At 71.7% G+C, this 115343-nt stretch carries 86 protein-coding genes and 4 pseudogenes (2 of these 90 cut by a window edge); 51 read left to right on the top strand and 39 right to left on the bottom strand.

What is annotated here, in order from left to right; genetic code table 11:
• On the bottom strand, positions 1-151 hold the 5' portion of the coding sequence (locus tag ACFYOY_RS30750) for an alpha/beta fold hydrolase (RefSeq protein WP_388590760.1). Its footprint begins 617 nt before the window's first position; only the first 151 of its 768 coding nucleotides appear in the window; its start codon is at positions 149-151; the stop codon falls past the left edge of the window.
• Positions 152-264: 113 nt separating this feature from the next.
• On the opposite strand from ACFYOY_RS30750, the gene ACFYOY_RS30745 reads away from it, so the two are divergent.
• The gene (locus ACFYOY_RS30745; protein ID WP_351893506.1) at positions 265-801 is read left to right on the top strand and encodes a PadR family transcriptional regulator; all 537 of its coding nucleotides are present in this window, start codon (positions 265-267) and stop codon (positions 799-801) included.
• Between the two features lie 102 nt (positions 802-903).
• Positions 904-1701 (top strand): hypothetical protein, encoded by a 798-nt coding sequence (locus ACFYOY_RS30740; RefSeq protein ID WP_161558791.1) that lies wholly within the window; start codon positions 904-906, stop codon positions 1699-1701.
• Between the two features lie 147 nt (positions 1702-1848).
• Here ACFYOY_RS30740 and ACFYOY_RS30735 read toward each other — a convergent pair whose 3' ends face one another.
• Positions 1849-2031 carry a hypothetical protein gene (locus ACFYOY_RS30735; protein ID WP_014057263.1) on the bottom strand — a complete coding sequence of 61 codons (183 nt, stop codon included), beginning with the start codon at positions 2029-2031 and terminating at the stop codon, positions 1849-1851.
• 142 nt (positions 2032-2173) lie between these two features.
• Between ACFYOY_RS30735 and ACFYOY_RS30730 the strand changes: the two genes are divergently transcribed.
• From ACFYOY_RS30730 to ACFYOY_RS30720, 3 genes are all read left to right on the top strand, one after another.
• On the top strand, positions 2174-5113 hold the full coding sequence (locus ACFYOY_RS30730) for a DEAD/DEAH box helicase (protein WP_351893048.1): 2940 nt from the start codon (positions 2174-2176) through the stop codon (positions 5111-5113).
• A complete protein-coding gene (locus ACFYOY_RS30725; RefSeq protein WP_388590757.1) occupies positions 5110-6387 on the top strand; it encodes an SWF or SNF family helicase in 1278 nt (425 codons plus the stop codon). Before ACFYOY_RS30730 ends, ACFYOY_RS30725 begins: the two co-directional genes overlap by 4 nt.
• A 312-nt stretch (positions 6388-6699) precedes the next feature.
• Complete coding sequence (locus ACFYOY_RS30720) at positions 6700-7800, top strand: pectinesterase family protein (protein WP_351893060.1); 1101 nt, start codon at positions 6700-6702, stop codon at positions 7798-7800.
• Positions 7801-7855: 55 nt separating this feature from the next.
• Here ACFYOY_RS30720 and xylA read toward each other — a convergent pair whose 3' ends face one another.
• Entirely contained in the window at positions 7856-9028 is a 1173-nt protein-coding gene (xylA, locus tag ACFYOY_RS30715) for a xylose isomerase (protein ID WP_388590755.1), read from the bottom strand.
• A gap of 118 nt (positions 9029-9146) precedes the next feature.
• Between xylA and xylB the strand changes: the two genes are divergently transcribed.
• Both xylB and ACFYOY_RS30705 read left to right on the top strand, forming a co-directional pair.
• The gene (gene xylB / locus ACFYOY_RS30710; protein WP_351893069.1) at positions 9147-10604 is read left to right on the top strand and encodes a xylulokinase; all 1458 of its coding nucleotides are present in this window, start codon (positions 9147-9149) and stop codon (positions 10602-10604) included.
• A gap of 50 nt (positions 10605-10654) precedes the next feature.
• The gene (locus tag ACFYOY_RS30705) at positions 10655-11953 is read left to right on the top strand and encodes an ROK family transcriptional regulator (RefSeq protein ID WP_351893509.1); all 1299 of its coding nucleotides are present in this window, start codon (positions 10655-10657) and stop codon (positions 11951-11953) included.
• On the opposite strand, the gene ACFYOY_RS30700 is transcribed toward ACFYOY_RS30705, so the two are convergent.
• Positions 11934-12422, bottom strand: a complete 489-nt coding sequence (locus ACFYOY_RS30700; protein ID WP_351893075.1) for a GNAT family N-acetyltransferase — start codon at positions 12420-12422, stop codon at positions 11934-11936. The genes ACFYOY_RS30705 and ACFYOY_RS30700 overlap by 20 nt on opposite strands.
• 66 nt (positions 12423-12488) lie before the next feature.
• Positions 12489-13391: a phosphatidylinositol-specific phospholipase C/glycerophosphodiester phosphodiesterase family protein gene (locus ACFYOY_RS30695; RefSeq protein WP_388590754.1), complete on the bottom strand. Its 903-nt coding sequence runs from the start codon at positions 13389-13391 to the stop codon at positions 12489-12491.
• Positions 13392-13789: 398 nt separating this feature from the next.
• On the opposite strand from ACFYOY_RS30695, the gene ACFYOY_RS30690 reads away from it, so the two are divergent.
• Together ACFYOY_RS30690 and ACFYOY_RS30685 are read left to right on the top strand one after the other, a co-directional pair.
• Positions 13790-15202, top strand: a complete 1413-nt coding sequence (locus tag ACFYOY_RS30690; RefSeq protein ID WP_351893088.1) for a family 2B encapsulin nanocompartment shell protein — start codon at positions 13790-13792, stop codon at positions 15200-15202.
• A gap of 71 nt (positions 15203-15273) precedes the next feature.
• Entirely contained in the window at positions 15274-16662 is a 1389-nt protein-coding gene (locus tag ACFYOY_RS30685) for a family 2B encapsulin nanocompartment shell protein (protein WP_351893095.1), read from the top strand.
• A 36-nt stretch (positions 16663-16698) separates the two neighbouring features.
• On the opposite strand, the gene ACFYOY_RS30680 is transcribed toward ACFYOY_RS30685, so the two are convergent.
• The 5 genes from ACFYOY_RS30680 to ACFYOY_RS30660 all read right to left on the bottom strand — a co-directional run bounded on the left by ACFYOY_RS30680 (position 16699) and on the right by ACFYOY_RS30660 (position 22041).
• A complete protein-coding gene (locus ACFYOY_RS30680; protein ID WP_020866016.1) occupies positions 16699-16893 on the bottom strand; it encodes a hypothetical protein in 195 nt (64 codons plus the stop codon).
• 161 nt (positions 16894-17054) lie between these two features.
• Positions 17055-18572 carry a GMC family oxidoreductase N-terminal domain-containing protein gene (locus ACFYOY_RS30675; RefSeq protein WP_351893106.1) on the bottom strand — a complete coding sequence of 506 codons (1518 nt, stop codon included), beginning with the start codon at positions 18570-18572 and terminating at the stop codon, positions 17055-17057.
• Positions 18573-18698: 126 nt separating this feature from the next.
• Positions 18699-19838, bottom strand: a complete 1140-nt coding sequence (locus tag ACFYOY_RS30670) for an acyl-CoA dehydrogenase family protein (protein ID WP_351893112.1) — start codon at positions 19836-19838, stop codon at positions 18699-18701.
• Entirely contained in the window at positions 19835-21040 is a 1206-nt protein-coding gene (locus ACFYOY_RS30665) for an acyl-CoA dehydrogenase family protein (RefSeq protein WP_351893119.1), read from the bottom strand. Before ACFYOY_RS30665 ends, ACFYOY_RS30670 begins: the two co-directional genes overlap by 4 nt.
• Positions 21037-22041, bottom strand: coding sequence for an NADPH:quinone oxidoreductase family protein (locus ACFYOY_RS30660; RefSeq protein WP_388590750.1), 1005 nt, complete (start codon positions 22039-22041; stop codon positions 21037-21039). Before ACFYOY_RS30660 ends, ACFYOY_RS30665 begins: the two co-directional genes overlap by 4 nt.
• A gap of 248 nt (positions 22042-22289) precedes the next feature.
• Between ACFYOY_RS30660 and egtA the strand changes: the two genes are divergently transcribed.
• From egtA to ACFYOY_RS30635, 5 genes are all read left to right on the top strand, one after another.
• Positions 22290-23546, top strand: coding sequence for an ergothioneine biosynthesis glutamate--cysteine ligase EgtA (gene egtA / locus ACFYOY_RS30655; protein WP_351893130.1), 1257 nt, complete (start codon positions 22290-22292; stop codon positions 23544-23546).
• On the top strand, positions 23543-24871 hold the full coding sequence (gene egtB, locus ACFYOY_RS30650; protein ID WP_388590748.1) for an ergothioneine biosynthesis protein EgtB: 1329 nt from the start codon (positions 23543-23545) through the stop codon (positions 24869-24871). Before egtA ends, egtB begins: the two co-directional genes overlap by 4 nt.
• The gene (gene egtC, locus ACFYOY_RS30645) at positions 24871-25626 is read left to right on the top strand and encodes an ergothioneine biosynthesis protein EgtC (RefSeq protein WP_351893140.1); all 756 of its coding nucleotides are present in this window, start codon (positions 24871-24873) and stop codon (positions 25624-25626) included. Before egtB ends, egtC begins: the two co-directional genes overlap by 1 nt.
• Positions 25623-26588, top strand: a complete 966-nt coding sequence (gene egtD, locus ACFYOY_RS30640) for an L-histidine N(alpha)-methyltransferase (RefSeq protein ID WP_351893145.1) — start codon at positions 25623-25625, stop codon at positions 26586-26588. The genes egtC and egtD overlap by 4 nt, the downstream gene beginning before the upstream one ends.
• A 428-nt stretch (positions 26589-27016) precedes the next feature.
• Complete coding sequence (locus tag ACFYOY_RS30635) at positions 27017-28255, top strand: transglycosylase family protein (RefSeq protein ID WP_388590745.1); 1239 nt, start codon at positions 27017-27019, stop codon at positions 28253-28255.
• Here ACFYOY_RS30635 and ACFYOY_RS30630 read toward each other — a convergent pair.
• Together ACFYOY_RS30630 and ACFYOY_RS30625 are read right to left on the bottom strand one after the other, a co-directional pair.
• Positions 28245-28676, bottom strand: coding sequence for a hypothetical protein (locus tag ACFYOY_RS30630; RefSeq protein WP_351893157.1), 432 nt, complete (start codon positions 28674-28676; stop codon positions 28245-28247). The two genes, ACFYOY_RS30635 and ACFYOY_RS30630, sit on opposite strands and share 11 nt — an antisense overlap.
• Complete coding sequence (locus ACFYOY_RS30625; RefSeq protein WP_351893162.1) at positions 28642-29868, bottom strand: NAD(P)/FAD-dependent oxidoreductase; 1227 nt, start codon at positions 29866-29868, stop codon at positions 28642-28644. Before ACFYOY_RS30625 ends, ACFYOY_RS30630 begins: the two co-directional genes overlap by 35 nt.
• A 141-nt stretch (positions 29869-30009) precedes the next feature.
• On the opposite strand from ACFYOY_RS30625, the gene ACFYOY_RS30620 reads away from it, so the two are divergent.
• On the top strand, positions 30010-31101 hold the full coding sequence (locus ACFYOY_RS30620) for a GDSL-type esterase/lipase family protein (RefSeq protein ID WP_351893167.1): 1092 nt from the start codon (positions 30010-30012) through the stop codon (positions 31099-31101).
• A 67-nt stretch (positions 31102-31168) separates the two neighbouring features.
• Positions 31169-32161 (top strand): patatin-like phospholipase family protein, encoded by a 993-nt coding sequence (locus ACFYOY_RS30615; RefSeq protein ID WP_388590742.1) that lies wholly within the window; start codon positions 31169-31171, stop codon positions 32159-32161.
• 380 nt (positions 32162-32541) lie between these two features.
• Here the strand turns inward: ACFYOY_RS30615 and ACFYOY_RS30610 are convergent.
• Positions 32542-32655, bottom strand: a pseudogene (locus tag ACFYOY_RS30610) (short-chain dehydrogenase); the annotation flags it as partial.
• 3 nt (positions 32656-32658) lie between these two features.
• Between ACFYOY_RS30610 and ACFYOY_RS30605 the strand changes: the two are divergent.
• From ACFYOY_RS30605 to ACFYOY_RS30595, 3 genes and pseudogenes are all read left to right on the top strand, one after another.
• A pseudogene (locus ACFYOY_RS30605) lies at positions 32659-33342 on the top strand (NAD(P)H-dependent flavin oxidoreductase); the annotation flags it as partial.
• A 38-nt stretch (positions 33343-33380) separates the two neighbouring features.
• Positions 33381-34883 carry a glutamate synthase subunit beta gene (locus ACFYOY_RS30600; protein ID WP_351893184.1) on the top strand — a complete coding sequence of 501 codons (1503 nt, stop codon included), beginning with the start codon at positions 33381-33383 and terminating at the stop codon, positions 34881-34883.
• Positions 34884-35089: 206 nt separating this feature from the next.
• A complete protein-coding gene (locus ACFYOY_RS30595; protein WP_351893190.1) occupies positions 35090-36088 on the top strand; it encodes an MBL fold metallo-hydrolase in 999 nt (332 codons plus the stop codon).
• An 88-nt stretch (positions 36089-36176) separates the two neighbouring features.
• Here the strand turns inward: ACFYOY_RS30595 and ACFYOY_RS30590 are convergent, their stop codons facing one another.
• Both ACFYOY_RS30590 and lpdA read right to left on the bottom strand, forming a co-directional pair.
• Positions 36177-38834 carry a SpoIIE family protein phosphatase gene (locus ACFYOY_RS30590; protein ID WP_351893196.1) on the bottom strand — a complete coding sequence of 886 codons (2658 nt, stop codon included), beginning with the start codon at positions 38832-38834 and terminating at the stop codon, positions 36177-36179.
• A 65-nt stretch (positions 38835-38899) separates the two neighbouring features.
• Positions 38900-40300, bottom strand: a complete 1401-nt coding sequence (gene lpdA, locus ACFYOY_RS30585) for a dihydrolipoyl dehydrogenase (protein ID WP_351893202.1) — start codon at positions 40298-40300, stop codon at positions 38900-38902.
• Between the two features lie 30 nt (positions 40301-40330).
• Between lpdA and ACFYOY_RS30580 the strand changes: the two genes are divergently transcribed.
• Positions 40331-40720: an RNA-binding S4 domain-containing protein gene (locus ACFYOY_RS30580; RefSeq protein ID WP_351893209.1), complete on the top strand. Its 390-nt coding sequence runs from the start codon at positions 40331-40333 to the stop codon at positions 40718-40720.
• Between the two features lie 7 nt (positions 40721-40727).
• Here the strand turns inward: ACFYOY_RS30580 and ACFYOY_RS30575 are convergent, their stop codons facing one another.
• From ACFYOY_RS30575 to ACFYOY_RS30565, 3 genes are all read right to left on the bottom strand, one after another.
• Positions 40728-41981, bottom strand: coding sequence for an FAD-dependent oxidoreductase (locus ACFYOY_RS30575; RefSeq protein ID WP_351893215.1), 1254 nt, complete (start codon positions 41979-41981; stop codon positions 40728-40730).
• Positions 41978-43405 (bottom strand): NAD(P)/FAD-dependent oxidoreductase, encoded by a 1428-nt coding sequence (locus ACFYOY_RS30570; RefSeq protein WP_351893220.1) that lies wholly within the window; start codon positions 43403-43405, stop codon positions 41978-41980. Before ACFYOY_RS30570 ends, ACFYOY_RS30575 begins: the two co-directional genes overlap by 4 nt.
• 74 nt (positions 43406-43479) lie before the next feature.
• Positions 43480-44976, bottom strand: a complete 1497-nt coding sequence (locus ACFYOY_RS30565; protein WP_351893226.1) for an FGGY family carbohydrate kinase — start codon at positions 44974-44976, stop codon at positions 43480-43482.
• A gap of 233 nt (positions 44977-45209) precedes the next feature.
• On the opposite strand from ACFYOY_RS30565, the gene ACFYOY_RS30560 reads away from it, so the two are divergent.
• Both ACFYOY_RS30560 and ACFYOY_RS30555 read left to right on the top strand, forming a co-directional pair.
• Positions 45210-46217, top strand: coding sequence for a hypothetical protein (locus ACFYOY_RS30560; RefSeq protein WP_351893232.1), 1008 nt, complete (start codon positions 45210-45212; stop codon positions 46215-46217).
• 112 nt (positions 46218-46329) lie between these two features.
• Positions 46330-47850: an amino acid permease gene (locus tag ACFYOY_RS30555; RefSeq protein WP_351893238.1), complete on the top strand. Its 1521-nt coding sequence runs from the start codon at positions 46330-46332 to the stop codon at positions 47848-47850.
• Positions 47851-47911: 61 nt separating this feature from the next.
• Here ACFYOY_RS30555 and ACFYOY_RS30550 read toward each other — a convergent pair whose 3' ends face one another.
• Positions 47912-49165 (bottom strand): FAD-dependent oxidoreductase, encoded by a 1254-nt coding sequence (locus ACFYOY_RS30550; protein WP_388590736.1) that lies wholly within the window; start codon positions 49163-49165, stop codon positions 47912-47914.
• 173 nt (positions 49166-49338) lie between these two features.
• Here ACFYOY_RS30550 and ACFYOY_RS30545 point away from each other — a divergent pair, with 173 nt between their 5' ends.
• On the top strand, positions 49339-50073 hold the full coding sequence (locus ACFYOY_RS30545) for a peptidoglycan-binding protein (RefSeq protein WP_351893250.1): 735 nt from the start codon (positions 49339-49341) through the stop codon (positions 50071-50073).
• Between the two features lie 39 nt (positions 50074-50112).
• On the opposite strand, the gene ACFYOY_RS30540 is transcribed toward ACFYOY_RS30545, so the two are convergent.
• From ACFYOY_RS30540 to ACFYOY_RS30530, 3 genes are all read right to left on the bottom strand, one after another.
• Complete coding sequence (locus ACFYOY_RS30540; RefSeq protein WP_388590734.1) at positions 50113-51468, bottom strand: CAP domain-containing protein; 1356 nt, start codon at positions 51466-51468, stop codon at positions 50113-50115.
• Between the two features lie 113 nt (positions 51469-51581).
• Positions 51582-53054, bottom strand: coding sequence for an NAD-dependent succinate-semialdehyde dehydrogenase (locus ACFYOY_RS30535; protein WP_351893262.1), 1473 nt, complete (start codon positions 53052-53054; stop codon positions 51582-51584).
• Between the two features lie 89 nt (positions 53055-53143).
• Positions 53144-54403, bottom strand: a complete 1260-nt coding sequence (locus ACFYOY_RS30530; protein WP_351893269.1) for an aminotransferase class III-fold pyridoxal phosphate-dependent enzyme — start codon at positions 54401-54403, stop codon at positions 53144-53146.
• A 202-nt stretch (positions 54404-54605) separates the two neighbouring features.
• Between ACFYOY_RS30530 and ACFYOY_RS30525 the strand changes: the two genes are divergently transcribed.
• Entirely contained in the window at positions 54606-56291 is a 1686-nt protein-coding gene (locus tag ACFYOY_RS30525; protein ID WP_388590731.1) for a PucR family transcriptional regulator, read from the top strand.
• 73 nt (positions 56292-56364) lie between these two features.
• On the opposite strand, the gene ACFYOY_RS30520 is transcribed toward ACFYOY_RS30525, so the two are convergent.
• The 6 genes from ACFYOY_RS30520 to ACFYOY_RS30495 form a co-directional block, all read right to left on the bottom strand.
• Positions 56365-56970, bottom strand: a complete 606-nt coding sequence (locus tag ACFYOY_RS30520) for a LuxR C-terminal-related transcriptional regulator (protein ID WP_165449217.1) — start codon at positions 56968-56970, stop codon at positions 56365-56367.
• Positions 56971-57302: 332 nt separating this feature from the next.
• Positions 57303-60110, bottom strand: coding sequence for an ATP-binding protein (locus tag ACFYOY_RS30515; RefSeq protein WP_388590729.1), 2808 nt, complete (start codon positions 60108-60110; stop codon positions 57303-57305).
• Positions 60100-62856 (bottom strand): AAA family ATPase, encoded by a 2757-nt coding sequence (locus ACFYOY_RS30510; protein WP_351893287.1) that lies wholly within the window; start codon positions 62854-62856, stop codon positions 60100-60102. Before ACFYOY_RS30510 ends, ACFYOY_RS30515 begins: the two co-directional genes overlap by 11 nt.
• Before the next feature lie 57 nt (positions 62857-62913).
• Positions 62914-65814 (bottom strand): AAA family ATPase, encoded by a 2901-nt coding sequence (locus tag ACFYOY_RS30505; RefSeq protein ID WP_351893294.1) that lies wholly within the window; start codon positions 65812-65814, stop codon positions 62914-62916.
• Between the two features lie 227 nt (positions 65815-66041).
• A complete protein-coding gene (locus tag ACFYOY_RS30500; RefSeq protein ID WP_351893299.1) occupies positions 66042-66548 on the bottom strand; it encodes an ATP-binding protein in 507 nt (168 codons plus the stop codon).
• Positions 66545-66739: a DUF5999 family protein gene (locus ACFYOY_RS30495; RefSeq protein ID WP_351893305.1), complete on the bottom strand. Its 195-nt coding sequence runs from the start codon at positions 66737-66739 to the stop codon at positions 66545-66547. The genes ACFYOY_RS30500 and ACFYOY_RS30495 overlap by 4 nt, the downstream gene beginning before the upstream one ends.
• 375 nt (positions 66740-67114) lie before the next feature.
• On the opposite strand from ACFYOY_RS30495, the gene ACFYOY_RS30490 reads away from it, so the two are divergent.
• Positions 67115-69418, top strand: coding sequence for a LuxR C-terminal-related transcriptional regulator (locus ACFYOY_RS30490; RefSeq protein ID WP_351893310.1), 2304 nt, complete (start codon positions 67115-67117; stop codon positions 69416-69418).
• A gap of 197 nt (positions 69419-69615) precedes the next feature.
• Complete coding sequence (locus tag ACFYOY_RS30485; protein ID WP_388590726.1) at positions 69616-71595, top strand: aminotransferase class I/II-fold pyridoxal phosphate-dependent enzyme; 1980 nt, start codon at positions 69616-69618, stop codon at positions 71593-71595.
• Between the two features lie 11 nt (positions 71596-71606).
• Here the strand turns inward: ACFYOY_RS30485 and ACFYOY_RS30480 are convergent, their stop codons facing one another.
• Entirely contained in the window at positions 71607-72077 is a 471-nt protein-coding gene (locus ACFYOY_RS30480) for a hypothetical protein (protein ID WP_351893315.1), read from the bottom strand.
• 212 nt (positions 72078-72289) lie between these two features.
• Here ACFYOY_RS30480 and ACFYOY_RS30475 point away from each other — a divergent pair, with 212 nt between their 5' ends.
• Together ACFYOY_RS30475 and ACFYOY_RS30470 are read left to right on the top strand one after the other, a co-directional pair.
• A complete protein-coding gene (locus ACFYOY_RS30475; RefSeq protein WP_351893320.1) occupies positions 72290-73150 on the top strand; it encodes a helix-turn-helix transcriptional regulator in 861 nt (286 codons plus the stop codon).
• Between the two features lie 5 nt (positions 73151-73155).
• The gene (locus ACFYOY_RS30470; protein WP_059142886.1) at positions 73156-73392 is read left to right on the top strand and encodes a DUF397 domain-containing protein; all 237 of its coding nucleotides are present in this window, start codon (positions 73156-73158) and stop codon (positions 73390-73392) included.
• A 126-nt stretch (positions 73393-73518) separates the two neighbouring features.
• Here the strand turns inward: ACFYOY_RS30470 and ACFYOY_RS30465 are convergent, their stop codons facing one another.
• Together ACFYOY_RS30465 and ACFYOY_RS30460 are read right to left on the bottom strand one after the other, a co-directional pair.
• The gene (locus ACFYOY_RS30465; RefSeq protein ID WP_351893329.1) at positions 73519-74673 is read right to left on the bottom strand and encodes a M20 family metallopeptidase; all 1155 of its coding nucleotides are present in this window, start codon (positions 74671-74673) and stop codon (positions 73519-73521) included.
• 47 nt (positions 74674-74720) lie between these two features.
• Positions 74721-76394 (bottom strand): AbgT family transporter, encoded by a 1674-nt coding sequence (locus ACFYOY_RS30460; RefSeq protein WP_388590802.1) that lies wholly within the window; start codon positions 76392-76394, stop codon positions 74721-74723.
• 93 nt (positions 76395-76487) lie between these two features.
• Between ACFYOY_RS30460 and ACFYOY_RS30455 the strand changes: the two genes are divergently transcribed.
• Together ACFYOY_RS30455 and ACFYOY_RS30450 are read left to right on the top strand one after the other, a co-directional pair.
• Positions 76488-77501 (top strand): Lrp/AsnC family transcriptional regulator, encoded by a 1014-nt coding sequence (locus tag ACFYOY_RS30455; RefSeq protein ID WP_351893340.1) that lies wholly within the window; start codon positions 76488-76490, stop codon positions 77499-77501.
• Between the two features lie 61 nt (positions 77502-77562).
• Positions 77563-77973 (top strand): SRPBCC domain-containing protein, encoded by a 411-nt coding sequence (locus tag ACFYOY_RS30450; RefSeq protein WP_388590722.1) that lies wholly within the window; start codon positions 77563-77565, stop codon positions 77971-77973.
• A 10-nt stretch (positions 77974-77983) separates the two neighbouring features.
• On the opposite strand, the gene ACFYOY_RS30445 is transcribed toward ACFYOY_RS30450, so the two are convergent.
• Positions 77984-78817: an MOSC domain-containing protein gene (locus ACFYOY_RS30445; RefSeq protein WP_388590720.1), complete on the bottom strand. Its 834-nt coding sequence runs from the start codon at positions 78815-78817 to the stop codon at positions 77984-77986.
• A gap of 1529 nt (positions 78818-80346) precedes the next feature.
• Here ACFYOY_RS30445 and ACFYOY_RS30440 point away from each other — a divergent pair.
• A complete protein-coding gene (locus tag ACFYOY_RS30440) occupies positions 80347-81504 on the top strand; it encodes a transglycosylase family protein (RefSeq protein ID WP_351893357.1) in 1158 nt (385 codons plus the stop codon).
• Between the two features lie 214 nt (positions 81505-81718).
• Here the strand turns inward: ACFYOY_RS30440 and ACFYOY_RS30435 are convergent, their stop codons facing one another.
• On the bottom strand, positions 81719-82453 hold the full coding sequence (locus ACFYOY_RS30435) for a DUF429 domain-containing protein (RefSeq protein ID WP_351893360.1): 735 nt from the start codon (positions 82451-82453) through the stop codon (positions 81719-81721).
• Positions 82454-82514: 61 nt separating this feature from the next.
• Between ACFYOY_RS30435 and fdh the strand changes: the two genes are divergently transcribed.
• The 4 genes from fdh (at position 82515) to ACFYOY_RS30415 (ending at position 88816) form a co-directional block, all read left to right on the top strand.
• Positions 82515-85778: a formate dehydrogenase gene (fdh, locus tag ACFYOY_RS30430; RefSeq protein WP_388590717.1), complete on the top strand. Its 3264-nt coding sequence runs from the start codon at positions 82515-82517 to the stop codon at positions 85776-85778.
• On the top strand, positions 85775-86800 hold the full coding sequence (locus tag ACFYOY_RS30425; RefSeq protein WP_388590715.1) for a 4Fe-4S dicluster domain-containing protein: 1026 nt from the start codon (positions 85775-85777) through the stop codon (positions 86798-86800). Before fdh ends, ACFYOY_RS30425 begins: the two co-directional genes overlap by 4 nt.
• A complete protein-coding gene (gene nrfD / locus ACFYOY_RS30420) occupies positions 86797-87846 on the top strand; it encodes an NrfD/PsrC family molybdoenzyme membrane anchor subunit (protein WP_388590713.1) in 1050 nt (349 codons plus the stop codon). The genes ACFYOY_RS30425 and nrfD overlap by 4 nt, the downstream gene beginning before the upstream one ends.
• Before the next feature lie 175 nt (positions 87847-88021).
• Entirely contained in the window at positions 88022-88816 is a 795-nt protein-coding gene (locus ACFYOY_RS30415; protein WP_351893375.1) for a DUF4157 domain-containing protein, read from the top strand.
• A 120-nt stretch (positions 88817-88936) separates the two neighbouring features.
• Here the strand turns inward: ACFYOY_RS30415 and ACFYOY_RS30410 are convergent, their stop codons facing one another.
• The gene (locus ACFYOY_RS30410) at positions 88937-90298 is read right to left on the bottom strand and encodes a hypothetical protein (RefSeq protein WP_388590711.1); all 1362 of its coding nucleotides are present in this window, start codon (positions 90296-90298) and stop codon (positions 88937-88939) included.
• Positions 90299-90532: 234 nt separating this feature from the next.
• On the opposite strand from ACFYOY_RS30410, the gene ACFYOY_RS30405 reads away from it, so the two are divergent.
• From ACFYOY_RS30405 to ACFYOY_RS30390, 4 genes are all read left to right on the top strand, one after another.
• Positions 90533-91171 carry a response regulator transcription factor gene (locus tag ACFYOY_RS30405; RefSeq protein ID WP_351893381.1) on the top strand — a complete coding sequence of 213 codons (639 nt, stop codon included), beginning with the start codon at positions 90533-90535 and terminating at the stop codon, positions 91169-91171.
• 189 nt (positions 91172-91360) lie between these two features.
• Complete coding sequence (locus ACFYOY_RS30400; protein ID WP_388590709.1) at positions 91361-94141, top strand: VWA domain-containing protein; 2781 nt, start codon at positions 91361-91363, stop codon at positions 94139-94141.
• 7 nt (positions 94142-94148) lie between these two features.
• Positions 94149-94844, top strand: a complete 696-nt coding sequence (locus ACFYOY_RS30395; RefSeq protein WP_351893384.1) for a DUF4255 domain-containing protein — start codon at positions 94149-94151, stop codon at positions 94842-94844.
• Positions 94841-96937 (top strand): ATP-binding protein, encoded by a 2097-nt coding sequence (locus ACFYOY_RS30390; RefSeq protein WP_388590707.1) that lies wholly within the window; start codon positions 94841-94843, stop codon positions 96935-96937. Before ACFYOY_RS30395 ends, ACFYOY_RS30390 begins: the two co-directional genes overlap by 4 nt.
• A 24-nt stretch (positions 96938-96961) precedes the next feature.
• Here the strand turns inward: ACFYOY_RS30390 and ACFYOY_RS30385 are convergent, their stop codons facing one another.
• Positions 96962-99022: a restriction endonuclease gene (locus ACFYOY_RS30385; RefSeq protein ID WP_351893390.1), complete on the bottom strand. Its 2061-nt coding sequence runs from the start codon at positions 99020-99022 to the stop codon at positions 96962-96964.
• 174 nt (positions 99023-99196) lie between these two features.
• Between ACFYOY_RS30385 and ACFYOY_RS30380 the strand changes: the two genes are divergently transcribed.
• Positions 99197-99505, top strand: coding sequence for a hypothetical protein (locus tag ACFYOY_RS30380; protein WP_351893393.1), 309 nt, complete (start codon positions 99197-99199; stop codon positions 99503-99505).
• Between the two features lie 106 nt (positions 99506-99611).
• Here ACFYOY_RS30380 and ACFYOY_RS30375 read toward each other — a convergent pair whose 3' ends face one another.
• Positions 99612-101552 carry a sulfatase gene (locus ACFYOY_RS30375; RefSeq protein WP_388590704.1) on the bottom strand — a complete coding sequence of 647 codons (1941 nt, stop codon included), beginning with the start codon at positions 101550-101552 and terminating at the stop codon, positions 99612-99614.
• Between the two features lie 235 nt (positions 101553-101787).
• Here ACFYOY_RS30375 and ACFYOY_RS30370 point away from each other — a divergent pair, with 235 nt between their 5' ends.
• The 6 genes and pseudogenes from ACFYOY_RS30370 (at position 101788) to ACFYOY_RS30345 (ending at position 105574) form a co-directional block, all read left to right on the top strand.
• The gene (locus ACFYOY_RS30370) at positions 101788-102159 is read left to right on the top strand and encodes a MerR family transcriptional regulator (protein WP_351893400.1); all 372 of its coding nucleotides are present in this window, start codon (positions 101788-101790) and stop codon (positions 102157-102159) included.
• A 20-nt stretch (positions 102160-102179) separates the two neighbouring features.
• The gene (locus tag ACFYOY_RS30365) at positions 102180-102530 is read left to right on the top strand and encodes a VOC family protein (RefSeq protein ID WP_351893404.1); all 351 of its coding nucleotides are present in this window, start codon (positions 102180-102182) and stop codon (positions 102528-102530) included.
• Positions 102531-102571: 41 nt separating this feature from the next.
• Positions 102572-103087 (top strand): DinB family protein, encoded by a 516-nt coding sequence (locus tag ACFYOY_RS30360; protein WP_351893408.1) that lies wholly within the window; start codon positions 102572-102574, stop codon positions 103085-103087.
• 34 nt (positions 103088-103121) lie between these two features.
• Positions 103122-103883 carry an aminotransferase class IV family protein gene (locus ACFYOY_RS30355; RefSeq protein WP_351893411.1) on the top strand — a complete coding sequence of 254 codons (762 nt, stop codon included), beginning with the start codon at positions 103122-103124 and terminating at the stop codon, positions 103881-103883.
• Between the two features lie 100 nt (positions 103884-103983).
• Positions 103984-104124, top strand: a pseudogene (locus ACFYOY_RS30350) (short-chain dehydrogenase); the annotation flags it as partial.
• 250 nt (positions 104125-104374) lie between these two features.
• Positions 104375-105574 carry an SGNH/GDSL hydrolase family protein gene (locus tag ACFYOY_RS30345; protein WP_388590701.1) on the top strand — a complete coding sequence of 400 codons (1200 nt, stop codon included), beginning with the start codon at positions 104375-104377 and terminating at the stop codon, positions 105572-105574.
• A 400-nt stretch (positions 105575-105974) separates the two neighbouring features.
• On the opposite strand, the pseudogene ACFYOY_RS30340 reads toward ACFYOY_RS30345, so the two are convergent.
• From ACFYOY_RS30340 to ACFYOY_RS30330, 3 genes and pseudogenes are all read right to left on the bottom strand, one after another.
• Positions 105975-106119, bottom strand: a pseudogene (locus ACFYOY_RS30340) (IS701 family transposase); the annotation flags it as partial.
• Between the two features lie 56 nt (positions 106120-106175).
• Positions 106176-106826: a hypothetical protein gene (locus tag ACFYOY_RS30335; RefSeq protein ID WP_388590699.1), complete on the bottom strand. Its 651-nt coding sequence runs from the start codon at positions 106824-106826 to the stop codon at positions 106176-106178.
• Positions 106826-110710 carry a hypothetical protein gene (locus tag ACFYOY_RS30330; protein WP_388590697.1) on the bottom strand — a complete coding sequence of 1295 codons (3885 nt, stop codon included), beginning with the start codon at positions 110708-110710 and terminating at the stop codon, positions 106826-106828. Before ACFYOY_RS30330 ends, ACFYOY_RS30335 begins: the two co-directional genes overlap by 1 nt.
• 506 nt (positions 110711-111216) lie before the next feature.
• Here ACFYOY_RS30330 and ACFYOY_RS30325 point away from each other — a divergent pair.
• The 5 genes in view from ACFYOY_RS30325 to ACFYOY_RS30305 are tightly spaced (at most 35 nt apart) and all read left to right on the top strand, a layout consistent with a single transcriptional unit that may run on beyond the window.
• Positions 111217-112785 carry a phage tail sheath family protein gene (locus ACFYOY_RS30325; protein WP_388590695.1) on the top strand — a complete coding sequence of 523 codons (1569 nt, stop codon included), beginning with the start codon at positions 111217-111219 and terminating at the stop codon, positions 112783-112785.
• A 35-nt stretch (positions 112786-112820) separates the two neighbouring features.
• Positions 112821-113264 (top strand): phage tail protein, encoded by a 444-nt coding sequence (locus ACFYOY_RS30320; protein ID WP_059142910.1) that lies wholly within the window; start codon positions 112821-112823, stop codon positions 113262-113264.
• Positions 113264-113695, top strand: a complete 432-nt coding sequence (locus ACFYOY_RS30315; protein WP_388590693.1) for a hypothetical protein — start codon at positions 113264-113266, stop codon at positions 113693-113695. Before ACFYOY_RS30320 ends, ACFYOY_RS30315 begins: the two co-directional genes overlap by 1 nt.
• Complete coding sequence (locus tag ACFYOY_RS30310) at positions 113692-113835, top strand: DUF6760 family protein (RefSeq protein WP_086710579.1); 144 nt, start codon at positions 113692-113694, stop codon at positions 113833-113835. Before ACFYOY_RS30315 ends, ACFYOY_RS30310 begins: the two co-directional genes overlap by 4 nt.
• A 6-nt stretch (positions 113836-113841) precedes the next feature.
• Positions 113842-115343 carry the 5' portion of a hypothetical protein gene (locus ACFYOY_RS30305; protein ID WP_388590691.1) on the top strand. The gene runs 190 nt beyond the window's last position, so only the first 1502 of its 1692 coding nucleotides appear in the window; the start codon lies at positions 113842-113844; the stop codon falls past the right edge of the window.

Here is a 115343-nt window from a genome sequence, read left to right as displayed (position 1 = left end):
GGGCCGGGACGGCGGCTATATGGGCGTGATAGACGGCCGATGTCGCGCCGAGCCCATGGACGTACACCCGCGGCGGGCCGCCGTCCCCGGCCCCGGCCGTGCCGGTCCATCCGATGTGGGCCCCCTCCGGGCCGAATGAAGCGTGCTGCATGGCCTGACTCCCGCCTTACGGATCGCGTCGGACACCCGACCATACATCGGCAATACATCGGAGTCGATGTATTACGTCTGCGAGGTACAGCGGCCATGCGGCACAATGCGGCCATGCTCGAACTCGCCATCCTGGGCTTCCTCCACGACGCTCCCCTGCACGGTTACGAGTTGCGCAAGCGCATCGCCGCACTGACCGGACACGTGAAACCCGTGGCCGAGAGCACCCTCTATCCGGCGATCAAGCGGCTGGAGAAGGCCGGACTGCTCGCCCGCCGGACCCAGCCCGGCGCGGGGGCGGCACCCCGGCACGTCCTCACGCTGACCGCCGAGGGGCATGCGGAGCTGCGCCGCCGCCTCGCGCATCCGGCGGACATCGACATCACCGACGAGAACCGCTGGTTCACCCTGCTGGCGTTCCTGCGGCATCTCGACGACCCGTCGGCACAGGCGGAGCTGCTGGAGCGCCGGATGGCCTTTCTGCGGCAGCCGTCGAGCTTTTTCTACGAGGACGACCGGCCGCTGCGGGCCGAAGAGGTGGAGGACCCCTTCCGGCGTGGCATCCTCACCATCGCCCGGGCCACCAGCCAGGCCGAACTGTCCTGGCTGCGGCGCACGCTCGACACGCTCCGGGCGGCGACCGACGGCTGAGGACCGACCGCGACCCGATGTCTCGACTCCATGGCTACTGGGTGGTTAAGGTGCGCGACGACGGATCGCCCTTCGGATCCGCATGCGCAAGAGGAGGCTGTCGTGCCCGCCACGGAGGAGTCAGGCGACGAGGCACTGTATGTGCTGACCGCGGTGCTGCTGACACCCGCTCAATTCCCGAGCGTGCTCGGTGACGACTATCCCGAGGCATGTGCCGTGCTCGGGCTGGAGCCGTACGAGACCGGCTACGGACTGGTGCTGGGGCAGGACGGCGGCGGCGCCCGCTGGACGGTGGTCACCGATGATGTGTCACTCGTGGCGTGCGCCATCGCGACCTGGGACTGCGGTATGGAGTACGCCCTGGCCATCGACGACCGGACGGTGGTCGCCTCCCTTCCCGGCTGGCCGCTCGCGGTGGCCGTGGCCGCCCCGGGCATACCGGCTCCCCATGACCCCGCCCCCGGTGCCGAGCTGGGGGCGGACGCCTCCCGGGCACCGCTGACGCCGCCGGACTCCGAGCGGTGGGGCCCGGCCCAGCGGCGCCTCGGTGCCGATGAGATCGCGCTCCAGTGGGCGATCTGGCGTGAGCAGGTCGACAGCGACGTGACGTTCGTGGCCCCGGGCGAGAAGCCGCACGGGGGCGTGCGGCGGGTACTCGAGGAGGCGCGCGGCTATCTGGCCTCGCCCCCGCCGGCGGGCCGGATCCGTTCGGCGTTCGCCTCCGGTGACGCGCGGACGCTCCGGGCCGACGGCCCGGGCTGGAGCATGGTGGCCCGGACCGACGACATCGCCTTCGTGCTGCTGGACGACGCTCCGGGCGAGGTGCTGCCGGTCGGCCGTGGCCCCGAGCTGCCGGAGCTGCTGACGGCCCTGGACAAGCTGGCCATGCGACCCCACTGAGACACTGCTCCCCCAGCCGGCCGGGCCCCGGACGGGGTCGCGGGCGGTCCGCGATCGGTACTGCACGGTCACTCCCGGCTGCGCGCCGCCCGTGGCCCCGAGCCCGGCCGGCCGCCTTCCGCGGCCGCGCTCGGCGGCCCGGCTGCTTCAGCGACCCAGCTGCTTACGGGAGACCCTGTGCAGCCTGCGGCGCTGGGAGGAGTCGAGCAGCAGATAGGCCGCCGCCGGCACTCCCACGATCACCAGCAGCGCCGCCCAGAAGGGCAACACCCAGAGCAGGATCACACCTGCCACCACACCACCGGTGGCGACCTTCGCGCGTGTGGACATTTCACCCGCCTCCTTCACGGCCCATAGCCGCACTCACTCCACACAACGGACACCGACGGCACCCGGTTCCTCCTCGCGTCGTCATCCTGTACCCTCGGGCGGCCCGGGCTCCACTAGTCAAATTTGAGGAACGCTCAGCGCTGTGACCCCACCCTCCGCGGCAACACCCTCCGACGTCGCCGAACTCTCCCGCTGCACCGCGGTCTTCCTGCCCGGTGATCCGGCACGCACCGGCCGGATCGCCTTCTGGCGGCCGGACGGCTCGCCCCCTTCCGGTCCCGCCACCGGCTCCGCCGAGGAGCTGACGGTCGCCGTCCCGATGAACGGCGCCGACGACGGCTCCACCGGCCCCGCCCCCACCGGCCTCGACGTCCGGACACGAACCGTACGGGCGCTCGTACTGCCCCTGGGCGAGGCGCTGCCGGTGCTCACCCGGGCCCGGGCGCGGGCCGCACAGGCCGGTCCGGGGCAGTGCGACCCCGCCACGGCCTTCTGGGGCACCGCCGCCGTACTCGCCCTCCAACTCGCGGCCCGCGGAAAGCTGCTGCCCGGGCTCACCGCCACCGACCACGACGCCTGGCGCGTCGGCCCGCTCACCCCCGACGACCTGACACGGGTGCGGGAACTGGCCGCCGCCATGCCGCCCAGCGCGCACGCGACACCGCTGCCCGCCTCCGGCCCGGTGCTGCTCCCCGAGCCCGAGCGGCATCTGCGCGCATTCCTGGACGCGGTGGCGGACGGCCTGCCGCGCTCGCCCGCGGCGGCACTGGCCGCGGGCGGCCCCGCCTTCGCCGCCACCGCGCCACGACGGCTGCCCGAACAGCGTGCCTGGGCCGCCGATGTGGCCGCCGGGCATGACGCGGGGGTGCGGCTCTCGGTCCGTATCGAGCTGCTGCACGGCGGCGGTGGGAACGGTAAGGCGGACAGGCCGCACTTCCGTGCCGTCCTCCAGCTGCACAGCCTCACCGACCCGGCGCTGGTCGCGGACGCCGCCGACGTCTGGGCGGGCACCTCGCCCGTCATCCCGGCCCTCGGTCCGCGCGCCCGTATGGACGCGCTGCTGACCCTGCGGCGCGCGGCCCGCGCCTGGGCGCCGCTCGCCCCGCTGCTGTCGGCCGCCGTACCCGACGCCCTGGACCTCGCCGACGAGGAGGTCGCCGAACTGCTCGGCCCGGCGGCCGGGGCGCTGGACGCCGCCGGGGTCCAGGTGCACTGGCCCAGGGAGCTGGCCCGCGGGCTCACCGCACGTGCCGTCATCGGCCCGGACGGCGAAGACGAGGCTCAGGACGATGCCGGGCTCCGGTTCCCCGCCTTCCTCTCCGCCGACGCGCTGCTGCGCTTCAGCTGGCGGTTCGCCGTGGGCGACCAGGAGCTCACCCGCGCCGAGCTGGACCAGCTCGCCGAGGCCAGCCGGTCGGTGGTGCGGTTGCGCGACCAATGGGTCCTCCTCGACCCCGAGGCGGCGCGCCGGATCCGCGACCGGCAGGACCGCAAGCTCACCCCCGCCGACGCCCTCGGTGCCGTCCTTACCGGCCGCGCGGAGGCCGACGGCACCGAGGTGGAGGTGCGGCCCACCGGCTGGCTGGAGGCCCTGCGGGACCACCTCGCCGACCCCGAGGGGGCCGCCGGCGCACAGCTGCCGCCCGTGTCCCAGCCGGCCGCTCTGGCCGCCACGCTGCGCGACTATCAGCTGCGCGGCCTGGACTGGCTGGTCCGTATGACCTCGATCGGCCTCGGCGGCTGTCTCGCCGACGACATGGGGCTCGGCAAGACCATCACCCTGATCGCCCTCCATCTGCACCGCCGATCCATCCCCGAAGCTTCCGGGCCCACTCTGGTGGTCTGCCCCACCTCGCTGATGGGCAATTGGCGGCGCGAGATCGAGAGGTTCGCGCCGGGCACCCCGGTGCGCCGTTTCCACGGCCCCGCGCGCAGCCTGGACGGCCTCGCGGACGGCGAGTTCGTCCTCACCACCTACGGCACGATGCGGCTCGACGCACAGCGGCTGGCCGAGGCCGGGCCGTGGGGCATGGTGGTCGCGGACGAGGCACAGCATGTGAAGAACCCGTTCTCGGCGACGGCGCGGCAGCTGCGCACCATCGGCGCGCAGGCCCGCGTGGCGCTCTCCGGAACCCCCATCGAGAACAACCTCTCCGAGCTGTGGGCGATCCTCGACTGGACCACGCCGGGAGTGCTGGGCACCCACGGTGCGTTCCGCAGGCGCTACGCCCAGGCCGTGGAGAGCGGAAGCGACCCCGAGGCCGCCGCGCGGCTGGCGAAACTGGTCCGTCCCTTTCTGCTCCGGCGCCGCAAGTCCGACCCCGGTATCGCCCCCGAGCTGCCGCCGAAGACCGAGACGGACCGGGCCGTCGCGCTCACCAAGGAGCAGGCCGGGCTCTACGAGGCGGTGGTGCGCGAGGTCCTCGCCGAGATCTCCGGCACTGGCGGTCTCGTCCGGCGCGGGCTCATCGTCAAGCTCCTCACCGGTCTGAAGCAGATCTGCAATCACCCGGCGCAGTATCTGAAGGAGGACCGGCCCGTGATCCCCGGGCGCTCCGGCAAGCTGGAGCTGCTCGACGAGTTGCTGGACACCATCCTGGCCGAGGGCGCGAGTGTCCTGGTCTTCACCCAGTACGTCCAGATGGCACGCATCCTCGAGCGCCATCTGGCCGCACGCGGGGTGCCGGCCCAGCTGCTGCACGGCGGTACGCCGGTGGCGCGGCGCGAGGAGATGGTGCGGAGCTTCCAGGACGGCGAGGTCCCGGTGTTCCTGCTGTCGCTGAAGGCGGCGGGCACGGGGCTCAACCTCACCCGGGCCGGGCATGTCGTGCACTACGACCGCTGGTGGAACCCGGCCGTCGAGGCCCAGGCCACCGACCGCGCGTACCGCATCGGCCAGACCCAGCCGGTGCAGGTCCACCGCATCATCGCGGAGGGGACCGTGGAGGACCGCATCGCCGCGATGCTGACGCGCAAGCAGGAGCTGGCGGACGCCGTGCTCGGCTCCGGCGAGGGCGCGCTGACCGAACTGACCGACGCCGAGCTGGCAGAGCTCGTGGAGCTGCGGGGGACCGAACGATGAGCCGTACCGAGGTCGAGCGCACCTTCGCCGCCCTGCCGCCCGTCCGTGGCCGCGGCTTCGCCGGCACCTGGTGGGGCCAGGCGTGGCTGAAAGCCCTGGAGGACACGGCGCTGGACGGAGAGCAGCTGAGGCGCGGCCGCAAGCAGGCGCGCGAAGGCGCGGTGGGCGCGGTGAGCGTACGTCCGGGCCGGGTCACCGGCGTGGTGCGGGACCGCGACCGCACGCCTTACCGATCCGACGTGCTGCTGCGGGAGTTCACCGAGGCGGAATGGGACCGGCTGCTGGAGGTGGTCGCGGACCGCTCCGGCCATATCGCCGCCCTGCTGGACCGCGACATGCCCCCGCAGCTGGCCGAGGACGCGGCGGCCGTGGGCGTCGAACTGCTGCCGGGGATAGGCGATCTGGAGCCGGAGTGCGGCTGCGAGGCGTGGGATCACTGCCTGCACACAGCCGCGCTCTGCTACCAGCTGGCCCGGCTGCTGGACGAGGATCCGTATCTGCTGCTCCTGATGCGCGGACGCGGGGAGCGGGAGCTGCTGGACGAGCTCCAGGTGCGCAGCGCGGCACGGGCCGCCCCGCACCTCCCGCGGGCGGCGGAGGACGCCTCTGCCCCGGCTCCGGAGGGCGTACCGGCCCGGGAGGCGTTCGCCGCGCCCGGTCCGCCGCCGCTGCCCGCACCGCCGCCCGCCGTCGCGGCGCCCGGCCGTCCCCCGGCGCTGGCGGGCGGCACGGACCCGGCCGAGGGGCTGGACGTCGTCGCGCTGGAGTTCCTGGCGGCGGACGCCGCCGTACGCGCCCAGCGGCTGCTGGCCGAGGCGCTCTCGCCCGGCTATGCCTCCTCCCCGGTCCCGGCCGCGCTGACGGTGTGGCAGGACACGGTACGGCTGACCGCCGCCGGTCCCCCGGCGCCGATCGCCGCCCGGCTCGCGGCCGGCTGCGGGCGCGACCGCACCGATCTGGCGCGGGCCGTCCGTGCCTGGGAGCACGGCGGGGCCGCCGCACTCACCGTTCTGGAGGAGGAGTGGACGCCGGACGCGGCAGCCCTCGCGCGTGCCCGCGTCCAGCTCGCCGCCGCCTGGGAGGAGGACGAGCGGGCGCCCGAACTGCGCGCCGCGGGGAACCGCTGGACCGTGGTGGGCGCCGATCTCCAGGTCCGCTACGGACGCGACGGCCGCTGGTGGCCGTACCGCAAGGACCGCGGCCGCTGGTGGCCGGCGGGCCCGGCCGGGCACGACCCGGCGGCGGCGCTGGCGATGCCCGGCGCCGACGGCTGACGCGGCGCACGGCCGGTGGCGGCTCCCCTCCGCAACCGTCCGCGGGCCGGGAAGGGCCGCCCAACGTCGGCCGCGCCGCCCATAAGGGAGGAGCACGCCAGTGAAGGGCCCCGGGGCCGTCGACCCAGCGCGGGCGCGGCCTCGGGGTTGCCCCCCTGCAGGCCGCCGTCCCGCGGCCGGTGAGGGCGGCCGCGGGACGGGAGGAAGGTCCAGCCGGGCCGAAGGCGGCGGGGCGGCAACCTTTGGGTGGGCGGTGGAGACCGTAAGGACGTCAATCCCTCGGCACGTCTCCACGGGACGGAGTCACCGACCATGACCCTCAGCCCACGGCGCCCCCGGCGGCGCCGCCCCGCTCCGCTCATCGGCTCCCTGGCCCTGGCCACGGGTGTCGGGCTCGTCGCCGCCCCGGCCGCCGGCTGGCTCGGCGAAGCCCGGGCCCATGCCGCCACGCCCCCGGCCGCGGCGGCCACCCTCGTGGTGGCCAAGGACGGCAGCGGCAACTACACCACCGTGCAGGCGGCCATCGACGCGGTGCCGGCCAACAACCCGTCCGCCGTCACCATCTCCGTCAAGCCCGGTACGTACCGCGAGACGGTGAAGGTCCCCGCCAACAAGCCGCATATCCGGCTGGTGGGCACGACGAGCGGCAAGAACGACGTGACGATCGTCTACAACAACGCCTCCGGCACCCCCAAGCCCGGCGGAGGCACCTACGGCACCAGCGGCAGCGCGACCGTCGCCGTCGAGGCCGATGACTTCCAGGCCCGCAATCTGCAGTTCGTGAACGACTTCAACGAGGCCAACAGCTCCATCACCGACAAGCAGGCGGTGGCGCTGCGCACCGCGGGCGACCGGATCGTCCTGGACAACATCGGGGCGGTCGGGGACCAGGACACCCTGCTGCTGGACTCCGCGAGCAAGTCCACCGTCGGCCGGGTGTACATCAACAACGCCTGGATCCAGGGGAACGTCGACTTCATCTTCGGCCGTGCCTCCGCCGTCATCGACAAGTCGGCGATCCGGCTCGTCAAGCGCTACGACGGCAGCTCCGGCGGCTATGTCGCGGCGCCCTCGACGGCGGCCGGAAAGAAGGGCTTCCTGTTCATCAACAGCAACATCACCGGGGATGTCAGCAGCCGGTCGTTCTACCTCGGCCGCCCCTGGCACGCGGGCGGCGACGCCAGCCTCGATCCGCAGGCGATCGTCCGCAATACGGATCTGTCAGCGGCGATCAAGACCACGCCGTGGACGGACATGAGCGGCTTCTCCTGGAAGGACGACCGCTTCGGGGAGTACAAGAACACCGGCGCCGGTTCCGGTGCGGCGAGCACCGATCGGCCGCAGTTGACCGATGCCCAGGCCGCGGACTACGAGATCGCCGACTGGCTCGGCGGCTGGCAGCCGTCGGCCTGACGATGAGCCCCGGCCGCCGGTCCCGTCGGGGGGCGGGACCGGCGGCCGGACGCGGTCAGCCGCGCGCGGCGAGCAGATGGTCCATGGCGAGCTGGTCCAGGCGCTCGAAGGCCATGCCGCGCTCGGCGGCCGCCTCGACGTCGAAGTCCTCGAAGGCGGTGCGGTCCGCGAGCAGCGCCGCCGGGGTCTCACCCTCCTGAAGCGTCGGCTCGCCCAGCTGGTCCAGGCGCGAGGCTCGCAGCGCCTCCTGGACCTCGGGGTCGGCGCGGAAGGCGGCCGCCCGCTCCTTGAGGATGAGGTAGTTGCGCATGCAGCCCGCCGCCGAGGCCCAGACGCCCGAGATGTCCTCGGTGCGCGGAGGCTTGAAGTCGAAGTGGCGCGGTCCCTCGTAGCCGCCCGTCTCCAGCAGGTCGACCAGCCAGAAGGCGGCCCGCAGATCGCCCGCGCCGAACCGCAGGTCCTGGTCGTACTTGATGCCGTTCTGGCCGTTGAGGTCGATGTGGAAGAGCTTGCCCGCCCACAGTGCCTGGGCGATGCCGTGCGGGAAGTTCAGCCCGGCCATCTGCTCATGGCCGACCTCCGGGTTGACGCCGTACAGCTCGGGCCGCTCCAGCCGCTCGATGAAGGCCAGCGCGTGGCCGACGGTCGGCAGCAGGATGTCGCCGCGCGGCTCGTTGGGCTTGGGCTCGATGGCGAAGCGCAGATCATAGCCCTGCTCGGTGACGTAGGCGCCGAGCAGGTCGAACGCCTCCTTCATCCGGTCGAGCGCGGCGCGCACGTCCTTGGCGCCGCCGGACTCCGCTCCCTCGCGGCCGCCCCAGGCCACATAGGTCTTGGCGCCCAGTTCGGCGGCGAGGTCGATGTTGCGCATGGTCTTGCGCAGCGCGTAGCGGCGCACATCGCGGTCGTTGGCGGTGAAGGCGCCGTCCTTGAAGACGGGATGGGTGAAGAGGTTGGTGGTGGCCATGGGCACGGTCATCCCGGTGGCGTCCAGGGCCTGACGGAAGCGCTTGATATGCGATTCGCGCTCGGTCGCCGAGGCCCCGAAGGGGATGAGGTCGTCGTCGTGGAAGGTGACGCCGTACGCGCCGAGTCCGGCGAGCCGGGTCACGGACTCCACGGGGTCGAGCGCCGGGCGGGTGGCGTCCCCGAACGGGTCCCGGCCCTGCCAGCCGACCGTCCACAGTCCGAAGGTGAACCTGTCCTCGGGGGTGGGGTTGTAGCTCATCGCGGCTCCCTCGCCTATTTCGTCATGGCGCTTTACAAATTAGTATGCGCGAGCATTCCGGGGAAGCCCCGTTCCACCCGCACACCGCACGACCCATGGACGCAAGGGAGAGCGCGAGATGGCAGCAGCAGCCGTGCCCGTGCCGCAAGGACCGCTCGTCGTCGGCGTGGACAGCTCCACGCAATCGACCAAGGCGCTCGTCGTCGACTCCGCGACCGGTGCGGTCGTCGCCCGGGGACAGGCCCCGCACACCGTCGGCGGCGGCAGCGACGGCACCGGTAAGGAGTCCGTCCCCGAGCAGTGGTGGGAGGCGCTGACCGAGGCACTGCGCCAGTGCGGCAGCCCGGCCCGGGAGGCCGCCGCGGTCTCCGTGGGCGGCCAGCAGCACGGCCTGGTCACCCTCGACGCCTCGGGCCGCTCGGTGCGGCCCGCGCTGCTGTGGAACGATGTGCGCTCCGCGCCGCAGCGCGACCGGCTCATCGAGGAGCTGGGCGGCCCGAAGGCATGGGCGGAGCGGGTCGGCAGCGTGCCCGCGCCCGCCTTCACCGTCACCAAGTGGACCTGGCTCATGGAGAACGAGCCGGAGGCGGCCCGCGCCACCGCGGCCGTCCGGCTCCCCCACGACTACCTCACCGAGCGGCTCACCGGCTACGGAACCACCGACCGGGGCGACGCCTCGGGCACGGGCTGGTGGTCCTCGGCCACCGAGTCCTACGACGAGGAGATCCTGGACCGGGCCGGGCTCTCCCCCGAACTGCTGCCGCGCGTGCTGCGCCACGGCGAGGCCGCCGGGACCGTACGGGAGCTGCCCGATCTGCCGCTGCCCACCGGCGCCCTGGTGGCCACAGGCACGGGCGACAACATGGCGGCCGCCCTGGGGCTCGGCCTGCGCCCGGGGCAGCCGGTCCTCAGCCTGGGCACCTCCGGCACCGTCTACGCCGTCTCGGCCCACCGGCCCGCCGACCCCACCGGGGTGGTCGCGGGGTTCGCCGACACGCGGGACGCCTGGCTGCCGCTGGCGTGCACGCTCAACTGCACGCTCGCGGTGGACCGGATCGCGGCGCTGCTGGGCCGCGACCGGGAGGCGGTGGAGCCGGGCGGATCGGCCGTGCTGCTGCCATTCCTCGACGGCGAGCGCACCCCTCATCTGCCGCACGCCTCGGGGCTGCTGCACGGTCTGCGCCACGACACCACACCGGGGCAAGTGCTCCAGGCCGCCTACGACGGGGCCGTCTTCGCCCTGCTCACCGCGCTGGACCAGGTGCTGGACGCGGACGCGGCGCCCGACGCCCCGCTGTTGCTCATAGGGGGTGGCGCCAAGGGCACGGCGTGGCGGGAGACGGTCCGGCGGCTGAGCGGACGCCCGGTACAGGTGCCGCGGGCCGAGGAGCTGGTCGCCCTCGGGGCCGCCGCGCAGGCCGCGGGGCTGGTGCTGGGCGAGGACCCGGCGGCGGTGGCGCGGCGCTGGGCGACCGCCGAAGGGCCGTCCTACGGTCCGGTGCCCCGCGACGAGGCCGCGCTGGAGCGGCTCTCCCGGGTGCTGGCGGACGCGGAGGGCCTGCTGCGCCACGCGTGAGCGCCGTACGGCGGCTGCCGGGCGACCCGGTGTCGTACCGGCCCGGCACAATGAGCGGATCGGGCGAGAGGAGACAGATTCAGGTGGCAGCGCCACTGCCCAACACCCAGCAGGCGATGCGCCGGCGCAATCTCTCCCTCGTGCTGCACGCCGTGGCCGCCCACGGCCCGCTGTCCCGTGCGTCGGTGGCGGCCCGTGTGGGGCTCACCCGGGCCGCCGTCTCCACGCTCGTCGACGAGCTGATCCGGGACGGGCTGCTGGTCGAGCTGGGCCCCTCCCGGCCCGGTACGGTCGGCCGCCCCGGCAGCGCCCTGCAGCTCAATGAGCGCGGTCCGGCCGGACTGGGCGCGGAGATCGGGGTGGACCATCTCGCGGTGTGCGCGGTGGACCTCGCCGGGCGGGTGCGGGCCCGCACCGAAATAGCGTCGGCGAACCGTGACCGTTCACCGGCCCCGGTGCTCGCCCAGCTCTCCTCCCTGGTCCGGCAGGTCGCGGCGGAGGCGGAGCTGGGCGGGCTGCGCCCGGTGGGGCTCGCGGTGGCGGTGCCCGGTCTGGTGGCGCGGGACGCCTCGCTGGTCGTCCGCGCGCCCAACCTGGGCTGGGAGGGGGTGGACATCGGCCCCGAGCTGCGCACGGCGCTGCCCGGTCTGCCGGTCACCGTCGACAACGAGGCGAATCTGAGCGCGCTCGCCGAGCTGTGGCGGGGCGGCCACGACCCTGCGCCCCGGGACTTCATCCACGTCTCGGCCGAGATCGGCATCGGCGCCGCGGTCGTGCTGGAGGGACAACTGCTGCGCGGCACCCACGGTTTCGCGGGTGAGCTGGGTCATGTACCGGTGCGTCCCGAGGGTCCCGAGTGCGCCTGCGGCGGCCGCGGCTGTCTGGAACAGTACGCGGGCGAGGAGGCGGTGCTGCGGGCGAGCGGCCTGTCCCCCGAGGAGGCCGCGGCCCAGCACCCGGGACCCGGCGGCCGTATCACCGTGCTGGCCGTAAGGGCGGCGAGCGGCGACCAGCGGGTGCGGCGGGCGCTGCGCGGTGCGGGCTCGGCGCTCGGGATCGCCCTCGCGGGCGCGGTGAACCTCCTGGACCCGGAGAAGGTGGTGCTCGGCGGCGCGCTGACGCCGCTGGCGCCCTGGCTGCTGCCCGCCCTGGAGCGGGAGTTGGGACGGCGGCTCACCGACCCGGCCCGTCCGGGCAGCGGGGCGGTGACCGTCTCCCGGCTCGGCCCGGACGGTCCGCTGCTGGGCGCGGCCAACTCGGTGGTGCAGGCGGTCCTCGACGATCCGGCGGGGTTCAGGGACCCGGCCGGAGCCGGTGAGCCGGGCGGGGTCAGAGGAAGCGATGCATGATGTGCAGCCCCACATAGCCCTTCGTGGGGTGGGCGAACGCCTCGGGGACGGTGCCGATGACCTCGAAGCCCAGTGAGCGCCACAGCGCCACCGCCCGGGTGTTGCTCTCCACCACCGCGTTGAACTGCATTGCCTTGTAGCCTTCGGCGCGCGCCCACTCCAGGACATGCTCCCCCAGGGCCCGGCCCACACCGCGCCCACCCTGCTCGGGCGCGACCATGAAACTGGCCCCCGCGATATGCGCGCCGGGTCCCATGTGGTTGGGGTTCATCTTGGCCGAGCCCAGGACCGTTCCGTCGGGGTCGGTGGCGACGACGGTACGGCTCGGGGGCTTCGGCATCCAGATGTCGCGGGCCCGGTCCTCGTCCAGGTCGCGAGGGTAGGTGTAGGTCTCTCCCGCGGCGACGATGCGGCGCAGGAAGGCCCAGATGGCGGGCCAGTCCTCGGCGGTGGCGGTCCTGATGAGCATGCTGGCCAGCATGGCGGTGCGGGCGACGGCGCGCGAGGGGTTTCCCCGGCCGCCGCCCGCGAGGCGTCAGCGGGCCGCGCGCAGGAACGCCTCCAGCCCCGCCAGGTCGTCGGTGTTGAGGTAGTCCACATCGGCGGCCAGGAGCTCACGCCACAGGGCGTCGCGCTCCGGCCCGGCCACGTCCGGGGTGGCCCAGAAGCGCACGGTCTGCCGGACGGCGCGTGCGGAGGCGACGAGGCGGTGCAGCGTCTCGCGCTCCGCCCGCGGCATCGGACCGGCTCCCGTCCAGGTGAAGGTCTTGGTCCAGTCGGCACTGATGAGCGGGATGAAGGAGGCGGGCACGCCCGAGCCGAGATCCTCCAGACGTCCGTCGTAGAAGGCGTGGCGCACCTTCTCGGCCTCCATGGGGGCCCGTGCGCCGCGGTCGCCGGAGATGACGGCGGTCACCGCGCCGCGGCGCACCCGGCCGTCCACCCCGCCGTAGGCGGCGCTGAACAAGGGGCCGTAGTGGCGCAGCCGCTTGGCCAGCTCCAGGTAGGTGGCCTCCCCGGCGGTCTTGAGGTCGATCAGCAACTGCAGCGACAGGTCGTAGCCGCGGTAGACCCGGCCGCCGTTGGCCCTCACCCGCCGGGCCAGCGGGTCGAGGTAGAGCGACTCCAGGGTGCGGGTGGGGTCGAGGTCGGTGGCGTCGTGCGCGACCAGCAACTGACCGTCGACCAGCCAGATGTCGGCCTCGACGCTGCCGAAGCCGTGGGAGAGCGCGTCGAGGAGCGGACGCGGGTGCTCGTAGTCGTTGTGGGCATGGGCTCTGGCCAGCGGCCGCTTGCCCTTCGAGAGGTCCTTCGAGCCCCTCGAGACGGACGTGGTGCCGAACGAGCCGGCCGAGCTCGCGAACGCGGGCGCGGCCGCGCCGCCCGCCAGGGCGGCTCCGAGGGTAACGACAAAGGCACGGCGTGTACGGCGGACCATGGGGCCTCCCGGCTCTCGTCCCGGCGCGGTGCCGGATACGCAGGATGGACGCCAGTGAGTATCGGACGGCCGTGCGCCCAAAGGGCAGTGCTGCGCGAAGAGTTCCACGGGTGGTCCCCGGCCATTTCCTCACCGTTCCCGGGGTGCCGGGGCGATGGCCGCGGTGCCCGCCCGGGGGGGCGCGTGACGGGTACGCGGGCGCCGGGTGAGCGGGCGGGGTCGCGAAGGCCATCGGCCTGCGGCGCGCATTCGGAGTGTTTACCCGTCCGCGGCCGCCGACATAACCATCACCCAGGCACTCTTTTGAGTGAATGCACCACCCAAAGTCCGCTGATAGCTTGGCAGTTGCTCGAGCGGAATTTCCTCAAGGTCCGTACAGGGATGGGTGAGCATTCACGATGACGACGTCCGTTGAACCGGGTTCCGGTACCGAAAATTCGCAGCCGCAGTTGAGTCTCGGCACGGCGGCCGCGCGGAATCTGGCGACGACGACCAAATCCGTTCCGCAAATGCAGGGCCTCAGCTCCCGGTGGCTGCTGCGGATGCTGCCGTGGGTGCAGGTTCCGGGCGGTTCCTATCGTGTGAACCGCCGGGCGTCCCATACGCTCGGCGACGGCCGGGTGGAGTTCACCACCACCGGGTCCGAGGTGCGGGTCATCCCGGTCGAGCTGCGCGAGCTGCCGCTGCTGCGCGGTTTCGAGGACGCCTCAGTGCTCGGGGCCCTGGCGGACCGCTTCACCCAGCGGGAATTCGCGCCGGGCGATGTGCTGGTCGAGGCCGGTCGCCCGGCCGATGAGCTCCTCCTCATCGCCCATGGCAAGGTCGACAAATTGACCGAGGGCGCATTCGACGAACCCGCGGTGGTCGGCTCGGCCGCCGGCGGCGACCACATCGGGGAGCCGGAGCTGACCGCCGCCGAGGCGGGCACCTGGAGCATCACCGTGAAGGCCGTGACCTCCTGCACCGTGCTGGCCCTGCCCCGGCAGGAGTTCGAGGAGCAGCTGGACCGTTCACCCCAGCTGCGGGCGCATGTGGACGGGGTCCGCTCGGCGCCGGAGGCCGAGCGGAACGAGCACGGGGAGGCGGCCATCGCGCTGGCCTCGGGGCATGCGGGCGAGCCGGTCCTGCCGGGCACGTTCGCGGAGTACGAACTGACACCGCGCGAGTACGAGCTGAGCGTGGCCCAGACCGTGCTCCGCGTCCACACCCGCGTCGCCGACCTCTACAACGAGCCCATGAACCAGGTCGAGCAGCAGCTCCGCCTCACCATCGAAGCCCTGCGCGAACGCCAGGAACACGAGCTCGTCAACAACCCCGAGATCGGCCTGCTGCACAACGCCGACCTCTCCCAGCGCATCCACACCCGCAGCGGACCACCCACCCCCGACGACCTCGACGCGCTGCTGGCCACCGTCTGGAAGGACCCGGGGCTGATCCTGGCGCATCCGCGCGCCATCGCGGCGATCGGCCGGGAGTTCAACAGCCGTGGCATCTCCCCGCAGCCCACGGAGGTGAACGGCCATGCGATGCCGGCCTGGCGAGGTGTGCCCATCTTCCCGTGCAACAAGATTCCGGTGTCCCGGAGCGGGGTGACCTCGATTCTCGTCCTGCGCACCGGGGAGGAGAACCAGGGGGTCATCGGACTGCACCGCACCGGAATTCCCGACGAATACCAGCCGAGCCTCTCGGTGCGGTTCATGGGAATCAGCGAGCAGGCCATCATCTCGTATCTCGTCAGCGCCTACTATTCCGCGGCCGTGCTCGTCCCCGACGCGCTCGGAATTCTGGAGAACGTGGAAATCGGGCTCTGACGCCCGCCCGACCGGGCCCGTGGCCTTCGCATACCTTCCCGAAGATCTACCGAAATGGGTGATGAGCACTTATGACCACTTCCGTGGAGTCCGGTGAGCAGCCGCTGAGTCTGGGCACGGCCGCCGCACGGAATCTGGCGACCACCACCAAGTCCGTTCCGCAGATGCAGGCCATCTCCTCCCGGTGGCTGCTGCGCGTCCTCCCCTGGGTCCAGGTGTCGGCCGGTACGTACCGGGTGAACCGCCGACTGACGTACACGGTCGGAGACGGTCGGGTGGAGTTCATCAGCACCGGATCGCAGGTGCGGGTCATCCCGCCGGAGCTGGGCGAGCTGCCGACGCTGCGCGGCTTCGGCGACACCGCCGTACTGGAATCGCTGGCCGACGGGTGCGTCCAGCGCGAGTACGCGCCCGGGGATGTGCTGGTGGAGGCGGGCCGCCCGGCCGACCAGGTGTTCCTGATCGCCCACGGCAAGGTCCGCCAGGTCGCCCCCGGCGCGTATGACGAGGGCACCACGCTGGCGGTGCTGGCCGACGGGGAGTACTTCGGCGACGCGGTGCTGACCGGTCCGGAGCACCCCTGGGAGTTCACCGTCCGGGCCGTCACCCGGACCACGGTGCTCACCCTCCCGCGCCGCGTCGTCCAGGAGGCCGCCGACCGCTCCGATGCGCTGCGCGACCATCTCCAGGGGCTTTCCGAGCGGTCCACGCCCGCTCAGAACCGGCGCGGTGAGGCCGATATCGCCATCGCGTCCGGCCACGCGGGCGAGCCGGTCCTGCCGGGCACGTTCGTGGACTACGAGCTGGCGCCGCGCGAGTACGAGCTGAGCGTGGCCCAGACCGTGCTCCGCGTCCACACCCGCGTCGCCGACCTCTACAACGAACCCATGAACCAGGTCGAACAGCAGCTCCGCCTCACCATCGAGGCCCTGCGCGAACGCCAGGAACACGAGCTCGTCAACAACCGCGAATTCGGGCTGCTGCACAACGCCGACCTCTCCCAGCGCATCCACACCCGCAGCGGACCACCCACCCCCGACGACCTCGACGAGCTGCTGGCACGGCGCCGCAAGACCCAGTATCTGCTGGCGCATCCGCGCACCATCGCCGCCTTCGGGCGTGAGTGCAGCGACCGTGGTCTGTATCCGCAGGGCATCGAGGTGGCCGGGGTAGCGGTGCGGGCGTGGCGCGGGGTCCCGCTGCTGCCCTGCAACAAGATCCCGATCAGCGAGTCCGGCACCAGCTCCATCCTGGCGATGCGCACCGGGGAGGAGAGCCAGGGGGTCATCGGTCTGCATCAGACCGGTATCCCGGATGAGTACGAGCCCAGTCTGAACGTCCGGTTCATGGGCATCAGCGAGCAGGCCGTGACGTCCTATCTGGTCTCCGCCTACTACTCGGCGGCGATTCTGGTGCCCGATGCGGTCGGTGTACTGGAGGACGTCGAGATCGGCCGCTGAGCCCGGCCGGGAGTGGCCGGTCGCCGCGGGCGTGGGTCAGGGACGGACGCTGCTGACCACGTCCGCGGTGGCGGCGAGCCCCTCGGAGATGGTGGGCGCCACGCTGCTGCTCGCCAGGTAGAAGCCCAGCGTCACACAGACCAGCGCATGCGAGATGCGCAATCCGCCGCTGCGGAGGAAGACCACCGTCAGGATCAGAAGCAGCAGGACCACGGAGATGGAAATGGCCATGGGGAGCCTCCTCGGCCACGGAGCATCGGAATCCGGCCGTCAGTGTGGCCCAGAATCGCCCCTGCACCGCCGTCGGCTGGTGCTCCATACGGGTGCCGATCTGCTGTGCGGTTACTCCCCGGCGATCGCCCCGCGGTGCTGAGCGGGCGTGGCGAGCCCTCTCAGGCATTGGCGCGGATCAGCTCGGCGGCCATCTCGCCGATCATGACGCAGGCCGCGTTGGTGTTGGCCGAGACGATCGACGGCATGATCGATCCGTCGGCGATCCGCAGCCCCTCGACACCCCGGACGCGCAGCCGGGGGTCCACCACCGATTCCTCGTCCCCGCCCATCCGGCAGGTGCCGACGTGGTGGAAGTAGGTGCCGGCGTTCTCGCGGACGAAGTCGGCCAGGCCGTCCCGGTCGCTCACACCGGGACCGGGCAGCAGTTCACGCGGCTGCCACGCACCGAACGCGTCGGTGGCGGCCAGCGACCGGGCCAGTTCGACTCCCTGGAGCAGGGTGGCGAGGTCCCTTGCGTCGCTGAGATAGCCGGGGTCGATCAGCGGCCGGTCCTCGGGGTCCGTGCCGGAGAGCCGGACCGTGCCCCGGCTGTGGGGCTGCATCGCGGCGGCCGTCAGGGTGAAGGTGTTCCGCGGGAACGGCAGCAGCCTCGGGTGGAAGGGGATATGAAAGAGGAACACCTCGAGGTCGGGGCGGGGCAGCCCGGGGTCGGTCCGGGTGAACAGGGCCGCCTCGGCGGTGGTCAAGGGGGGCGGCGGCAGCGGGGTGCCCGCCTCGTGGACCAGCCCGACCAGGGGGTGGTCCTGCAGATTGGCCCCCACCTCCGGGGCGTCCACCAGCACCGGGACGCCCACCTCGCGCAGATGGCCGGCCGGGCCGATCCCGGAGAGCATCAGCAGCTTGGGCGAGTCGATCGAACCGGCGCACACGATGACCTCCCGCGCCGCGCGCACCCGGCGTGCCACACCGCCGGAGCCGGCGTATTCGACGCCGACACAGCGGGTGCCCTCGAAGAGCAGCCGGTGTGCGTGGGCCTCGGTGCGGACGGTGAGGTGGGGGCGGTCCATCGCCGGATCGAGATAGGCGACCGCCGTGCTCTGGCGGCGCCCCTCGTGGATCGTCCACTCATGGCGTCCGGCGCCGTCGCTCTCCGCCCCGTTGAAGTCGTCGTTGAAGGGATGGCCGAGTTCCTTGGCGGCGTCGAGGAAGGCGGCGGACAGCAGGTTGGGCGCGTCGGCCCGGCTGAGCCGCAGCGGACCGCCGGCGCCGCGGAAGCGGGGGTCACGGCCCTCGGTGTGCTCGAGGGCGCGGAAGATCTCCAGCACCGACGCGGCGTCCCAGCCGGTACAGCCGTCAGCCGCCCACGCGTCGAAGGTGCCGAGGTGGCCGCGGACATAGGTCATCACATTGATGCTGCTGGAGCCGCCGAGCACCTTGCCGCGCGCGGCGGCCTGCGGATGCCCGGCCAGGCCCGGCTGCGGCACGGTGGTGTAGCCCCAGTCGTGCTCACCGCCGATGAGGGTGAACCACGCGGTGGGGTCGTGGATCTGCTCGGCCGCGTCGTCCTTCCCGGCCTCCAGCAGCAGCACCCGCGTGTCCGGGATTTCCGTCAACCGGGCCGCGACCACCGCGCCGGCCGAGCCCGCGCCCACCACGATGTAGTCGAAGTCGCTCATCATGTGCCCCTGTTCCGGCCTCGCCCGACGTGCCGCACGGCCGTTCGCCACCAGAGCGCCGAACAGCTGTGCGGCACTCTAGTGGCGTGATCGCGGAACGGGGGCGGGTTCGCCGGATCCGGCCGGTCAGCCGGTGGGGGCCGCCAGATCGACCAGCCCGGCGAGCGCCTGCCGGTGGCGGCCGGGGGTGCCCAGCGCGATCTCATCGCTCTTGGCCCGCTTGAGATACAGATGCGCCGGGTGCTCCCAGGTCATGCCGATACCACCGTGCAGTTGGACGCACTCCTCGGCCGCGCGCACCGCCACCTCGGCGCAGTGCGCCTGGGCCACGGCCACCGCGACCGGTGTGTCCGGGCTGTCCGTGGCCAGTGCGTCGGCCGCGTACCGGGCGGTGGCGCGCGCCGAGACCAGTTCCAGCCACAGCGCGGCCATCCGGTGCTTGAGCGCCTGGAACGAGCCGATGGGACGGCCGAACTGATGGCGCTCCTTGGTGTGGCGGACGGTCTCGGTCAGACACCATTCGGCCACGCCCAGCTGCTCGGAGGCGAGCAGCCCGGCCCCGGTCAGCAGCGCCCGCCCGATGGCCGCCGGGGCCCGGTCGGGCCCGGCGAGCCGGCGGGCCGGGGCGCCGGTGAGGGTCACCGCGGAGAGCGGGCGGGTGAGGTCGAACGAGGTGAGGGGTTCGACGGTGACGCTGGTCTCGGCGGTCTCCACGGCGTACAGCCCGTATCCGTCCGCGCCGGTGGCGGGGACGAGGAGGACATCGGCGCCCGCCGCGCCAGCGACCCCGGAGACCTGGCCGCTGAGAGTGCCGTCGCCGTCGGCCCGTACGGTCGCGGCGGGCGGGCCGGGCATACCGGCCATGGTGGACAGCGGCACCGCGAGGGCGCCGACCGTGCGGCCCTCGGCGAGCGCGCCGAGCAGCCGGGCCACGGGCTCCTGGTCGGTGTCGCAGCCGAGCAGGGCACCGGCGGCGAGGACGGCGCTGGTGAGGTAGGGCACGGGGGCGACGGCGCGGCCGAGCTCCTCCATGACGACGGCCGCCTCGCGCGCGGTGGCGCCCTGGCCGCCGAGCTTGTCGGGCACCAGCAGCCCGGCGGTGCCCATCTCGGCGCCGAGCGCGCCCCACAGCGCGACGTCGTGGGCCCGGCCGCTCTCGGCCTCGGAGAGCACCGTGGCCGGCGGGCAGCGGTCGGTGAGCAGCGAGCGTACGGCCGCCCGCAGATCGTTCTCCGCCTCGGAGTAGAGCAGGTCCGGGGTGCTCATCGGGGCAGGTCCTTCCACGGGACGTCCTTGTCGGTCCGCGGCTCGGGCGGCAGGCCCAGGACGCGTTCGGCGATGATGTTGAGCAGCACCTCCGAGGTGCCGCCCTCGATGGAGTTGCCCTTGGCGCGCAGATAGCGGTAGCCGGCCTCGCGTCCGGTGAAGTCCACGAGTTCGGGGCGGCGCAGCGTCCAGTCGTCGTAGCGCAGCCCCTCCTCTCCCAGCAGCTCGACCTCCAGCGCGCTGATGTGCTGGTTGAGGCGGGCGAAGGCGAGTTTCATGGCCGAGCCCTCGGGGCCGGGCTGGCCGACCGCGAGCTGCTGGCGCAGCCGTTCGCCCGCGAGCCGGGCCGCCTCGGATTCCATCCACAGCCGCAGCAGCCGCTGGTGGAGGTCGTGGGTGCGCAGTTCGGGCCGCTCGCGCCAGGTGTCGGCGACCAGGCCGATCATGCCGCCCTCGCGGGGGACGCGGCCGCCGCCGATGGCGACCCGCTCGTTCATCAGGGTGGTCTGGGCGACGCGCCAGCCCTCGCCGATCTCGCCGAGCCGCCGGCTGTCGGGGATCCGGACGCCGGTGAGGAAGACCTCGTTGAACTCCGCCTCGCCGGTGATCTGGCGCAGGGGCCGGACCTCGACCCCGGGGTCGGTCATATCGCAGATGAAGTAGCTGATGCCGCGGTGTTTGGGCTGGTCGGGGTCGGTGCGGGCGATGAGGATGGCCCAGCGGGCGATATGGGCGCTGGAGGTCCAGACCTTCTGTCCGTCGACCACCCAGTCGTCGCCGTCGCGCACCGCCCGGGTGGCCAGGGCCGCGAGGTCGGATCCGGCGCCGGGCTCGCTGAACAGCTGGCACCACACCTCCTCACCGGTCCACAGCGGACGCAGCAGCCGCTGCCGCTGCTCGTCGGTGCCGAAGCCGAGGATGGTGGGGGCGGCCATGCCCAGACCGATGCCGATGCGGCGGGGGTCGTTGTCGGGTGCGCCGGCGGCCGCCAACTCGGCGTCGACGACGGCCTGCAGGGAGCGCGGGGCGTCCAGGCCGCCGAGTCCGGCCGGGTAGTGCACCCAGGCGAGTCCGGCGTCGAAGCGGGCGCGCAGGAAGTCCAGGGGGTCGGTGGTGGCGGGCGGATGGGCGTCCAGGAGGTCGCGGACGCGGCGGCGCAGCTCGTCGGCGTCCACGGCGGGGTGCTGCCCGGCGGTGCTCATCGGGCGCCTCCGGCGGACTGCCCGGGGACGACCACCACACGGCCGGTGGTCACACCGTCGGCGACGCGCTGCACGGCGTCGGCCGCGCCCTCCAGCGGTACGCGCTCGCTGACCAGCGGCTTGACGGTGCCCTGTGCGGCGAGCTTGGTCAGCTCCTCGTGGCAGGCGCGGACCGCGGCCGGGTCGTGGGTGTTGTACAGGCCCCAGTGGAGGCCGAGGATGGCGTAGTTCTTGACCAGGGCGTGGTTGAGGGCGGCCTGGGGGACGACGCCGCTGGCGAAGCCGACGACCACGATGCGGCCCTCGAAGGCGACGCATTTGACGGACTTGACGAAGGCATCGCCGCCGACCGGGTCGTAGACGACGTCGGCGCCGCGTCCGCCGGTGGCCTCCTTGACGGCGGCCACGATGTCATCGGTGCGCCGGTCGAGGACGAGGTCGCAGCCGAGCTCGCGGGCGACCCGGGCCTTGTCGTCGCCGCCGACGACCCCGATCACCGTCGCCCCGGCCGCCTTGCCGAGCTGGACGGCGGCGCTGCCGACCCCGCCCGCGGCGGCGTGCACCAGGAGCGTCTCGCCGGACTGGAGGCGGGCCCTGCGGTGCAGGCCGAACCAGCCGGTCTGGTAGCCGATGTGCAGCGCCGCGGCCTCGGCGTCGTCCAGGGCGTCGGGCGCGGGCAGCGCGGCCGCCGCCGCCACGGGCACCAGCTCGGCGAAGCCGCCCGCGGGGAGCGTGGGCGTGGCCAGGACGCGGGAGCCCACCTTGCCCTCGGCGCCCTCGCCGACGGCCACGACCTCGCCGCACACCTCGACGCCGGGGGTGAACGGCAGGGGCGGCCGCACCTGGTACTGGCCGCGGCACAGCAGGGCGTCGGGGAAGTTGACGTTGACGGCCCGGACCCGCAGCAGCAGCTGTCCCGGCCCCGCCTGGGGATCGGGCACATCGTCGAGGCGCATGACCTCACCCGGCTCGCCATTGTCGTGCACTCGCCATGCCTGCATCCGGTGGCCTCCACAAACGGATCGTCGGGACGCGGTACCCGCGCCGGGCGCACATACTAACCAGTCGGTACGACGAGGGGAACCGTCGCCGCCGTCAGCCATCCTGCCCTGCCCGTCCGGCGGCGGATGAACTCTTGTGCAAGTCTGGAGGCACCCTTGAGCCCGGTGCGTCGGCAGGTAAAGGTGGACGGCGACATATCGGCTCGTTTCACGGCGAGCCGTTGCCGGAACGGGACGGGAGAGAGACAGTGCCCGACGACAAGGCGATCAGCGAGGCCGAGATGGAGGCCCGGCTGCACGGCATCTGCTTCAAGACAGGGCCGCCGCGCCGCATCGGAGTCGAGCTCGAATGGCTCCTGTACGACCCGCACATCCCCGCACGACCCATCGAGGCGGCCCGGCTCGAAGCCGCGGTGACCGCCCTGCGCGGACTGCCGCTGCGGTCCGCCATCACCTTCGAACCCGGCGGCCAGGTGGAGCTCAGCTCCCTGCCGGCCGACTCCCTCACCGCGTGTGTGGAGTCCGCCGCCGCCGATCTGGTCCTCGTACGATCCCTTCTCTCCGGGCTCGGCCTCGGCCTGGCCGGCCATGGCCACGACCCCTGGCGCCCGCCGAGACGGTTCCTCACCACGCCCCGGTACGAGTGCATGGAGACCTATTTCGACCGCCGGGGGCCGGCCGGACGCTCCATGATGTGCAGCACCGCCTCCGTGCAGGTCTGTGTGGACGCCGGACACGAGGAGCCCGGACCGCTCGGCATGGCACGGCGCTGGCGGCTCGCCCATCTGCTGGGCGCGGTGCTCATCGCCGCGTTCGCCAACTCGCCCCTGCGCCAGGGCCGCCCCACGGGCTACCGCTCCACCCGGCAGGCGGTGTGGACGGCGATGGAGCCCGGCCGCACCCACGCCCCGCCCGACGGCGTGGATCCCCGCACGGCCTGGGCCCACTACGTGCTGGACGCGCCCGTGATGGCCATCCGGGACGAGCAGGCGCCCTGGGCGGTGCCGTCCGGGGTGACCTTCCGCCAGTGGGCCCGGACGGGGCTGCCCCGGCCGCCCACCCTCGACGATCTCGACTTCCACGCCTCCACGCTCTTTCCCCCCGTCCGCCCGCGCGGCCATCTGGAACTGCGCATGATCGACGCGCAGAGCGGTGAGGACGGCTGGATCGTCCCCCTGGCCGTCACGGTCGCCCTCTTCGACGATCCGCAGGCTGCTGAAACGGTTTACCGGGTGGTGAAGCCGCTCGCCGAGACGGCGGGCGCACGCCCCGCGCCGGGCAATCGGCTGTGGCGGGCCGCGGCGCGCCACGGTCTGGCCGACCCCGAGCTGCGCGCCGCCGCCGTCAGCTGCTTCGCCACGGCGCTGGACGCGCTGCCCCGCATCGGTGCCTCCCCCGCCATCATCGCCGCCGTCGCCGCCTTCACCGACCGCTATGTGGCCCGCGGCCGATGTCCCGCCGACGATCTGCTCGCTCATCTCACCGGTAAGGAGGGACGGCCATGACCGCCCCCGACTCCGACCTCACCATCGATCCCGAGGCGCTGCGCCGGCGCGCCGAGCTGGCACTGCGCACCGCGCGCGACCGTACCCACGCCCTCACCACATGCGTGGACGAGCCCGACCTCACCGCCCAGCACTCCCCTTTGATGTCCCCGCTGGTCTGGGATCTGGCGCATATCGGCAACCAGGAGGAGCAGTGGCTGCTGCGCGCGGTCGGCGGACGTGACGCGCTGCGCCCCGAGATCGACTCGATCTACGACGCCTTCGAGCATCCGCGCGCCGAGCGGCCCTCCCTGCCGCTGCTGGCGCCCGCCGAGGCCCGCGGCTACGTCCATGAGGTGCGCGGCCGGGTGCTGGACATCCTGGAGCGGATCGAACTGCGCGGCGCCCCGCTGGTCGACGCGGGCTTCGCCTTCGGCATGATCGCGCAGCATGAGCAGCAGCACGACGAGACGATGCTCATCACCCACCAGCTGCGCCGCGGACCCGCCGCGCTCACCGCCCCGCCGCCGCCCGACACGGCGGACGGCGCGGCGCTGCCCGAAGAGGTGCTGGTCCCGGGCGGCCCGTTCACGATGGGCACCTCGACCGAGCCCTGGGCCCTGGACAACGAGCGGCCCGCGCACCACCGGCTGGTCCCGGCGTTCCACATCGACACCACACCGGTGACCAACGGCGCCTACGAGCGGTTCATAGCCGAGGGCGGCTACACCGAGCGGCGCTGGTGGACGGCCGAGGGCTGGGCGTACATCCAGGAACACGGCCTCGTTGCCCCGCTGTTCTGGCGGCGCGAGGGCGGGCAGTGGCTGCGCCGCCGGTTCGGGGTGACCGAGCCGGTGCCGCCCCAGGAGCCGGTGGTGCATGTGAGCTGGTACGAGGCGGACGCCTACGCACGCTGGGCGGGGCGACGGCTGCCGACCGAGGAGGAGTGGGAGAAGGCCGCCCGCCACGACGCGGACAGCGGCCGGTCCCGGCGCTATCCGTGGGGCGACGCCGACCCGGCCCCCGACCAGGCCAACCTCGGCCAGCGCCATCTGCGCCCGGCACCGGCCGGAAGCTATCCGAAGGGCGCCTCCCCGCTGGGGGTGCGGCAGCTGATCGGCGATGTGTGGGAGTGGACCTCGAGCGACTTCCTGCCCTACCCGGGGTTCCGCGCCTTCCCGTACCGCGAGTATTCGGAAGTCTTCTTCGGCCCGGCGCACAAGGTGCTGCGCGGCGGTTCCTTCGCGGTGGACGAGGTCGTCTGCCGGGGCACGTTCCGCAACTGGGACCTGCCGGTCCGCCGCCAGATCTTCTCGGGTTTCCGCACCGCGCGGGACGCGTCCTGATGTGCAGGCATCTGGCGTATCTCGGGCCGCGGACCCCCATCGGCGAGGTGGTCATGGCGCCCGAGCACAGCCTGTTCCGGCAGTCGTGGGCGCCGCGGCGGCAGGCCCACGGCACGGTCAACGCCGACGGATTCGGCGTCGGCTGGTACGCGTCGGGCGACCCGGTGCCCGCGCGCTACCGCCGCGCCGGGCCCATCTGGGGCGATCTGTCGTTCGCCGACCTCGCCCGCGTGGTGCGGACCGGGGCGCTGATGGCCGCCGTGAGGGACGCCACCGAGGCGAGTGCGGACGGTGAGGCGGGCGCCTCACCGTTCGCCGCCGGGACCTGGCTGTTCAGCCACAACGGGGCGATCCGCGACTGGCCGCACGCGGTCGCGGACCTCGCCGCCTCCCTGCCGCCCGTGGATCTGCTCGGCCTGGAGGCGCGGTGCGACTCGGCGTTCGCCTGGGCGCTGGTGCTGCACCGGCTGCGGCTGGGCCACGAGCCGCCGGAGGCGCTGGCCGAGGCCGTCGAGCAACTCGCCGGAGCGTCCCCCCACTCACGGCTCAACCTGCTGCTCATGGACGGGGAGACCATTGCCGCCACCGCCTGGGGCGACACCCTGTGGTACCTGGCCGAACCGGACCGGGGCGTGGTGGTGGCCTCCGAGCCGTACGACCAGGATCCCGGCTGGACGGAGGTCCCCGACCGCACCCTGCTCACCGCCACCCGCACCGATGTACTGCTCACCGCCCTTAAGGAGGCTTCCCGTTGAGCCCCTTCACCGTCACCCGCACCCTGCCCGCCGATGCCACCGCGGCCGCGCTGCGCGCCGATGTGGCCGACGGGCTGACCAGCACCCCCAAACAGCTTCCGCCCAAGTGGTTCTACGACGCCCGGGGAAGCGCGCTCTTCGAAGAGATCACCCGGCTGCCGGAGTACTACCCGACCCGCGCCGAGCGGGAGATCCTCATCGCCCGCTCGGCGGAGATCGCCGACGCCACCGGGGCCCGCACCCTGGTCGAACTGGGCTCCGGCTCCTCCGAGAAGACCCGCCACCTGATCCGGGCACTGCCGGATCTGCGCGTCTACGTCCCCGTCGACGTGAGCGAGAGCGCACTGGAACTGGCCGGGGAGGCTCTGCTGGCCGAGCATCCACGGCTTACGGTGCACGCGCTGGTCGCCGACTTCATGAACGGGCTCGCGCTGCCCGACGACACCCCGGGTCCGAGGCTGCTGGCCTTCCTCGGGGGCACGATCGGCAATCTGCTGCCGGCCGAGCGGGCCGCGTTCTTCGCCTCGGTGAGCGAACTGCTCGCGCCCGGCGACGCGCTGCTGGTCGGCACCGACCTGGTCAAGGACGAGGCCACGTTGGTCTCCGCCTACGACGACGCTCAGGGGGTCACCGCGGCGTTCAACAAGAACGTGCTGGCGGTGCTCAACCGCGAACTGGGCGCCGACTTCGACCCGTCCGATTTCGACCACGTGGCGGTGTGGAACGCCGAGGAGGAGTGGATCGAGATGCGGCTGAGGGCCCGTAAGGACCTCACGGCGAAGATCCCCGCCATGGATCTCGCGGTCCATTTCGGGGCCGGGGAGGAGGTCCGTACGGAGGTCTCCAGCAAGTTCCGGGAGGAGAAGGTGCGGGCCGAACTGGCCGCCGCGGGGATGGACTCGCGGCGCTGGTGGACCGACGCCCAGGGCCGCTTCGCGGTGTCGCTGGCCGTCCGCCGCTGACCGTTCGGCAGATCACCGCACTCCGCCGCCCGGGGCCTCGGCCCCGGGCGGCGGCTCGTTCGCGGGTGGGGGCCGCCGCTTCCCCGGGGGAGCCTGCGGGACCGGCTTCTGCGTGCCCGCCCTGGCACGCAACGGCGGCGAGGCGGCGACGCGGATCGAAGTCCGGGCCGTGGACGAGCTGTTCGCCTCGTCCGAGCCCTCCGCCGTGTCGTTCGCCTGGTAGCCGGGACAGCCCGTCACCCTCCGTTCCGCTCGAACCACCGGCCGAAATAGTGTGATGCACATCACATAGGCGGAAGAGGGTCGCAGCACAGCGCACTGCGGCTCTCTTTCCAGGCGATCCCCCTCTTGTTGCGGCCAAATCGGCCCCCTTATCTTTGGCCCGCCCGGCAGCGCGCCGCACCCGGCAGCACGAGAAGGAGCCGTCCATGCCCTTACGGGGACGCCACCGCCGTTATAAGCCCAACCGCATCTCCCGTGCCTCACTGAGCGTCACGGCGGGCGGCGCCGGAATCGCCCTTCCGCTCATCGGCGCCGCGGGCGCGTCCGCGGCCTCGGGCGAGACCTGGGACAAGGTCGCCCAGTGCGAGTCCACCGACAACTGGGACATCAACACCGGCAACGGCTTCTACGGCGGGCTGCAGTTCACGCAGAGCACATGGGAGGCGTACGGCGGCACGGCCTACGCGGGACGGGCCGATCTGGCCACCAAGGACCAGCAGATCGCGATCGCGGAGAAGGTGCTCGACGGCCAGGGTCCCGGCGCCTGGCCGGTGTGCTCGGGGAAGGCCGGGCTGACGCGGGGCGAGGCGGCGCCGCAGAGCGCGCCGAAGGTCGTCAAGACGTCCGCCGCCCCGGCCAAGAAGGCACAGCGACCCGAGAAGGCCCAGCAGGCGGCGGCGAGCAAGCCCACCCCCACCAGCCTCCCGGGGCACAACTCCACGAAGTCCGGCCGCTATGTGGTCGTCAGCGGCGACTCGCTGTCCGGTATCGCCGACTCCCACGATGTCACCGGCGGCTGGGAGGCGCTCTACGAGAGCAACCGCGAGGCGATCGGCGGCGATCCGGATCTGATCTACCCCGGTCAGAAGCTGTCCCTGAAGGGCGGTAAGGCCACCGCCAAGCCCAAGGCGGAAGCCGAGCCCCACCACGAGGCGAAGCCCAAGCCCAAGCCGAAGCCCAAGGCGAAGCCCGCGCCGCAGCCGAAGGCCGAGAAGCCCCACACCAGCCGGGAGCAGAACACCAAGCGTGTCGCCTCCTCGGGCTTCACCGCCCCGGTCAGCGGCGTCAACCCGAGCACCGCCTACCGAGCGGCCGGCTCCAGCTGGTCGAGCGGCTATCACACGGGCGTGGACTTCCCTGTCGGCATCGGCACCTCGGTGAAGGCCGTGGGCACGGGTCATGTGGTCTCGGCGGGCTGGGGCGACGCGTACGGCTATCAGGTGGTCATCCGGCATCCGGACGGCAAGTACAGCCAGTACGCCCATCTGTCGCAGCTGTCGGTGCGGGCCGGGCAGAGCGTCAATGGCGGCCAGCAGATCGGCCGTTCCGGCTCGACGGGCAACGCCACCGGACCGCATCTCCACTTCGAGATCCGCACCGGCCCCGGTTACGGCTCGGACGTCAATCCGCTCGCCTATCTGCGGTCACACGGCGTCAGCCTCTGATCCGGCGCCCGGGTGAGAGCCGGGGCAGGCGGGCGAACCGGGCCCCTGTGGTGAGCGTGGTGGCGGCCATGTGCCCGGAGACACCGCCCAGTCCCGGCCCCGGGTGAGTGGACGCGCCGATGTGCCAGAGCCCGCGGATATCGGTCGCATGCCGTCCGGAGGAGGGCAGCGGGCGCCACAGAAAGCTCTGGTCGAGTTCGACGGAACCGCCATAAGGGTCGCCGTCGACCGCGTTGGGGTTCCGGAGGGCGAGCCGCGGGGGCGCGATGACAACGACGGCGAGGACCTTGCCGGGCAGATCCGGGGTGTGCCGGGCGATCCGGTCCAGGACCCGGTCGGCATAGCCCTGGGCCAACTCCGGGGTCCAGCCCTGAGCGGTGTCCAGGTCACCGGCCGAGTCTCCGCGCGGGGTGAACGGCACCTCCTGCAACTGCAGCCACAGCGCGGCGGCCCCGGGCGGCACCCGGCCGGGGTCCAGGAGGTACTGCTGCCCGACGACCACCGTGGGCCGCCGGGGCAGCAGGCCCGCCTCGGCCTCGGCGCAGGCGATACCGGTGCTGCCCGAAACCGTCGGAGAGATGCACCAGCGGGATCGTGTTCAGGCGTGTGTCGCGCCACCCGAGCGGTTGGGACAGCGCGACGTGGATCTGCATCGCCGCGCGGCCATACCAAAATCGCCGCGCCTCGTCCCGCAGTTCGGGCTTGACCGCACCCTCCGGCAGGAGGGTGCCGCACAGGGCGGTGGGGGTCACCGAGGCGAGGACCGCGCCGCGGGCACGGATGACCCGGCCACCGGCCGCCACTCCTACGGCGCGGCCCCGCTCGACAAGGATGCGGTCGACCCGGGTGCCGGCTTCCACCCGGACGCCCGTCGTCGTCAGCAGCGATCGGAAGGCATCGAGGAACCGGCTCGCGCCCCCGGCCACCACCGGCAGCCCGAATCCATGCAGGGACGCGGCGAGCAGCGGCATCAGGAACCCGCCCGAAGCATGGTCCGGCGACAGCCCCGCATGCAGCAGCCACGGGGCGAAGAGATGGTCCACCTCGTCCCCGCGGAACTCCGTGCGCGTGTAGCCGCGACCGCTGGTGGCCACCGAGCGCACCCATCGCTCCGCGCCGTGCCGCCCGCCGCCGCGGAGCAGCGTGGCCGCGTGGCGGAGGAGGGCGGGCGAGCGGAGCTCGCTGCTCATCAGGCCGCCGATCGCCTCCATGTTGTCGCCCAGCCGGCCGACCCCGGCCACATACGCGGCCCTGTCCTCGTCGTGCGCGAAACCCTCGGTGGTGTGCCGCGGATCGCGGTGGGCCAGGGTGACCCGGCCGTCGTCGGCCACGCTGGCGGTGACCCACTCATCGGTGTTGCGGTACTCCAGCCCATGGCGGCGCAACAGCTCCCCGAGGCGCGCGTACGCCGGGCCGGAGACGAACAGCGGATGCCATGAGGAGTAGGTGTCGTGGAGATAGCCGGGCAGGGTGCGCTCCTCGGTGGCGATGAACCCGCCGATGTTCGGCTCGCGTTCCACCAGGACGACGGACCATCCGGCCAGGGCCAGCTCCGCCGCGGCGACGAGGCCGTTGACACCGGACCCGACGATGACGGCGTCTGCCTCGGCCATCTGGTGTTCCTCCTGCCGTCCGTCACACAATAGGGCTCGTATGCCCGGATTCGGCATGGTATGCGAAGAACGCAGGGTGGGCCGGGCCCACAGGGAGGTGTCGCAGAAGGGGTGTCGTAGGGGGGTGCCAGACTCGCGCTCATGCAGACCCGCCCCGTCCGCGCCCAGCTCGACATCCGTCACGACGATCCCCGACTGCGCTACCGGGGCGCCGTGTCGCTGCAGCGCGGCCCCGGGTGGACCGCCCCCTGGCGGCTGCCGCGCGAGGAGGCGGCGCTGTATCTCCCCGAGGGCGGGCTGGGCCGGGCCGCGATGCCGTCCGGGGTGCGGGTGACACTGCGCACCGACAGCGCCTCGCTCGTCTGCCGCTACCAGGCCGACCCCGCGCCCAGGCTGAACGGGCCCGAGGAGCGCGCCCGCCTCGATGTGCTGTGCGACGGGCGACGGGTCGCCACGGTGGAGCTGGAGACCCACGGCGGGGACGCGGAGTTCCGGTGCGACGCCCTGCCCGGGCGGATGGCGACGGTCGAGCTGTGGCTGCCCTTCTACCATCAGTTCCGGTTGCGCGGAGTGTCCGTGGAGGCGGGCGCGGCCCTGGAGGGCGAGGCCCCCGGGCGGCAGCCGCGCTGGGTCCACTGCGGCAGCTCCATCTCGCAGGGGCGCGGCGCCGCATCCCCCAGCCGGACCTGGACCGCCCTGGTGGCCCGGCGGGCCGGGTGGGACCTCACCTCGCTGGCCCTGGGCGCGGCCAGCTGTCTGGAGCCCATGACCGCGCGGCTGATGCGGGATCTGCCGGCCGATCTCCTCACCCTCTGCGTCGGGGTCAACGTCCAGGCGCTCGGCAGCCATAACCCCGATGCGCTGGTCTCGGCGCTCGTCGGCTTCGTGCGCACCGTGCGCGAGGGCCACCCCACGACCCCGTTCGCCGTGCTGTCCACGATCACCGCACCCGAGCGGGAGGAGGTGCCGGGTCCTTCGGGGATGACGATGCGTGAGTGCCGGGCACACATACGCCGGGCCGTGACGCTGCTGCGCGACCACGGCGACACGCGGCTGCACTACCTCCACGGCCCCGATGTGTTCGGCCCGGCCTGTACGCGGCTGATGCTGGAGCCCGGGGGCTCGGACCGCCTGCATCCCGCGGCCGCCGGCCATCCGGTCCTCGCCTCGCGATTCACCACCCTTCTGCACCGCGCCCGCTGTGTGCCGATACTGATGACCGCGGCGCAGTAGCGGCTACGACGGCGATACAAGAGCGGCCCGTTCGGCCGCGGCCGCATCGCCCCCAAGGAGAAGAGAAGTGACGGAGCAGTCCCAGCGCGGCCTCGACCGCCACCGGCTGATGAAGGTGCTCGCCGACCGGAAGGAGACCGGCAGCCGGCCCGGGGCACGTGCGGACGGATACCGGGTGGTGCTGGCGATCGAGGGCGGCGGGATGCGCGGCACGCTGTCGGCCGGTATGGCGCTGGCCGTGCACGAGTTGGGGCTGCTGAACGCGTTCGACGCGGTGTACGGGGCCTCGGCGGGGGCCATCTCGGCGGCCTGGCTGGTCAGTTCGCGGCCGGAGGGCCTGCGCGGCTGGGCAGACCCCCGTTTCGCCGGTGCGCTCATCCGGAAGCGCAATCTGCTGCGCGGGCGCCCCATGGTCGATATCGAGACCCTGATCGAAGAGGTCTACATCCGTCAATTCCCGCTCGACTACGCCTCGGTGCTCGCCGCGCCCATCTCACTGCATCCGCTGGCCACGGATCTCGAAACCGGCCAACCGGCTGATCTGCACGCGGAGTTGACGGACGAGGTCGCCCTCCGCCTGGCACTGCGGGCGAGCGCCGCGCTGCCGGTGCTGGCGGGAGGCCCCGTCACCCTCGGCGGGCGCCGGTTCTACGACGCCGGTCTGGCCGAGTCGATCCCGTTCCGCCAGGCGCTGCGGGACGGCGCGACCCATGTCCTCGTCCTCCGCAGCAGGCCGCCGGCCGAGGCCCCCGCGCTCCGCGCCACCCCGTCGGTGGGCTCCCGGCTCGTCGCCGCGGTCGCCTTCCGCCAGTACACCCCTCAGTTCCGCGCCGCCTTCCTGAACCGGCCCGCCCGGCTGGCCGACGACGACCGGCTGCTGGCCGCCTACGACACCGATGCCGCCGAAGCGCCCACGGACCCCGCCGTGCTGTCCGTCCGCCCCGATGCCGCGGCACCGTCCATCAGCCGCCTGGAAACGGACAGCGCTCTGCTGGAGGAGGCTCTCGAGGCGGGCCGCCGGGCCATCACGGCCCAGTTCGCCCCGGCGGCCCGCTCCTGAGGAGGGTGGCGGGCGCCCGCTCGAACCGGGCCAGATCGTCCACGGTCGAGATCATGGCTCCGGCGGTCCCGTCGTAGGAGGGGCTGAACCGCGTCATATCGCGGCCCTCGAGGTCGTAGCCGTGTAGAGGGGAGCCGTGCACCTCGGGGTCGGTCGACGACTTCCCGGGCCGGGCCCCCGACGCCCCGGTGCCGTCCGGGGCCACGCCGAGGTCGTTGACGACGACCTTCGCGCCCTAGGCGGCGAAGGCGAGCGCCTGCGCGCGTCCGAGGCCGCGGCCCGCTCCGGTGACGACGGTGACGCGCCCGTCGCAGAGTCCGCTCATCTCAGTCCGCCCGTGGGTCGGCCGGTGCCGGGGGCCGGCTGGTTGACGTCGGCGGGGCGAGGAACGCACAGGCGGTACCTGCCTCGACGGGCTCGGCCAACCGCCCGAACGGCGGCACGGTCCGGCCGACGGCCGCGATGCCCTCCGCGTCCCCGTAGTGCAGATGCGACCGGTCGCGGGCTGGAGCGCGGACGCGGTCGTGGTGCAGGGCACCGAGGGCGGCGGCCACACCGGACAGGCGGCCACCACCGTGCTGCTCCCCCAGGTCGTGGACGCGGTGGACATCCCGGTCGTGGCCGCGGACGGCTTCCACGACGGACGGGGGCCGGCGGCCGCGCTCGCCCACGGGGCGGCGGGGATCGCGATGGGCACCCGTTTCCTGCTCACCTCCGACAGCACGGTCCCGGACGCCGTGAAGGCGCGCTGTCTGTCGGCGGCGGTCACCAGTGTCACCGTCACCACGGCGGTGGACGGGCTCCCGCACCGGATGCTCCGCAGCGAACTGGTCGACTCCCTGGAGCGCTCCGGCCGCACCGCCGCGCTGCTGCGCGCCGTGCGCCACGCCGCCGACTTCCGGCGGCCGGCCGGGCTGAGCCGACCGCGGATGGTGCGCGACGGGCCGGCCCTGCGGCACGGCAAGGACCTCATCGGGAGCCAGGTCCTGCCGGCCGCCACCACCGCGATGCTGCTCAAGGCGTCGATGGTGGACGGCCGCACCGACACGGGGGTGATGGCCTCCGGGCAGGTGGCCGGGGTGATCGAGGATCTGCCCTGCTGCGCGGATCTGGTGGACGGGATCATGACCGAGGCCGCCACGGCCCTGGACCGGCTGACCGGCGGTCGTACAGTGGGGTGAAAGCGGCCAGACCATGACACGGGTAGTGGGAGGTCATCATGGCCGATCCCAAGGGTTTCCTCACCACACCCCGTCGTCTTCCGCCCCGCCGTCCGGTGGACGAGCGGGTGCGGGACTGGAACGAGGTCCAGGCCCCCGGCGCCCTGCTGCCGATCATCAACGCCCAGGCGGACCGCTGCATGGACTGCGGCATCCCGTTCTGCCACGACGGCTGCCCGCTGGGGAACCTCATCCCGGAGTGGAACGACCTGGTCTCCCGTGACGACTGGCTGCGCGCGAGCGAGCGGCTGCACGCGACCAACAACTTTCCCGAGTTCACCGGCCGGCTGTGCCCGGCCCCCTGTGAGAGCGCCTGTGTGCTGGCCATCAACCAGCCGGCGGTCACCATCAAGAACGTCGAGGTGGCCATCGCCGACCGGGCCTGGGAGAGCGGATATGTGACCCCCAAGCCACCGGAGCGGCTGTCCGGCCGGACCGTCGCCGTCATCGGCTCGGGGCCCGCGGGCCTGGCCGCGGCCCAGCAGCTCACCCGCGCGGGACACACCGTGGCGGTGTACGAGCGCGACGACCGGGTGGGCGGGCTGCTCCGCTACGGCATCCCCGAGTTCAAGATGGAGAAGCGCCAGCTGGACCGGCGGCTGGGGCAGATGCGCGCGGAGGGCACCAAGTTCCGTTCCGGCGTGGACGTCGGCACCGATCTGGACGCCGCCGAGCTCAGGTCGCGCTACGACGCGCTCGTGATAGCGGTGGGCGCCCGAGCCTGGCGCGAACTCCCCGTACCAGGACGGGAGTTGGCCGGAATCCATCAGGCGATGGAGTATCTGCCGATGGCCAACCGGGTGCGCGAGGGCGACTACGCCCGGCCGCCGATCACCGCCGAAGGCAAGCATGTGGTCATCATCGGCGGCGGGGACACCGGCGCGGACTGCCTGGGCACCGTGCTGAGGCAGGGCGCCGCCTCCGTGACCCAGCTGGACATCCACCCCCGGCCCGGCGACGAACGGGCCGACGGCGAGCCCTGGCCCACCTACCCGAAGATCTACCGGATGTCCGCCGCCCATGAGGAGGCGCGGGAGCTGGCGGCCTCTCCGGAGGCGGACGTGGACGCGCGGGTCTTCTCCGCGACCACCGTCCGCTTCGAGGGGACGGCACCGGACACGCAGCGGCCGCACGGCGGCGTCCGGGCGCTGCGCCTGATCGGGGCCCGGGCCGACGGGCAGCCCGGGCCGGACGCGGAGCGGGTGCTCCGGGCCGATCTGGTGCTGCTGGCCCTCGGCTTCCGTGGCCCGGAGCGGGACAGCGGGCTGTTCGACCAGCTCGGTCTGGAGCTCGACGAGCACGGCACCGTCGCACGCGACGCGTCCTTCGCCACTGGCGCGGACGGGGTGTTCGTGGCGGGCGACGCGGGCCGTGGCCAGTCGCTGATCGTCTGGGCGATCGCCGAGGGCCGCTCCGCCGCGGCCGCCGTGGACCGCTATCTCGCGGGCTCCACGACGCTCCCGGCGCCGGTCCGGCCGGCCGACCGCCCGATGACGGCCTGACGGAGCGGCACCCCAGTGGCCCGCCGCCGGTGCCAGCACCGGCGGCCCCCGGTGGCCGACACCGGTGGCCGGATACCAGTGGCCGACACGGTGGCCGGAACCGGCGCACACGGGCACCGGCACCTGGAGACCGACGCGCCCGGCCGCCGGCGCCCGGAGAGCGGGCCGCCTGCCGCGGGCGCGCGGCGCGGGAATAGTGTGCGTCCATGATCTCGCAATCGCCCCTCCTCACCGTGGCCGACGGTGTGCACATCTGGTCCCCCACCCCGAGCGCCGGATGGGGTCTGGCCAACTGCGGTCTGATCGTCTCGCCCGACGGCGCCGCCGCCTGGATCGACACCCCCTACGACCGGCGGATGGCCGGTGACTTCCTGGAGCGCAGCCGGGCCCTGCTGCCCGGCGGGAGCCGGATCGAGCGTGTGATCGTCACCCATGCCAACGGCGACCACCTGTGGGGCGCGGAGGTCGTACCGGACGCGGAGATCGTCGCCACCCGCGAGGCGCTCGGCCATATCGAGTACGAGCCCTCGCCGCAGCAGCTGCACGCCCTGGTGCACGGCAGCGATCCGGCGACTCCGCTCGGCTGGTATCTCCAGCGCCACTTCGGGCGGTTCGACTGGTCGGGCACCGAGGTGGTCGAGCCGACGCTCACCTTCGTGGGCGAACTCGACCTGCGCGTGGGCCAGGTGCCGGTGCGGCTGTTCAGTCTGCCGTCCGCGCACACCACGGGCGATCTGGTGGCGTATCTGCCGCGGCAGAAGGTGGCGTTCACCGGCGATGTCATCTTCGCCTCCGGCCCCCAGGACCCCGGCGACCACGCCGTGCACTGGGCGGGCCCCCTGGACAATGTGATCTCCGCGTGCGAGCGGGTCCTCGCGACCGGGGCCGAGGTGATCGTCCCCGGCCATGGGCCGGTCCTCGACCGGGAGGGGGTCCGCGGCCACATCGGCTATCTGGAGCATCTGCGGGACCGCACCCGGGAGCTGCACACGGCAGGGGTACCGGCCCTGGAGGCCGCCCGCACCCTGATCGCCGAGAACACCTATCCGGCGCTGGGCCTGCCCGAGCGGCTGGTGATCACGGTGGGCTCGGAGTACCGGCATCTGAACGGCACGGACGAGGCGGCGGATCTCGTGGCCACCATGGCCGACCTCGCCCAGGTGGCATGGGAGCGGCGCGAGGGCGCGCCGACGGCCTCGGCCTGACCGCCCCGGGCGGAACGAGGGTGACGCGGGCCGCGGACGGCGGGCGGGGCCGGTCGACGGCGACCGGCCCGGTCCGTACGGGCCGGTGTCACCGCGGGGCGCGTTCCGCGGCCGGAAGATCCTGCTCGGTCCAGATGATCTTGCCGTTCTTGGTGTAGCGGGTGCCCCAGCGCTGGACCATCTGGGCGACGAGGAACAGCCCGCGACCGCCCTCGTCGGTGATGGCCGCCCGGCGCAGATGCGGTGCGGTGGTGCTGCCGTCGGCGACCTCGCAGATCAGCGCCCGGTTGTGCATCAGACGCAGCCGCACGGGGCCGACGGCGTGCCGGATGGCGTTGCCGAGCAGCTCGCTGACCACCAGCTCGGTGGTGAAGGCGGCCTCCTCCAGGTTCCAGTCGGCCAGGGTGCGGGCGACGGCCGCCCGCATCCGGGCCACGACCTCGGGGTCCGGCGGCAGCTCCCAGGAGGCCACCCGGCGCTCGTCCAGCGCGGTGGTACGGGCGATGAGCAGGCAGACGTCGTCGGTGCGGCGCGGTGACAGCAGGGCGGCCATCACGGCGTCGCAGGCCCGCTCCGGGTCGGGGTCGGCGTCGGTGAGGGCGTCACGCAGCTGGTCGAGCCCGGTCACCAGGTCCCGTTCGCGGTCCCGGACCAGCCCATCGGTGTAGAGGACGAGGCGGCTGCCTTCGGGCAGCCGCGTCTCGGTCGCCTCGTAGAGCCGGCCGCCCAGCCCCAGCGGCGGTCCGGCGGGCAGGTCGAGGAAGGCCACGGAGCCGTCGGGGTGGACCAGGGCCGGGGGCGGATGACCGGCCCGCGCCAGGGTGCAGTGCCGGGAGACCGGGTCGTAGACCGCGTACAGACAGGTGGCTCCCGCCGCCCCGACGCCGCCGTTCGCGGCGGTCTCCTCCCGGTCGACCTGGTCGACCACGTCGTCGAGCCGGGCGAGCAGCTCATCGGGGGGAAGGTCCACGACGGAGAAGTTGAGCACGGCGGTGCGCAGCCGGCCCATGGTCGCGGCGGCGTGCAGTCCGTGGCCGACGACATCGCCGACGACGAGGGCGACCCGGGCCCCCGACAGGGGGATGACGTCGAACCAGTCCCCTCGCACCCCGCCGGGGGCGGGCAGATAGCGCTGGGCGGCGACGACGGCCTGCTGTTCGGGGCGGCCGCGCGGCAGCAGACTCTCCTGGAGGGCCAGTGTGGTGGCGTGCTCGCGCGCGTAGCGGCGGGCGTTGTCGATGGCGACGGCCGCCTGGCCGGCCAGCTCCTCGGCGAAGGTCCGGTCCTCCTCGTCGAACGGCGGGGCGTCCCCCGAGCGCCAGAACGCCACCTGGCCCAGCCGGACGCCGCGCCCGCTGAGCGGCACGGTCACCAGCGAGCGGATGCCGTAGGCCACCAGCCATCCCGGCCGCTCGGGCTCCTGTGGCGTCCAGTCGGGGTAGGACGGCAGCCGCTCCACGGCGAACACGCGCGCCTGGCCGGTGCCGCCGGCCCGCTGGGTGGCGGGGAAGGCGGAGACGCGGTCGCCGACACGGCGCAGCGGGGGGTCCTGCCGGATGCCGCTGAAGGCGGCCCGGCGCAACGGCGACTCGCGGTCGCCCGGCTCCTCGCCGCGCAGTACGGCCTCGTGCAGATCGACGGTGGCGTAGTCGGCGAAGCGCGGCACGGCGACCCGGGACAGTTCCTGGGCGGTCCCTTCCATGTCGAGGCTGCTGCCCACCCGGACACCGGCCTCGTACAGCAGCTGGAGGCGTGCGTAGGCCCGGTCGGCCTTGTCCGTCAGGGCGCGCAGCTCGGTGGTGTCCCGCAGGGTGGCGACGCTGCCCCAGGGCGCTCCGTCCCGCTCCGCCGGGCGCTGGTTGACCGCCAGCAGCCGGTCCCCGACCTGATGCACCGCGTCGGTGGCCTCACGGCCGGAGGCGAGCAGTCCGGCGAGCTCCGGGGGCAGGCCGACGTCGGTGATCTGCCGTCCGTGCGCGTCGGGCGTGAGACCCAGCAGATGCAGCGCCTCGTCGTTGGCGAGCAGCAGCCGCCCCTCGTCGTCGATGATCAGCACCCCCTCCTTGACGCAGCGCAGTACGGCGTCGTGGTGTTCGTACATCCTGGTGATCTCGGCGGGGCCGAGCCGGTGGGTCTGGCGCCGCAGCCGCCGGGCCACGAGTGCCGCACCGCCCCCGCCCAGGACGAGAGCGAGCGCCGTGGAGGCGTAGATCATCGGCAGTTGGCGGCCGACCGTCCGGGCCACGGAGGGGATGGAGACCCCGGCGTTGACGATGCCGATCACCCGGCCCCGGGCGTCGGTGACCGGCACGGCGGCACGGATCGAGGGGGCCGAGCGGGTGATGCCCGGGAGCCTGTCGGTGAAGGTCCGGCCCGCCGTGGCCGGATAGAGGCTGCGGTCGATGTGCTTGCCGAGCAGCTTCGGATCGGGATGGGTCCAGCGGATGCCACCGGGGGAGGTCACCACGATGTAGTCGACGTCGGTCCGGCTCCGTACCTTCTCGACGAAGGGCTGGAGGACCATGGAGGGGTTGCGGGACTCCAGCGCCCGCTGGACGCCGGGGGCGAGGGCGACGGTGCGCGCGACGGTCAGGGCACTGGCCCGGGCCTGGCTGTCCCCGCTGCCGCGGGCCTGGAGGGACAGTGTGGCACCCGCGGCGAGTACCAGGAGCGTCACGATGATCAGCATCAGGGCGCACACCTGCCCGCCGACACTGCGCGAACCCAGCGCCGAGCGCACCTTCACATGCTCTGTCTAGCGCATATCCCCGGGTCGCACACCCGGTGGCGGCCGGGGTGGGCCATCGGCGGTCACAGATTGATCATGTGTCCGGCGAGCCCGTGGACGGCTTCCTTGACCGCCTCGCTGAGGGTCGGATGGGCGTGGATGTTGCGGGCCACCTCGTGCACGGTCAGATCCCACTGCTGGGCGAGGGTGAGTTCGGGCAGCAGCTCGGTGACCTCGGGGCCGATGAGATGGCCGCCCAGCAGCTCGCCGTGGCGGCCGTCGCTGATGAGCTTCACGAAGCCGACCGGGTCGCCGAGGCCCTGGGCCTTCCCGTTGGCGGTGAACGGGAACTTCGCCACCCGGACGTCCAGGCCGCGCTCCCGCGCCTGGGCCTCGGTCCAGCCGAAGCTGGCGATCTGCGGCTGGCAGAAGGTGGCGCGCGGGATCATCACATAGTCGAGCTCCATGGTCTCGGCCCCGGCGATGGTCTCCGCCGCGACGACGCCCATGGCCTCGGCGGCGTGCGCCAGCATCAGCTTGGCGGTGACATCGCCGATGGCGAAGATGTGCGGCACATTGGTGCGGCAGAGGCCGTCCACGTCGATGGCGCCCCGCTCGGTCAGCCGGACGCCGGTGGACTCCAGCCCGTATCCGTCCACCCGCGGCCGGAATCCGATGGCCTGCAGCACCCGGGCGGCCTGCAGGGTCTGCCGCTGGCCGCCCGTGGTCACCATGACCTTGACCGCGGGGCCCGTGTCGTTGATCGCCTCCACCCGGGTGGAGGTCAGGATGTTCATGCCGAGCCTGCGGAAGCGGCGGGTGAGTTCGGCGGAGACCTCCTCGTCCTCCAAGGGCACGATCCGGTCCATGAACTCCACCAGCGTCACCTGCACCCCGTAGCTGTGCATGATGTACGCGAACTCCACGCCGATGGCGCCCGCGCCCGCGATCAGGACGCTGCCGGGCAGGGTGGGGGCGAGGATCTGCTCCTCGTAGGTCACCACCCGCTCGCTGAGGGAGGTGCCGGGCAGCAGATTGGTGATCGAGCCCGTGGCGATGACGCAGTGGTCGAAGGTGACCGTCTCCGTGTCACCGTCGGAGAGGGTGACACGCAGTTCGTGGGGCCCGGTGAAGGTGCCCCGTCCGTCGTACTGGGTGATCTTGTTCTTCTTCATCAGATAGTGGACGCCCTTGACCCGTCCGTCGGCCACCTTGCGGCTGCGCTCGAACGCGTCGCGGTAGTCCACCGTCACATCGCCGTCCACCCGGATGCCGAAGTTCTCGGCCTCATGGATGAACAGATGGGCCAGCTCGGCGTTGCGCAGCAGGGCCTTGGACGGGATACAGCCCACGTTGAGACAGACGCCGCCCCAGTAGCGTTCCTCGACGACGGCCGTGGTCAGGCCCAGCTGGGCGGCGCGGATCGCGGCGACATAGCCACCCGGCCCGGCTCCCAGAACCACCACGTCGAAATGTGCGCTCATGCGTCGCACCTTAGACATTAGAGTCGGGGTATGGCTTCAGACGAGGGGTCCGTACGGGTGGACAGCTGGATCTGGTCCGTGCGGCTGACCAAGACGCGCTCGATGGCGTCCTCGGCCTGCCGCGCGGGGCACGTCCGGGTCAACGGCGAGCGTGTCAAGCCCGCGCACGCGGTGCGGCCCGGTGACGAGGTGCGGCTGCGCCATGCGGGGCGCGACCGGGTCGTGGTCGTCTCGCGCATCGTGCGCAAGCGGGTCGGCGCGCCGGTGGCCGCGGAGTGCTTCGTCGACAACAGCCCGCCTCCGCCGCCGCGCGAGCACACCGTGCCGATCGGGCTGCGCGACCGCGGGGCGGGCCGCCCCACCAAGCGCGACCGGCGCGAGATGGAGCGGCTGCGCGGTACGCCCGGCGACATCGACTGAGAGCCGGTCAGTCCACCGTGATCCGTACGGGGCCGCCGTGTGCGTCGGCCCCGGCGATCCAGTCGGCGGGCACGTGGAACGGCCGGCCCGGCGCCACCGTGCGGGGAAGGCGCCCGCGGTGCAGCGTCCGGCCGTCCTGTCCGACGGTGAGCACCGGCCGGGTCAGGAACCGCGTGGTGCGCAGGGTGAACCGGCCGCGCGGCGGGCGGGGCCCGTCCGGGGCGATCCGGTTGGGTGAGACCCACAGCAGCGGCGCCTCGACCCGTACGGGCAGCGCCCCCGGGGTCCACGGCCGGCCGGCGAGATGGCGCAGCACGGGCCCGGCGGCCAACCGGCCGTCGAGGGCGGCGATATCGGCGGTCTCGACGGGGTGCAGCAGATTGCCCACGGCGAAGACCCCGGGTTCGCCGGTGCGGAACTCGGCGTCGGCCGCGGGGCCCCGGGTGCCGGGGTCGAGGGCGATTCCGGCGCTTCTGGCCAGTTCGTGGTCGGGGATCCAGTCGCCGGTGAACACGGCGGTGTCGCAGGCGACGGCGGCCATCCTGCCGTCCCGGTGCCGCAGCCGCACGCTCTCCAGCCGCCCCTGGCCGGTCAGTTCGGCCACGGTGGCATCGGTGACCAGCGGAAAGCCATAACGCAGCCGGGTGCCCAGGTGGCGTGCCGGGTGGGTCTGGTGGCGGGGCTGGTCGGTGACCATGGCGGCGACCTCGGCCCCGGCCCGGCGCAGGGTGGCCACCGCGGAGTAGCTGACACGCTCCGCGCCGACGATGACGGCGCGTCGGCCGACGTTCTGGTGGTGCAGATGGACGGCCTGCTGCAGCTGTCCGGTGGTGAGGACACCCGCCGGCCGGGTGCCGGGCACCAACCGGGCGCTGCGCGGGCGTTCCCGGGCACCGGTGGCCAGGACGACGGCGGTCGCGGTGATCCGCTCCAGGCCCGTCGGGCCGGTGATGTCCACGGTCCTCGGCGCCGCCCAGCCCGTGGCCGTGACCGAGGTGCGCAGCACCGCTCCGGCGCGGATGGCGGCGGCGATGTGGTGGCGGGCGTAGTGGGGGCCGGTCATCACCCGGCGCAGATCGCGCAGTCCGAATCCGGTGTGGTGGCAGTGGCGGGGAATGCCGCCCGCGTGCTGCTCGCGGTCGAGCACCTCGACCCGGTCCACCCCGGCGGCGGCCAGCCGCGCGGCGAGCGCGAGTCCGGCCGGTCCGGCCCCGATGACCAGGACGTCGACGGTGCGGTGGGTGCGGTCGCCGGGGGTCATCGCCAGGCCTCCGTCCGGTCCTGGGCCGCGGTGGCCGCGTCGAACTGGGCGCGTACCGCGGCGCCGCAGAAGAATCCCTGGCAGCGCCCGCCGAGGGCCCGGGTGCGACGCCGGAGGCCGTCGAGCGAGCCCGGTGGCACGGTGGCGGTCAGCGCGTCGCGGATCTCGCCCCGGGTGACGCGTTCGCAGTGGCAGACCACGGTGCCGTACGCGGGGTCGGCGGCGATGAGATCGGCGCGCTGGTAGGGGCGCGGGAACGCCTCGCCGATGGTGGGCATCCGCACGGGCTCGATCTCTCGCTCGGGCCCGGGGTCAAGACCGCACTCGGTGAGGAGTTCCGCCACCTGCGCGGCGATCGCCATCGAGGCGGTGAGTCCGGTGGACCGGATGCCGCCCACGGCGACATACCGCCGACCGGGGTCGGCGTGGATCTGGTAGTCGCCGTGCTCGGTGGCGGCGCGCAGCCCGGCGTAGACCGCGGTGACCTCCTCCTCCAGCAGCTCCGGCATGATCCGCGCGCCCTTCTCCCGGAGCGAGGCCAGTCCGTCCGCCGACGATCCGGTGGCGGTCTTGTCGCCGAGGTCCTCGGCTGTGGGGCCGAGCATCACATTGCCGTACACGGTCGGCGCCACCAGGACGCCCTTGCCGAGCGCGGTGGGCACCGGCAGCAGGATGTGGTCCACCAGGCCGCGGGCGAACTTGTCGAAGACGATCAGCTGGCCGCGGCGCGGGGTCACGGTGAACTCCTCGTGGCCGAGCCGCCGGTTGATCTCGTCCGAGTACAGCCCGGCGGCGTTGACCAGGTGGCGGGTGCGCAGCACCCCGCGCGGGGTGGCGATCTCGTGGTGGTCCTCGCCGGTGGTGATGGCCCCGGCCGGGCAGTTCAGATGCAGGGCGACGCCCGCGCGCACCGCCTGGGTGGCGTAGGCGAGCGTCGTCGTCCAGGGGCAGATGATGCTCTCCCCGGGGACTTCGAGCGCGCCGAGGGCGCCCGGTCCCAGATGGGGTTCGCGGGCGTAGACCGCGTCCGCGTCGAGGACGCTCGTCTCGTCGTAGCCGTTGCGCACGGCCTTCTCGGCGAGTGACGGCAGCGCGGCGAGCTGTTCGGCGTCCCAGGCGACGAGGAGTGCGCCGAGTGGTTCGAGCGGGATGCCGGTCTCGGCGGCGTAGGCGGTCAGCCGCTGGTAGCCCTCGCGCACCAGGCGGGCCTCCAGGGTGCCCGGGGTGGCGTCGAAACCGGTGTGCAGAATCGCGGTGTTGGCCTTGGAGGTGCCGTTCCCGACGTCGTCGGACGCCTCGACGAGGGCGATCCGCAGCCGGTGGCGGGCCAGTTCGCGGGCGATGGCGGTGCCGACCACCCCGGCGCCGATGATGGCCACGTCGTAGACCTCGCCGGGGAGGTCACCCGTGGTCGTAACGGTCATTGTGGTCCCTTGCTCGGTGGTGCGAACGGCTCCTGGTGCACGGCGGTCCCAGGCGGGTGTCCTCAGCGGCGTCCTCAGTCGTGGGCGGCGGCCGTCGGCGCCTGGTCCAGCAGCGCGGCCACGGCTGAGCGGAAACCGGTCAGGCGCTCGGCGGCCCGCTCCGCGCTGATCCGTGGTTCGTAGACGGCGGCGGGCTCCCACGCCGGTACCGCCTCCTCGACCGTCAGGTCCGGGTCGAGCCCCAGCCGCGCGGCGGCGCCCACGCCCAGCGCCGTGACATCCGGCAGCGCCGACACCTCCACCGGCCGCTGCAGCAGATCGGCCTGGGTCTGCATCAGCAACGCCGAGCGGGTCAGTCCCCCGTCGACGCGCAGGACGGTCAGCGGCGCGCCCAGGCCGGAGGCGGCCGCCCCGGCGATCTCCACCACCTGGGCGGCGATGCCCTCGCACAGGGCGCGCACCAGATGCCCGGCGGTGGTGTCGAGGCCGAGCCCGGTCAGCGAGCCCTTGAGGTCGCCGCGCCACCACGGCGCCGCGAGTCCGGCGAGCGCCGGTACGAAGGTGACTCCCCCGGTGTCGGGCACGGTCCGGCCGACCGGGTCGAGGTCCTGGGGCCCCTGGATCACCCCCAGGTCGCTGAGCCAGCGCACCGCGGAGGCGGCGGTGTACACCTGGCCGTCCAGGCAGTAGCTGGTGCGCCCGCCGAGCCGCCAGGCCACGCAGGAGACCAGGCCATGGGGGCCACGCCGGGGCCGGTCCCCGGTCTGGGCGAGGAGGAAGGCGCCGGTGCCGTAGGTGCACTTGGCGGTGCCCGGCTCGGTCACCCGCTGCGCCAGCAGGGCGGCCTGCTGGTCGACGAGGAGCCCGGTGAGCGGGACTTCGCCACCGAAGGCCGTGGTGGTACCGACGGCCCCGGCGGCATCGACGACGCGCGGCAGCCGTTCGGCGGTCAGCCCGTAGAGGTCCAGCGCCTTGGGGGACCAGGCGACACGGTCGAGGTCGAGCAGCCCGGTGCGCCCCGCGGTGGCGGCGTCGGTGACGAACGCGCCGGTGAGCCGGTGGATCAGCCATGCGTCGCTGGTGGTGACCACGCCCTCGCCGGTCAGATGGCGCCGGATCCACGCCATCTTGGGCGCCGCGAAGTACGGATCGAGCGGCAGCCCGGTGAGTTCGCGCAGCGTCTCGGCATGCTGCGCGAGCTGCTCGCACACCGTCCGCGCCCGCCGGTCCTGCCAGACCAGCGCGTCGGTCAGCGGGTCTCCCGTGACGGGGTCCCAGGCCAGCACGGTCTCGCCCTGGTTGGCCAGCCCGACCGCCACGACCGGCTCCCCCGCGGCGGCCAGAGCCTGGCGTCCGGCCTCGAGGACCGAGGTGAGCAATGCGGCCGGATCGACCTCGACCAGTCCGCCGGGCAGATACCGGGGGCGCACGGGGACCTCGGCGGAGCCGATCACCCCGCGTTCCGGACACAGCACCAACGCCTTGGTGCCCGAGGTGCCTTGGTCGACGGCGAGGACCGGGCCGGTCGCGGGGTCGGCCGGGGTGCGGTGGCGACGCTCTGCAGGCAGCATGTCCGGTTCTTCGCTCGGGACTGGTGGATCGCATCGGCTCGGGGGACGGTGCGCGGAGATCTTGCCGGAAAGCCTGGTGCAGGCGCGGGGCGGGCGTCAAGACGGCCGATCCGGGCACGCCCGTGGTCCCCCGTGCCCGAGCCGCCGCGACGGGACTATAGGATCCCTGCAACCATCCCCCAGGCCCCTCGTTTTCCGCGTCCGGTACGTCAGCTCCGTACGAAAGTCATCCGATGCCCGAGGAAGAGTTCCGCCCCGTGTACCACCCGGCTGGGTATGACGGCGGACTGCGCATCGCGCTGCAGGATCTGCGCACCGGACGCTGGATATCGATGCGCAATCTGCTGGCGGAGACTCCCACGTGGGCGCTGTGGACTCAGCGGACCCAGGTGCTGGCCACGGCCGCCGCCGGATCCAACGTGGTGGACGCGTGGCGGGCCGAGGAGCCGCAGAGCGTGGCGGCGCTGGTGATGGGCGCCCGGGTGGGGGTGGAACGCGCGGTGCGCGCCCACCGCGAGGGACATCCCCGCACCCGGGAACTGTGGCGGGAGGCGTGGCAGTCCTGCCAGTTGGCCGCGCACCACTCCCCGGCGGATCCGGTGCCCTGGGTGTGCCTGCTGGCCCTGGCCCAGCTGGACAAGGAGCAGCGGCAGGAGGAGCACCGGGTGCCCCCGCCCGGTCCGCTGCTGTTCCCCGGGCCCTGGGGGCTGCTGGCGGAGGCCGACCGGCGCGATCCGTACAACCGCGAGGCGTACCACCGGATGCTGCAGTTCGTGTACGCCCGGCGGGCCGGAGGTTCACTGGCCGAGGCGGTCAACTTCGTGCAGTGGGTGTCCTCGGGCGCGCCCGGGGAGTCCGCGCTGCAGGTGCTGCCGCTGTATGTGCACGTAGAGCGGTACCGCGAGGAGCGGGGCTACGAGAAGGCGCTCGACCTGCACTGGGCCACCGAGGACGCCACCCGGGACGCCCAGAAGGCGCTGCAGGGCTGGTTCGACCACGCGGATCTCGCGACGAGTTCACTGCTGGATCTCAACCATCTGGCGCACGCCCTGTGGGGCGCGCTGCGATTCTCCGACGCGGCCCGCGTCTTCGAGGCGCTGGGACCGTACTTCACCCCGCTCCCCTGGGCCTACCGCACCCCCGACCCCACCGACCGCGCCGTAGCTGAAGAAATGTTTCTTCGCGCCCGGGTCCGCTCGCTGGCCGGCGCCCGTGGGCCAAGACCCGGGGTCAACGGCTGAGCCGCGGTCCTTCCCGGCGTGCCCGACCACCTGCCCATCCGCCCTTCCTCCAGACCGATTTCCCCGCCCGTACCACCGCCCTCGCCCGCCCCAGCATTCGGGAGGTACATTCATGTCCACGGCATGGTCGAGTTCGGGTCCCGCTCCCCAACGGGATGACGAACAGCGGCTGCGTGAGCTCGGCTATCAACCCGTACTGGCCCGCCGCATGGGCGGGTTCGGCAATTTCGCCATCAGTTTCTCGGTCATCTCCATTCTCTCCGGCTGCATGACGCTGTACGGCTTCGGGCTGGACACCGGAGGCCCCGCGGTCATGATGTGGGGCTGGGCCGGAGTGGGGCTCTTCGTCCTGTGCGTCGGGCTCGCCCTGGCCGAGGTGACCAGCGCGTATCCCACCTCGGGAGCGCTGTACTACATGGCCGACCGGCTGGGCGGACGGACCTGGGGCTGGTACACCGGCTGGCTCAATCTACTGGGGCTGCTCGGGGCCATCGCCGGAATCGACTACGGCGCCGCCCTGTTCACCGGCGCGCTCTTCAACCTCCAGTGGGGATTCGATCCCACACCGGAATCGACCATGGTCATCTTCGTGTGCGTTCTGCTGCTGCACGCGGCGCTGAATCTGTTCGGGGTGCGGCTGGTCAGCGTGCTCAACTCGGTCAGTGTGTGGTGGCATCTGGCCGGTGTCGCCGTCATCGTCGGTGCACTGGCGATCGTGCCCTCCCACCACCAGTCGCCCGAGTTCGTCTTCACCAAATTCGTCAATGACACCGGCTGGTCGAATCCGCTGTACGTGGCCGCCATCGGACTGCTGCTCGCCCAGTACACCTTCTCCGGCTACGACGCCTCCGCGCATCTGTCCGAGGAGACCTCCAACGCCTCCGTCTTCGCCGCCCGGGGGATCGTCCGCGCCATCTGGGTGTCCTGGGTGGCCGGATTCGTGCTGCTGGCGGGGCTCACCTTCGCCATCCAGGACTACGCCGGTACGCAGAAGAGCGCCACCGGGGTGCCCCCGGCGCAGATCCTGATCGACGCCCTGGGGACGAGCGGTGCCACCGCGATGCTGCTCATCGTCATCGTGGCGCAGCTGTTCTGCGGGAACGCCGAGGTGGCGGCGGCCAGCCGGATGGTGTTCGCCTTCAGCCGGGACGGCGCGCTGCCCGGCTCACGGCTGTGGCAGCGGGTCAGCTCCCGCACCCAGACGCCGGTGCACGCGGTCTGGCTGTCGGTGGCGGTCGCGTGTGTGCTGGCCCTGCCGTCCCTGTACTCCGAGACGGCCTACGGCGCGGTGACCGCCATCAACGTCATCGGGATCACCCCCGCCTACGCCATCCCCATCTTCCTGCGGCTGCGCGCCGGGGACCGGTTCCAGCCGGGCCCGTGGCACCTGGGCCGCTGGAGCAAACCGGTGGGCTGGATCGCGGTGGTGTGGGTGGCCGTGGTGACGGTGCTGTTCTGTCTGCCGCAGTCCAGTCCGGTGACGGCCGATTCGATGAACTACGCCTCGATCGCCCTGGCCGTGGTGCTGCTGCTGGCCACGATCTGGTGGTTTGTGGCCCGCCGCTCGTACACCACGCCATCCGCGTACGGCACGGCGCGCGAACAGGCGGAGATCGCCGAGGGCATCGTCTGAAGGTGTCTGTCCGGAACCGGGGTGCGGAGGGATTCCGCACCCCGGCTCCGCGCGACCGGGCTCATCCGGAACGGCGCAGCGAGGCGGCCGGGGGACGCTCTCGGCCGGCGCCGTAGGCGAGGAAGTACGCGGGCCCCCGCTTCAGCCAGGGCGCCTTGGTGAGCACCTCGGCCAGCCGCAGCGGCTGACCCGGGACGGCCGGTGAACGCCCCTGCAACAGCGGCTCGATGACCCGTGCGTGGGCGATCCGCTGCAGTATCTGCGTCCCGGCGGCGGTCGGCCACCGGCGGCGCTGGACGGCCCGTACGTCGGCGAGGCCCACGGTGCCCTTCCGCAGCGGCCCGACCAGATGGCGGGCGGCGGCGACCGCGTCCTCGACGGCGAGGTTGATGCCGATCCCGAACACGGGCGACATCGCGTGGGCCGCGTCCCCGATGCACAGCAGGCCGGGGCGGTGCCAGCGGCGGAGCCGGTCCATCCGGACGTCCAGCAGCTTGACCTCGTCCCAGGACCGCGGGAGGGGTTCGCGGTCGGCCACGCCCTGCCGCATCCACGGCGTGGCCTCGGCGAACGAGGCGAGGAACTGGTCGAGGCCCTGGGCGCGCCAGGCGTCGTCGGCCCCCTTGGGGATCAGGGCGGCGCACTGCCAGTAGTCCCCGCGGTCGATCATGGCCGTGAGATAGCGTTCACCGGCATTGCCCACCAGCCCCTGCGGGTCGCGCTCCTCGCGTGGCAGCCGGAACCACCAGACGTCCATCGGACAGGGGAACTCCCGCAGCCCCAGCTCGGGCAGGGTGCGGGCGAGCGACCCCCGGCCGTCGCAGGCCACGGTGAGGGTGGCGCGCAGCTCGCCGGTGGAGCCGGCGAGCCGGTCGCGGTAGCGCACTCCGGTGACCCGTCCGCGCTCCATGAGGAAGGAGGTCACCTCGGTGTTCATCCGCAGCTGGAAGGTGGGCTCCCGCTTGGCCTCGTCCGCCAGCAGATCGAGCAGATCCCACTGCGGCACCATCGCGACGTAGTTGTACTTCCCCGGCAGCGAGCTGATCTCGCCGACCGTGAACAGATCGCCGTCCCGTCCGATGGGCAGCCGGATGGAGCGCACATGCCGCTGCGGCAGGGCCGCGAACCGCTCGGCGAGGCCCAGGTCGTCCAGGAGCCGCAGCGTGCTGGGATGGACCGTGTCGCCGCGGAAGTCGCGCAGGAAGTCCCCGTGTTTCTCCAGGACGGTGACCTCCACCCCGGCCCGGGCCAGCAGCAGTCCGAGGACCATCCCGGCGGGCCCGCCGCCCACCACACAGCATGCGGTCCGCTCCATCTCACGGCTCCCTTCGACGTCCCCGAGGCCATGGGCACCCTCTCAGGAGGGATTACCCCGTGGCGGCACGCCACACCGGCGCCGCGCGTGCGCCCGATCACGATCGGCTTGAATCCTCCCGGGCCCGCGTCCGTATCCCCGCGTGATGGTGTGGGGCGCATAAGGAGGTCTGTATGGCAGCCGAACCCGATCCGGACCGACCGGCCGGGCGCGAGGTGCTCGAGCCGACCGCGATCTTCCGTGCTACGCCGGAGTACGACGACGACTCGCAGGGGCCGGTCGAGGGATGGATGGAGGAGCTCGACCTCTTCCGGCCGCCGGGCACCGAACTCCCGCCCGAGGCACCGCCCATGGCGGATGCGGACACCCAGGAGATGACGGGCGGTCCGGCCGCGGCCGACGCCTGGCCGGTTCAGGGGGCACCGGCCGAGCCGCGCCGTCCGGCCGAGCCGCCCGCCCCGGCCGGGCGGCGCTACCCCAGGGCCGCCCTGCTGGTGCTGGCCGGACTCGGCGCGGGGGTCGCCCTCTCGCTGGTGGTGATGGTGCCCCGGGACTCGGCCTCCGGTGCGGCCGAAGGCGGCGCGTCGGCCACGCCGACGGCGCCCGCGACCTCCGCCGCGCCCGGGACGCCGAGCACGCCCGCCTCGCAGCCGCCGGACGACGCGTTACCGCCGCCGGGCGATCCGGGCGATGTGCTGACCCTCGGGGACACCGGCCCTGAGGTGACCGAGCTCCAGAAGCGTCTGCTGCGGATTCCGAACGTGTATCAGGACGGGCCGGTCAACGGGCAGTACGACCAGACCCTCGCCCAGGCCGTCTCCCGGTTCCAGGTGTGGTACGGGATCCGGGGCGACGCGAACGGGGTGTACGGGTCCGCCACGCGGCAGCAGTTGGAGTCCCGTACCTGACCATTCCGCCGTCGGCCGGGATACCGTCGGCCTGGATCGTCAGACGGCGCCGAAGACCTGGGTCCAGTACGTGCCCGCGCGGCTGCCGGTGGCGTGGCCGATGCCGATATGGGTGAAGTCGGGCTTCAGGATGTTGGCGCGATGGCCCGGGCTGTTCATCCAGCCGCGCACCACCTCGGCCGGGGAGCGCTGACCGCATGCGATGTTCTCGCCGATGCCGCGGTGCGTGGCCCCGGCGGTCCGGGCCCGGTCCCAGGGCTGATGTCCTTCGGGGCCGGTGTGGGAGTAGAAGTCGCGGGCCACCATGTCGTCGCTGTGCGCCTGCGCGGCGGCCGTGAGCCGCGGGTCCGGGGCGAGCGGTGCCAGCCGGGCGGCGGCGCGCTCGGCGTTGGTGAGGGCGATGACCTCGGAGGCCAGACGCAGCAGTCCGTCCGGGGTGAACGGCCTGGCCCATACCGCCGCCCAGTAGACGTCCCCGGTGGTGGAGCCGTCGGCCCGGCCGATCCCCAGGTGGGCGAGGTCCGGATCGTGGAACGGGCCCCGGCTCTTGTCGCCTTGGAGGCAGTAGTCCACGAACTCCCGCGGGGTGCGCGGCCCGGAGACGATGTGCTCGGCGATGGTCAGCGGGGTGTATCCGTGCGCGGCGATCCGATGGAAGAGCGATGTACCGTCCGGGGTCTCCAGCGCCGGCGCACCGTGGGCGGCCATGGCCCGGGCGTGCGCCTCGGCGGCAGCGGTCAGCCGTCCGTCGAGGGCCACGGGGGCGGCCCCGGCCCGTGCCCGCGCCGCGTTCACCACCTCCAGGGCATGCCGTGAGGCCCCGTCGGCGGGCGGAGGGGCAGGAGGCGCGGTCCCGGCCCGAGTGGCCGGCGGGGGCATGGTCCGGGTGGTCGGCGCGGGCGGGGGCGGGGCTGCGCCGTCGGCGATGTCGACGCCGAAGTCCCGCGCCACACCGGCCAGTCCGTCGGCGTAGCCCTGGCCGATCGCCCGCACCTTCCATCCGCCGCCGCGACGGTAGATCTCGGCGAGCAGCAGCACCGTCTCCGCCGAGGGCCGCGGCGGGGCGAACCGGGCCAGCTGCGCGCCCCGCTCGTCCAGGACGCTCAGCACGGGCGCCGGGAGCCGCCCGAGCGGGGTGCCCGGGTCGGCGGGGCTGATGACGAGGGTGACCCGGGCGGCGCCGGGCCGCAGTCCCCGGGGCCGCAGGGTGACGGTGTCGCCGTCCAGCCGGGCGCCGGGCGCGGTGGGCTGGTTGAAGAAGACGAAGTCGCCGTCACCCGCGACCTTGCCGTCCTCGCCGGTGATCAGCGCGGACAGGTCGAACGGGCCCGGCACCCGGATGGTCAGCGCGCCGTCGGGCAGCGCCTGGTTTCCGCCGGGCACCAACTCGCCCATGTCCGCTCCTCACCGCCGCGTATCTGGAGGCAACGCGTCAGGCAGGCAACGCCCGGGCGCGCCCGGCGGTTCCGGCGGTGTGCTCCCGGCGGGTCCGGCGGTGGGGGCGGTCGTCAGGCCGGCACCGCGACGTACTTGTACTCCAGGAACTCGTCGATGCCGACGCGGCCGCCCTCGCGTCCGAGCCCGGACTGTTTGACGCCGCCGAAGGGGGCCGCGGGGTTGGAGACCAGACCGGTGTTGAGGCCGACCATGCCGACCTCGAGCCGCTCGCTGACCCGCAGCGAACGGCTCAGGTCCTGGGTGAACACATAGCCCACCAGGCCCCATTCGGTGCTGTTCGCGGTGGCGACGACCTCGTCCTCGTCGTCGAAGGTGAGGACGGCCGCGACCGGTCCGAAGATCTCGGTCCCCATCAGCCGGCTGGCCGGGGAGACGCCGGTGAGCACCGTGGGCGGGTAGAAGCAGCCGGGGCCCTCGGGGGTGCTGCCGCCGACCAGGACCTCGGCGCCGCGTGCCACGGCGTCCGCGACCAGCTCCTCGACCTTGGTACGGCCGGCCTGGTCGATCAGCGGCCCTACGTCGACACCGGGGCGGCTGCCGGGGCCGACCTCCAGCGCGCCCATGCGGCGGGCGAGCCGGTCGGCGAACTCGGCCGCGACGGAGGAGTGGACGAAGAACCGGTTGGCCGCCGTGCACGCCTCGCCCATGTTGCGCATCTTGGCGGTCATGGCGCCCTCGACCGCGACGTCGAGGTCGGCGTCCTCGAAGACGATGAAGGGGGCGTTGCCGCCGAGCTCCATGGAGGTGCGGACCACCGCGGGCGCGCACTGGGCGAGCAGGGTGCGGCCGACCTGGGTGGAGCCGGTGAAGGAGAGCTTGCGGACGTGCCCGCCGGTCAGCAGCGGCTCCACGACCTCGCCCGCGCGGGAGGTGGTGACCACGTTGAGCACCCCGGCCGGAAGCCCCGCCTCCGCCAGGATTCCGGCGAGCGCCAGGCTGGACAGCGGCGTCTGCGGGGCGGGCTTGAGCACCATGGTGCAGCCCGCGGCGATGGCCGGGCCGATCTTGCGGGTGCCCATGGCCAGCGGGAAGTTCCACGGCGTGACGAGCAGACAGGGACCGACCGGGCGGCGCATCAGCAGCATGCGGTTCCTGCCGTCCGGCAGCGTGGAGAACCCGCCCTCGATGCGTACGGCCTCTTCCGAGAACCAGCGGAAGAACTCCGCGGCGTAGGCCGCCTCGCCCCGCGCCTCGGCCAGCGGCTTGCCCATCTCGGCGGTCATCAGCGCGGCGAGCGCGTCGGCCCGCTCCAGGATCAGCTCATAGGCGCGGCGCAGGATCTCGCTGCGCGCGCGGGGCGCGGTGGCCGCCCACTTCTCCTGGGCGTCCTCGGCGGCGGCCAGAGCGCGCTGTCCGTCGGCGGGGGCGGCGTCGGCGACCTCGCACAGCACCTCACCGGTGGCCGGGTCGTCGACCGGCATGGTCTGACCGCCGGCCGCGTCGGACCACGACCCGGCGATGTAGAGCTGCTTGGGCACCGCCGCGAGGACCTCGGCGGCCGAGGGGTACGAGGGGCTGGACATAGGGGCAATCTCCTTCGTGACCGCCGCCGGTCCGAGGGGTTCGGACCGGCGGGCGGATCGGGCTCCCGTTGGGCGATGTGCGATGCGCGTCAGGAGTCCGCTGTTCCGGCGCTGACGGCGGCGGACCAGGCGCGCAGACCCTCGTCGATCGCCGCTTCGTCGACGACGAGGGCGGGGATCATCCGGACCACATGGTTCCAGGCCCCGCACAGGAGGAGCAACAGCCCTTCGTCCACGGCGGCGCGCTGCACCCGGGCCGCGGTCGCCGGGTCCGGCTCCCCGTCCTCGGTGACGAACTCGCTGGCCAGCATGAGGCCGAGGCCGCGCACATCGCCGATGGCCGGGGTCTTGGCGGCCACCTCCTCCAGACCGCTGCGCAGCCGCGCCCCCATGGCCTCGGCGTTGGCCACCAGATTCTCCTCGCGGACCACGTCGAGGGTGGCGGCGGCGGCCGCGCAGGCCACGGCGTTGGCGCCGTAGGTGCCGCCCTGGGAGCCCGGCCATGCCTTGCTCATCAGCTCCTCGGAGGCGGCGATGCCGGACAGCGGGAAGCCGCTGGCCAGCCCCTTGGCGGTGACCAGGATGTCGGGGCGGATACCGAAGTGGTCATGGCCCCAGAACCGTCCGGTGCGGCCCACTCCGGTCTGCACCTCGTCGAGGATCAGCAGGAAGCCATGGCGGTCGGCCCGCTCCCGCAGGCCCTGCAGGAAGCCCTCGGTGGCGGGTACGTAGCCGCCCTCGCCGAGCACCGGTTCGACGATGATCGCGGCGGTGTCGTCGGGCGGGGAGATGGTCTGCAGGACGTAGTCCAGCTCCCGCAGGGCGAACCGGGTCGCGGTCTCCTCGTCCCAGCCGTACCGGTAGGCGGTGGGGAACGGGGTCACCACGACGCCGCTCATCAGGGGTGAGAAGCCGGAGCGGAAACGGGTACCGGAGGTGGTCATGGAGGCGGCGGCCACGGTGCGGCCGTGGAATCCGCCGTGGCAGACCAGGACGTTGGGCCGGCCGGTGGCCTGGCGGGCGAGGCGCAGGGCCGACTCGACGGCCTCGCTGCCGGAGTTGGAGAAGAACAGACTGTCGAGGCCGGTGGGAAGCACCTCGCCCAGCTTCTCGACCAGCCGCCGCAGCGGTGGGTGCATGACGGTCGTGTACTGGCCGTGGATGAGCGTGCCCACCTGCTCCTGCGCGGCAGCGACGACCCGCGGATGGCAGTGTCCGGTGCTGGTGACGCCGATGCCCGCGGTGAAGTCGAGGTATCGCCGCCCGTCCTCGCCGTCGATGTAGGCGCCCTCTCCTCGGACGGCGACCACCGGAGTGGCTTGGCGGAGCTGCGGCGACAGATTGGTCATGTTCTCTCCCACACGCACAGGTAGGCGATGCGCTCGGACACTTCGAGGGTGAGGGGGCGAACCCGGTCAGGACAATGATCACTGTGTCGCGGGGTGGTGATCGGTATGGACGATCTGTCAACGAGCTCCCACACAGATCTTGTCAAGATGCCGGGCGGGGTCATGGTTGCGCTCGGCGCGGGGGCTTGCCAGAGTGAGCGGCATGAACGGCTCCGGCGGCACCGCGTACGACGCCGCCGGACGGCCGCCGTCCCGCCCCGCCGGGCCCCCGCGGGTCCCGGGGCGCTCCCCGCTCAGCCTCGCCGACGTGCTGCGGCTTCCGGTGCTGGCCGCCGGGGTGCCGGAGGTGGTGTCCGGCCATGGGCAGCTGTCCCGGCCGGTCCGCTGGGTGCATGTCACCGAACTGCTCGACCCGGCGTCCTTCCTCAAGGGCGGGGAGCTGGTACTGACCACCGGAATGCCGCTGCCCGAGGACCCGGCGCTGGTCCGCCGGTATGTCGACGAGCTCGCGGACATCGGTGCCGCCGGGCTGGTCATCGAGCTGGTACGGCGCTACCACCGGCCGCCCTCGGAGCTGGTACGGGCCTGTCTGGCGCGGGACTTCCCGCTCGTGCTGCTCTCCCGGACCGTGAACTTCGTGGAGGTCACCCAGGTTCTCCACTCCCTGATCGTCGGCAGCCAGGTGGAGAGCCTGCGCCGGGCCCAGGACGTCCATGACACCTTCACCGCGCTGACCCTGCGGGGCGCCGGGCCCGAGGAGGTGGTGGACATGGCGGCCGAGATGAGCGGGCATCCCGTGGTGCTGGAGAACCTGGTGCACCAGGCGGTGATCTGCGGTTCGCCGGGGCGCGGGGTGGAGGGGGCGCTGACCGGCTGGGAGCGGCGCTCGCGCGGCACGCCCTCGCCCGACCGGACCGGGCTGAGCGGTCCGGAGGACTGGCTGGTGGCCGCGGTGGAGTACCGGGGCGAGCGGTGGGGGCGGCTGCTGATGCTCCCGGACGGGGCCGGGCACTCGGCGGTCGGCCCCGAGGACGCGATGGTCCTGGAGCGCACCGCCACGGCCCTGACCATCGCCCGGCTCACCCATCACACCCGCTGGGAGCGGCGGGCCCAGCGCACGCTGCTGCTGGACCTGGTGGAGCAGCGCTGCCGCTCGATGGGGGAGGCCCGGGCCAGGGCCGAGGCGCTGGGCGTGCCGGTCGCGGGCCGCCGGCTGATGGTGGTGCTGGTCAGTCCCGGCCCCGGCGCCGGGGAGACCACCGAGCTGGAGGACCGGCTGACGGACGAGCTGGGGGCGGCCGGGGCCGCCGTGCTGGTCGGCGCGGTGCCCGGTGACCACATAGGGGTTCTGCTGGCCCTGCCCGCCGCCACGCCCTGGCGGCCGCTGGTGGAGCGGCTGAGCCGGTCGGTGCGGGAGTCCCGTCCGGGTGCCGTGATCAGCGTCGGCTCGGAGGTGTCGGAGCTGGCGCAGACCGCCCGGTCGTTCCAGCAGGCGGCGCGGGTCGCGGACGCCGCCGTTCCGGGGACGCCGGACAAGGCGTTCCACGAGCTGTCCGACATCGGGCTGCGGCAGTTGCTGTACGCGCTGCGCGGCGATGTGCGGCTCCAGGAGTTCGTGGAGCGGCAGTTGGGACGGCTGGTGGACTACGACGAGCGGCACGGCACCGATCTGCTGCCGGTGCTGCACACCTTCCTGGACGCGGCGGGCAACAAGACGGTGGCCGCCAAGCGCGCGAACCTGTCCCGCCAGGCGTTCTACCAGCGGCTGCACTCGATAGAGCGGGTGCTCGGCTGCGATCTGGAGTCGGGTGAGCAGCGCACCCAACTCCATGTGGCGCTCACCGCCTTCCGCCTGTTGCGGCTGTCGCGGGGCCCGGCCCCGTCCTGACGTGGCGACGCGCCATGGCCGGCCCGGCTCCGGGCCGGCCATGGCGCGTCTGTCGGCACCCGCGGGGCGCGCGTCATTTGACGAAGTCGTCGACGACCTTTGGCGGCCAGCAGCCCACGTTGAGGACGCCTATGGAGTAGGCGCGGGAGACGAGGGCGGCCCGGTTGGGCACCCGCAGCTTCCGCAGCAGCCGTGTCACGTGGTACTCGACACCCTGCCGGCTGAGGTAGAGCCGGGAGGCCAGGGGGATCGTGGAGAGCCCGGCAGCGATGCCCTCCAGAATGCGTGCCTCGGTCTCGGTGAGGAGCTTCTTACGGTCGGTGACCATGTCCACCTCCTCGCCACCCGCCGTGGGTCGCAGCACCACCAGGATCGAGGCCACATGGGCGGAGCCCTCGCGCACGGCGACCGCCGTGAGCCCGCTGGTGAAGGCGGCCCCCTCGGCCCCGATGGCCACCACATGGGTGGTGAACCGGTGACGGGAGCCGTCGAGGAGCCGGCTGAACTGTCGCTTCACCGCCTGCCGCACACTGGGGTGCAGAAGGTCGGAGAAGTCACGGCCGCACACGTCCGTGGAGGCGTCGTCGAACTGCCGGAAGAACTCCCGGTTCGCCTGCTGGACGGTGAGCGACGGGTCAAGACAGACGACACAGGCCCCTGGCTGGTCGAACTGGCGCAATAGATCCGTGTACTCGGTCTGCTCGTGTCCAAGCTCGTGGGGGGTTGGCCGAGCCGAATCGGTCAGTAAAGGCAATGCCAAGGGACTGCCATCCCTTCCTAATTCTCAGAATTCGGAATTGAATACCAGATATTCAATTCCAAATGTTCATTTCAGAATTGAGACTAGGGATCTACGAGCACGGAAGTCAACGTCAACAGGGGTGTCGCCGCCCAATCCCGTGGTGGGGTGCCCCGAAGGTTCGGTCCGCACCCCACCCCTTCGGTGGGCCGGTACGGTCGGTTCACGAATCCTCGTCAAACACCCGCCAATTATCGCCGTTAACGCTACGTTCACGAATCCATGCGAGGCAGCAGCTCGATGAGCTCGCGGCGTCCGGAGACGCCCAGTTTGCGATAGGAACTCGTCAGATGCTTCTCGACGGCGCGGGAGCTCACCCCCAGCTCGGCGGCGGCCTCCTGGTTGGTGAGGCCGCGTCCCACGAGGGAGGCCACGGTGCGCTCGGTACGGGTGAGGGCCGCCTCCGGCGGGGCGGCCGACGCACCACTGCCGTCCGCGGCGCGGATCCGCTCGACCAGCCATGGGACCCCGCACGCCGCGGCCAGCGCCCCGGCCTCCTGGAGTACCGCCGCCGCCTCGCCGCCCGATCTCAGCTGCCGGCCCAGCAGCAGGAGCGTGCGGGCGAGTTCCAGTTCATCGGCCGAGGCGCGCAGCACATCGACCGATTCACGCAGCAGCCGCACCCCCTGGTCACCGCCGATCAGCCGGGCCTTCACCCGCAGCGCACGGCCGAGCGCCACCGGGGCGCCCCACTCCGTCGCCCGCAGCAGCTCCTCCTCGGCCAGCGCCCCGGCCGCGCCGGGGTCGCCGACACGCCGGTGAAGCTCGGCCGCCCAGGGCCGCCAGGCGAAGAGCACGGGGTTGCGCCAGCCCGACGCCTCCAGCTGCCGGCCGCAGGCCAGGAGGGTTTCCAGGGCGCTGGTCCAGCGTCCGTTCCCGGCGTCCTGCGCCGCCTTGGCGAACTGCAGCGCCGCGGTCAGGGCCAGGCTCGAGGAGCGGCGCCGCCCGGGCCCGTCCAGAATCCGCTCGATCAGTACGGGGTCATGAAGGTCCAGGGCGACGCGGGTGAGGGCGAGGGTGGAGACGACCCCGGCCTCCTGCCAGTGCACCTCGGCCAGCCGCACGGCGCGCTCGGCGTACTCACGCGCCTGGGAGACGCGCCCCCGGGCGCTGAGCACCATGGCCTGCTGGACGTTGACGAGCGCGTCGGCGACCGTGCCGCCCTGCCGCCGCGTCTGCTGTTCCATCGCGAGCCAGGAGCTGATCCCCCGTACCGAATCGGCGGCGACCAGCCCGATCACCACCAGCGGCAGCGGGGTGTGGACCTGTTCGGAGGTGGCCGGTTCGCGCTCCAGGATGCGGTTGGCCAGCCGGGAGACCTCGGCCGCGGGCCATCGGGCGGTGAGCACCGCCGAGTTGAGCAGCACCGCCGTCAGCTCACGCTCGGCGGCGGTGATCAGCGCCGGCTCCTCCCCCAGCGTGGACAACCGCTCCACCGCGGCGGCCAGCTCCGCCGGATCCTCGTGCCCGGCGTGCCGCAGCCGCGCCTCGAGCCGCAGCGCCACATCGCGCGCCGTGCCCTCCAGCGAGGTCGCGGGCCCCAGGTCCTCGGCGACCTGGTGCAGCAGATCGATGACCGACGGGGGGCCGAGGCCCACGATGGTCGGCGCGATCCGCAGGGCAGCGGCGGCCCGGAGCCTGGGCGTGGTCAGCAGGGGTATCGCCTGGGAGATATGGCGTTCGCAGGCGGCCGGGTCGAAGCCGCGCTCCGCGGTGGCCAGATCGATCAGCAGCCGGGCCCGGCCCTCCCCCGCCAGCGAGCCGTCCAGGAGGGCGCGGCGCAGATAGCGGGCGGCGGTACGCGGCGCAGCGCGGCGCAGCGCGGTGTCCGCCGCGGCCCGCAGCACCTCCACCGCCCAGGGATGGTCCGAGTTGGTGACGGCCATGAGCTGGGCCGCGACCAGCTCGGCGGGGCGTCCGTTGTGGTAGAGCAGGGCTGCCGCGGCGTCGTGCAGCCGCTCCCGTTCCGCCACGGTCATCGAGGACTCGACCGCGTCCTGCACCACCCGGTGGACGAAGCGCGGCTCCTGCTCGGCGGCGAGCAGCCCCACCTCGTGAAGGTCGCGCAGCGTGGCCAGGAAGCCGATCGGGTCCAGCCCGGCCAGCCGCGCCAGCAGGTCCGGTTCCGCCTCGCCGCCGAGGACGGCGATGGCCGCGGCCAGATCCCGCGCCGGCCGCGGCTGGACGCGCAGGGAGCCGGCCAGCCGCTCGCGCAGCAGGGCGGGGCGCAGCGAGCGGACCGCCTCGACCTGCCCGGCGGTGGGCCGCAGGCCGCCCACGGCCAGGTCCGCCAGCACCGACTTCAGGAACAGCGGGTTGCCCGCGGAGGTCTCATGGCAGGCGCGGGCGAACTCCTCGTCCCCCGGCACGCCGAACTGCTCGTGGATCACTTCCTTGGTGGCGCCCAGCGACAGCGGCGCGGGGCGCAGCACCCGCCGCGCCGCGTCGACGACCTCCCGCAGCAGAGGGTCCCCGGGGCGCCGGTAGCCGTCCCGCAGCCCGCAGACGACCACGGCTCGCAGCCCGTGCAACCGCTTGACGAGGAAGGCGAGCCAGCGCAGCGACGGGGCGTCGACCCACTGCAGATCGTCCACCAGGATGAGCAGCGGGCTGTCGGCGCTGACGGCGGCCAGCGCCGAGCGCAGGCCGTACAGCGTCGCCTCGGGCATGGTGAGGGTTCCGCCGTCGTCGAGCAGCGGGGCATCGTCGGAGAAGACCGTCCGGTAGAGCTCGCCCTCTCCCCCCAGCCGGGACTCGTGGAGTTCCTCCGGGGCACCGGTCAGCAGGCTGTCGAAGAGCTGGCGGACCACGCCGAGGCTGAAGTCCTGCTCCACCGGCGCGGCGTTGGCGCGCAGGACGCGGATCTCCTCGCCGTCGGCGAGCATCGGCAGCTGCTGCAGCAGCGCGGTCCGGCCGATGCCCATGGGGCCGGTGAGCAACACCAGCGACGAGTCGCCCGCCGCTCCGGCCCGCAGAGCCTCCGCGACCTGGGCCAGTTCGGCCTCCCGTTCAAGCAACATCCGTTCCGCCTCCCTCTGCCGCCCGCAGCAACGCGATCAGCTCTGCTCGGCCGCTGATCCCCAGCTTCCGGTACGCGCCGCTGAGCCTCAGCTCCACAGTGCGTCTGGTGACAGAGAGGGTTTCCGCTATCTCCCGGTTGCCATGGCCGAGTCCGACAAGGGCCGCGGTGCGCTGCTCGGGTTCGGTCAGGCTCGCCCACGCCGGATGCGGGACGCGTCCGCGAACGGCGGACGGCCCCGCCCGCTCGGACAGCGCGCGCACCCGCGCGACCAGCCGGCTGGAGGACCGGTGAGCGATGACGAAGCTGAACAACTCGGCCACCAGGGGGGCCGCGGCCTGCGGGTTCCCCGCGTCGAGCTCGGCCGTGGCCAGCTCCATCAGGGACCCCGCGTAGGCGAGCCGGGCCGGGGTGCCGCGCAGGGTGGCCACCGCCTCGCGGAGACGGTCGACCTGCCCCTCGCGGGCCACCCGTCCGGCACCCAGCTGAGCCCAGCCGATCGTGTTGGGGGCGCCCCATAACCGGGCCAGCGCGAGCTCCTCATCGGTGAGTCGCCGTGCCTCCTCGTGGTCGCCGAGGGCGTCGTGGACCCGGGCGGCCATCGAACGCCACGGCATCAGGGCGGGGTTGATCCGGCCGCGGCCCAGCTCCCATCTGCCGGTGGACCGGAACAGCTCCAGCGCCTCGGGCAGCCGGTCGTCCTTGACGGCCACCAGCGCCCTGGCGAAGAGCAGATAGCCCCAGGAGGCGCCCTCCCGCGACTCGGCGGGCGCGGACGCGCCCGCGAGCACACTGGCCTGGCCGACATCGCCGTTCTCCAGGGCGATGAGAATCCGGATGGCCGTCAGATACGGGACGGTGTAGCGATGCCAGAGGGAACGCGGCAGTGACCGCTCCGCGGCGGCCACATCCCGTTCGGCCATGTCGAGCCGGCCGCGCCGCAGGTTCAGCTCGCCGCGGACGGCCAGGGCCTGGGCGGCGGCCGCGCGGGCGTGCCGCCTGCGCAGATCGGTGTGGAGCACGTCCAGCCGGACCTCGGCCTCGTCCAGGTCGTCGGTCAGCAGCAGGGTCCGGGCGGCGGTGAGCCGGGGCAGGATCAGGGCCCCCGCGGCGCCGTCCACGGTGAAGACCCGCTGGGCCAGTGCCCGGGCGGTGGGCAGGTCCTCGCCGCGCAGGGCCAGTCGCCAGGCGAGCGCCGCGGCCTGCACCGGGCAGGTGGGGTCGGCGGGCAGCGGCGGGATGCCGTCCGGGACCAGATCGGTGTCCTCCTGCCCGACGGACTCGGTGAGCCAGAACAGCCCGGCCAGGGCGCCCCGTTCCTCGCCGTCGGTGAAGGGCAGCACATCGGCGATCGCGCGGCGCAGAGCCTTGTCGTCACCGCGGGAGAGCCCCAGGTCGGCGGCGCGTACCCGGATCCGGCCGGGCCCGCCGTCGCCGGTGCGGATGATCTCCGCCAGCCGGCGGCCCGCGGCCTCGGGGACCGCCAGCACTTCGATGGCGGCCAGTTCCAGGCCCAACTGGGCGCGCGGCGCCGGGTCCAGCGGCTCCTCCAGCGCCCGCGACAGACAGGCGATCGCCTGGGCGGTCCGGCCCCCGCGCAGTGCGGCGGCGCAGGTGCGGCGCAGTAGGGGGATCACCCAGGACTCGTCGACCGGGCGGGCAGCGAGCAGCAGCCGGGCGATGTCCTCGTCGGGTACGGCCGCCCGATAGGCCAACTCGGCGGCGCGGGCGTGCAGTTCGGCCCGTTCGTCGCCGGGCATCTCGGCGAGGATCCAGCTCCGCGCCTCGGGCCGGCTCAGCCGGAGCCCGGTCTCGGTGGCGGTGGCGAGCCCGCTTTCCTGGAGTGCCTCGGGCAGTCCGGGCTCGCTGGCGGCGCGGGGGTCCGCGAGCGCGTACAGCAGGGACAGGTCCAGCAGATCGCCGCAGACGGCGAGGGCGCGGACGACGGCGACGGCCGTGTCGGACAGCGCTCCGAGTGCGCGGACGGCGTGTTCACCGCTGACGGCCTCGGCGATCGTGAACAGTTCCGGCACCCGCCCGGCCACCGGTGCGTATCCGCGTCTGATGAAGCGCCTCAGCGCCTCGGACAGCACCTCGGGGTTGCCCGCACTCGCCTCCAGGGCGGCCGAGGTGAAGGCGGTCTCGCCGGGGCGGTCGCAGATCAGCGCCACCGTGGCGGCCACGTCGCGCGGAGCGAGTGGGGCCAGCTCGACTTCGAGGGTGATCACCTGGTGCGGCGCGGTGGAGAGGGGGCAGGCGCCGGGGCGGAGCCGGCCGGTGCCGCTCACCAACAGGGCGATCCGGGCGTCGGGCAGGCGCCGGATGAGCGCCCCGAACCAGCGCAGCGAGGCCGGGTCCAGCCATTCCACATCGTCGACCGCCAGCAGCGTGGGCTGTCCACGCGCGGTCCGTAGTAACTCGGTCAAGCCCGGTAAGCGGCTCTCGGGTCCCCGTCCGGTCAGGGCCTTCAGCGAGCCGTCGGTGAGTCCGTCCATCGGGGCCAGCAACTGTGCCACCACGCCGTAGCGCACCTGGCGCTCGCCCGGCGTCGCCTGGGCGCGCAGAACGCGGTAGCCCTGGTCCTCGGCCAGCCGGGCGGCGAGGTTCAGCAGGCGGCTCTGTCCGTAGCCGGGCCTGCCGATCAGCGTCACCACAGAGGAACGGCCCCTGCCGAGATCGGCGACGGTCTGGGCAAGCATGGCCTGCTCTCGTTCACGGCCGGGGAACGGGAGCCCGTTGAGCTGCATGGTGTGACTATATGCCTGGGGCGGGGCGCGGACGTGGCATCCGGCCCCGCGTGCGCATCAGCGTCGACCGCGGGAGGCGAAGACCCACGCCGGTGCCTGTGGGTCGGGAAGGCTCGGGGTGTTCAGCACCGAGGCCAGCTCACCGCGCTGACCGACACCCAGTTTCCGGTAGACACTGGTGAGATGGGTCTCGACGGTGCGTACGGTGACGAACAGCGACTCGGCGATCTCGCGGTTGCCCGCCCCGCGCGAGGCCATTTGGGCCACTTTGCGCTCGGTGCCGGTGAGCAGGTCGACCGGTGAGGCGGTGATCTCGCGCATCCGGCCGCCCGCGGCGACCAGCCGGTTACGGGCATCCTTGGCGAGCGCGAGCGCGCCGCAGCCCTGGGCGAGGTCGACGGCCGAGCGCAGCCGCTCCCGGGCGTCGCGCGGCCGCCCGATGTCCAGCAGCGCCCCGCCGAGCAGGAGCTCGGCCCGGGCGTGCTCGGCGCGGGCGGGCGAGCCGGAGAAGTGCTCGACCGCCTCGGTGAGATGCGCGATGCCCTCCTCGCCGGGGGTGGTCACCCCGCGGGCGAGGGCGGCGAGTCCAAAGGCGCGCGGGGTGCTCCAGCGGCGGGCCAGCTCGGCGCCGTGCTCGACCAGGTCCCGCGCCTCGTCCGCCCGCTTCTCCGCCGCGAGCACACAGGCCGCCTCGGTCCACCAGGGCAGGAACGCCGGGTTGGCGAAACCGGAATCCTCCAGGGAGGCGCCGCAGTCGAGCAGCAGCCGCAGCGCGGTGGCGCCGTCGCCGAGCGCCCAGCGGGCCCGGGCGCGGGCCATGAGATACCAGTGGTACTCCATGACGAACCCGTCCAGGTTCGGCCGGGTGACGGCGGCCAGCAGTTCCTCGGCCCGCTCCGGTTCGCCCCGGTCGATCAGGATCGTCGCCAGCGCGGTCTGGGGCATGGTCACATTGCCGCTCCAGCGCTCCTCGCCGATGATCTCGACGGCGGTCTGGGCGTCGGCGAGCGCGTCGGGGATCGCGCCGAAGCCGTGCAGCAGCATGGCGCGATAGGACAGGGTGATCACATACGACCACACCGCGGCGTTGTCCTGGCCCTGGCGCAGCGCGTGGTCCAGCGCCTCCATCGCCCCCTCGACCTCGTCGGCCAGGCCCAGGGTGAACGCGGAGAAGAGCAGCGACCAGTTGTCGAGCCGGTCCGAGGAGCCCAGCGCGCGGCGGGCCTGTTCCACGGTCCGCCGCACCGAGCGGCCCTCCATCGCGGACAGGACCGTCATCATGGCGAGCATCTGCCGCTGGGCGGGGGTGTCCCCGGAGGGTTCGGGAATCCGCGCGAAGCGCTCCCGGACCGTATGGATCGTGGCCTTCTCGTCGGATCCGCTGATCAGCAGCGCCGATTGGACGAGGGTGCGCAGTTCACGGTCACGCGGATCGGGGTCGGGCCCCAGCTCGGCCTCGAGCTCGTCGAGCACCTCGCTGAGCACCCGGACGGCGGTCGGTGACTGCTGGACGGTGAGGCAGGTGAGGCCGAACTGCACGGCGATGGGCGCCTTGGTGCGGACGTCGGTGGCCAGCGTGAGCGCACGCCTGAGCAGGCGGATGGCCTCGGCGGGATTGATCTCCGCGAGCGCCTTGGCGAGCGGGACATGGGCCGACAGGCTGTCCGGCTCCGCCTCCAGGACGCGGTAGAGATAGCGGGCGGCGGCCTCGGGGGCGCCGCGGTGCTCGGCCTGGACGGCGGCTTCCCGCAGCACCCAGCCCATCCACGGCTGGGGGGTTCCGGGCACCAGCAGCACCTGGTTGGCGACCTCCTCGGCGGGCCGCCCGGCATCGCTCAGCAGCAGGGCCGCCCGGGCGCGCAGCTCGGCCAGCGGCTCCTCCCCGGCTGCCTCCAGCACCGCGGAGCGCACCACGTCATGGGCCAGGTCCGCCCGGTCCGGCGCCATCACCTCGGCCCCGCGCAGCAGTTCCACGGCCTCCGCGACACGGGCCGTGGGCACCCCGGCCAGCGCGCCGATGTGCTCCACGTCCTCCTCACCGAGCACCGCGATGGCGGTGGCCACATCCCGGACCCAGTCGGGCCGGGCGTCGAAGAGGGCGCGCACGGACAGGGCGACCACGTACTGCCCGACCTCGGCGATCTCGCGCAGGCCGGTCTCGTCGGGTGAGGCGCCCTTGGCCCGCAGCTCGCGCAGCAGCCGGGTGACGGTCAGCGGATTGCCGCCACAGACAGCGGCGGCGCGCCCGGCGAAGGAGTGCGCGACGGGGGCCGCGAAGACCCGGCGGGCCATTTCGGCCACTTCGATGTCGGTCAGCGGGTCGAGGCGGATCACCGAGGAGCGGGGCTGGGCGAGGATGTCCGCCAGGGTCGCGGGGGCGACCGGTTCCTCCTCGGTGCGCTGGGCGAGCACCACCAGCAGCGGCAGTTCGTCGGCCCGGCGCAGCAGGAAGTCGATCCAGCGCAGGGACCGCTCGTCGCACCAGTGCACATCGTCCAGGACGAGCACGAGCGGGCCCTGGGCCATCAGGTTGGCCGCGAGCCAGTACAGGCCGTGCAGCACCGGGTAGACGGATGCGGCCGTGGGCGGCCCCTCCTCGCCCGGGTGGGGGCTGAGTGCGGGAAGGGCGCGGCGGGCGCTGCCGCGCAGCAGCGGCGAGTCCTGGGCGTCCTCGGCCGAGAGCCCGAGTCCCCCGAAGAGGGCGCGCACTCCGCTGTAGCCGGCGCCGGCCACCACCTCACCGCAGGTGCCGTGCAGAACGGTCATCTTCCGGCAGACGTCGCTGTCGAGGAAAGCGCTCAGCAGACTGGTCTTGCCGATTCCGGCCGGGCCCGAAAGGATCACCAGACCGGAACGGCCGTGGTGGGCGGCCTCCGCGTGGGCGGTCAGCGCCGCGAGTTCGGCAGCGCGCCCGACAAGCGCGCCGGGTAAACCGGAATCGATTTTCCGGTCCACCACGCAGCCTCCTCGAGCCACAAAACGCGAACAACTTTCCGGAAAAATGTGCTACTACAGCGATCAGGAGGCTACACGACCGCTGTGATGACGATCAATATCGATCAGTGACGCCCGGAGACGGAAGGCGTGGTGAGGGCGATCACCATTCCGCCCCCGGGCCCTTCGGTATCACTGTGTGGGTACGAGGCATGAAGTCGTCTATGGCATCTCCTTTCGTCGGCTCACGTTCACGTGGTCATATGCGCTTCTTCCAGGGCGGCTTCCAGCGCAATGGCAGGTGGATGGAGCTCGAACCAGACGACCTTGCCCGCCGCCGTGCAGGTGGAGCCCCAGCAGCGGGAGAGCAGGTCCAGCAGATGGAGTCCGCGGCCGCCTTCGTCATCGCCGCACGTCCGGCGCACCCGGGGCTGCCCGGGGTCCTGGTCCGCCACCTCGCACCGGAAGGCGCGGTCGACGGAGCACAGGGAGAGCGTCAGGCGGATCGGTCCGCCCGCGTGCCGCAGGGCATTGGTCACCAGCTCGCTGACGAGCAGCTCGGCGTCGTCGGAGAAGTCGTCCAGCGCCCATACCCCGAGCTGGGCGATGGCCAGCCGCCGGGCCCTGGGCACCGACGAGGGCTCGGAGGGCAGCAGCCAGGACGTCCCGCCACTGGTGGCGGGAGGCCGGGCGGTCTCGGGCCGGCGCTCGGTGCTCACCGGGGCGCCGCGCGAGGGGGTGCGGGTGGTCGCATTCATGTCGACTGGTCGGGGCTGATCCGGGGGGCGGGGATGGCACGCCCGTCGGGAAGGAGTTCACCCGTGTCCGCGAAGATCACCACTCCGTTGCAGAGCAAGCTCCACCCCTGCTCGGGGTGGGTGGCCACGAGACGCGCCGAATCATGATCCGATGCGTCGGCGGACGGACAGGGAGCTTGATGGAGGCACATGGTCCGAACCTTCGATCTTCCGCCATGGACCGGCGGAACTCGTTTCCGAGGTCACCATGGTGGGTCGGCGCGGCGGTGCGCGACGAGGGGAGATCTCCCCGCATCGGTACCCGATCCCGCCCCGGCCCCCGGGGAGGTCACGGGTGGCCGACGGCCGCTCACCCTCGGTGAAGCACCGCCCCGGCAGGCGGACCGCCCGCCCGAAATGCGTGCGGTGGCTCCCGGCCCGGGCATAGCCTGGAAACAGGGCTTCGGGTCCGTGCGGGCATCGGCCCGTCCACCCGAGCCCGGTGCGAGGCATCGATGGGTGCGGTGGCGACGAGCACCCCGACCGGACGGCAGACAGTGAGGCTGCCGGCCGAGGTGACGAGTTTTGTGGGACGTCGGCATGAGGCGGCCGAGGTCAAGGAGATGCTTGCCGCGTCCCGCCTGGTCACCCTCACCGGCGTCGGCGGAGTCGGCAAGACCCGGCTGGCGCTGCGGGTGGCGGACGAGGCGCGCAGGGCCTTCCCCGACGGTGTCTGGCTGGCCGAACTCGCCGAGCTGGACAACCCCGCGCTGCTCGCCCAGGGCGTCACCGAAGCACTGGAGATACGGGACCACTCCCCCCGCCCGGCCCTTGACGTTCTCATCGACCATCTGCGGGACCGGCAGGCACTGATCGTCCTCGACAACTGCGAACACCTCCTGGAGGAGTGCGCCCGGCTCGCCGACCGGCTGCTGCGCGCGGCGCCCCGGCTGCGGCTGCTGGCCACCAGCCGTCAGGCGCTGGGCACGACCGGTGAGCAGAGCCTGGCCGTCCCCACCCTGGGGCTGCCGGACCCCGAGGGGCCACGGCCCACCCTCGCCACGCTCGCGCGGTGCGACGCGATACGGCTGTTCACCGAGCGGGCCGCGGCCATCGTGCCCGGATTCGAGCTCACCGAGGACAACCGGGAGGCCGTCGAGCTGATCTGCCGGCGACTCGACGGCATCCCGCTGGGGATCGAGATAGCGGTCGTACGGCTGCGCGCCCTGTCCGTCCAGCAGCTGCTGGATCGGCTCGACGACCGGTTCCGGCTGCTCACCACCGGCTCCCGGACGGTCCTCCCCCGCCATCAGACGCTGCGGGCGCTGATCGACTGGAGCTATGAGCTGTGCACCGAGCGGGAGCGGCTGCTGTGGGCCCGGGTCTCGGTGTTCGCCGGAAGCCTGGACCTGGACGCGGCCGAGGCGGTCTGCTCGGACGAGGGCATCGACCGCGAGGAGATCCTGGACCTGGTGACCGAGCTGGTGGACAAGTCGGTGTTGCTCAGGGAGGAGCACCGGACGGCGGTGCGCTACCGGATGCTGGAGACACTGCGCAGTTACGGCCGTGAGCGGCTGGCGGCCGCCGGAGAGGAGGCCGTACGGCTGGGCCGCCATCGCGACTACTACCGCGGGCTCGCCGCGGACGCGCGGGCGGCGCTCTTCGGACCGGCCCAGGTGCAGTGGTTCGCCCGGCTCCAGCTGGAGCACGCCAATCTGCGCACCGCCCTGGAGGGCTGCCTGGCCGAGCCCGGGCAGACCGGCCACGGTCTGGAGATGGCGGCCGATCTGCTCTACCACTGGATCACCAGCTACTACCTCGGTGAGGGCCGCCGCTGGCTGGACCAGGCCCTGGCGCTGTGCACCGAACCGACCGGGGCACGGGCGCGGGCCCTGTGGACCGACAGCTGGCTGGCCGTCATCCAGTCGGACACCGACGCCGCCGCGGCCATGCTCGAGGAGAGCCGGACCATCGGGACGCAACTGGGCCTGGACCCGGTGCTCGCCTACACCGCGCTCTACTCCGGCATGGTCGCCATGTACCGCAGCGAGACCCGATCCGCGATCGCGCTCTATGAGGAGGCCGTGACCCGCCATCGCGCGACCGGCGATCCGGTGGGGCTGGCCCTGGCGCTCATCCGGCTCTCGCTCGCCCACTCCTTCATCGGCGATTCACCACGCGCGATCGCCCTGGGCGAGGAGTCGCTGGCGGTGTGCGACGCGTACGGGGAGGGCTGGCACCGGGCCTACACGATGATGGCGCTCGGTGTGGACGTATGGCGCCAGGGCGACACCGCCAGGGCGGCCGCCCTGGAGAAGGACAGCCTCACCTTCAACCGCTCGCTGGACGACCCGCTGGGCGTCGCCGTCAATCTGGAGGTGCTGGCCTGGATCGCGGCCACCGACCGGGACCACACGCGGGCGGCCAGGCTGCTGGGCGCCCTGCGGACCATCTGGCACGCCATCGGCGCCCCGCACTCCGGCTACGGGCACCTCGTCCACTACCACGAGGAGTGCGAGGCCACGGTGCGGCGGGCGCTGGGCAAGCCGGCCTTCAACGCGGCGTTCAGACTCGGCGCCCGGCTGTCCTACGCCGAGGCGCTGGTGTACGCGCTCGAGGACGAACTGCCCAGCGAGGAGACGGCGGTGGGCGGGCGGCCGTCACCGCTGACGCCCCGGGAGTCCGAAATCGCGCAACTGGTCGCGCAGGGGCTCAGCAACAAGGAGATCGCCTCGTCCCTGGTCATCGCCCAGCGCACGGCCGAGGGCCATATTGAGCACATTTTGAGCAAGCTGGGTTTCAGCTCGCGTGCGCAGGTGGCGGTCTGGGTAGCGGAACAGCACCGCACCGCAGAGGCCGAAGGCGAACACCCGCCGGAGGATACGGTCTGAGGCCTCGCCGGCATTCTGAAGGGGCAAGAGGCGGAATTCTATTCGATACGGGCGCACATGTCCGCGGAGTTTTCATAAACCCCACGAAATTCCTCGCCCGGCCCGGCTTCGAGGGATCATGCGTCAGGCTCGAGGGACGAGCCGCAACGGCCGTGTCAGCGCGTCGACGCGACCCATGCGACCGAGGAGGTCCCGCCGTGACTGTTGCCGCAGTCGGCAATACCGGTGACGCCATGGAACTTTTCCGTGGCACCGCTCACAGCCCGTCGTTCTTCGCGCTCAACCGCGCCGGGGTCACGGGTGGCGGACAGGAGCTCGTGGACTTCTGCATCCCCTGCAATCCCTACTTCCCCACCCCCGCCATGTTCGCCGTGATGGCGGTCAGGCTGCGGGACATCCTCACCTACTACCCGAGCTCCGCGGAGACCATCACCGCCGAACTGGCCGATGTGCTCGGGCTGCAGCCGCAGACCATGGCGATGGGCAACGGCTCGACCGAGCTCATCACCTGGATCGACCATCTGCTGGTGAAGGAAAGCCTGGCGGTGCCGATTCCCACCTTCGGCCGCTGGACCGACCAGCCGATGGAGACCGGCAAACGGGTCGACATGTTCCAGCTTCCGGAAATGAGCGGATTCGCACTCGACCCGAACGCCTTCGTCAACTTCGTACGCTCCCGCGGCTCTCGGGTCGCCGTGATCTGCAACCCCAACAACCCCGACGGCGGGCTGGTGTCCCGCCAGGCCCTCATCGGCATCATGGACGCCCTGTCCGACCTCGATCTGATCGTGATCGACGAGTCGTTCCTGGAGTTCGCGGACGCCGAGGCGTATCCGAGCGTCGTCGACGAGGCCATCCTGCGCCCGAATGTGATCGTGCTGCGCAGCCTCGGCAAGAACTTCGGGCTGCACGGTGTGCGTTTCGGCTATCTGGTCGCCAATCCATCGCTCGCCGTGCAGATCCGCTCCCGGCTGCCGAAGTGGAACCTCAACTCCTTCGCCGAGGTCATCGTCTTCATGCTGAAGCGGTACCGGCAGGAGTACGTGGACAGCCTGCGCATGCTCAGCCGCGACCGGCAGCAGATGACCACTCAGCTGGCCGGACTGCCCGGGATGACGGTCTACCCCTCCCAGGGCAACTTCGTCTTCGTCAAGCTGCCGGCCGGAACGGACGGCGGCTGGGTCCGGGACCAACTGCTGTCCCAGCACGGGGTGCTGGTGCGCGAATGCGGCAACAAGCTGGGCAGCAGCAGCCAGTTCATGCGGCTGGTGGTGCGCTCCCAGCCCGATGTGCAGCGACTGCTGACCGGGCTGAGCACGGTGCTGTACGGGACGTCCTTCTACGCCCCGCAGGTCGGCTGGGAGCAGCAGCCGTCGGTGTCTTCGGGGTACGCGGGATTGTCGGGGTCCTGGGGATCCGCCGCCGCGCAAGCGCCGTCGCTGGACTACCCCTACCAGCAGCCGCCCCAGCTGCCCGCGGCGCCCATGGCGCAGGAGCCCCAGCCGATGTACTCCGCGGCCGCCCTTCCGGCCCCGCAGGGCGTCTCCGGCGATCCGTACGGGCAGGCGTCCTTCGCGGGCGCCCCGGCGGGGTACGCCCAGCAGCAGCCGCTCGCGGAGCTGTCGCCCGCGTATGTCGCCACTCCCCCGGCCCAGACGCCCCTGTACCAGGCCCCGGCGGCGCTGCCGCAGCCCCAGATGGCCCAGGCCCCGCAGCCGCTGATCCCGCAGCAGGCACCGGCGCAGCAGTTCCAGGCCCCGCAGTTACAGCCGGCCCAGAGCCAGGCGCCGCAGAGCCAGGCGCCGTTCATGCAGATGGCACCCCAGCCGCAGAGCGCGCAGTACCAGGGCGCTCAGGCGCAGACCGGCCAGATCCCGATGGTCCAGGCCCAGGGTGGTCAGGGGCAGGGGACGGCGGCCGCGTACAACCTGTTCCGGCCCGAGGAGACGACAGTCGACCAGATCCCGGTCTACGGTCAGCGGGACGCAGGTGTGCCCGAGCCGTCGCCGATGGAGCGGACGCAGGCCATGACCTATGACCCCGCCGAGCTGAAGGCCGCGGCCCCGGCCCCGGTGGTGCCCCTCAGCGAGCAGGAGGACGACCCGACCGGGCAGACTCCGGCGCTGCAGCGCTATCCGCGCCCCGCGGCGTACCTCCAGGACGATTCGATGTCATGACCGGGCCGAGGTCATGACCGTGGCAGCCCTTCGTCGCACGGCCAGGCCGGGGAGACCCCGGCCGCCGCGCAGACCGCGATATGCAGCAGCAGGGGATGGGTGTACGGCTCTCCGTCGCCCGGCCAGTGCACCACCCCGGGCTCCTCGGTCCCGGTGGGGCCGGTCCGCCGCCCGGGCGGGCCGGTCACCATGGCGCCGACCGCGTAGACGGCCGGTGCGGGCCAGTTGACCCCGACGTCCGAGTGCGGCGGCACGATCCACCACCAGCGCCCGGCGCGGGTGAGGACGCATCCCGCCCGGGGCAGCAGGTCCATGACCCCGGGGCCGTACCGCTCGGCGATCCCCACCGCGTCGTAGGCCCGGTCCGTCCGCAGCGCCGGCGGCAGTTGAAGGCGGTGGCGTCCGAACGCCGGACGGAATCCGCGCCGGCCGAACCGGCCGCGGACGAGGCCGGTCAGCGCACCGGCGAAGGCGTACGTCATCTAGGGGCACTTCACAAAGGTCGGGCCGCTTGCGCCTGCGGTCGCCGCGGCAGAACGCGGTAACGGGATCATGACGCAACTATGCGCACCGCCGCGCACACTTGGCAAGGGGCACTCTGGAAAGTGCAGAGTCGTAAGTGCAATGTGTCCGTTCCGCACTGGCCATGGCACACTGCGAACATCAGCGTTGGGGAGGTCAGGGAGGGATTCAGGTGAGCGAACCGCGGTCGGCCCCGACCGTGGGTCAGGTCGTCCTCGGCAAGAGGCTGCAGGACCTGCGGGAGAAGGCGGGGTTCAAGCGGGACGAGGCGGCCAGAGTGCTGCGGGTCGCGCCCGCCACCGTCCGTCGCATGGAGACCGCCGAGGTCGCGCTGAAGGTCCCGTATGTGCAGATGCTGCTGGACGCCTACGGGATCACCGGCGACGAGCTCGATTCCTTCATCACCCTGACCGAGGAGGCCAACAAGCCCGGCTGGTGGCAGCGGTTCCACGACATCCTCCCGGACTGGTTCAGCGTGCATGTCAGCCTGGAGGGCGCGGCCGAGATGATCCGGGCGTACGAGCCGCATTTCGTCCCCGGACTGCTCCAGACCGAGGAGTACGCCCACGCGGTCATGCAGACCGGTGCGGTCGGCCAGTCCGCTCCCCGGCAAGCGGAGCGCCATGTGGCGCTGCGCATGGAGCGGCAGACGCTGCTCACCCGGCGGGACGCGCCCCGTCTGTGGGTGGTGATGGACGAGACGGTGCTGCGCCGCCAGGTGGGCTCGGCGGAGGTGATGCGCGACCAGATCGACCGGCTGCTGGAGGCCGTCGAGATGCCGCACATCACGCTGCAGATCTCGGAGTTCACCTCCGGACACCATCCGGGCACCTATGGGCCCTTCGTCCTCTTCCGCTTCGCTGTTCCCGAACTGCCGGACATGGTCTACGTCGAGTACCTGACCGGCGCCGTCTACCTGGATGAGCGCATCGAGGTGGCCTCCCATCTGGAGGCCCTGGACCGCATGGCGGCCCAGGCGGCAACCGCACGACGCACAAAGGAAATCCTCCGCGATTTCCGCAAGGAGCTCTGATCGGAATGGATCGCATTCACAACGGCATGCGCGCGAGTGACCTCGGCAGCGAGGGCTGGCACAAGCCGTGGAGCGGTGGCAACGGCGGCAACTGCGTCGAAGCCATGAGGCTGGACGACGGCCGGGTCGCGATCCGTCAGTCGACCGATCCGGACGGTCCTGCGCTGATCTACACCCGCAGCGAGATCATGGCGTTCATCGAGGGTGCCAAGGCGGGCGAGGCCGACTTCCTCATCTCCTGATATGCCTCCCGTGCACCGGCCCGCGCACCGCGGCCCGGCCGCGCCGGTGCCACCGTGGGCCGCCGCCGTCTCCGGACACGGCGGCGGCCCACGGGTTTCCGACCGTCCGACCGTCGGCGTCGGCCGTTACGAGGCGTCCGCCGCCAGCGCCCGCAGCAGACCGATGGCGAGGGCGGTACGGACCGGGATCGGAGCGAGCACCGTGTGCTCATGGCGGGCGTGGGCGCCGGAGCCGAGGGCACCGAGCCCGTCGAGGACCGGACGGCCGAGCGCGGAGACGAAATTGCCGTCGCTGGCCCCGCCGACCGCGGTCTCCTCCAACTCCCAGCCGTGTTCCGCGGCGACCGCGTGGGCCTGCTCGAACAGCCGGCGGGACGGATCATTGGGGACCATCGGCGGGCGGTTCCACTCACCGGTGACGGTCAGCCGCACCCGCTGGTCGGAGGGGGCGAGGGCGTGCAGCGCGGTGTCGATCCGCTTCATCTCCTCCGGTTCGGCGATCCGGATGTCGATACCGCAACTCGCCTGTGCGGCGATCACATTGCGCCCGGTGCCGCCGCTGATCAGCCCCACGTTCACCGTAGTTCCGCGCTCCGGGGCGCTGAGCGCGGCGATCTGCGGGACGACCTCGGCCAGCGCGTGGATGGCGCTCGCGCCCGCGAACGGGTCGAGTCCGGCATGCGATTCGATGCCGTAGGCGGTCACATCGAACAGCCCGACGCCCTTGCGGGAGGTCTTGAGCGCCCCGTCCAGCGACGCCTCGAAGACCAGCGTGGCCAAGACGTCCTCGCTCAGCCGCTCGATATGGCGCCGGGAGGCGGGGCTGCCGATCTCCTCATCGCCGTTGAGCAGCAGCCGCACCGAGGGGTGGGCAAGCCCCAGCTCGCGCAGCAGCCGCAGGGTCCAGACGGCCTGCACCAGACCCGTCTTCATATCGAAGACGCCGGGGCCGCTCGCCCGGCCGTCCTCGATCTGGAAGGGCCATTCGGCGAGTGTTCCGGCCGGCCAGACGGTGTCGTAGTGGCACAGCAGCAGCACGGTGCCGGGGGCCGTGCCGCGGTAGGTCACGGCCAGCACATCGCCGTACGTCCCGCAGTCGTGGCGCTCGGTTCCGTCCGGCTCGCCGAGCCGGTCGACGAGCCAGCCGCTGATCGCGGCGAGCCCGGCGTCCAGCAGCCGCTTGTCATTGCTCGGCGTCTCCAGCTCCACCAGCGTCCGTAGGTCTTCGATCATCTCGGGCAGCACCCGGGCGGTGGCGGCGGCGAGATCGGAGGGGGTCATTCGAGGGGGTCCTTCCGAGGTGGCGTGAGTGGGGGAGCGGCCGGGGATCAACGGACGGGCGCGCCGGGGCCGAGCGGGATGCCCAGCGCCCACCAGGCGTAGAAGAGCAGGGTCCAGGCCACCAGCATGGCCACGGAGAGCGGCAGGGTCAGCGAGGCGAGGGTGCCGATTCCGGCGGAGCGCCGGTAGCGCTGGAGGAAGCCGAGCGCCATGACGAAGTAGGCGCTCATCGGGGTGATGGCGTTGGTGCAGGAGTCGGCGATGCGGTAGACGGCCTGGGTGGCCTCCGGTGGGATGTGCAACAGCATCAGCATCGGCACGAAGACCGGGGCCACCAGCGCCCACATCGCCGAACCGCTGGTCATCGCCAGATTGATCACCGTGCACACCAGCACGATGCCGACGAAGGCGACCGGGCCGGTGACGCCGAGGTCCTTGAGCAGATCGGCGCCGCGGATGGCGAGCACCTGGCCGACGCCGGTCCACTTGAAGTAGGCGAGGAACTGGGAGATGGCGAAGAACAGCACCAGGATGGGGGCCATCTCCCGCATGCCCTGTGCCATGAAGTCCGGGATGTCACGGCCGCCGCGCACGGTGCCGGCCGCACGTCCGTAGACCGCGCCGAGGAGGGCGAAGAGCAGTCCGAGCACCACGGCGATACCGGAGAGCACGGGCGATTCGACGATGCTGCCGCCCTCGCCGCGCAGCGGTGAGCCGGTGGGGATCATCGCCACCACGACCACCGCGAGGAAGACGAAGAGGACGATGGTGGTGTGGCGCAGCCCGCGGCGCTCCTCGGGTGCCAGGGCGAGCTCGACCTCCGTGGTCGGCGCAATCTCCCCGGCGGTGTCCCCGGCCGTCTCCTCGGGCTCGGGCGGAAGCGCCGCCACCCGCTTCACCAGCACCTTCTCGGTGACGAAGGTGATCACGGCGGCGAGCACCACCGAAGAGGCCAGGGAGAAGAAGTAGTTGGACAGCGGGGTGACGACATAGCCGGGGTCCACGGTGTGCGCGGCGGCCGTGGTCAGCCCGGACAGGACCGCGTCCATCGGGGTGATCAGCGGGCTGGCGTCATAGCCCGCCGATACCCCCACGAAGGCCACCACGATCCCCAGGAGCGGACTGCGCCCGACGGCCCGGAAGGCCAGCCCGCCCAGAGGGACCAGCGCCACATAGGCGGCGTCGGACGCGATGTGGGCGACCATCGCGGTGAAGGCCAGGGCGAAGGTCATCCAGCGCGCCGGGACCTTGGCGACACCGGCCCGCAGCATCGCCGCGAGCAGCCCGGACCGGTCGGCGACGGCGACACCGAGCATGACGACCAGGATCGTGCCGAGCGGTGGGAAGGTGGCGTAGTTGGTGATGGCGTCGCTGATCATCGACCGCACCCCGTCGACCGAGATCAGGCTGCGCACCGCCACGGTCTTGCCGCCCGCCGGATCGACGGCGGAGACGTCCGCGGTGGCGAGCCCCCAGCTGATCAGCGCGAGGAGGACGCTGAGTATCGCGAACAGCCAGAAGGGATGGGGAAGTTTATTGCCCGCGCGCTCGACGGCGCCGAGCACCCGGAGCAGTGCGGACAGCGCCGCCGAGGACTCCCCGGGCGCGTCGGGGGGCGTTTCGCCGGGTGTCTTCCCGGGTGTGTTGTCGGGTGTGGTCGTGGTGTCTTTGGAACTCACCGTCCGCACTCCTTCGTCGGCGACGCAGTGGTGGTCGTCCATTAGAGAAGGCATGACGGAATGAGGCAAGTAAAAGTGTTGTAACGCAAGAATGATTCACGCACGGAGAACCAACCGCACGATAGATTCGTATCCATGGCAGCCGTTCCCACCACACCACCGGTACTCGACGACGCCGACCTCGATCTGGTGGCCGCCCTGCAGGTGGCGCCGAGGGCGCCGCTGAGCGCGCTGGCCGAGGTGCTCGGCAGCTCGGCCAGCACCGTCGGCCGCCGACTGACCCGGCTCGGGGAGGAGCGGCTGCTGCGGGTCATCGGGCAGGTGGAGTGGCCGATGCTGGCCGAGGGCAACCCCATGCACGTCTGGGTGGCCACGGCCCCGGGGCAGGCGTGGCAGGTGGCCCGGCGGCTGTCCGAGCTGCCCGAGATACCGTTCGTCGCGACGACCACGGGCCGCACCGATGTCTACTGTTCCCTGCACGCGACCCGGCGCGGCCGGGCCCGGGAGCTGCTGATGACCCGGATCCCGTCCGTCCCCGGTGTGCGGTCGGCCCATACCGAACTGGTGCTCAGGGCGACGGCGAAGTCCGACTCCTGGCGGCTGCGGCGGCTGGACGACGCCCAGGTGCGGGCGCTGCGGGAGGTGGCCGATCCGGTGGCGGAGCCCACCGCCGTCACCGAGTTCAGCGACGACGAGCTGCGGGCCGTGGAGCTGCTGCGCCAGGACGGCCGGGCGAGCGCCGCAGATGTGGCGCGCGGGCTCGGCATCAGCCGGTCCACCGCCTACCGGCTGACTCAGTCGCTCCTCCTGCGCGGTCTGGTACGGCCCCGTGTGGAGATCGAACCGGCGCTGCTCGGCCATGCGCTGGAGGTCGTGATCGAGCTGCATGCCGCGCCCGGGGCCATCCAGGAAGTGGCCGACGCGCTGGCCCGGCATCCCTCGGCGCGCTATGTCTCGATCGTCGCGGGCACCTCCTCGGTGATCCACCACGGGGTGTTCCGGGACGAGGACGGCCTCGCCGAGCTGCTCACCAGCGATCTGGCGAAGCTCCCCGGCATCACCGCCTGCGAGGTGTCGGTGGTCCTCGATGTGCTGCGCCGGTACTGGATCGGCCGGGAGGACGGAAAGCTGCTGAGCCAGGACCGATGAGTTCCGTGCGGTGGGCCGGTCTGATGAGTGACGACACCTTCCCGCTCACCGAGGAGACACCATGAGCGACACCGAGATCACCATCACCCGGGACCTGGACGCACCGCGCGAGACGGTGTGGCGGGTGTGGACCGAGCCGGAGTACTTCGCCCGCTGGTTCGGCGCAGCCCCCGAGTCCGTCGCCCTCGACGTCCGGCCGGGCGGCGCCTGGACGGCGAACGTCGCCACTCCCGGGGGCGAGATGCCGATGCGCGGCGTCTACCGCGAGGTGGTCGGCCTGGAGCGGCTGGTGTGGACCCTGGACCTTCCGCAGGGGGGCATGAAGATGACCGCCACCTTCGCCGAGCTGGGCGACGGCCGGACCCGGGTGGTGCTCCGGCAGCCGGCCCCGCCGCAGGAGCAGTGCGCCCAGGCCGAGGAGGGCGCCGCCCAGCTCCTGGACAGCTTCGCCAAGGTGCTCGCGTCGGTCTGAGCGCTCCCGGTCACTCCCCCGGTGGCGGCCCGTCCCACTCGATGACGTCCACCTCATCGCCCACGGCCAGCTTTCCGGCGCGGGTCACGGAGAACTGACAGCCGAACAGGGTGGCGCCGTCCGGGCCGCGCCGGTAGCCGGCCAGGGTGCGCAGTGGCTCAGGGCCCGCCTTGACGCCCTTGCCCTGATCGACGGTCGTCACGACGCACCGGCCGGTGAGCTTGGCGAAGCCCAGCTCGGCGCCGCCGATGGCGATCCTGCGGATCCGGTCCTCCCGATGGGGTTCGTCCCATCCGCCGAGCACGATGCCGGGGCGGAAGCGGTTCATCGGCAGCGCCGCGCCGCCCGCCTCGGCGATCCGCTGGTTCAGCCCGTCCAGGCTGGCCCGGGAGACGAGGTGCACGGCGCCGCTGTCGGCGTAGCCGCAGGTGCCGGGGATCCATCCTTCGGTCACCCGGTCGTGCTCCGGGGGCACCCGCACCAGCCTGCTCGGCGCGCCCAGCGCCTGCGAAAGCCACGTGGCGGCGTCATCGCCCTGGTCGATACCGAGGAAGGGCTTGTGGAACACCTTGACCTCGCGCCGGGCGGAGGTGGTGTCGATGTCGATGGCCACCTCGCCCTCGCCGGGTGCCGACAGGGTGAGCCGGGTGCCGTCCAGGTCGATGGCGGGGCGGATGACGGCGAGCCGGGGATCCCGCCGCTGGGTGCGGCACCCTCCGTCCTCGCCGATGACCATGAAGCTGCGGTCGTGCCGCAGACCCGCCTCCGTCAGCAGCGCATCGGATACGGGAACACCCGCGCATCCCTTGACGGGATAGGAGGTCAGCTCGACAACGGTCGCCACACGGCAACCCTACCCGGGGCCCCGCTCGGCGGTCGCGTCGCCGAGCGGCCGGTCGGGGCGCTCATGCGCCCTCGCCCGGTGCCCGACCGGCGTTTCATGGCACGCCCCGGCTCCGCCATGCGCCCCCGGCCTGGCGTCCGGCGGCAGGGCGTAGCGCGGAGTACGCCGAATGACCCACCGTGCACGGCCGGTAACCCCCGACACATGCCGTAGGCGCGCTGCGCCTCCCGTCGACAGGAACCCAAAACCGACCGTTTCCATGGAGCGGCGGACGAGATCGCGGGAAAAGCACGACCTCCGTCGCCGCCCGGGGTCCCGGACAGGCGGGGTGAAGGGGGATGATTTCGGGGCCGCCCCTGAGAGCGGCTCGAAGGGGGAAGTCGATGTGAGGCAATGATATGCGCGGCGGCGCGGTTCCCGCTATACACAGGCCGCGTGATTCTCCGCCAGTTCCCCGCCGCCATGACGACCGGCTCTTTTCGGAGAACTACCGGCGGTGCACGGGCGGTCGGCGAGGCGATACACGACAAGAGATACGGTAAACGCCGAGTCAAGTACGTTCGCATGCCCACGAGTTGGTCCAGGCGCCAAGCGACTCCCCCTGTTCCGCGGGCCATACCGGATGTCAGAGAAGAGACGAGCCGGGGCCGAGGTTCCGCGCCCGGCGCCCTCGGTCCCCCACCAACTCCGCGCGCGTCGTCGCCCGGGCCGCCCCCGCTCCCGGCCGGCCCCGCCGCTGAACACCGCGGTCGACGGCATGCCCCCGTAGATACGTTTCAAGGCCCCGCGGCGCCCAGGGAAACGCCGCCGGGCCCGCCTGGCGCGTTCGCCCAGACCTCCCCTCTTCCCCCGCTCCACCGCAAGGCCGTCCGATTTCCGGCCCCTCGCTCTGCCTCCCGCTCTCCCCTCTCTCTCCTCCGCTCCCCGGCATTCTCCGGTTGCCGGCAGGAAGAGCGGAACGGCCAGTTCCAGCGCGGTGCCGCGCGGTTACGGCCGCCCGCTGCGGCCCGGCCGCCAAGCGACCGATCTTGACCTGGCGGCGACGCAATAGCGCCGAGGAAGATCCCGTGCCGCACGTCCGGCCCGCACCAGGCACCGTATTGAGCCGCCCGCCGCTCGTCCGCGCTTCAACCGTCCATGCGCCGACCGCAATTCGCCCGGCCCGCCGCCCGGGATCGGTCATCGATCATCCGGAAACGAATCCGGCGGAATAGCGTCCGCCCCCTCCGGCGCCCCGGAGAATCATTTCCCGCCGTACGAGGGCGTCCAGCGAGCTGGATCGCCCGCCTCCGCCCCCGGCCCGCCGGGCCCGCCCCGCCGGCGGCCGTGCGCCCCCGGTCCTCCATGCGCCTCCCGCCGCCCAACTGATGGCGCGTCAGCCGATTCCGGGGTGGCACCGGACGGCGCGCGACCGTCCATGAAGCCCCCTGCGCCTTGTGACCAGCGGGGCCGGGCTGCGGTACTCGTACAGCCCGCCGGGTCCTCCGGAGGGCACGTCGAGAGCCGTTGTGTCGAGAGGAACCAGCCTCATGGCCGTACGAGGAAGTCACCGACGCCCCGCATCGCCCAGCCGGGTTTCCCCGCTGTGCGCGGCCCTCACCGCCGGCGGTGTCGGCATCGTCCTGCCGCTCCTCGGCACCGGCCCCGCCCATGCGGCCTCGGTCGGCACCTGGGACCGGGTCGCCAAGTGCGAGAGCGGGGGCAACTGGCACATCAACTCCGGCAACGGCTACTACGGCGGGCTGCAGTTCTCGCAGCACACCTGGGCGGCGTTCGGCGGCACCGCTTTCGCCCCGCGGGCCGATCTGGCGTCCAAGGCCCAGCAGATCACCGTGGCGGAGGTGGTCCTGCGCAAACAGGGCCCGGGCGCGTGGCCGGTCTGCTCCGTCCGCGGCCGGCTGAGCCGGTCCGGCCCACCCGCCGAGGTGGCGAGCCGCAGCACCGAACACCGCGCCAAGCACCCGGCCAAGCCCGCCAAGAAGTCGGCCAAGTCCGCCGCGAAGTCCCGGGCCCGGCAGCACACCGCCCGGCGCGCGGCGTCCGGCACCTACGCGGTCGTCCACGGCGACACACTGTCCCGCATCGCCACGCGTGCCTCGGTCAACGGTGGCTGGAAGGCGCTGTACCACGCCAACCGCGGGACCATCGGCGCCAATCCCCATCTGATCCACCCGGGGCAGCGGCTCGCCCTGCCCTCGGGCGCCCGGCACCCGCGCAAGGCGACGCCCCGCCACCGCGCCTCGGCCATCTCGAGCCACACGGTGGTCCGCAAGGCGGCCGCCCGCCCGCATAAGGCCCCGGTCAGCGGGACGGTCAGCGCGGCCTACGGCCTCCGCGGCGCGCGGTGGGCGAGCGGCCATCACACCGGCGTGGACTTCGCGGTCCCCATCGGCACCTCCGTGCGCGCGGCCGCCCCGGGCACCGTGGTGGCGGCGGGGTGGGGCGGCGCCTTCGGCTACCAGGTGATCATCCGCCACGCCGACGGCCTCTACACCCACTACGCGCATCTGTCGGCGCTCACGGTCCGCACCGGGCAGTCCGTCGAGGCGGGTCGCCGGATCGCCCGGTCCGGCAACACCGGGAACGCCACCGGACCGCATCTCCACTTCGAGGTCCGCACCGGCCCGCACTACGGGTCCGACATCGACCCGCTCGCCTATCTGCGCGCCAACGGCGTCGGCGTCTGATGGCTCACACCGGAGGCACGGCGCCCCTCAAGGAGGTGTCCGGCGGATCTTGACGCCTGCGGCAGGCCGCTCCGCTCCGCCCCTGGCAACGGGAAGGGGCTGGGAGAGGAATGACCCGCCGGACACCCCATAGGTCCATCTCCAGGGGGTGGGGGAAGGGGAGGCCGCCCGAGGCACGGCTCGGGCGGCCTCCCGCCATCCGCGCGAGGGTCGGTCAGTACCAGATCGCGGCGGGCAACCCGGTGTCCGCCGTCTGAGGCGGATCGGGCAGGCTCCGGGCGGCCCCGAGCGCGATCCGCCGCGCGCTCCAGGCCGCCACCGCAGCGTCCAGGACGTCATCGGACGGCACCCGGCCGGCCGGTCCGAGGTCGTCGGGCAGGACGATACCCCGGTCCTCCAGCAGCCGGCGGCGCACGGCCTGGCCACTCCAGCTCTTCTTGCTCCAGGCCACGGGCCGCCCCTCGTTGACGGCGGCGAAGGAGACCTCGGGATGGACCTCGTACAGCCGGTGGTCGCCCCCGTCCCGGCAGGCGTTGGCCTCGCGCAGCTTCGCGGCCAGCCCCCACGTCTGACGGCTCAGCCCCTGACCGGTCAGTCGGCGGCAGCGCAGATTGGCGTCGTCGTAGTCGTCCGCCTCCCAGACCCCGCGCGGCGGCACGGAGAAGACCCGGGAGCGGTGCGGGGCCACCATCGCGACGGCCAGGGCCTCCGCCTCGCGCCATCCGGCCGTCAGCAGCCCCAGCGGCATGTCGACCGCCACCACGGCGGCGTCCGGAAGCCGGCCGAGCAGCTCGCTCAGCCCGCCGGCGGTATCCGCCCCGGCGAAGCGGCCCTCCTGGCACAGGGTCACGGCCACCCAGCCGGTGCGGCAGGCGTCCACCCCCACGACGGGTGATCCGGCGCATCCGGGTGCGGGCGGGGTGTGAAAAGCATCGCGGCGGGAACCCATGCGCCGTATCCGACCATGCCGATGGGCCGGTGCGGGGCAGAACGGCGCGAAAGGACGGGCGATGGGCGTACGTACATGGATTCAGGAATGGCCTGTCTACCGCCAGCTGACCGGAAGCGACCCGCTCGGCCGCGGCGCCGCCGCCACCTCGGCCGCCACCCGTGAGCAGCGCCCCCGCACCGTCACGGCCGACAAGGTGGTCAAGTCGGTGTGCCCCTACTGCGCGGTGGGGTGCGCCCAGAACGTCTATGTGAAGGACGGCCGGGTGGTACAGATCGAGGGCGACCCCGACTCACCGGTCAGCCGCGGCCGGCTGTGCCCCAAGGGCTCGGCGTCCCTCCAGCTCACCACCGGCGAGTCCCGGCGTCACGAGGTGCTCTACCGCCGCCCGTACGGCACCGAATGGCAGCGGCTGGACCTGGACACCGCGATGCACATGGTCGCCGAACGGGTGGTCCGCACCCGCCGCGAGGGCTGGCAGTGGGAGCAGGACGGGGTCAGCGTCAACCGCACCCTGGGGATCGCCAGCCTCGGCGGCGCCACGTTGGACAACGAAGAGAACTACCTCATCAAGAAGTTGTGGACGGGGCTCGGGGTGATCCAGGTGGAGAACCAGGCCCGGGTCTGCCACTCCTCGACCGTCGCCGGACTCGGCACCTCCTTCGGCCGCGGCGGCGCCACCACCTTTCTGCAGGATCTGCAGAACTCGGACTGCATCGTGATCGAGGGCTCCAACTTCGCCGAGGCCCACCCCGTGGGCTTCCAGTGGGTGATGGAGGCCAAGGCGCGCGGCGCGAAGGTCATCCATGTCGATCCGCGCTTCAGCCGCACCAGCGCGCTGGCCGATCTGTACGTGCCGATCCGGGCCGGCACCGACATCGCCTTCCTGGGCGGCATCATCAACCATGTGCTCACCGGCGGCCATGACTTCCGCACTTACGTCCTGGAGTACACCAACGCCTCGACCATCGTCGGCGAGGAGTTCGAGGACACCGAGGATCTGGCGGGGATCTTCTCCGGCCTCGACCCGGAGACCGGCCACTACGACATCTCCACCTGGAGCTACGAGGGCGCCCAGGTCCAGGCGCCGCAGGGGGCGCCCGACGAGCTGTACGAGGAGCGCACCAGCCGTGGCGCGTCCCTCGCGACCGCCGCCCTGTCCGAGTCCCATGGCTCCGGCGGCGCGCCTGTCCATCCGGACGTCCCCACCGACCGCACCCTGAAGCATCCGCGCTGCGTCTATCAGATCCTCAAGCGCCACTTCTCCCGCTACACACCCGAGATGGTCGAGGAGACCTGCGGGATTCCCCAGGACACCTTCCTGGAGGTGTGCCGCGCGCTGGTGGAGAACTCGGGCCCGGACCGCACCTCGGAGTTCGTGTACGCCGTCGGCTGGACCCAGCACACCGTGGGCGCCCAGTACATCCGCACCGCGAGCATCCTTCAGCTGCTGCTCGGCAACATCGGCCGCCCCGGCGGCGGCATCCAGGCGCTGCGCGGCCACGCCAGCATCCAGGGCTCCAGCGACATCCCGACCCTGTTCAACGTGCTCCCCGGCTACATCCCGATGCCGCACGCCCACGCGCATGAGGACCTGGACACGTTCGTCGAGGCCGTCAAGACCGACAAGGGGTTCTGGGGCGAGATGCGCTCCTATGTCGTCAGCCTGCTCAAGGCGTACTACGGCGACGCCGCGCACGCCGACAACGACTACTGCTTCGATCACCTCCCCCGGCTCACCGGCTCCCACAGCACCTACCACACCGTGATGGAAATGCTGAACGGAGTCTGCAAGGGCTTCTTCCTGATGGGTGAGAACCCCGCTGTGGGCTCGGCCAACACCAAGATGCAGCGGCTGGGGATGGCCAACCTGGACTGGCTGGTGGTCCGCGACTTCTCCCTCATCGAGTCCGCCACCTGGTGGAAGGACGGACCGGAGATCGAGACCGGCGAGCTGCGCACCGAGGACATCGCCACCGAGGTGTTCTTCTTCCCCGCCGCCGCCCACACCGAGAAGTCCGGCTCCTTCACCAACACCAACCGGATGCTGCAGTGGCATTTCGCCGCCAAGGAGCCGGACGGCGAGGCGCGCAGCGATCTGTGGTTCATGTACCACCTGGGGCGGCTGGTCAAGGAGCGGCTGAAGGACTCCACCGACCCCATGGACCAGGCCGTCCACGACCTGGCCTGGTCCTATCCCACCGAGGGCCCGCTCGCCGAGCCCAGCGCCGAGGCGGTCCTGGCCGAGATCAACGGCCGTGACGCGCGGGGCGCGCCGCTCAGCGCGTACACCCAGCTCAAGGACGACGGCTCCACCTCCTGCGGCTGCTGGATCTACTGCGGGGTGTACGCCGACGGCGTCAACCAGGCCGCCCGCCGCAGACCGCATACCGAGCAGGACTGGATCGCCGCCGAATGGGCCTGGGCCTGGCCCGCCAACCGCCGCATCCTCTACAACCGCGCCTCGGCCGATCCCGCCGGCCGGCCGTGGAGCGAGCGCAAGGCGCTGGTGTGGTGGGACGCCGACCAGGAGCGGTGGACCGGCCATGACATCCCGGACTTCATCCCCGACCGGGCGCCCTCCTACCGCCCGCCCGAGGACGCCCGGGGCCCGGACGCGCTCAGCGGAGTGGATCCGTTCATCATGCAGGCCGACGGCAAGGGATGGCTGTACGCCCCGGCCGGGCTGGTGGACGGGCCGATGCCGACGCACTACGAGCCGCAGGACTCGCCGGTGCGCAATCCCCTCTACCCGGAGCAGCAGCGCAACCCGGTCCGGGAGGTGATCTCCGATGAGCACAACGCCTTCCATCCCAGCGGGGACGAGCCGGGCAGCGAGGTGTTCCCGTACCTGATCACCACCTACCGGCTCACCGAGCACTTCACGGCGGGCGGGATGAGCCGCTGGACGCCGTATCTGGCCGAGCTGCAGCCGGAGTTCTTCTGCGAGGTCTCTCCCGAGCTTGCCGCCGAGCGGCATCTGGAGCACACCGGCTGGGCGACGCTGGTCAGCGCGCGCGGGGTGATCGAGGCCCGGGTGATGGTCACCGAGCGGATGTCCCCGATCAGGGCCGGGGGCCGCACGGTGCATCAGATCGGGCTGCCGTACCACTGGGGCCCCAATGGCTACACGCGCGGGGACGCCGCCAATGAGCTGTCCGCGATCGCCCTCGACCCGAATGTCCACATCCAGGAGGTGAAGGCGCTGAGCGCCGACATCCGTCCCGGCCGCCGCCCCCGCGGCCCGGAGCTGACGGCCCTGCTCGAAGACTATCGGCGGCGCGCCGGGATCACGGCGCGTACCGGAACGGAGGTGCGGGGATGACCGACACCTCCCGGCACTCGTCACTGATCGGCCGCAATCTGCTGGCCGGAGCCGAACCGGACGTGGCCGGGGACGCCGGACACGACGGGCATCCGCCCCGGGTCGGCTTCTTCACCGACACCTCGGTGTGCATCGGCTGCAAGGCGTGCGAGGTGGCGTGCAAGGAGTGGAACGCCATCCCGGAGGACGGGCTGGACTTCACCGGTATGTCCTTCGACAACACCCAGGGCCTTGGCGCCTCCAGCTGGCGCCATGTGGCCTTCATCGAGCAGAGCAAGCCGCTGGGCCGGGCCGAGGCGGCGGTCGACCACAGCGATGTCGATGTGCTGGCCCTCGCGGCGCGGGGCTCCGGGACCCCGGTCGGGGAGGCGGCGATCACCCCCACCTCCCCGGCGCCGTCCCCGTCCGCCGACGGGCAGACCGGGCTGCGGTGGCTGATGGCGTCGGACGTGTGCAAGCACTGCACCCACGCGGCGTGCCTGGACGTCTGTCCGACCGGTGCGCTGTTCCGCACCGAGTTCGGGACCGTGGTGGTCCAGGACGACATCTGCAACGGCTGCGGCTACTGCGTGGCCGCGTGCCCGTACGGGGTCATCGATGTGCGGCCCGAGGACGGCGGGGCCCATAAGTGCACCCTGTGCTACGACCGGCTGGGCGCCGGCCAGGAACCCGCGTGCGCCAAGGCGTGCCCCACCGACTCCATCCAGTTCGGCCCCCTGGACGAGCTGCGCGAGCGCGCCGCCGCCCGGGTCGAGGAGCTGCGCCGGGTGGGGGTGGAGGATGCCCGGCTGTACGGACACGACCCGCAGGACGGTGTCGGCGGCGACGGCGCCTTCTTCCTGCTGCTGGACGAGCCGGAGGTGTACGGGCTGCCACCGGACCCGGTCGTCACCACCCGGGATCTGCCCTCGATGTGGCGGCACGCGGGCGCCGCGGCACTGACCCTGCTCGGCGGCGTGGCCGCGGTGTTCGCGGCCCACGGCGGCATGAGCGGGCGCCGTACCGGAAGGAGGGGCCGATGAGCGAGTCGGACGTCACCCGTGACGGCATCCGCGGCGCCCGGCCGGACCGTGACGCGCTGGTCGGCAAGGGGATGGGGAACGGCGAGCGGCCCCGCCGCAAGGGCGGAAAGGGCCGCAAGGGCGATCAGTCGATGGTCCCCCGGGCGGAGTTCACCTCCTACTACGGGCGGCCGGTACTCAACCCGCCCACCTGGAGCGCCCGGGACGTCGCGGGCTACCTCTTCCTCGGCGGGCTCGCGGGCGCCGGCTCGGTGCTCGCGGCGGGTGCCGACCTGACCGGCCGTCCGGTCATGGCCCGCGCGCTCAAGGTGTCCTCGGTGACCGCCCTGGCCGGCTCCACCGCCGCGCTGATCCACGACCTCGGGCGCCCCGAGCGGTTCGCCCATATGCTGCGGGTCTTCAAGCCCACCTCGCCGATGAGCGTCGGCTCATGGCTGCTGATGGTCTACGGCCCGGTGGCCGGTGCGGCCGCCGCCTCGGACGTGGCCGGGCGGCTGCCGCGCGCCGGCCGGGCGGCCACGGTGGGGGCGGGGCTGCTGGGTCCGGCGGTGGCCTCGTACACGGCGGTGCTGGCCGCCAACACGGCCATCCCCGCATGGCACGACGGCTACCGCGAACTGCCGTTCGTCTTCGTCGGCTCGGCCGCCACGGCGGCGAGCGGCATGGCCCTGCTCGTCTCGCCGGTCACCGAGAACGCCCCGGCGCGCGGGGTCGCGCTCCTCGGCGCCGCGTTGGAGACCGCCGCCGTCAAGGCCATGGAGCGGCGGCTCGGCGTGGTCGCCGAAACCTACCGCGAGGGCCGGGCGGGCCGGCTGATGCGCGCCGCCGAGGCACTTTCGGCAGCGGGCGCCCTCGGCGGGGCCCTCCTCGGCCGTCGCAGCCGCACCGCCGCGGCCCTCAGCGGCGCGGCCCTGCTGGCGGCCTCCGTCTGCACCCGCTTCGGGGTGTTCCACGCCGGGATCCGGTCGGCGGAGGACCCGAAGTACACGGTCCTGCCCCAGCGGGAACGACTCGACGCACGACAGGACCGGCCGCAGGACGGCTGACCCGCCGCGGCAGCGCCGTACGACCGCCCCCGCCGCGGCCGTACGGCGCTGCCCGAAAGGGCAGCCGCGCTGCCCTTCCCCGGCGGGCCCCGGCCTGGACGGCGCGGCACCCGCCCCACGACGCTGGCTGGAGGCGGACATCCGGTGTGGGACGGCAGTCCCCGGGGAGCGGCAGATGCACGCACATGAGCATGACCACGGACACGAGCACGACGAATCCCTCGCCTCGCCGAAGCGGACGGGCCCTGATCAGCAGGCGGAACTTCCGCATCTGCTGAGGGCCGCTGCCACGGGCCGTACGGAGGTGCTCGGCCCTTCCGGGATGAGCACCCTGCAGCGCACGGTCGGCAACTCGGCCGTCGGAGCGGCGATCCAGCGGGACGCCGAGCGGGGCGAGGAGGGCGAAGGGCGGTCGAGCGTCCATGACGTCGTCGCGTCCGGCGGCGGGGAGCCTCTGGACACCGACACCCGCGGCGACATGGAGGCCCGGCTCGGCGCCGACTTCGGGGACGTACGGGTGCACACCGGCTCCGCGGCACACGAGTCGGCGAAGGAGGTCGGCGCCCACGCCTACACGGTGGGGAACAACGTGGTCTTCCAGCGGGACGCCTACGACCCGTCCTCGCACCAGGGCAGCACCACGCTCGCCCATGAGCTGACCCATGTCATCCAGCAGCGCAGCGGCCCGGTCGACGGTACGGAGGCCCCGGGCGGGATCCGGGTGAGCGATCCGTCCGACCGCTTCGAGCAGGAGGCGTCGGCCAACGCCGAGCGGGTGATGGCGGAGCCGTCGCCCGCCCCGGCTCCCGCGCCCGCCCCGGCGGCGGCCGCGCCCTCCACCGCCGCGCCGCCGGTGCAGCGCCAGGAGGCGGACGAGGACGAGGAGCCGGCGGACGTCCAGGGGTCGTTCGTCCAGCGGGCCGTCGAGAGCGGGGCCGAGGACGAGGAGGAGGCCCCGCCCGAGGGATAGACCGCCCGACGGATAGACCGCCTGGGGGATATACCGCCTGGGGGATAGACCGCCTGGGGGATAGACCGCCTGGGGGGGGTGGGCCCACCTGCGGGATGGGCCCACCCTGCGACCGGCCTGTCAGCCGTTGGCCTTCGTCGCCGAGATCTTGCCGCCCAGGAACAGCGACTCCGAGCACTGGGACGGCGCCGGAGCCTTCACCGGCCGGCCCACCTCACGGCAGCTCACCGAGATCGTGACCTTGCCCTTGGCCGCCACCTGGATGGGGGTCACGAAGTGGTAGTCGGAGTCACGGAAGTTCTCCAGCGCCAGATTGAGCAGTTGTCCATCGTCACTGGAGATGACCAGCGTCCCGGCGTCGCCCTGCGGATTCTGCACCACGATGTCGGTGAGCTGGAAGCTCTTCCCGTCGGGGACCGTGTACGCGGTCCGCTCGGCGGCCCCGCCACCCACCGCGTCGCGCACCTGCACCCGTGCGCTGGTCGGGGCCGCGGGCCCGCCCGGCTCCCCGGGCTCGGCATTCGAACCGTCGGACGGCGCACGGGACTTGCCGCCGCCGGGGCCGGTCAAGCCGCCGTCCTGGCCGCCGTCCTGACCACCGCCGCCCGACGCCCCCTGTCGGCCGCCCTGCTGCCCGTCCTGAGCTCCGCCGTCCTCCTTGTCCCCTTGTTTCACGGCGGATTCGACCGCCTGCGGAGTGATCGCCTCCCGGGCGGCCGACCGTACGGTGGGGCGCAGCAGCGAGTACCAGAGGCCCACCAGGAGCGCGGCCACCAGGACGGCGGCGGCGAGCGCCCGGGGCAGCCAGCGGGGCAGGATGGCCTGCTGCTCATAGGAGCCGTCCAGGACCAGCGGCTCGTACGGGTCCTGGCCCTCCCCCGTCCGTGGTGTCACCACCGCCTGGAACGGGTGGGTGATCGGGGTGCCGCGCCACAGCCGCTGGGTGGGACGCACCCTGAGCGTGGCGAACTTGGCCTCGCCCGGTGGAACGGTCAGCTCGGCGGGCTCGAACGCCATTTTTGCCCGCTCGGTGGCGCCGCGCGCGCTGAGCGCCACCGGAAGCGGCGTGTTGCCGCGGTTGTCCACCGCCACCTTGTGACGGCCGCGCCAGGCGCTGTTGGAGCCGCGGGGCACCAGCTCCGAGGTGACCTCGGTGAAGGGCCGCACCGTCACACCGCGTTCGAGGACGGTGGTCTCGCTGTGTTCGCTGGTCGGCACCACCCGCAGCCCGAGCGGCATCTCCCCGGGAGCCGTCCGAGGGCTGCGGGGCGGACGCAGCTTCACGGTGGCCGCACCCGTCGCGCCCGGGTAGAGCGACAGGGTCTCCGGTTCTACGGTGGTCCAGTCGGCACAGGGCCCGACCACCTCGAATCGGCACTCCTCCACGGTGGTCCCCGAGTTGAGCACTTGTACGGGGAGTTCGGCCTCACCGCCGGGCTCGACCACGACGGAGGACTCGTCCAGGCTCGCCGAAACACTCATGCCGCGCACCGTATTCTCCGGTTCATGGCGTCGGCAGCGGCCGCGCAGTCACACTTTCGGGCAATTGCGGTGCCCGGTGAGCCACGCCCAATTCCCTTGGAGAACTAGGGGGATTACTGTGGTTGGCCGTTAAAGGGAGGTGAGTGTGAATGAAATGTGTAGATGACATGGACACACCACGCTCGGCATGCTCGGCCATGGCCCTCCCTCAGTCGCCCGAGGGGAGAGAGCGACGTGAATCAAACGACGGGAGAACGCGTTACGGTGGCGCTGCGCGCCCAAGACCCGGTGTCGCGGGCCGGAGTGGCCAGCCAACTGCGCACCCGGCCCGAGGTCAAGGTCATCGACTGGGACGAACCGGACTCACCGCAGGTCGTGGTCGTCGTCCTGGACGTTCTCGATGACGGCGCTCTACGCGTGTTGCGCCAGATTCAACGGACCAGCGCCGCGCGGGGGGTGCTGGTCACCACCCAGATCGATGAACAGCAACTGGTCAACGCCGCGGAGTGCGGCTTCGTCGGAGTCGTCCGCCGCGCGGAGGCGACGCCGGAGCGGTTAGTGCAGGTGATCGCCGCGGTGGCGAAGGGCGAGGGCCGGGTTCCCCCGGATCTGCTGGGCAGCCTGCTCGAGCAGGTGGGCCGGCTCCAGGGCCAGGTGCTGGCACCGAACGGGCTCAACTTCACCGGTCTGGCCACCCGCGAGATCGAGGTGCTGCGGCTGGTCGCCGAGGGCTATGACACGGCGGATATCGCTATCAAGCTCTCCTACTCCGAACGCACCATCAAAAACGTTCTGCACGCCGTGATGACGCGGCTGAATCTCCGTAACCGCTCCCATGCCGTGGCATACGCGCTCCGGCAGGGATTGATCTGAGCGTTGCCTCAAGGGGCAGCCGGCCCTTCCCTAAGGGCTGGCTGACCCCTCGGTGCGCCACTCCCCGGTGAAACGCGATCGTGGAGCCCGGCGCGCCGATCTCGAGTGGGGTGTTCTGTGCGTTCTGTGCGCGGGTTCCAGCACTTTCGACCGCTTGCCGGGGTACATGGTGACGCGCGGGCTCGCGCGTTGCGCGTCGGCACGCTGACCGCCGTTCTGCTCTTGGTGATCAGTGTCGTACCGGGCGCGGCCGCGGGCAAGCGCGCGGCCGCGGAGCGTCCGGCGGTCACCCCGGCCGTGGTGGACGAGCCGCTCGACCCGGGTGACGCGCTGACCGTGGACAAGAAGGTGCGCACGCCGGTGGTCCCACCCCGGCCGGATGTGGTGCTGCTGGTCGACGGCACGGGCAGCATGCAGCCCACCATCGACAACGTCCAGGCCAACCTGGAGCAGATCACCAGCGAGGTGCGTGAGCAGCAGCCCGACTCCCGCTTCGCCGTCGCCACCTACGGGGATCAACAGGTCGACGGCGACCGGGTGTTCACCGTGCTGCAGGGGCTGACGGACGACCTGGACGACGTACGCGAGGGCGTCGACCAGCTCACCGACGACCGCGGCTCGTACAGCCCCGGGCCCGCCGAGGACTGGATCAACGGTCTGTGGCAGATCGCCAACGGGGCGAGCGGTACCTTCCGGGAGGGCGCGAGCCCCGTCGTCGTTCTCGTCGGCGACGCCTCCAGCCATGACCCCAGCAGGGGGCATTCGCTCACCGATGGCATCAACGCGCTGAAGGACGCGGGCGTTCGCGTCCTGGCCGTGGATGTGGCGACCGAGCTCGGCGACGGCCTGAACGGCAACGGCGACAACGGCAACGGCCCGGGCCAGAATCAGGAGCCGACGCACGATCCCGATCAGGCGACCAAGGTCGTCCAGGCCACGGGCGGCAGGCTCTTCCAGGACATCGAGGCCGACGAGGTGGCCGACACGGTGGCGGAGGGGCTGACCAATCTGCCCACCACCGTCAGCTATCAGACCTTCGGCTGCGATCCCGCCCTCTCGGTCACCCTGGATCCGGCCACCCGGCAGGTGACCAGCGGTGAGGTGGCCACGTTCACCGAAACCATCACGGTGGCGGACGACGCGCCGCAGGGGGTCACGGTGCACTGCGGCGTTCAGTTCCTGCTCGACGGCAAACCACCGACCGGGCAGATGCCCGACGATGTGGTACCCGCCCGGGAGTTCCGTGGTCAGCGGGGGAATGGGAGCAGCCAGGGCCTCCCGGGTACCCCGCATGTGGGCGACACCGGCGGAAGCGGCGACCCCGGCCCCGACGGCGGTGGCGGATCCGTCGCGGGGGCCATCGGCGGCGCGGTGGGCGGCACCGACGGCGGCGGGAACGGCGGACTCATCGGCGGCGCTGCCGGTGGTGTATCGAGCGGATCCGACGGCTGCGGCGGCGGTTCGATCGCCGGCCTGGCGGTGGGCGGTGTCGGAGGCTCGGACAGCGGAGGCAACGGCGGCGTGATCGCCGGGGTGCTGGGCGGACTCATCGGAGGCTCCGGCGGCGACTGCGGCGGCGGGGCGAACGGCGGTTCCGGAGCCGGGGGCAACGGTTCGGACGGCGGTTCCGTGGCCGGGGTCATCGGCGGTGTGATCGGCGGAGCCGACGACGGCCAGAACGCCGGTGCGATCGGCGGGTTGCTCGGCGGAGCCACCAGCGGAAACGGCGGGAACGGCGGCGAGATCGGCGGCCAGCAGAACGGCGGCCAGAACGGGGGCGGACAGCAGAACGGCGGGGACCAGAACGGCGGACAGCAGAACGGAGGCCAAAACGGCGGGGACCAGAACGGCGGCCAAAACGGCGGCGACCAGAACGGCGGACAGAACGGCGGCGACCAGAACGGCGGACAGAACGGCGGGGACCAGAACGGCGGACAGCAAAACGGAGGCCAGAACGGCGGCGATCAAAACGGCGGACAGCAAAACGGAGGCCAGAACGGCGGCCCCGGCGGCGGTGACGACCCCACCCCCGAGGACTACCAGCAGCACATCAGCATCACCATCAACGATGTGACCGCCCCCGTCGTCACCGTGGACGACCGCACCATCGAGGCCACCGACGACAACGGCACCGAGGTCGACTTCACCGCCACCGCCCAGGACGCGGTCGACGGCGATCTGCCCGTCAGCTGCGATCCGGCCCCCGGCTCGCGCTTCCCCGTCGGCAGGACGCGGGTCAGCTGCACCGCCACCGACTCATCCGGCAACACCGGCACCGACACGGCGACCTTCACCGTGCTCCCGGCCCCCGTGCCGGACGAGGCGGATCTCGCCGTCACCACCACCGTCGGCCCCACGCCCACCTACACCGGGCTGCGGACCGGGGCACGCGTCACCCTCACCAACGCCGGTCCCAAGGCGGCCAAAGACGTCGTGGTCACCACTGCCTGGCCCCGTACCGCGGACGCGGACGACCGCGACCTCTCCACGCTGTCGCGCTGCACCCGGGCCACCCCGTGCACCATCGCGCCGGGCGGACGGATCACGGTGACCCAGACGGCCGTCTACCGCACCGCGATCCGCGGTGACCTGAAGGTCTCCGTCAGCGGTTCGCCGCGCGACCCCCGGCGCGCCGACAACACGGACAAAGCCCGCGTCCAGGTGCTGCAGCCCAAGCTGACCGTCACTCCCAAGGTCGCCCGTCCCGGCGATGTGGCGGTGGCCCGCGGCAAGGACTTCCCGCCCGGCGCCACGGTCGTGCTCAGCTGGAATCCGGGCGTCACCGCGGCCCGGCCGACCGTACGAGTGGGACGCGACGGCACCTTCGAGGCCCAGGTGCTCGTGCTGCGCAAGGACCGGCTCGGCCCCCGCACGCTCCGCGCCGCGGTGACGGGGCTCGAGCGGCTGGAGAAGCCCGTGCTCGTCGTACGGCGCAATCTGCAGCCGCCCGACTTCGCCGGCCGGGGGTGAGAGATCCGTGATCCACGAGGTCGACGACGCGCTGCGCGCCATGTTCCGGGCCGAGGCACTGGCGGGCGGCCAGGTGACCGTGGTCTTCGACGCCCCCACCCGTGACTGGGCCGCCAAGGTCAACGCCCCCACCGTCAATCTCTATCTGTACGACATCCGCGAGGACATGCGGCGCCGGGAGCGCGGTCTGCTCAATGAGTACGACGAGCAGGGCACCATCGTGGCCCGGCGCCGCCCGCCCCGGTACTTCAAGCTCTCGTATCTCATCACCGCGTGGACCAAACGCCCCGAGGACGAACACCGGCTGCTCTCCTCGCTGCTGTCCTGTCTGCTGCGGTACGAGGCCCTGCCCGCCGAGCGGCTCACCGGCACGCTCGCCGAGCTCGGCGTCTCCGTACCCATGACGGTCGCGCTGCCGCCGCCCGAGGACCGGTCGTTCGCCGATGTGTGGAGCGCGCTCGGGGGCGAACTCAAGCCCTCGCTCGACCTGGTGGTGAGCGTGCCGGTCACCGAATCGCCCGTCTATCCGGCCGGTCCGCAGGTGGACGAGGAGGGGGTGCGCCTGGGCTTCTCCGACTCCTCACGGGACGCCCCCGCGCCTGCCGCGCCCACGCAGCCGGTGCCGGGCGGCTCCAATCTGCCGCTGTACGGGGCCCGCCGCACCGGTATCGCCTCCCGCGTGGCCGAAGAGCACACGGAATGAGGAGCTCGACGGACGCGGGGACAGAGACACCCAACCCGAGCCTGCGCCATCTCCTCGACCGCGCCATCCTCGTCGAACAGCGGATACGGCGCGCCGTCCACGCCCGTCAGCTCACCGACCCCCACCCCGACGACGCCTTCCGCGGCCTCTACCTCAGCGACGAGACCATCCACCGGCTTCTCGACTCCGGACGCTCCCTCGATTCCGCCGCCCCCGACGACACCGACGCCGCTCTCCTCGCCGAGACCGAGGCACGCGCCGACGCCGCGGCCCGCGCGGGCCGACCGACCCGACTGAGCGCCCTGACCCGCGAGTTCGGCCTCTCCGCACTCGATGTGGAGATCCTGCTGATCGCCCTCATCCCGGATCTGGACGATCGCTTCGAGCGGTTCTACGGCTATCTCAACGACGATGTCACCCGCCGTCGGCCCTCCATCGGTCTCGCCCTCGGCCTGTGCGGGCTCTCCGCGGCCGACGCGGCCGCACGGGCCGGGCTGTCCCCGCAGGCCCCGCTGCGCGCGGGCGGTCTGCTGCTGGTCGAGGAGCCGGACCGGCCGTTCCTGGCCCGTGCGCTCCGCGTCCCCGACCGGGTCACGGCGCACCTCCTCGGCGATGACACACCCGATCCGTGCATCGTCGATCTGCTCGCCCCGTGGCAGGACGTGTCCGGCGTCGGCGATCCGGCGCCGCTCGCCCGCGCCCTCGCCTCCGGTGACCCCCTGGCGTATATGCGGGAGGACCAGGGCGGCGCGGGCACGGCGCTGGGGGCCTCCGCCCTCGCCCGGGCGGGGCACGGCGTCCTCGGCCTCGACCTGGAGCGCCTCGCCCGGGACCCCCACCCCTCCGAGGCGGTGCGCATCCTCTCCCGAGAGGCCCGGCTCACCTCCTCGGGTCTGGTGTGCGGTCCGATCGACGCCCTGATCCGCGACAAGCCCGAGGTCATCCGGCTGGTGGCCGACACCCCGCTCCCCGTCGTCCTGGTCGGCCGTGCCCCCTGGGACGCCGCGTGGTCCTCCCGTCCGCCGCTGCTGCTGCATGCCCCGCGCGTGGAACCGCCGGCCCGGGCGGCGCTCTGGTCGGACGCCTACGGCGCCCCGCTCCCCGCGGGCCTCGATCTCACCCGCCTTCTCTCCCCGTTCCTCCTCACCCCCGACCAGATCACCCGGGCCGCCCGGGGCGCCGCCCAGAGCGCGGCGCTGGACGGCGGCACCCTCCATCCCGACCACATCCGCGCCGGAGCCCGCGCCCAGAACGCGGCGGGCCTCGACCGCCTCGCCCGCCGCATCGAACCGGCCGTGGGCTGGTCCGACCTCGTACTCCCTCCGGGCACCCTCGCCCAGCTCCACGAACTCACCGCCCGCGCCCGCCATCGCGACCGGGTCCTGGGCGAATGGGGCATGCGGCCGGGCGGTGGCCGGGGGCGCGGTGTCACGGCCCTCTTCGCGGGTGACTCCGGTACCGGCAAGACGATGTCGGCCGAGGTGATCGCCGCCGACCTGGGCCTGGATCTCTACACGGTCGATCTGGCCACCGTCATCGACAAATACGTGGGCGAGACCGAGAAGAACCTGGAGCGCATCTTCTCCGAGGCCGCCGGAATCAACGGCGTTCTGCTCTTCGACGAGGCCGACGCGATCTTCGGCAAGCGCTCGGAGGTCAAGGACGCGCATGACCGCTATGCGAACGTCGAGAGCGCGTACCTCCTCCAGCGCATGGAGACCTTCGACGGCCTGGCCATCCTCGCCACCAACCTCCGCGCCAACCTCGACGACGCGTTCACCCGCCGCCTCGACCTCGTCGTCGACTTCCCACTCCCCGACGCCGACCACCGCCGCCTGCTGTGGGACCGCTCACTGGGCACCGTCCTCCCCCGCTCCACCGATGTGGATCTGGACTTCTGCGCCGAGTCCTTCGAGCTGGCGGGCGGCAACATCCGCTCGGTGGCCGTCACCGCCGCCTACCTCGCGGCCGAGTCCGGCAGCCCGGTGAGCATGCCCGACCTCATCCACGCACTGCAGCGCGAGTACCAGAAGCTAGGCCGCCTGACCCTGGCCTCGGAATTCGGCCCGTACATGTCCCTGCTGGCGGATTGACAGGCCTGACAGTGAGTCCCGGATCTACTCAACCTCGATGCCGAAATCCTGAACAAGTTCTTCCAAACCGCCTGGGTAGCCCTTGCCGCCCAGGACGAAGTCCCAGTCGCCGTTCGACCTGCGGCGGAAGGAGCCGAGGACCAAGGCGGTTTCGCGCGGTCGGCCGTCGGAGACTTCCAGACGTCCCAACTCCGCCAGCGTCGGGTCGAGCAGGCGGACGCATGCGTCCGTGAAGCCGGAGAGGTCGGCGTCAGGGTTGATTTCCGGGTCGATGGCCGCCACGAGCACCAGTCGGTCAGCCTCATCCGGCAACCCGTCGAAGGAGACGCAGATCGCGGCCTTGTCGGGTGCAGCGGCGGGAAGGGCTCGCACGGAACCGCCCGGTGTCTGCGGGTTATTGAAGAAGACGAAGTGCTCGTCGCTGAGGACCCGATTGCCGCGGCAGACGAGAGCGCACACATCCAAGGCGACACTTCCGGTCCACGACATGCCCAGGATGTTGTAGTCGTCAGGCAATCGAGTGTCCGGAGGTGACGGCGTCGTCTGCGCGGCGGCTCGACGGGCACCATCGCCAAGGCGCCCGCGAAGCCCATGACGATGGAGCAGGTCGACGAGTTCGGTTCCCGAGATCAGTTCCAACGGCTTGCCGTTGGCGAAGGTATGCGAGCCAGGACCGAACTTCGACGTCGTCACAAGGACACCCTTGTTGGCGCCGGCGCCCTGCACCGTCCCGTACAAGTCACGCACTGCGGTGGGTGGCACCGTATTGCGGTAGCGCTTCACCTGCACGACGATCTTGCCGCCTCGGATCGGTGTTGGATCCAGTGCGTCGACGTCCACCCCACCATCGTTCGAGCGTTGGGTAGTGACCGCCTGCATCCCCATGGCCCGGAAGAGATTGGCAACGAGACTCTCGAAGGCGACCGGATCCATCTCGTACAGGTCGGGTTCCTCATCACTGCCGTGCGTGACAACACGGTTCCCGACCTCCTGCGGTCGGCGACTCGGCCGCACCGGCGTGAGTTGGTCGGGTCGAGCCGAGAGCTGCCCGCGCAGTGCGTCGGACAGGCAGCTGCCGGCGTCTACCTGTGCCAAGTGCAGGTCGCGGAAGATCGAGCGCGGAGCCATGACAGTTACCAGGTAGATGTGTCCCGGTCGGCCCGTCGTAGGGTCATGCCCATCGACGAACCCGTTCAAGGTCACCGAATCGAGCACACCCTGTTCATCCGCGGCGAAGAGTTCGTGCAGGACCAGCAGGATGCACTGCGCCAGTACCTCACGGTACAGGGCCCGGCGTTGGCCTAATGGCCGGGGAGTCTCCTTGTGCTGGTCCACCCCGGGCATGTACCGAACAGACTTCACCTCGGGGACGACGCTGTAGCTGGGCAGCTCCCAATCCAGCACCAACTGTCCGGCTGCCGGCTCATAGGCCGCTGCCACCTGACGCGGGAAACCCTCTGGCCACGCAGTCGAGGCGTAAAGAGCGGCGGAAAAGTACTCGACCACAGAATCGGGGTCGCGGCGCCTCACTCCTTCGGCCAGATCGACAACGCCCGCGTTGTGTTGCCGAATCTCGACCAACTGGGCATCGGCCCACTGCTGGTACGCCCGCTGGTACGACGCCAACTGTTGCTGCCGCTGGGCCTCCGCCGCCTGGGCCGCCTGCCAGTCCCGCTCGAAGCGCGTCCGAGCTTCGGCCTGCGCCTGAGCCCGACGACTGGCGGTCCACCCGCCCTGCGCTTGGTACTGAGCGAAGTTCGGCATGGGCACGGGCCGCGCCAATGGCCCCGACGAGAAGGGCTCGATGTCTTCAGTACGCAACAGGGAGGAGGCACTGAAAGCCGGAGCCTGACAGCCCGAGGCGAGAAAGCCTTGCAGCGCCGCTACTTGTGCCTCAAGTTCCTCGGTGCGGCGGAGTGCCTCTGCCTGCCTGTACTCGCGGTGACTCTGGGCAGCTCGCCGTTGATAGGCACGTGCCTGTTGCGCTTCCTGCCTCCGCCGTCGGGCTTCGACCTCCATCTGGCGCTGCTGCTGCCTCTGCATCTCAGCCCATACGCCGATCAAGCCACTAGAACGCCGACTCATGTGCTGCAAGCCCTCCCCCAGGCGCTCTGGCTGTCCCCACAGCCAGCTGTAACGGGGCGACTCTATCCAACGATGCCCATATCGCACATCCCGCTGGCAGCGGTATCCGTGCTCAACCGTCGCCGGCACAGTCCCCGCCCGTGCCGTACCCGGGGGCGCCTGAGAGGATGCCGCATGATCCGCTACCTGCGATTCTTCTTCGAGGCCGGCGTGGACACCCCCTTGTGGCCGGAGGACATCGAGAGCCCGTACGGCTACCCCTGTGAGCTGGATAGGCTGCCGATCAGCCCGGCTACCCGAGAAGAGCTGGCGAAGTTGTCCCAGCGGTACCAGTCGTCGATCGACTGGAAGTATCCGCCGAACCCGTCGCCGTGGTCGGACGAGGAGCGGCAGGCGTTCAAGCAGCGGGCGCACGCGGCCTTGGTCGCTCTGCGCCGTGAGCTGGGGACGGGCTGGACAGTCCGGGACGAGAGTCTGCTCTGAAGAGCAGCGTCCCCGCCCGAGCGGCCGCCCGGTTGCCGCCCGTGGAGCCGCCGTATCCGACGGCCCACGGGTGCTGACTCATCTGCGCTCCTGGGACCCTCGAGGGCTATCGCTTCGCCGAAGCCTTCGGTGCGGCTTTGGGCGAGGCTTTCGGTGAGGTCGACGGTGCGGAAGGGACCGTGCCGCCACCGGGGTTCGGACCGTAGGCGTCCAGGAAGCGGTCGCGGAAGGAGCTCATCTTCCACACCGGGGCCTTCGCGCCCGGCATCAGGCCGTCCTCCCAGCCCCAGTGGGAGATCCGGTCCAGCACCGCCTTGTCGTGCGCGACGATCGCGACCGGTACGTCCCGGCTGGCGTTGTCGCCGCTGACCCGGGCGAGGGGCTGGTGGTCGCCGAGGAAGACGAGCACGGTGTTCTTGTTGCCGTACTTCAGCACATAGTCGATGAGGCTGTTCACCGAGTACTGGATGGACTTCCCGTACTCGGCCTTCACCTTGTTGGAGTCGGTGAACACATCCGCGGGATTCTTGCCGGCCTTCTGGATGGCCTTGTAGACCGAGCCGTCGCCGACCTGGCTCCAGGGGATCGTCTTGGGGATGGGTGCCCAGGGCTGGTGGCTGGAGGTCAGGATGATCTCCGACATCAGCGGCTTGTCGTGCTTCTTGCCGTGCTCCAGGTGCTCGAACGCCTTGAGGGTGTATTGGTCGGGCATGGTCGACCAGCTGAACTTCGGGCCCTTGTAGCCGAGGTCGCGGGAGTCGTAGACGTGGTCGAGGCCGTAGAACTTGCCTTCCGGCCAGCCCTTGGTGACTCCCGGCATGATGCCGACCGTCCGCCAGGCGCCGGTGCGCTGGAAGGCGCGGGTGATGGACATGTGGTCGCCCGCGGTGACGGTGCGGTAGCGGTTCTGGTTGTCGATCCACAGGCCGGTGAGGAAGGTCGAGTGTCCCAGCCAGCTGCTGCCGCCGTACGTGGCCGAGGTGAGCCAGCCGCTCTTGGAGGCGAATCCGGCCTTGTTCAACCGCTTGGTGGCGTTCTTGAGGGTCTTGTCGACACCGGGTGCGATGGCCGGGTCCTCGATGGCCGAGCGGCCGTAGCTCTCGATGAAGGTGAACATCATGTCCTTGCCGCGCAACCCGGTCAGCAGCTGGTCGCCGGGGGTGTCGCCGTAGGTGTCGACGGCGGCCACCTTGGCGAACTCCCGCTCGTCCTTGAGGGTCTTGCGCACCCGCTCCGCCCGGTCCTGGACGAGCGCGGTGGTGCTCCGGGACGCGAACGGCGCCCCGGCCACCTGCACGCCGAGCGCCGCGCACATGACCCAGACCGTGCCGAGCACCAGGGTGGTGCGGGTCGCCACGGCGCTGTTCCTCGCCATGACGTTGCTGATCCGCAGGACGGCGAGCCCCATCAGGACGAGCACGGCGACGGCGAGGACCACGACACCGATCACGGCGGCGGTGGCGGCCGTCTCGCCGAGCGCGTCCTTGACGTACGACTGGGCGTCGTCCAGCAGTATCCAGTCGAGCACCACGTTGAACCCACGGCCGAGGAACTCGTTGAAGCCGATGTCGAGCAGGTTCAATATGGTCAGCGCGCCGAGAACCACCCCGGCGAGCACCGCCACCACCCGCCGCGCCGTCGACGGCAGCATCAGCAGCAGCGTGGCGCCGAACACCCCCTCCACCGGGATGCGCAGGAAGGCGCTGGGTTCGATGAGGCGGAGCTGGGTCGGCAGGAGGAGGGCGAGGAACACGAGGGCGAGGGAAAGCCCCGTGGCCGTCCACGCCACCGCCCGGGCCACGGCGGGATATGTGGCCCGCCAGCCCTCGGGGGCGGCGGCCGTGTCGTGGACGGAGCTCACCTCCTGGTCGGGGACCGCGTCCCGCTCCCCGGTGTCATCCTGCCGCTGGGCGGGGAGATCCGGCGTGGCCTCAGGCTCGGCCTCGGCCTCAGGTGGACCCTCCGGAGTCGGGCCCTGCGTCGGGGCCTGCTCCGTGGTTCCCTTGTCCGATTCCGACCGCTGATGAGAGCTCGATTGGCGCGACAACCCGAAGGTCCTTCCCTGCGAAGCCCGGTGGTGGCACGGCGGACCCGGCTCGGGTAGTCGGGCCCGTCGTTATCCGTACGGCGTGCCGGGGGCCTCCGTTCAATCACCTGGCATTTTTCCCGGCGCCTTCCGCCCGCTCGCGAGCGCACCCGCCCCACGATACGGTGCAACCCTCACATGGATGTGAAAGTCAGCCGGATCGGCGGCACGCGAGCGGAGAGACAAGGACGGACACATGCGTATCGGAGAGCTCTCGGAGCGCACCGGCACACCGCGCCGGCTGCTGCGCTACTACGAGGAGCAGAAGCTGATCCTGCCCGACCGCTGCGCGAACGGCTACCGCTCCTACGACGAGCGTCTCGTCGACCGGGTCCTCCAGATCAGGGGGCTGCTCGACGCGGGGCTTCCGACCCGGATCATCAAGCAGATCCTGCCGTGCCTCGACAAGCCCCGGCGCATTCACTTCTCCGACGCCACACCGGAGATGATCGCCACGCTGGAGAACGAGCGGGACCGCATGAGCCGGCGCATCGAGTGCCTGACCCGCAACCGGGACGCGATCTCCGAATACCTTGACGCCGTGCTCAGCAACAACACCGCCGGCTGACCCACGCCGGGGAGCCCACGATGACCGTCCGCCGTGTCGTACCCAACATCCGGTCCGAAGCGATGCGGGAGAACCGGGAGTTCTACGGCCTCCTGGGCTTCGAAGAGGTGATGAACCAGGGCTGGATCATGACGCTCGCCTCCACCACCAACCCCACGGCCCAGATCAGCGTGCTGACCCACGACGAGACCGGACCGGTGGTCCCCGATGTGAGCGTCGAGGTGGACGACGTGGACGCGGCCTACGCGGTGATGTGCGACAGCGGTGCCGAGATCGTGCACTCTCTGCGGGACGAGGAGTGGGGCGTCCGCCGCTTCTTCGTCCGCGACCCCGACGGCCGCGTGATCAATGTGCTGAGCCACCGCCGATGACCCGGTGCGTACCGCCCGCACACTGAGCTAGCGTCACCGCCATGACGACGCCACCGCGTATCCGCCCGCCCCGCACCGCCGATGAGCGCACCCAGCTACTGGGGTGGCTCGATATGCAGCGTGCCGTCATCTCGTGGAAGTGCGAGGGCCTGTCCGAGGCGGATGCCCACCGATCCTTCCTCCCCACCTCGCCCCAGATGACCCTGGCCGGGCTCGTCTCCCATATGCGCTGGGTGGAACACCTGTGGTTCGAGATCGTCCTCCTCGGCCGCCCGGCCCAGGGCCCCCGGTTCGACGAGGACGTCGAGGATGCCGATATGAGGGTCGAGGGCGTCCCGCTCGCCCAGCTCCTCAAGGACTACGCGCAGCAGTGCGAGGTGTCCAACGAGATCATCGCGGCCCACGCCCTGGACGACACCGGCCGCCACCCGGACTTCAACGCCACCTCCACCAGCCTGCGGTGGATCCTCTTCCACATGATCGAGGAGACCGCCCGCCACGCCGGCCACATGGATACCATCCGGGAACTCGTCGACGGGGCGAAGGGCTACTACTAAAGGGCTACTACTGACGCCCCGCTACGGTGGCCGGATGACCCACATCGAGATCAACGGCTCGCCCGCCACCGCGGACACCCTGCGGCTGCCCGCACTCACCAGCTACGGGCACTTCACGGCGATGCAGATCAGAGACGCCCGGGTCCGCGGCCTCGATCTCCATCTCGATCGGCTGCGCTCGGCGACGCGGGAACTGTTCGACGGCGACCTCGACGAGGAGCGCGTACGGGCGGACATCCGGCACGCCCTGGAGGCCGCGGTCGCCCGCGACGCCTCGCTCCGGGTGTATGTGTACTGGCCCGAGGGCGACGAGCGGGCGACCCTGATGGTCACGGTACGTCCCCCGCAGACGATGCCGACGGGGCCGAAATCCGTGATGTCGGTCCCCTTCGTCCGAGAGCTCCCCCACGTCAAGCACCTGGGCGGCTTCGGCCAGAACCACTACCTCACCGCAGCGCACCGCGCCGGACACGACGAGGCCCTCCTGACGGATGGGCAGGGTGTGGTGGTCGAGGGCGCGATCACCAATATCGCCTTCTGGGACGGCGAGTCGGTCATCTGGCCGGACGCCCCCTCACTGCGGGGCATCACCATGGCCCTCCTGGAACCCCGCCTCCCCTCGACCCGCCGCCACGTGACCCTCGCCGACCTCCCCTCCTACCGGTCGGCGTTCCTCACCAACTCACAGGGGTTCGCACCGGTGCGGCGGATCGACGAGGTGGAGTACACGGTGGACGAAGGGCTGATGGAGCGGGTGAGCGCGGAGTACGACGCGGTGGCGTGGGACGCGATCTGAGCCGGGGTCGGATCCAGCTTGCCCTGACACTGATGTCAAGCTTTAGCGTCCTGCTGTCAGTCGTCAACGGCCGTCGTCAGCGGACTACTTGGGGGCAGTGATGCCAGGAGCAGTGATCATCGGAGCGGGCCCGGGCACAGGGCAGTCGGTCGCCCGCCGGTTCGCGCGAGAGGGCATGCCGGTGGCGCTGCTGAGCCGTACGGGCGGAACCCTGAAAACCGTGACGGAGTCCGTCACAGCCATCGGCGCCCCGGTACTGCCCCTGACCGCCGACGCCGCCGACGAGACATCGCTGCGCACCGCGCGACACCCGAAACGGGCCGAGCAGCGTGATGCGAAGCCGTGCGCCCCTGTCCATTCGCCGGTCTTCGCGCGCCCACCCGCAAGGCCCCGAATCAGGCGGACCGTGTCAGCGCCGTGTGAGCCCCCTGTGAGCGACCCGCCTCAGTCTCCTCATGCCGCAACACCATCACGAGCAATGGAGACAACAGATGACCGCGACAGACAACGCCGGCGACTGGGTCCGGAGCTGGGGCGCCTCGCCCCAGGCGGCCCACGACGGGCTCGGCTCGCTCAACGGCTACCCGCCCCTCGCCGATGTGACCCTGCGCCAGGTGGTGCGCGTCAGCGGCGGCGGGCGCCGGGTGCGCATCCGTTTCACCAACGAGTTCGGGACCGCGCCCTTCACCATCGGGGCGGCGCGGGTGGGCCTCGCGGCGCCCGGTGGCGGGGTACGGCCAGGCAGCGAGCACGTGCTGACCTTCTCCGGCGCGTCGGACGTCACCGTCCCGGCGGGCGCGCCGATCCTCAGCGATCCGGTCGACCTGCACCTGCCCGCCCTCGCCAAGCTGTCCATCAGCCTCTACCTGCCGGGGCGCGTGGAGACCTGCACCTGCCACGACCCCGCCCTGGAGACCGGCTGGACGATTCCGGGCGACGCCGTTGCCTCCCCCACCCTGCCGGAGAACGCCGAGGTTCTGCCGGTGCGGGCCCTGATCTCCGCCGTCGAGCTGCTTCCCGACGCCCCCGCCAAGTCCATCGTCGTGGTGGGCGACTCCCGCACCGACGGCACCGGCTCGACCCCGGACACCCACCACAGCTGGCCGGAGCTGCTGGCCGAGCGTCTCGCCGAGCGGGGCATGGCCACCGGCTACGTTTCCAACCAGGGCATCAGCGGCAACCGAATGCTCGAGAACGGCATCGGTGTCGCCGCCGCGGCCCGCTTCGACCGTGATGTGCTGGCGACGCCCGGCCTCGGTTACGTGGTGCTCTCCGTGGGCGGCAACGACCTCGCCATCTCCTTCGCCCCACGGGACGGCGACGGCCCCTTGGCCGATTTCCTGAAGGTGTTCCCCGGCGCGCCGGTGACGACGGACGACGTCATCGCGGGCTACCGCCAGCTGATCGCCCGGGCGCATGGCCACGGCGTCAGGGTCTATGCCACGACGATCGCGCCGTACGAGGGCGCGGAGGTCTACACACCGGAGGGCGAGAGCGCACGCCAGGCGGTCAACGAGTGGATCCGCACCAGTGGCGCCTTCGACACCGTGCTGGACTTCGACGCCGTCTGGCGCGACCCGGCCCGCCCCAGCCGGATCAGGGAGGACTTCCACGTCGGCGACCATCTGCACGGCAACGACGCGGGTTACCGGGCCCTGGCAGACTCCATAGACCTGTCGCTGTTCAGCTGAGTCGGCCGACCTGCCGCCGGAACGCTTCCGTGTTCCGGCGGTTCCAGCCACAACCACGGCATGGGCCCGGTTCCGGACACGGAGCATTGTTCTGGGGCGATCCCGATGATCACAAGGTGGCCGTACCCGTTCCCAGCCGGGCCCGCCACAAGATCGCGAGGACTGGAGTAGCAAGCGGCTCTCACTTCTTTGTCGGCGCGGGCACCTTCACCCACACCGCCTTCGACGGTGCGCCCTTGTCGCCCACCACGTCACGTACCACCGCAGCGGCACCAGTGACGCGTCCTTCGGGAGCGCTACCGTCACCCCGTCCTTCGCCCGTGTGAGGTCAAGCGCGATCGACCGCTGCTCGACATTGGCCACATGAGGCCGGATCAGCCGCATCTTGGTGATCGTGGTTGGTGGCGAACTGCACCTCGTCGGGTATTCCCGGCAGCGCGGCGGCGCCCTGGATCGGTGCGCCAGGTCTGCTCGGGCAGGTAGAGCCGGCGGTCGATCAGTGCGTGTCCCTTGGGTGCGGCGTAGGCGAGAAACACGCCGACCTGAGTATGAGATGGCTTGACCCATCGGGCGTACGACGCCGCGATCGGTTTCACCGATCTCATGCCCGCTTGTCAAAGAGAGTCGAGACGAGCGATGGATCCTTGGACAACAACATTTCAAGGTCATTCGGGTTGATGATGGGGTGATTGGCTTCAGGCAAATCGGTAAGACCCAGACCGGGTCGGCACAGTCGATATCCCTTCGCGTCCAGATAGTACGAGAAGGGGAGGCCCAGTTCATGCATCCGGAGATTCATCGCCCACTCCTTCTCGCCGGAGTGCCTGACTAGGCATCCCCTATCTTGAAGGCGGCCAATAACGAATCGGTAGGATTCCACTGACAGGGGATTTCCAGTTACATCGATTCGCTGCAGAGCGGGGTAGTCAATCAGCGGCGACAGGTCGGTAATAAGGTTCCGCTGGAAGTCCATGCGACCGATCTGGGCATCAGCCAGGCCACCGATGTGAGACAATGCGCTGTCGTGACACACAAGGGCAGTGAGCGAGGATATTCCGCTCAGCGGATCGCTCAATGAAGCCATGTCACACCCGGTCAGGATCAGAATCTCCAGACGGGTGCACTGGCCCAGTCCCTCCAATGTCCGGGCATGCCGCAGCGACAGCGTTGTAATGGATTCGAGTTCTGTCGCCGAAAAAGGAGGCGGGTGGTTTACCTTCTGGGTCAACTTAGACAAGACAGTGGCATCCATCACTTCAGCTTCCCCTCCGCGTCGATGAAATTCTGCAGCACACGCTGATAACTCTCTTGCTGCTTGTCAGCGAAATCCGTCAGAGAGATATCAGCGAATTCCTCGACCACCACCTTGACTTCTGTCGATTCAGGATTAACGATCACGATTTTATGTTTATATGTACCCTTGATCGGAAGCTCGTAAACTTCACGCGGGAGATCCGGTGACAGCTGACCGTCCCACATGATTTCCCCATTCTCGAGCTTCCCCTGGAGATGCCTGAGAAATTCGACTGCTGTCCTATCTTCACGCCCTTCCGTGAAGTTATCGAATATACCACGAAGTCCGCCTGGAGCTATTCGCACTTCAGGGTCGTTCGGCTCATTTCGCCTCTTTGGATCGCCATGGAATATCGGATCAGCCCTGGAGCTGTACGTGTTCTCCGAGAAGGCGCCAGTATGCGCAAGGAGGCTGTCTCTGTCTATTTCCCTCGTTGCGGCAGTGATCTTTAGATCCCAAATCACATCGCAGGTGAAAGATCGCAGTTCATTCTGGAGCGTGATCCACTTCTTGGCGTTCTCTACCCCGATTCGGGAACGACTACGCAACGCAACATCAAGGACCCTGTCAATGTAGTCTGTTGGGATCCACTCGTGATGACCTGACTTAACTCCCCTGAATTGATCCTTGATCCAATTCGCATTCGCTCCCCCCTCTTTCCAGATTTCCTTGAAATTTTCCGCATTGAATTCTCCAACACTCTTTCCCGCGGCCATCTCTTTGAGGAAATTAACGATCGGCGCCTCACTCCCCGGAGCATCCCTGACTGCTTTCTGAAGATTCGGGTCAGCCTTTTCGATGCCACCTGGCAGCGGGGCGAAGCCCCCATATGGACTACGCCCTGGATTGAATTTCGTCTTGTTCAAGTCAGCCAGTAACGAGGAGTCCTCGTGCTCGCTCATTACTTCCTGAATCCGAGACTTTCCAACGCTCTTCATCATTCTCAGAGCGTCCCTTCCGAGTATCCTAAGAAAATTCCTCCTCACATTGTGCGATGGGCTCGGTGAGCGTTCCCGGAACACGTAATCAGCAAAAGTATCCGATGCCGCCCACCCCGTCCGCTTCTTGGGAAGGAAGAACCCGAGAAGGTTCTTCTGCACTTCGGCGTTGCTCAGGAACTGGATTGCCTTCGCTTCGGTTCCACTCAGATCCCCAGAATTCCATATTTTATTTCCATCGATACGCGACTTTTCGATCTGCTCCCCCCAGTCCTTGTGTACGTCTTTGACGTATGCGGCCCCATGCCCTGGCAATTCTCCTTCGATGCTTTTCAGGAAACGGGGTTCAGTTGCGGCCAACGAACGCCCTTCGTTCTTCGGATTTACCGCAGCATGTACAGCCCACTGATCTCCGTCCTCGACTGCCGCCAACTTGACGAGGGCATATCGAGAACGTATGGGCGCGAAGCGCGCATTAAGTAGGTCTTGGTTGACAAGCCGTCCCTCGTACTTGTTGGCTACGTCGATCGCAGCCTTGAGACCCTTCTTCAGCCGCTCTTGTTTTCCCTGAGGGCTATTGTCTCTCCGGGGGCCATTTCGCCTGAGCTTGGACCAGAGCCTCTTGGCGGCCTGGGCGATTTTGGCGGCGATTTTGTCTATGGCTCGGTTGACCGGGCGGGAGACCTTTTGGAAGACCTGTTTGATTTTGCTGGCCAGGCCGCCGATGCCGAGCAAGGACGCGAGGAGGCCGATGAGGAGGGGGATGCTGGCGGCGAGGGCTGTTTCGACCATCTTGGGGACGCCGGCCGCGCCGCCGTTGGCTATGGCTATGACCGCGTCCAGGACCGCGTTGACGAATTCGACGATCTGGGCGCCCTGGTTCACGATGAACGTGACGATGTCGATGATGCCCTTGACCGCGCGGACGAAGGCGGAGGCGGGGTTGAGGAGGGAGAGGATCCAGGTGATGCCCGCGATGATGACCGTGGGGATCAGGTAGGACTTGAGCTCTTCGAGGATGGTGGACTTCAGGTCGCCGGTTTCGGCGGTGATTTCCTTGGCGGCGCCTGCCGGGCCCTCGGTGGCAAGGGCCTTTGCCACCGGGACGGATTGTTCGGCCGCGCTCATGGCCTGGTCGGGGACGCCCTTGCGGGTGATGCGGGCTCGGATGTTCGCCCAGGTCAGGCCCAGCAGGGAGGCAATCAGCTGGATGATGCCTTTGAGGTCGAACTTTGCGGGGATCTCGATTCCGGCTTTGGCGCTCGTGCCCAACAGCCAGGAGACCAGGCCCGTTTGGAGGTGGGTGCCGATGTTGGAGATGAACTGCTGGAGGCCCGCGCCCACCGCGCGGACCAGGTTGCCCAGGAAGCCGATCGGATCCTTGATGATCTTCATGATGGCGCCGGCGGCCTTGGCCAGGATGCCCATCAGGAGGTTCTTGAGCTCGTTGATCGTCTTGATGACGCCGACGACGGCGTCCACGGCCTTCTGGACCAGGCCCTTGTTCGCCTCCTGGAGTTTCTTGATCTCCTCGTCGACCGCGTTGAGGGCCTGGGTGTACTTCTGGGCCAGGGTCTGGACCAGTTGCTTCGATTTGTCGTTGACCTCGGACTCCAGGTCGTCGAACTTGCCGGCGAAGTCCTTCGCCGCGTCCTGGCCGTACTTCTTCAGGTCGGCGGGGAGCTTGTCGACCTCCGCCTTCAGTTCGGCGCGGCCCTTGGCGATACGGGCCTTGGCCCTGCCCAGCTCCGTGCCGATCGTGTCGGCGATGGACGAGATGACGCCCTGCATCAGACGTACGTAGAGCTTGCGGGACTCCTGGAAGAGCTGGTTGGCCTCCTCCGGCATGCCGGCGATCTTGTCTTTGGCCCATTTGGCCGGGCCCCAGAAGCCGCCGTAGCGCTTGTCCTTGTACTCCTTCATGCGGCGCTTCTGGTCGGTGTTGAAGGCGTCCCGGGCCTTCTTCTCGCCCTCCTCGAATTGTTTGTCCACCTTGCCGTCGAGACTGTTGAGGATGCCCTCGACATCCTTTTGCGTGGCGTCGAAGACCTTCTGGAGCTTGGCGGTGACCTCCTCCCGCTTCTTCTCGTCCTTCGACTTGGCCTCGCCCTTGCCGCCGTCGACCTGCTTGCCCGCGCCCGCGCGGGTGGCGGTCAGGGCGGACATGGCCTGGGTGCCGGCCGCGGCCGCCTGTGACTTCGCGGTGGCCAGTTGCTGCTTCTCCGCTCCCCGGGCCTGCTCCGGGGCCGTCGCGGAGTGCTTTTCCGCCTTCTTCTTCTCGCCCAGGGCGTCCGTGAACTCCGGCTCGTTGCTCTTGGCCAGCTGCTCCTCGGTGACGTCCGCGTCCGCCATCTGCTGATCGGTCTTCTTCGGGCCCTCCGAGAAGTCCGTGACCTCGGGCGGCTGCTGCTGCGGAGTGGCGTCCGCGGCGCTCGGTGCACCCGGGTTGGCCGGAGGCTGGTCCGGCCCCATGGGCGTGACCTGCTTCTCCTTCGCCTTCGAAGTGTCGGGAGCGGCCTTCGTGGTCGTCTCGATGTCCTTCGAGGACGCCTTCTTGCCGTCGGTGACCTTGCCGTCGACCTCGCCCTTGATCTTGTCGGCCTTGCCGGAGTCGGCGAACTTGTCGGCCTCGTCGAGGTTCTTGGGCGCCTGTGCGGCGATCGCCTCGTTCACCGCCGCGATGAAGCCCGCCTTGTCGAACTCCCCCGGCTTGGCGGCGTTCATCTTCTCCGCGTTGGCCGCCTTGCCCTGCGCCTCCTTGTCGTCCGGCGGGGCCACCGCCGCGTCCTGGGCGGACCGGGACTCCGCGGTCGCGGGGTGGTGCTGGGCCAGCTTCTGCTTCTTCGCCGCGACGTCCGACTGGACCTTGCGGAAACCGGGGGCCTGGGCCGGTGGAGGCTTCACCGGCGCCGCGTAGCGCTGGGCGACCAGACGCGAGACCGCCGTGTTCCCGGCCGCGGCCTGCAGGCGCTGGAGGTGACGGGGGGACAGGCCGGGGGCGGCGGACGGGGGGACCGGGGTTGGAGTGGGGGTGGGGGCGGCCGTCTGCTCCGGGGCCGGGGCTGGGGCCGGGGCCGGGGCCGGCTGCGGCGCCGTGCGCTCCCTCGCCCCGGGCTGCGCGGACGCGGCAGGCTTCCCGGACTTCTCCGAGGCAGACTTCATCGCATCATCCGGTCACCGGGCGGCCGGCGATACGTCCGCGACATGTATGTCAGGGTGCTGGTTCCGCCCGCTCCAAGCCCGTGGCAGGCCGGGTAGCGATGGGGGCAGGACTTTCTGCCCGATGGGGAAAGGGAATCCGCTGCCTCTTCGGGCAGCGCCTTCTGTACGCGGGGGCGGCCGAAAGCCCGTTCCCGTTGATCCTTTTCCCGGGAACAATCGCTCTCGTTTCCCCGGTCAAGGAGAGTGGCATGCCGTCGTACTTGTCCCCGGGTGTCTACGTCGAAGAGGTGGAATCCGGGTCGCGGCCGATCGAGGGGGTCGGGACCTCGGTCGCCGCCTTCATCGGATTCGCGCAGAAGGGGCCGTTCAACGAGCCGACGCTCATCACCAACTGGACGCAGTTCACCACCGTTTTCGGGGACTTCGTCGAGGGCACCTACCTCGCCTCCTCCATCTACGGTTTCTTCGCCAACGGTGGTGGCATCTGCTACGTCGTGCGCATCGGCGACGCGGAGGAGGCCGAGCCGGGCGGAGAGCGCGCGGGCGCGGCGAAGGAGGTCGCCTCGGGGCCTTCGGCCCAGCTCGGGCCGTATGTCGTCCGCACCCTGCCCGGTGTCACCGGGGAGATCAGCGTCGAGGTGGCCGACCCCGAGGGCGACGACCCGCCGCAGGACGTCTTCGCGCTGGTGGTCAAGCGTGACGGAGTGGTCGCGGAGACCTACCCGGCCGTGACCACCAAGCGCAGCAAGGAGAACGTGGCCACGCAGGTCAGGGCCCGGTCCCAGCTGATCAGGCTGGAGGAGCCGGGTAAGGGGGCGGCGCCCGCGAGGCCCGAGTCGCAAGTGGTGACGCTCGCCGCCTCTCCCGGTGCCGGCCCGGGGGCCGGCGCGGCGGTGGTGCCGGACGCGCTGTCGGCGGATTCGTACGTAGGCGATCCCGACCAGCGGACCGGGTTCGGCGGTCTGGAGGCGGTCGAGGAGATCACCATGGTGGCCGCGCCGGACCTGATGAGCGCCTACCAGCGGGGTGCGGTGGACCTCGAGACGGTGATCACGGTGCAGCGCGGACTGATCACCCACTGCGAGGCGATGGGCGACCGGATCGCCATTCTCGATCCGCCGCCCGCCCTGAGCCCGCGGCAGATCAAGACCTGGCGCGAGGAGACGACCGGGTTCGACTCCCGGTACGCCACCCTCTACTACCCGTGGATCAAGGTGTTCGACCCGGCCGTGGGCCGGGACGCCTTCGTACCGCCGAGCGGACACATCGCGGGGGTGTGGGCGCGCAACGACGAGACGCGCGGGGTGCACAAGGCCCCGGCGAACGAGGTGGTACGGGGAGCCGTCGCGCTCCAGACGCAGATCACCAAGGGCGAGCACGACCTCCTCAACCCCATCGGGCTCAACTGCATCCGTGCCTTCCCCGGCCGCGGCATCCGGGTTTGGGGCGCGCGTACGCTCGCCGATGACGCGTCCTGGCGCTATCTCAATGTGCGGCGGCTCTTCAACTACCTGGAGGAGTCGATTCTGGCGGGCACCCAGTGGGTGGTCTTCGAGCCCAACGACGACGCCCTGTGGGCCCGTATCCGGCGCACCATCTCGGCATTCCTGGTCAATGAGTGGCGCAAGGGCGCGCTCTTCGGGCTGACCCCGGACGAAGCCTTCTATGTGAAATGCGACCGCGAGACCAATCCGCCTGAGTCCATCGACGCCGGGCAGGTGATCTGTGAGGTCGGCGTGGCCCCGGTGAAGCCCGCGGAGTTCGTGGTGTTCCGGCTCGCCCAGCTCTCCGCGGGCACGGGGGCGGTTGACGAGTGATGACCACCACGACCGACCGATCCTAGGAGGCTGGTATGCCGCTCCCCGAACTCGACAGCTCCGTAGGACATTCCTTCGGGCTGGAATTCGACAGCGTGCTCATCAGGCAGATCACCGAGGTCAGTGGTCTGAAGATGGAGCAGGACGTGATCGAGCTGAAGCAGAACACCGCCGACGGGAAGTACGCCATCAAGAAGCTGCCCGGCCGTCCCAAGGCCGGTGAGGTCACGGTCACCCGCGGTCTGACCGAGGACAACAGCTTCGAGCAGTGGATCAAGGATTCCCGGTTCGGGAAGATGACCAACGCCCGGCGCAACGGCTCCATCATCGTCTACGACTACGAGGGCATTCCGATCAAGCGCTACAAGCTCATCAACGCCTGGCCCAAGTCCCTGGAGATCAGCACGCTCAAGGCCGGTGACACCTCCGTGCTCACCGAGAAGCTGGCCATCACCTACGAGAGCGTGGAAGTCGACTGATGCGGCGCACCATCGCGGCATCCCCCGAGCGGGCGGACCCGGACCGGCAGACCGAGACCCTGCGGACGGAGTTCCCCTTCGAGCTGCCGCGCGGATACGTGGACGAATCCGGGACGGTGCACCGCGACGGCGTCATGCGGCTGGCCACCGCCCGCGATGAGCTGATCCCGCTGCGGGACGACCGGGTGCGGGAGAACTCCGCCTATCTCTCGGTGGTGCTGATCTCCCGGGTGCTCACCCGGCTCGGCTCGATCGAGGACATCCATCCGGGCATCGTCGAGGACCTGTTCGCCTCCGACCTCGCCTTTCTGCAGGACTTCTACCGCAGGATCAACGCCGAGGGGCACACCCGGGCCGCGGTCACCTGCCCCTCGTGCCAGGAGAACTTCGCGGTGGACCTGTCCGGTGGTGGTCGCCTGGGGGAATCGTGACGTACGCGGCCGACCGGATCCATGAGGAGGTCGCGTACCTCGCCTACCACTTCCACTGGCCCCTCGACCAGATCCTCGACCTCGAGCACACCGACCGATTGCGGTACGTGGACCACATTGCCCGGCTGAACGAGCGGTGACGTGACATGGGATTGCTGTCCTGGCTGGCCGGACACCGGCGTGGTGGCACCGGAAACACGGCACACACCGGTTCGGAGGCGGAGGCGGGCCCCATGGCGCCGCCTGCCGTGCCGGGGTGGCGGGAGGTGCCGCCGTTGCAGCGGACGGTGGCGGCGCCCGAGCTGGTGACCGATCCCTCGGGATTCCGGGCGGGGTTGGGGACATGGCAGAACGCGTCGTTCCTCGGGCCGCTCGGCCATCTGGTGAGCCCGGAGGCACCGTCGGGGGTGGGGCACGGTCTCGCCACGCCGCCGCCCCTTGCCGATACGTCGGACCCGGCTGCCCGCACACCCCCGACGGTGAGCCGTGATGTCGCTCCCGTCGTAGCGCGGGAGTTCGCCACGCCTCGGAGCGCACCCGTACAGCGGGTGGCGGAGGGTGCTGCCACCCTGGACACGCCGGAGGTGGTCGAGCCGCTGATCTCCGCCCGCCCTCCGGAGGAACGGATACGGCAGCTGACCACGCTGCCTCTCACCACGCCACGGCCCGCCGCGGAAGCGGGCGATGTGCCCCCAACAGCACCACCCTCGTCACCGGTCCAGCGGTCCGCCGCCTTCGGCCTGGGCGAGCCGCTGACCGAGTTGCCGCCGACCGCCCAGCGCACACCCGTGGCGAGCACCGGGGCCCTGACTCCCGAGAAGCCGGAGGTCGTACCACCAGAGCTTCCGCGCGGCGACGTGCCGTCCAGGCCGCTGCTCGCCGATGATCCGCTGGTGGTGCGTACGGCGGACACCGGTACGGCATCCGCGCCCACCCCCACGACCCCACCCGTACCGCTGCAACGGGCCACCGCCAGTGGGACACCGGTGGCGGCCGAACCCGCACCGGCGGCCGGGCCCGTGGTGCCGCTGGTGGCACAGCGATCGGTGCCGCTGTTCTCGGGCGCGTACGACATGCCCGACCGGCCAGGCGGCTCCGGTCCGGTGCCCGCCGCCGAGCCGCCCGTCGTGCCGGTGCGCTGGTCCGCTGCCCGTGGCCCGGCCCGCACGAGTCCGGGGGCGGCGGCCCCAGGCGGGGCGTCGGCCACGGATCACCCGGCGACATCCACGGCCCAGCGGTCGGCGGCGCCCCTTGCCCAGCGGTCGGTGACGGCGGCGGCCGCCGCTCCCCCGCCCCCGGCCACCGAGCACCGCCCCACCGCACCGGTACCGGCCATCGTCCCGACGGCCCCGGCCCGTCCGCTGGTCGACGCCGGTTCGGTGGCGGTGGCGGCCGGGGTGGCACAGCGCATGGCCGACGGTTCCGTGGTGTTCCCGCCCCCGCGCGTTCCGTCCGTGCCGCCCGCCCCGTCCGCACAGCGGATACAGCGGACGCGGTTCCTCCCGCCCGTGCAGCGCGATGCCACGAGCCCGGAGCCCCCCGAGGCCCCGGCCCCCGACCCGCCCGCTCTTCCCGACCCGCCCGCCGAGCCGCCGTCCGCCCCGCCACCCGCCGAGCCACCGTCGGCCGACCCGTCCTTCGAGTCCGC

Source organism: Streptomyces sp. NPDC007875, from assembly GCF_042868035.1.
Lineage (GTDB): Bacteria > Actinomycetota > Actinomycetes > Streptomycetales > Streptomycetaceae > Streptomyces > Streptomyces antimycoticus.
This window is presented reverse-complemented; position numbering and strand designations above follow the sequence as displayed.

Bases quoted from the DNA above. Each gene is read 5' to 3' on its own strand.
- ACFYOY_RS30745 (WP_351893506.1), top strand. From the start codon at position 265: ATGCTCGAACTCGCCATCCTGGGCTTCCTCCACGACGCTCCCCTGCAC.
- ACFYOY_RS30735 (WP_014057263.1), bottom strand. From the start codon at position 2,031: ATGTCCACACGCGCGAAGGTCGCCACCGGTGGTGTGGTGGCAGGTGTG.
- ACFYOY_RS30725 (WP_388590757.1), top strand. From the start codon at position 5,110: ATGAGCCGTACCGAGGTCGAGCGCACCTTCGCCGCCCTGCCGCCCGTC.
- ACFYOY_RS30720 (WP_351893060.1), top strand. From the start codon at position 6,700: ATGACCCTCAGCCCACGGCGCCCCCGGCGGCGCCGCCCCGCTCCGCTC.
- xylA (WP_388590755.1), bottom strand. From the start codon at position 9,028: ATGAGCTACAACCCCACCCCCGAGGACAGGTTCACCTTCGGACTGTGG.
- xylB (WP_351893069.1), top strand. From the start codon at position 9,147: ATGGCAGCAGCAGCCGTGCCCGTGCCGCAAGGACCGCTCGTCGTCGGC.
- ACFYOY_RS30705 (WP_351893509.1), top strand. From the start codon at position 10,655: ATGAGCGGATCGGGCGAGAGGAGACAGATTCAGGTGGCAGCGCCACTG.
- ACFYOY_RS30700 (WP_351893075.1), bottom strand. From the start codon at position 12,422: ATGCTCATCAGGACCGCCACCGCCGAGGACTGGCCCGCCATCTGGGCC.
- ACFYOY_RS30695 (WP_388590754.1), bottom strand. From the start codon at position 13,391: ATGGTCCGCCGTACACGCCGTGCCTTTGTCGTTACCCTCGGAGCCGCC.
- ACFYOY_RS30690 (WP_351893088.1), top strand. From the start codon at position 13,790: ATGACGACGTCCGTTGAACCGGGTTCCGGTACCGAAAATTCGCAGCCG.
- ACFYOY_RS30685 (WP_351893095.1), top strand. From the start codon at position 15,274: ATGACCACTTCCGTGGAGTCCGGTGAGCAGCCGCTGAGTCTGGGCACG.
- ACFYOY_RS30680 (WP_020866016.1), bottom strand. From the start codon at position 16,893: ATGGCCATTTCCATCTCCGTGGTCCTGCTGCTTCTGATCCTGACGGTG.
- ACFYOY_RS30675 (WP_351893106.1), bottom strand. From the start codon at position 18,572: ATGAGCGACTTCGACTACATCGTGGTGGGCGCGGGCTCGGCCGGCGCG.
- ACFYOY_RS30670 (WP_351893112.1), bottom strand. From the start codon at position 19,838: ATGAGCACCCCGGACCTGCTCTACTCCGAGGCGGAGAACGATCTGCGG.
- ACFYOY_RS30665 (WP_351893119.1), bottom strand. From the start codon at position 21,040: ATGAGCACCGCCGGGCAGCACCCCGCCGTGGACGCCGACGAGCTGCGC.
- ACFYOY_RS30660 (WP_388590750.1), bottom strand. From the start codon at position 22,041: ATGCAGGCATGGCGAGTGCACGACAATGGCGAGCCGGGTGAGGTCATG.
- egtB (WP_388590748.1), top strand. From the start codon at position 23,543: ATGACCGCCCCCGACTCCGACCTCACCATCGATCCCGAGGCGCTGCGC.
- egtC (WP_351893140.1), top strand. From the start codon at position 24,871: ATGTGCAGGCATCTGGCGTATCTCGGGCCGCGGACCCCCATCGGCGAG.
- ACFYOY_RS30635 (WP_388590745.1), top strand. From the start codon at position 27,017: ATGCCCTTACGGGGACGCCACCGCCGTTATAAGCCCAACCGCATCTCC.
- ACFYOY_RS30625 (WP_351893162.1), bottom strand. From the start codon at position 29,868: ATGGCCGAGGCAGACGCCGTCATCGTCGGGTCCGGTGTCAACGGCCTC.
- ACFYOY_RS30620 (WP_351893167.1), top strand. From the start codon at position 30,010: ATGCAGACCCGCCCCGTCCGCGCCCAGCTCGACATCCGTCACGACGAT.
- ACFYOY_RS30600 (WP_351893184.1), top strand. From the start codon at position 33,381: ATGGCCGATCCCAAGGGTTTCCTCACCACACCCCGTCGTCTTCCGCCC.
- ACFYOY_RS30595 (WP_351893190.1), top strand. From the start codon at position 35,090: ATGATCTCGCAATCGCCCCTCCTCACCGTGGCCGACGGTGTGCACATC.
- lpdA (WP_351893202.1), bottom strand. From the start codon at position 40,300: ATGAGCGCACATTTCGACGTGGTGGTTCTGGGAGCCGGGCCGGGTGGC.
- ACFYOY_RS30580 (WP_351893209.1), top strand. From the start codon at position 40,331: ATGGCTTCAGACGAGGGGTCCGTACGGGTGGACAGCTGGATCTGGTCC.
- ACFYOY_RS30575 (WP_351893215.1), bottom strand. From the start codon at position 41,981: ATGACCCCCGGCGACCGCACCCACCGCACCGTCGACGTCCTGGTCATC.
- ACFYOY_RS30570 (WP_351893220.1), bottom strand. From the start codon at position 43,405: ATGACCGTTACGACCACGGGTGACCTCCCCGGCGAGGTCTACGACGTG.
- ACFYOY_RS30565 (WP_351893226.1), bottom strand. From the start codon at position 44,976: ATGCTGCCTGCAGAGCGTCGCCACCGCACCCCGGCCGACCCCGCGACC.
- ACFYOY_RS30560 (WP_351893232.1), top strand. From the start codon at position 45,210: ATGCCCGAGGAAGAGTTCCGCCCCGTGTACCACCCGGCTGGGTATGAC.
- ACFYOY_RS30555 (WP_351893238.1), top strand. From the start codon at position 46,330: ATGTCCACGGCATGGTCGAGTTCGGGTCCCGCTCCCCAACGGGATGAC.
- ACFYOY_RS30550 (WP_388590736.1), bottom strand. From the start codon at position 49,165: ATGGAGCGGACCGCATGCTGTGTGGTGGGCGGCGGGCCCGCCGGGATG.
- ACFYOY_RS30545 (WP_351893250.1), top strand. From the start codon at position 49,339: ATGGCAGCCGAACCCGATCCGGACCGACCGGCCGGGCGCGAGGTGCTC.
- ACFYOY_RS30540 (WP_388590734.1), bottom strand. From the start codon at position 51,468: ATGGGCGAGTTGGTGCCCGGCGGAAACCAGGCGCTGCCCGACGGCGCG.
- ACFYOY_RS30535 (WP_351893262.1), bottom strand. From the start codon at position 53,054: ATGTCCAGCCCCTCGTACCCCTCGGCCGCCGAGGTCCTCGCGGCGGTG.
- ACFYOY_RS30530 (WP_351893269.1), bottom strand. From the start codon at position 54,403: ATGACCAATCTGTCGCCGCAGCTCCGCCAAGCCACTCCGGTGGTCGCC.
- ACFYOY_RS30525 (WP_388590731.1), top strand. From the start codon at position 54,606: ATGAACGGCTCCGGCGGCACCGCGTACGACGCCGCCGGACGGCCGCCG.
- ACFYOY_RS30515 (WP_388590729.1), bottom strand. From the start codon at position 60,110: ATGTTGCTTGAACGGGAGGCCGAACTGGCCCAGGTCGCGGAGGCTCTG.
- ACFYOY_RS30510 (WP_351893287.1), bottom strand. From the start codon at position 62,856: ATGCAGCTCAACGGGCTCCCGTTCCCCGGCCGTGAACGAGAGCAGGCC.
- ACFYOY_RS30500 (WP_351893299.1), bottom strand. From the start codon at position 66,548: ATGAATGCGACCACCCGCACCCCCTCGCGCGGCGCCCCGGTGAGCACC.
- ACFYOY_RS30495 (WP_351893305.1), bottom strand. From the start codon at position 66,739: ATGTGCCTCCATCAAGCTCCCTGTCCGTCCGCCGACGCATCGGATCAT.
- ACFYOY_RS30480 (WP_351893315.1), bottom strand. From the start codon at position 72,077: ATGACGTACGCCTTCGCCGGTGCGCTGACCGGCCTCGTCCGCGGCCGG.
- ACFYOY_RS30470 (WP_059142886.1), top strand. From the start codon at position 73,156: ATGGATCGCATTCACAACGGCATGCGCGCGAGTGACCTCGGCAGCGAG.
- ACFYOY_RS30465 (WP_351893329.1), bottom strand. From the start codon at position 74,673: ATGACCCCCTCCGATCTCGCCGCCGCCACCGCCCGGGTGCTGCCCGAG.
- ACFYOY_RS30460 (WP_388590802.1), bottom strand. From the start codon at position 76,394: ATGGACGACCACCACTGCGTCGCCGACGAAGGAGTGCGGACGGTGAGT.
- ACFYOY_RS30455 (WP_351893340.1), top strand. From the start codon at position 76,488: ATGGCAGCCGTTCCCACCACACCACCGGTACTCGACGACGCCGACCTC.
- ACFYOY_RS30450 (WP_388590722.1), top strand. From the start codon at position 77,563: ATGAGCGACACCGAGATCACCATCACCCGGGACCTGGACGCACCGCGC.
- ACFYOY_RS30440 (WP_351893357.1), top strand. From the start codon at position 80,347: ATGGCCGTACGAGGAAGTCACCGACGCCCCGCATCGCCCAGCCGGGTT.
- ACFYOY_RS30435 (WP_351893360.1), bottom strand. From the start codon at position 82,453: ATGGGTTCCCGCCGCGATGCTTTTCACACCCCGCCCGCACCCGGATGC.
- fdh (WP_388590717.1), top strand. From the start codon at position 82,515: ATGGGCGTACGTACATGGATTCAGGAATGGCCTGTCTACCGCCAGCTG.
- ACFYOY_RS30425 (WP_388590715.1), top strand. From the start codon at position 85,775: ATGACCGACACCTCCCGGCACTCGTCACTGATCGGCCGCAATCTGCTG.
- nrfD (WP_388590713.1), top strand. From the start codon at position 86,797: ATGAGCGAGTCGGACGTCACCCGTGACGGCATCCGCGGCGCCCGGCCG.
- ACFYOY_RS30415 (WP_351893375.1), top strand. From the start codon at position 88,022: ATGCACGCACATGAGCATGACCACGGACACGAGCACGACGAATCCCTC.
- ACFYOY_RS30410 (WP_388590711.1), bottom strand. From the start codon at position 90,298: ATGAGTGTTTCGGCGAGCCTGGACGAGTCCTCCGTCGTGGTCGAGCCC.
- ACFYOY_RS30390 (WP_388590707.1), top strand. From the start codon at position 94,841: ATGAGGAGCTCGACGGACGCGGGGACAGAGACACCCAACCCGAGCCTG.
- ACFYOY_RS30385 (WP_351893390.1), bottom strand. From the start codon at position 99,022: ATGAGTCGGCGTTCTAGTGGCTTGATCGGCGTATGGGCTGAGATGCAG.
- ACFYOY_RS30380 (WP_351893393.1), top strand. From the start codon at position 99,197: ATGATCCGCTACCTGCGATTCTTCTTCGAGGCCGGCGTGGACACCCCC.
- ACFYOY_RS30370 (WP_351893400.1), top strand. From the start codon at position 101,788: ATGCGTATCGGAGAGCTCTCGGAGCGCACCGGCACACCGCGCCGGCTG.
- ACFYOY_RS30365 (WP_351893404.1), top strand. From the start codon at position 102,180: ATGACCGTCCGCCGTGTCGTACCCAACATCCGGTCCGAAGCGATGCGG.
- ACFYOY_RS30360 (WP_351893408.1), top strand. From the start codon at position 102,572: ATGACGACGCCACCGCGTATCCGCCCGCCCCGCACCGCCGATGAGCGC.
- ACFYOY_RS30355 (WP_351893411.1), top strand. From the start codon at position 103,122: ATGACCCACATCGAGATCAACGGCTCGCCCGCCACCGCGGACACCCTG.
- ACFYOY_RS30345 (WP_388590701.1), top strand. From the start codon at position 104,375: ATGACCGCGACAGACAACGCCGGCGACTGGGTCCGGAGCTGGGGCGCC.
- ACFYOY_RS30335 (WP_388590699.1), bottom strand. From the start codon at position 106,826: ATGGATGCCACTGTCTTGTCTAAGTTGACCCAGAAGGTAAACCACCCG.
- ACFYOY_RS30325 (WP_388590695.1), top strand. From the start codon at position 111,217: ATGCCGTCGTACTTGTCCCCGGGTGTCTACGTCGAAGAGGTGGAATCC.
- ACFYOY_RS30320 (WP_059142910.1), top strand. From the start codon at position 112,821: ATGCCGCTCCCCGAACTCGACAGCTCCGTAGGACATTCCTTCGGGCTG.
- ACFYOY_RS30315 (WP_388590693.1), top strand. From the start codon at position 113,264: ATGCGGCGCACCATCGCGGCATCCCCCGAGCGGGCGGACCCGGACCGG.